Source organism: Prauserella shujinwangii, from assembly GCF_003001955.1.
GTDB classification, from domain to species: domain Bacteria; phylum Actinomycetota; class Actinomycetes; order Mycobacteriales; family Pseudonocardiaceae; genus Qaidamihabitans; species Qaidamihabitans shujinwangii.
On the sequence record NZ_PVNH01000011.1, the window covers coordinates 111359 to 224242 of the forward strand.

Genomic DNA, 112884 nt, shown 5'->3' on the forward strand with positions numbered 1-112884 from the left:
GGTGGAGGCCAGCGCGCTCGGCAACGTGTACGTGCAGGCGAGGGCGGCCGGGGTGCTCGCGGCGGAGCGGCCGGTGAGCGAGCCGTTCGCCCGCTACGCACCGCGCGGCGACCGCGCGGCCTGGCGCGCCGCGGCCGAGCGGGTGGGCCTGGCATGACCGGGCCCCGCGTGGCCCTGTTCGCCACCTGCATCACCGACACCGTGTATCCGGAGACGGCGAAGGCCGTGCTGCGCCTGCTGGAGCGGCTGGGCTGCGAGGTCGACTTCCCGCTCGCCCAGACCTGCTGCGGGCAGATGCACTTCAACACCGGCTACCACGACCACGCGCGGCCGCTCGCCCAGGCCTACGCCGAGGTGTTCGCGGGCTACGACTACGTGGTGGCTCCTTCGGGCTCCTGCGCGGGCATGGTGCGGGAGATCCACCCCGGGCTGGCCGGAACCGGCCCGGCCGTCGAGCGGACGTACGAGCTCAGCGAGTTCCTGGTCGACGTGCTCGGCGTGACCGACGTCGGGGCGTACTTCCCGCACCGGGTCACCTACCACCCGACGTGCCACTCGCTGCGCATGCTCGGCGTCGGCGACCGCCCGCTGGCGCTGCTGCGGGCCGTCCGCGGGCTGGAGCTGGTCGAGCTGCCGCAGGCCGAGCAGTGCTGCGGGTTCGGCGGCACGTTCGCGCTGAAGAACGCCGAGACGTCCACCGCCATGCTCGCGGACAAGATGCGCTGCGTGCAGGACACCGGCGCGCAGGTCCTCACCGCGGGGGACAACTCGTGCCTCATGCACATCGGCGGCGGGCTGTCCCGGCTGCGCACCGGTGTGCGGACGGTGCACCTGGCGGAAGTGCTCGCGAGTACGGAGGAGGAGCCGTGGGCGGCCGCAACCCGGTGACCTGGCTGGGCACCCCGTCGTTCCCGAAGGCGGCGCACGACGCGCTCGGGGACACGCAGCTGCGCCGCAACCTGCGCAAGGCCACCACGACGATCCGGGGCAAGCGCGCGAGCGCGGTCGCCGAGCTCGCCGACTGGGAACGGCTGCGGGCCGCGGGTGCGGCCATCAAGGACGACGTGCTCGCCAACCTCGACACCTACCTGGTGCGGCTGGAGGAGGCGGTGACGGCGCGCGGCGGCGTGGTGCACTGGGCCCGCGACGCCGAGGAGGCCAACCGGATCGTGCTCGACCTCGTGCGGGCCGAGGGCGCCGACGAGGTCGTGAAGGTCAAGTCGATGGCCACCGCCGAGATCGGCCTCAACGAGGCGCTGGAGGCCGGTGGCGTGCGCGCCGTCGAGACCGACCTCGCCGAGCTCATCGTGCAGCTCGGCGACGACCGGCCCTCGCACATCCTCGTGCCCGCCATCCACCGCAACCGTGCGGAGATCAGGGACGTCTTCCGGCGGCGGATGGCCGAACCGCCCGCCTCCGACGAGCCGGGGGACCTCGCCGAGGCGGCCCGGCGTCACCTGCGACGGAAGTTCCTCGCCACCAAGGTCGCCATCTCCGGGGCGAACTTCGCGGTGGCCGACACCGGCTCGGTCGTCGTCGTGGAGTCCGAGGGCAACGGCCGGATGTGCCTCACCCTGCCGGAGACCCTGATCACCGTGATGGGCCTGGAGAAGATCGTGCCCAGCTGGCCGGACCTGGAGGTGTTCCTCCAGCTGCTGCCCCGGTCGTCCACGGCGGAGCGGATGAACCCGTACACGTCGGTGTGGTCCGGCGTCACCCCCGGCGACGGGCCGCGGCGGTTCCACCTGGTGCTGCTGGACAACGGGCGCACCGCGACGCTGGCCGACCGGGTGGGCAGGCAGGCGCTGCGCTGCATCCGGTGCTCGGCGTGCCTCAACGTGTGCCCGGTGTACGAGCGGACGGGCGGGCAGGCCTACGGCTCGGTGTACCCGGGCCCGATCGGCGCGATCCTGGCACCGCAGCTCGTGGACGACCCGCACGATGAGCAGGCGGCGTCGCTGCCGTACGCCTCCTCGCTGTGCGGTGCGTGTTACGAGGTGTGCCCGGTGCGGATCAACATTCCCGAGGTGCTCACGCATCTGCGCGGCAAGGTCGTCGAGGCGAAGGGGAAGCGGACGCCGGAGGCGGTGGCGATGGCCGCCGCGGCGTGGATGTTCGCCGACGCCCGGCGGTACGAGGTGGCGCAGAAGGCGGGATCGCTGAGCCGGTTCCTCGCGCGGGACGGGCGGATCTCGCACCTGCCGTGGCCGGGTTCGAAGTGGACGTCGTCCCGGGACGTCCCCGCGGTGCCGAAGGAGTCTTTCCGGGCCTGGTGGAGGCGCAACCGTGGATGACGCGCGCGGCGAGATCCTGGCCCGGGTGCGGGCCGCGCTGGCGGACCGGCCGGCACCGGCCGCGGTGGTCCGCGACTACGAGCGGTCCCGTTCGGTTCCCGACCCGGTCGGCCTGCTGGTGGAGCGGGTGGCCGACTACAAGGCGATCGTGCACCGCGTGGCGGAGGCCGAGGTGCCGGAGCGGATCGCGGAGCGGCTGGCCGCACGCGGAGTCACGACGATGGCCGTCCCCGCCGACGTGCCCGGGCCGTGGCGCGCGCCCGGGGTGACGTGGCTGCCCGACGAGCCACCGCTCGCGCTGGCCGAACTGGACGGGGTCGGCGGCGTGCTCACCGGATGCGCCGCCGCGATCGCCGAGACCGGCACGATCGTGCTCGACGCGGGCGCCGCGCAGGGCCGCCGGATGCTGAGCCTCGTGCCGGACTACCACCTGTGCGTGGTGCGGGCGGACCAGGTGGCGGTCAGCGTGCCCGAGGCGCTGGCCCGGCTGGAACCGGTGCGTCCGCTGACGTTCATCAGCGGGCCCTCGGCCACCAGCGACATCGAGCTGGACCGTGTCGAGGGTGTGCACGGCCCGCGCACCCTCGAAGTCCTCGTGAGCGAATAGGCGCGGGTCTCGGCCAGGGAGGGTGTCGGTCACGACCTCCGCTCGACTGGCTCCCGGACGTGACCGGTTCCACACTGGGCTGGTGGGTCAGCGTGTGCGGAGGGAGGCGCGGGTCGAGGGCGTCGTGCAGGGGGTCGGCTTCCGGCCGTTCGTGCACACCCTCGCGCGCAGGCTGGGCCTGGCCGGGCACGTCGGCAACGACGCGGACGGGGTGTTCCTCGCCGTCGAGGGCTCGTCCGAGGGCGTGGCACGGTTCCTCGACGCCCTGAAGGCCGAGGCGCCGCCGCTCGCGGTGATCGACCGGATCGAGGTCACCGAGGTGCCGCCGCTCGGCGCGGCCCGGTTCGACATCCTGCCCAGCCCGCCGGGCGGCGTCGCGAACACACTCGTCTCCGCCGACAGCGCCACATGCGCCGACTGCCTGCGCGAGCTGGCCGACCCCGGCGACCGGCGCTACCGCTACCCGTTCGTCAACTGCACCAACTGCGGTCCCCGGTTCACGATCGTCCGGGGCGTGCCCTACGACCGGCCGCGCACCACGATGGCGGGCTTCGCCCTGTGCCGCGACTGCGCCCGCGAGTACGCCGACCCCGCCGACCGCCGGTTCCACGCGCAGCCGGTGTGCTGCCCCGCGTGCGGGCCCCGGCTGCGGCTCGGCACCGCGGAGGGCGACGACGCGCTGCGTGTTGCGGTGCGGCTGCTCGGGGAGGGCAGGGTGCTCGCGGTCAAGGGGCTCGGCGGCTACCACCTCGCCGTGGCCGCGGCGAGCGAGCCCGCGGCGGCGGCACTGCGCTCGCGCAAGCACCGCGAGGACAAGCCGTTCGCGATCATGGTGCCCGATCTCGCGGTGGCCGGGGACCTGTGCGAGGTGGATCCGGTGGCGGAGCGGTTGCTGACCGGGCGCAGGCGGCCCATCGTGTTGCTGCCGCGCAGGCGGGCCGCTCCGGTCGCGCCGTCCGTGGCACCCGGCAACCGCATGCTCGGCGTGTTGCTGCCCTACACGCCGCTGCACCATCTGCTGCTCACCGATTTCGCCGCACCGATCGTGCTGACCAGCGCCAACGTCTCCGACGAGCCGATCGTCTTCCGCGACGACGAGGCCCGCGACCGGCTGTCCGGGATCGCCGACGCGTTCCTCACCCACGACCGCCCCATCCACGTCCGCACCGACGACTCCGTCGCCCGCACGTTCCGCGGCCGGGCGCAGCTGCAGCGCCGTTCCCGGGGATACGCGCCCGAGCCCGTCGTGGTCGGCCAGGACTTCCGCCGGCACGTGCTGGCGTGTGGGGCCGAGCTGAAGAACACCTTCTGCCTCGCCAAGGGGCGGCACGCGTTCCTCTCGCACCACATCGGCGACCTGGAGAACTACGAGACGCTGCGCTCGTTCACCGAGGGCATCGAGCACTTCGGCAGGCTCTTCGACATCGCGCCGGAGATCGTGGCGCACGACCTGCATCCCGAGTACCTGTCCACGAAGTACGCGCTCGACCTCGCGGAGTCCGGCACCGTCGAGCCGGTGGGCGTGCAACACCACCACGCGCACATCGCCGCGTGCCTCGCGGACAACGCCGAGAGCGGGCCGGTGCTCGGGGTCGCCTTCGACGGCACCGGCTACGGCACCGACCACACCATCTGGGGCGGCGAGTTCCTGCTCGCCGACCTCGCCGGGTTCCGCAGGGTCGGCCATCTCGAACCGGTCCGCATGCCGGGCGGCACCGCCGCCGTCCGGCAGCCGTGGCGCATGGCGGCCGCCTACCTCGGCGCCACGGACGACACCGGCGACCTCGACGTCGTGCGGCGGCACGCCCGGGAGTGGCCCGCCGTGGTGTCGATGGCCGCCTCCGGGGTCAACGCCCCGCTCACCTCCAGCGCGGGCAGGCTGTTCGACGCCGTCGCCGCACTGCTCGGCGTGCGCGACACGACCAACTACGAGGGGCAGGCCGCGATCGAGCTGGAGCAGCTGGCCGATCCGGCCGTGCGGGGTGGCTACCCGGCCGGGATCTCGGCCGCCGACCCGGTCACCGTGTCCGGGGCCGACCTCGTCAAGTCCGTTGTGGACGACCTGCGCGCGGGCCGGGCCGTCGACGTCGTCGCGGCCCGGTTCCACAATGGCGTGGCGGAGGCGATCCGCGGCGTGTGCGCGCGGCTGCGGGAGGCGACCGGCGTCGGCACGGTCGCGCTGTCCGGTGGCGTGTTCCAGAACGTGCTGCTGCTGGACCGGACCGTCGACCTCCTCGAGGGTCGCGGGTTCCGGGTGCTCACGCACTCGCGCGTGCCGACCAACGACGGCGGCGTCAGCCTCGGTCAGGCCGTCGTCGCGGCGAACACCACCGGCCCCGTCCGGCAGTGAAGGTGGCCTTCACTGCCCGTCGCGGAACAGGTTCGCCGCCGGAACCGGCTTGCCGAAGTGATAGCCCTGCGCCTGGTCGCACTCGAGCTTGCGCAGGATGCGCGCGTGCCGTTCGTTCTCCGCGCCCTCCGCGATCACGGTGAGGCCGACCGCGTGCGCCATCGCGACGATGCTGGCGATGATCGCCTCGGCGTCCTTCGCCCGCTCCTCCGGCTCGCCGAGGCCGAACACGAACGAGCGGTCCACCTTGAGCGTGTCGAGCGGCAGCCGCCGCAGCTGCGCGAGCGACGAGTAGCCGGTGCCGAAGTCGTCGATGGCCAGCCGCACACCGAGGCCCCGCAGCGCCGACAGTACCTCGGCCGCCGTCTGCGGCTCCCGCATCAGCGCGCTCTCGGTGATCTCCAGGCACAGCGCGTCCGGGGGCAGTCCGGCGGCGCGCAGCGCGTCGTGCACGGCGGGCACCAGCGCCGCGTCGTCGAGCTGCCGGGCCGAGAGGTTGACGGCGAGCCGGAGGTCCGTGCCGTGCCGGGCCCGCAGCTCGGCGACCTCCTGGGTCGCCGTCCGCAGCATGTGGTCGCCGATGATGTTGATGAGGTCGCTCTCCTCCGCGAGCGGGATGAACTCGGCGGGCGGGACGACGCCGTGCACGGGGTGGGTCCAGCGCAGCAGCGCCTCCACCGAGACCGGCCGGTCGGTGCCGACGTCGACGATCGGCTGGTAGGCCAGCCACAGCTGGCCGTCCGGCACCGCGGCCCGCAGGTCCTGCTCCAGCCGGAGCTGCCGCTGCACCCGTTCCCGCAGCTCGACGTCGAAGAACTCGTAGCGGCCCCGGCCCCGGGTCTTCGCCTGGTACATGGCCACGTCGGCGTCCCGGATCAGGTCCTCGGCGCTGCGCCGGTCCCCGGGCCGCGCGGTGACCACGCCGATGCTCGCGTCGATGCGCAGGTGCCTGCCGTCGACGGAGATCGGCTCGGTCAGCGCCTCCCGCAGGTGGTGGATCAGCGCGTGGATCTCGGCGGGCTCACCCGCGCCCAGGGTGATGACGGCGAACTCGTCCCCACCCAGCCTGCCGACCACCTCGGTGCTGCGCACGGAGTGGCGCAGGCGGCGGGCGGCGATGCGGAGCACCTTGTCCCCGACACTGTGCCCGAGCGAGTCGTTGATGACCTTGAACTTGTCGAGGTCGATGAACAGCACGCAGGCGGTGTCCACCCGGCCCGGGGTCCGCAGGGCGGCGGTGAGCCGTTCGAGCACCAGCGTGCGGTTGGCGAGCCCGGTCAGCGGGTCGTGGGTGGCGTCGTGGGCCAGCTGCTCGCCGATGGCCCTGCGCTCGGTGATGTCGGTGAACGACGTGACGACCGCGGACGGCTCGCGTGCCTCGGGGTCGAGCGGCCGGCAGCTCATCGACAGCCAGACACTCCGCCCGTCCGGCCGCTCCGCGCGCAGCACCCGGCCGTTGTTCGGCTGCCCGGTGCGGAGAGTCCGCGCCGAGGGGTAGTCCTCCTTGGGCACCCGGGCGCCTGACTCGTCGTAGAGCGGGAACCGGGTCGGTGAGCGGCCGACCATCTGCTCGGCCGGCAGGCCGAGGATGCGGGTCGCGGCGGGGTTCGCGGACTCGACCCTGCCGTCCCTGCCGACCACCACGACGCCTTCGTCGAGTGCGGTGACCACGGTGCTGAACCGCTGCTCGGCCTCCCTGCGCGCGGTCTCGTCGGCGCACACCAGCACGTAGCCCGCGTTCATCTCCGCCGCCGAGACGCGGATCGCCAGTGGCGTCCCGTCCGCCCTCCGGTGGGTGGCCTGGACCACTCCGCCCGCATCGACGATGCCGCCCGGGTCGAGAGGCGCGCCGACGAGCCCGGCGACGTCCCGGCCGAGCGCGTCCGCCGCCGCGTGGCCGTACACGGATTCCGCGGCCGGGTTCCAGCTCGTGACCACCCCGTCGGCCGTGGTGGCGATGATGGCGTCGCTGACGTGCGAGACCAGCGCGGCCTGGTAGTGCAGGGCGGCCTCGGCCGCCTTCTGTGCCGTGACGTCGCGCATGATGACCTGGAAGGCGGGGCGGCCCTCCCAGGTCGTGCGGACCGAGACCGACTCGACCACCATCGTGTCGCCGTCCGCGCGTTTCAGCAGCACCTCGGTGGGTTCCGAGGTGGACCCCGGCCCGGTCAGTGACTCGATGCGGCGCAGCATGTCCGGCACGGAGTAGGGGTCGACGAAGTCGGTGATCGGCCTGCCGAGCATGGCCTCGGCGGTTCCGGAGGCGGAGAACCGCACGGCGGCCGGGTTCGCGTAGACGATCCTGCCGGCCTCGTGGACACAGATGGCGTCCGGGCTGAGCTCGACGAGCAGCCGGTACCGGTCGGCCAGATCGGCGAGCGCCTGCCGGTCGGCGTGCCGCTCACTCACGTCCGCGGCGATCCCCAGCAGACCACCGGCGCCGGACGCGCCGGTGACGCCGAAACTCCGGGCGCGGAACCGAATCCATCGCGTATCGCCTTCGGGTGTCTCGTGCCGCTGTTCGAGATCGAAATCCTCCCACACCGGTGCGGATCTCGCTGCCAGCGCCATGGGTTCGATCAAGTCCAGCAGAACTTCGGTGATGCTCCGTTCAGCGTAATCGGATAGTCCGAAAATGTCCGCCAGTCCCGGCGTCCAGGTAACGGAGCCGTCGGTGAAATCGACAGACCACAGGACGGCCGAGTCCACCGACAGGGCCAGGTCCACCGCGAGCCCCTGGCGCAGGTCGCGGCCGAGCAGCAGCCCGCTGTAGTCGTGCGCCTCCATGCTCCGTCCATTCGCGTGGTCGCCGGCGTGGATTTCGATTACAGCATGAGTTCGCCGTGAGGCGAACCGGCGAAAGTGCTCGCGTGCCGGCCCCCTGGGCATCCCGAGGAAGTCGATTAATCGTCACCACAGTAGGCGGTTGTTTCCTGGGCAGTGTCGCCCTGCCGCCTTGTCTCTCGAATCTGGCTGAAAGTGAGGACCAACACATGCGGGCGCAGGGAATCGGAATATGCGGAATCGGAGCGGTCACCGGCTACGGCTGGGGCCGCGAACTACTGTGGGACGGCCTCGCCGCCGCGAAGCCCGCCGCCTCGCTCACCGGTGGCTACGGTCCGGACGGCAACGACACGGCCTGGGTGGCCGTCGTGCCGGACGATGGTGAGCCGGGCGACGGCCGGGGCCGGTTCGCGCGGGCGATGAGAGCCGCCGCGCGCGAGGCGATCGACGACGCGCGGTCCCGCGGCTGGGTCGCGGGTGAGCGCGTGGGTCTGCTGCACGCGGTCGTGCTCGGCGAGGTGGACCTGTGGCGGCAGTTCTACCTCGCCGACGGCGGCGATCTCCCGGTGCGGGATTACCTGGCGCTGATGCCGTCCACGCCGATGTCGCTGTTCATGAAGGAGAACGGGTTCCACGGGCCGGCGATGAACGTGTCGGCGATGTGCGCGTCGGGCAACGCGGGCGTGCTCACCGCCAAGGCGTGGCTCGACGCGGGCATCGTGGACGACGTGGTGCTCGTCGCCACCGACCTCTCGCTCACGCGGGAGAACGTCGAGCACTTCGTCCGGCTCGGGGTCTCGGTGGTGGACACCGAGCCGCTGGAGGCATGCCGCCCGTTCCAGCAGGGCAGCCGCGGGTTCATCATGGGCGAGGCTTCCATCGGCATGGTGCTCTCCCGCCGGTCGCCGCGGCCCTACGCCGTGGCACTCGGTGGCGCGATGTCCCACGACGCCCACCACCCGACGTCGATCGATCCGTCGCTGCGGCAGGTCCGCCGGTGCTTCGGTGAGGCGCTCGCCAATGCGGGCGTGCGGGCCGAGGAGGTGTCGTACGTCAACGCGCACGGCCCCGGCACGCGGCAGTGCGACACGGCCGAGGCCACCGTGCTGGAGGAGATGTTCCCGGCGCGGACCGGAATCTACTCGGTCAAGCCGCTCACCGCGCACTGCCAGGCCGCCGCGGCCGCGGTGGAGATGGCGGTGGCCGCGATGGGCTACGACCGGGGCGTCGTCCACGCGCCGCCCGCCGTGGCGGAGGCGCACCCGCAACTGCTGCACGGGGAGTTCCCCCTGGACGGCGGGCTCACCGTGAAGTCGTCGCTGGGCATGGGCGGCCACAACTCCGTCGTCGTGCTCGGCCCGGCCTGAACCGCGCACCCCCGGTCATGAGTGGCTCGTTACTGGCGAATTCCGTCCGTAACGAGCCACTCATGGCACTCTCCGGTCAGTGCAGCCCGACGAAGGCCATCAGCTCCTCGACCGAATGCGTGAAGAACGCGTCGGCCGGTTCGAACACGCCCACGAAATGGCCGGTCAGCTCCAGGCCGATCATGCCGGTGAGCTGGGTCCACGCGACGACCCCGCGCAGCAGGATGGGCAGCGGCAGGTCGGGTGCGAACGAGCGGCCCAGCGTCTCGGCCTGCGTGCGCAGCGCGGCGGGGACGGGCACCTGTGGCGTGGCGGGCTCGATGCCGCCCGTGCCCCACGCCGTGCGGAGCGTCTCGATGAGCACCCGGGGCGCGCGCTCCGCCGGTGCGATCGTCCGCTCGGGTGCCACGTAACCGGGCACCGGCGAGCCGTAGATCAGCGAGTACTCGTGCGGGTGCGCCCTCGCCCAGTCCCGCATGGCCCGGCAGGCGGCGCGCCACTGCTCGCACGCCACGGACTCGCGCGCCACCGCGACCTCGCCCGCCTCGCCGAGTGCGTCGTACGCGTCGACGATCAGCGCGGTGAGCAGCTCGTCGCGGCTGGGGAAGTAGCGGTACAGGGCCGAGGACACCATCCCGAGCTCCCGCGCGACGGCACGCAGCGAGAGGCCGTGCGCGCCGACCTCGGCGAGCTGTCTGCGGGCCTCCTCCTTGATCGCGGCCGTGAGCTCGGCCCTGGCGCGCTCGCGGGCGGTCCGGGGCGCGCGCCGCTGCCGGGAGGTCGGCGAGGTTTCGGTCATACGAGCCAGGGTGACACAGCCGAGAGCAGTGCACAAATTCGAGAGCAGTGCTCTTGACAGTGAGCACCCTTCCGTGTTCACTGATCTTAAACGAGAGCACTGCTCTCCCTAGAGATCAGGAGCCGACATGGCAGCCGAACAGCACCGCTACCTCCAGGCAGGCAAGGCCGCCAGCGGGTTCAACGCGATCGTGCGGGGACTCACGAAGCTGGGCGTGAGCGTCATGGGCACCCGGGTGCTCTACGTCCGGGGCCGCAAGACCGGCGAGTGGCGGGAGACGCCGGTGAACCTGCTGCCGTTCGAGGGCGAGCAGTACCTCGTCGCCCCGCGCGGGCACACGCAGTGGGTGCGCAACCTCCGGGTCGCGGGGGAGGGCAGGCTGCGCGTCGGCAGGCGGGTCCGGACGTTCACCGCGGTCGAACTGCCGGACGAGGAGAAGGCGCCGCTGCTGCGCGAGTACCTCCGGCGCTGGGCGTGGGAGGTCGGCGCGTTCTTCGAGAACCTCGACACGTCCTCCCCCGAGGAGGACCTGCGCCGCGCCGCGCCCGGGTTTCCGGTCTTCCGCATCACCTACGTCACCCAGGCGCCGAATGCCCGCTGACCCCCCGAGCACCACCGGCAGTGAATGGCACAGTGCCCGCGTTCAGCGCAGGGAATGTGCCATTCACTGTGTCGTTCACCGCCCGGCCGAGGTGGGGGCCTGGTCGCGGAGCAGGCGGGCCGCGGCGAGCGCCTTCGGGTCGAGCGCCGTGGACTCGGCGTCCATCCGCCGCAGCAGCTCGGCCTTCATCCGCGGATCCCAGAACTGGCGGATGTGCTTCGCGATCGCCTCGGCCGCCTCCTCGGGCGGCAGGTGCGGGAACTGCACCGCGATCTCGTTGGCGAGCCGGATCTGGGGTGAGATCGCCGTCGTGTGCTCACCGGTGTCCGACCTGGTCATGCGGTCTCTCCTCGTCCTCGTTCGCGAGTCCCCCGCCGGGGACCGCGAGTGCTGCGTCCAGGGCCGCGAGTTCCGCACCCGGGCCCACGAGTGGCCCGTTCCGGCCCGGTCCCGAACGCGGCACTCGCGGTTCCGAGTGCGGCACTCGCGGGGTGGGGCTCAGTCCACCAGCGCGGGTTCCTCCTCGGACTCCTGTTCCGCCGCGCTGCCGGAGTGCCGCAGGCCCACCTGCACCGCCGTCACCTTGTACTCCGGGCAGTTGGTCGCCCAGTCGGAGTTCTCGGTGGTCACCACGTTGGCACCGGTCACCGGGTGGTGGAACGTCGTGTAGACGACGCCGACCGGCATCCGGTCGGACAGCACGGCGCGCAGCGACGTCGTACCGACCCGGCTGGCGAGGGTGACCTCGTCGCCGTCGCCGATGCCGCGCACCTCGGCGTCGTGCGGGTGGATCTCCAGCACGTCCTCCTTGTGCCAGGCCACGTTCGCGGTGCGCCGGGTCTGCGCGCCCACGTTGTACTGGCTGAGGATCCGGCCGGTCGTGAGGATCAGCGGGTACTTCCGCGTGCTCCGTTCCCGCGTCGGCACGAACGGCGTCTGCACGAACCTGCCCTTGCCCCGCACGAACGCGTCCACGTGCATGGTCGGCGTGCCCTCGGGCGCGGAGTCGTTGCACGGCCACTGCACGCTGCCCAGCTTGTCGAGCTTGTCGAACGACACCCCGGCGAACGTCGGCGTGGTCGCCGCGATCTCCGCCATGATCTCGCGCGGGTGCGGGTAGCTCATCGGGTAACCCATGGCGCGTGCGATCTCACACACGATCTGCCACTCGTGCATGCCCGTCTTCGGGGCCATCACCGGCCGCACCCGGTTGATCCGCCGCTCGGCGTTGGTGAACGTGCCGTCCTTCTCCAGGAAGGACGTGCCCGGCAGGAACACGTGGGCGAACTTCGCCGTCTCGTTCAGGAACAGGTCCTGCACCACGACGAGCTCCATCGCCTCCAGCGCGGCGGTGACGTGCTGCGTGTTCGGGTCGGACTGCGCGATGTCCTCGCCCTGGACGAACAGGCCCCGGAACGAGCCGTCGACGGCGGCGTCGAACATGTTCGGGATCCGCAGACCCGGCTCGGGGACGATCGGCCGCTCCCACAGCGTCTCGAAGACCTCGCGCACCGCGTCGTCGGAGACGTGCCGGTAGCCCGGCAGCTCGTGCGGGAACGAGCCCATGTCGCACGAGCCCTGCACGTTGTTCTGGCCGCGCAACGGGTTCACCCCGACGCCCTCGCGGCCGATGTTGCCGGTGGCCATCGCGAGGTTGGCCATGCCCATCACCATCGTGGAGCCCTGGCTGTGCTCGGTGACGCCCAGCCCGTAGTAGATGGCGGCGTTGCCGCCGGTGGCGTACAGCCTGGCGGCCGCCCGCAGGTCGGCGGCGGGCACGCCGGTGATCTCCGCAACGGCCTCGGGGCTGTTCTCCGGCCGCGCGATGAACTCCGCCCACGCGTCGAAGTCCTCGCACCTGCTGTCTACAAAGGACATGTCCACCAGGCCCTCGGTCACCACGACGTGCGCCATCGCGTTCACCACGGCGACGTTGGTTCCCGGGGCCAGCTGCAGATGGTGGTCTGCCTTGATGTGCGGTGAACGCACCAGGTCGATCCGGCGCGGGTCGACCACGATCAGCCTGGCGCCCTCCCGCAGCCTGCGCTTCATCCGGGAGGCGAACACGGGGTGCCCGTCGGTCGGGTTCGCGCCGATCACCATGATCACGTCCGACTGGGCCACCGACTTGAAGTCCTGCGTGCCCGCGGACGTGCCGAAGGTCTGCTTGAGCCCGTACCCGGTCGGGGAGTGACACACCCGCGCGCACGTGTCGACGTTGTTGTTGCCGAAAGCCGCGCGCACCATCTTCTGCACCACGTACACCTCCTCGTTGGTGCACCGCGAGGAGGTGATGCCGCCGATGGCGCCGACGCCGTGCCGCGCCTGGATGTCCTTCATGCGCTCGGCGACGTGGTTGATCGCCGTCTCCCAGTCGACCTCCCGCCAGGGGTCGGTGATCCTCTCCCGAACCATCGGCTTGAGCTGCCGGTCCGGGTGCGTGGCATAGCCGAACGCGAAACGGCCCTTGACGCAGGAGTGGCCCTCGTTGGCGCCGCCGTCCTTGTAGGGCACCATGCGCACGAGCTCGTCGCCGCGCAACTCAGCCTTGAACGAGCAGCCGACGCCACAGTACGCGCACGTGGTGAGCACCGTGCGGTTCGGCATGCCGAGGTCCACAACGGACTTCTCCTGCAGCGTCGCGGTCGGGCAAGCCTGCACGCACGCGCCGCACGACACGCACTCGGAGTCCATGAACAGATCGTTCGCGCTCGGCGAGACCTTGGACTCGAAGCCACGGCCGGAGATCGTCAGCGCGAACGTGCCCTGCACCTCGCCGCACGCCCGTACACAGCGGGAGCACACGATGCACTTCGACGGGTCGAAGTCGAAGTACGGGTTCGAGGTGTCCTTCTCCAGGTCGAGGTGGTTGTCGCCCTCGTAGCCGTAGCGCACCTGGCGCAGCCCGACCACGCCGGACATGTCCTGCAGCTCGCAGTCGCCGTTGGCCGAACACGTGAGGCAGTCGAGCGGGTGGTCGGAGATGTAGAGCTCCATCACGCCCTGCCGCAGCTTCTCCAGCCGCGGTGTCTGCGTGCGGACCTTCATCCCCTCGGCGACCGGGGTGGTGCACGACGCGGGCGTGCCCTTGCGGCCGTCGATCTCGACCAGGCACAGCCGGCACGAGCCGAACGCGTCCAGACTGTCCGTGGCGCACAGCTTGGGTATCTCGGTCCCGCTCAACGCGGCCGCGCGCATGATCGAGGTGCCCTCGGGCACCTGTACCGGCATGCCGTCGACCTCGACCGTGACGGTCGCCAGGCCCGGTTTGGCCGGCGTACCGAGGTCGGGTTCCTTCAACAGGCCCATCGTTCTACCTCGCCTCCCTGCGGTTGGCGGTGAAGTCGTCCGGGAAGTGGGCGAGCGCGCTGCGCACGGGGTTGGGCGTGAGCCCGCCCATCGCGCACAGCGAGCCGTCGGTCATCAGTTCACAAAGGTCGTTCAGCAGCGCGAGGTTTCCCTCCGTGTCCTGGCCCCCGGTGATCTTGTCGATCACCTCGACCCCGCGAACGGCGCCCACCCGGCAGGGGGTGCACTTGCCGCAGGACTCCTCGGCGCAGAACTCCATCGCGAAGCGGGCCATCGCGGCCATGTCCACGGTGTCGTCGAACACGACGATGCCGCCGTGGCCGAGCATCGCCTCGGCCGCGGCGAAGGCCTCGTAGTCGGTGGGCAGGTCGAGCTGTTCGGCCGGCACGTACGCGCCGAGCGGCCCGCCGACCTGGACGGCGCGTACCGGCCTGCCGGAGCGGGTTCCGCCGCCGTAGTCGTTGACCAGCGTGCCGAGCGGGATACCGAACGCGGTCTCGAACACGCCGCCGCGCGCGATGTTGCCCGCGAGCTGGAACACCTGGGTGCCCCGGGACCGGTCGACGCCCAGTTCCGCGTACGCCGAGCCACCGTCGGACAGGATCGCCGGGACGCTGGCCAGCGTCAGCACGTTGTTGACGACGGTCGGCTTGCCGAACAGGCCGGTGATGGCGGGGATCGGCGGCTTCGAGCGCACCATGCCGCGCTTGCCCTCCAGGCTCTCCAGCATGGAGGTCTCCTCGCCGCAGATGTAGGCGCCCGCGCCGACCCGGACGTGCAGGTCGAAACGCAGGTCCGAGCCGAGGATGCGGTCGCCGAGCCAGCCGCGTTCGTACGCCAGCTCGATGGCGCGGCGCATCGTCGCCACCGCGTCCGGGTACTCCGAGCGGAGGTAGATGTAGCCCTCGGTCGCGCCCACGGCGTGCGCGGCGATGGTCATGCCCTCGATGAGGCAGAACGGGTCGCCCTCCATGAGCATCCGGTCGGCGAACGTGCCCGAGTCGCCCTCGTCGGCGTTGCAGCAGACGAACTTCAGCTCGCCCTCGGTCTCGGCCACGGTCTTCCACTTGATGCCTGCCGGGAACCCGGCGCCACCACGGCCCCGCAGGCCGGACTCCGTCACCTCGGCCACCACGTCGGCCGGGTCGAGTCCCACGGCCCGGCGCAGGCCGCGGAGCCCGCCGTTCGCCTCATAGTCCTCAGTGGACAGCGGGTCGGTCACCCCGACCCTGGCGAAGCAGAGGCGCTGCTGGTCGCGCATCCATTGCAGGTCGTCGACCGGTCCCTGGCACAGGGCATGGTCGGCGCCGTCGAACAGCCCGGCAGCGACGAGGTCGGCCACGGCGTCCGGGGACACCGGGCCGTAACCGATCCGTCCCCGGTCGGTGGCCACTTCCACCAGCGGCTCCAGCCACAGCATGCCGCGCGAGCCGTTGCGGACCAGGCGGATCTCCGTGCCGGTCAGCGCGGCCTCGCGGGCGATGGCCACCGCGACCTCGTCCGCGCCCACCGAGCGGGCCGCCGAGTCGCGGGGCACGTAGACGGTGATCATGGGGCTCCCCCCGTCTCGCGGGACGCCAGGATCTCGATCAACCTGCTCCGGTCCACGCGCCCGAAGGGACGCCCGTTGATCTCGGCCGCCGGTCCGAGAGCGCAGTTGCCCAGGCAGAACACCTGCTGCAGGGTCACCGAACGGTCCGGTGTGGTCTGGCCGAGCTTGACGCCGAAGACCTGCTCGGCATCGGCGACCAGCCGCTCCGCGCCGACCGACTGGCAGGCTTCGGCCCGGCACAGCCGGACCGTGGCCGCGCCCGCGGGTTCGGAGCGGAAGTCGGAGTAGAACGTGATGACTCCGTGCACGTCCGCGCGGGACATGTTGAGCTCCTCGGCCAGCACGGGCACCACCGCCTGGTCGATGTAGCCGAACTCGGCCTGGATGTCATGCAGGATGGGCAGTAGCGCCCCTCGGTCGTCCCGGTGCGCGGCGACCACCGCACGCACCCGGTCCGCGACCGAAGCGCCTGCGCTGTCGATCGTCATGCCGCCTCCTGTATACCGTATACACCGACCATGGTACTCGTGACGTGGCGCGCACAACAAGGGTAGGTTCCGCACACCGCGCCGCCCAGGATCCGGCGGCACGGGGCGAGTACGTCGAATGTCGCTTCCGCGGTGGTCAGCGCGGTGCGGGCGCGCCGAGCTGCTTGCTGATCTCCCTGGCGGCCTCCACCACGACGGGCAGCGTCTCGCCGTGGATCTCCGCCAGCGACAGCGTGCCCGCGGGCACCGACATGCTCAGGGTCGCGATGACCCGGTCGCCGGAGTCGCGCACGGGCGCGGAGAACGAGCGCACCCCCTCCTCGAACTCCTGGTCGACCAGCGCCCAGCCCTGGCGCCGCACCTCGTGCAGGATCTCGCGCAGCCGGGCGGGATCGGTCACCGTGCGTGCGGTGATCCGGGGGAACTGCCCGTGCCGCAGGAACTCCTCGATCTCGTGGTCGGGCAGCCCGGCCAGGAGCATCCGCCCCATCGACGTGGCGTAGGCGGGCAGCCGGGTGCCGGTGGTGAGGGTGTGCCGCATGACCCGGCGCGACGGGATGCGCGCGAGGAACACGGCGTCCTCCCCGTCCAGCGCGGCGAGCGAGCACGGGTGGCCGGTGACCTTGGTGACGTCCTCCATGTACGGCTGCGCCACCTCGGTGAGGTTCAGCGACGACAGGTAGGCGTTGCCGAGCGCGAGTACGTGCGGGGTGAGCGCGAAGTACCGGCCCTCCGCCCGCACGTAGCCCAGTTTCTCCAGGGTGAGCACGATCCGCCGCACGGTCGGCCGGGACAGCCCGGTCAGCTCGGCGAGCTCGCCGAGGGTGAGCCGGGGGTGGTGGTCGGAGAAGGCGAGGATGACCGAGAGCCCGCGTTCGAGTGACTGGACGTAGTCCTTCTCCTCGGCCGCCTTGACCATCGCTCACCTCCTCCGGCCCCACCTTAGTCCCGGCGGAACCGGTTCAGCTTGCCCTCGTCCAGCTCGACGCCGAGGCCGGGACCGCTCGGCACCAGCAGCGCGCCGTCGGTGTACCGGACCGGCTCGCGGACGAGGTCCTCGGCCAGCAGGAGCGGCCCGAACAGCTCGCAGCCGAAGGTGACCGCACCGATGGCCGCGTAGGCATGCGCGGCCGCGGCGGTGCCGATCGAGCTCTCGATGCTCGACCCGCCGTGGCAGGCGAGTCCCGCGGCCTCGGCCACCGCGGCGACCCGCCGCGTCGCCGACAACCCGCCGTGCTTGTGCACCTTGAGCGAGAAGATGTCGGCCGCCGCGGCCTGGCACAGCCGGAGCGCGTCGTTGGCCGTCAGCAGGCTCTCGTCGGCCATGACCGGGATGGTCAGCCGCTCCGCCAGCCTGCTCAGCGCGGGCACGTTCCACCCGGGCACGGGCTGCTCGACCAGGTCGACACCGGCGTCCTCCAGTACCGGCAGCCAGCGTGCCGACGTGGCCTCGTCCCACGCCGCGTTGAGGTCCACGCGCACGCTGGCCTTGTCACCCAGCGCCTTCGCGATCGACGCGATCCGGGCCGTGTCGCTGCCCGGCTCGGTGGCGCCCATCTTGAGCTTGAAGCTCGTGTGCAGGCCGGCGGCGAGCTTCTCCTCCGCCTCGGCGAGCACGGTGTCGGCGTCCTCGGCGCCGAGCGCCCAGGTGACCGGGATCGACTCCCGGTACAGCCCGCCGAGCAGCTGGTGCACCGGGACGCCGAGGGTCCTGCCCCACGCGTCGAACAGGGCCATCTCGACGGCCGCCTTGGCGAAGGAGTTGCGGGCGGCCACGCGGTCCATCCGGTGCGCGAGGTAGTCGACCCGGGAGGCGTCCTCGCCGAGGAGCCCGGGGGTGAGGTAGGTGTCGATGACGACCTTCATCGTCTCGACGCTCTCTCCGCCCCACCACGGCCCGCCGGGTACCACCGCCTCGCCGACCCCCACCGCGCCGCCTGCCGTGCGCACCCGCGTCACCAGGTAGCTCTGGTGCGTGGCGCTCATCGACTTGAACTTGTGCGGCCTGCGCAGCGGGAGGTCGACCAGGACGGTGTCGACGGCTTCGATCGTCAGCTCACCCATCACGCGGGATCCAGCCGGAAGTCGTACTCGGCGGTGTAGTGGCCGTCGTCGTGCCGGACCAGCTCGAGCGTCAGCTCCGGCTTGACGGCGCCGGCCACGTCGTCGTCCACGTACTCGTGCCCGGCGAAGAACAGCTGGCTCGTCAGGGTCTGCTTCCCGGGTGCCCGCACCATCATGTGCAGGTGCGCGGGACGCCAGTGGTGCCAGCCCGCCGAGGTGATCATCCTTCCGGTCGGCCCCTCCTTCGGGATCTCGTACGGCGCGGGCAGCACCGTGTGGATCTCGAACCGGCCCTCGGCGTCGGCGCGCACGGTGCCCCGCAGGTTCCACTTCGGAGGGTCGGGATGGAACTGGGAGTAGAACCCGTTGGCGTCGGCGTGCCAGATGTCCACGACCGCGCCGGGGATGGGGATGCCGTCGAGGTCCCGCACGGTCCCGGAGAACACGAGCCCGTCCCCCGGCTCGTCTGGCCGCCGCGGCAGAGTGGCGGGCGAGTCGAGCTCGGGCGAGCCGGGCACGTAGTACGGACCCTCGATGCAGCCGGTGCTGCCGCGGCGCCGCTCCGAGGCCATGCGCTCGACCGTGTGCTCGAAGAAGACGTCGAGGAACAGCGGCCACTCGCCCGCCTCGCCGAGCTCGATCAGCCACTGCTTGGCCGCCTGGTACTCGCCGTAGGTCACCTCGTGCTTGACCAGGCGCTCGTTGACGGTGTTGATGAGGTCGCCCACGACCTCCGCGGTGCGCTGCTGTGCTGTGGTCATCGTCGGCTCCTGTGGTTCACTTGCCGGGGTTGATGAGGTCGGGGACGGTCCAGCCGTCCAGGTCGTACTCGGCCATGCACTGCTCGGCGAAGCCCTGCATCGCCTCGGCCGCTCCGGACTGCTGCGCGGCGAACAGAAGTTCGGCCCGCACGCCTTCGTGGTTGCCGGAGTAGTTGCGCTCGTAGAGCTCGTGCCTGCCGCCGAACTCGCTGCCGATCGAGTCCCAGATGAGCTTCATGAGCTTGACGCGCTCGACGGCGCCGATGCCGTTGGAGCCGCGGACGTACTGGTCGAGGTACGGCCGGATCTCCGGGGACTTGAAGTCGTCCGCGTGCGAAGGCAGGTAGATCAGGCCGCTGCCGAGATCCTGCATGATGATCTCGCGCACCCTGGGGTAGCCGACCGTCATGAACCAGCGGTACGCCAGGCCGTAGTCCAGGTGCGGCAGCACGGCGCCGTCGATCCACTCGTCGGGATTGGCGGCCATCGCGTCGGACAGCGCCCAGAACAGGTTGCGCCAGCCGATAACCTCGCCGACGCGGGTCTGGATGCCGCGGAAGTCCTTGGTCCCGGTCACCTCGACACCCTTCATCAGCAGACCCGCGATGAAGTCGAGCTTCACCGCCAGCCGGGTGACGCCGTGGAACGTGAAGCGATGCAGGAAGCCGGAACCGGGGAAGAAGGTGCTGGCCTTCTCCGCGTCGCCGTAGATGAAGACGTTCTCCCACGGGATCTTGACCCGGTCGAGGACGAAGATCGTGTCGTTCTCGTCGAAGCGGGACGACAGCGGGTAGTCGAACGGGCTCGCCGTGCTGTCGGCCGCCTGCGCGTAGGAGTGCCTGCAGATGAGCTTCATGCCGGGGGCGCCCATCGGCACCGTGCAGACGAGCGCGAACTCGCGCTTCTTGATCGGCAGCCCGTAGTGGGCGATGAAGTTGTAGTGCGTGATGGCCGATCCCGTGGCGACCACCTTCGCGCCCGAGACGATCAGCCCGTCGTCGCGCTCCTCCTCGACGTGGATGAAGATGTCCCGCACCTCGTCCGGCGCCTTGTCCCGGTCCACCGGCGGGTTGATGATCGCGTGGTTCCAGTAGAGCACCTTCTCCTGCGACTCGGTGTACCAGCGCCGCGCGTTCTCCGCGTACGGCTCGTAGAAGTCGGAGTTGGCCCCGAGGGTGCCGAGGAAGGCGGCCTTGTAGTCGGGGCTGCGGCCCATCCACCCGTACGTCATCCTCGCCCACCCGGCGATGGCGTCGCGGTCGGCGAGCAGGTCCTCGCGGCTGCGGGGCGTGCGGAAGAACGGGTGCGTGAAGCCGCTGCTGCCGGTGTCGGTCGGCGCGGTCAGCTTCGCCTGCTTGCCGGGGTCGTGCAGCGAGTCGTAGAGCCGTGCCGTCATGCGGACCGAGTTGCGGAACGCGGGGTGCGTGGTGACGTCGGCGACCTTGTCGCCGTAGATGAACACCTCGCGGCCGTCGCGAAGGCTCTCGATGTACTCCTCGCCCGTGAGCGGGCGCGTGCTGCGCCGCGCCGACTCGGTGGCGGGCGATTCCTGCTGTGCCGTCACTTGCTGCTCCTTTGCATCGGTTTCCGGCAGGGGAGGTCTCAGCTGGGGCGGAACCAGGAGAGGCCGGGACAGTCGGCGGACTCCAGCCACGGCACCGTCTCGAAGACGTCGCCGAGGTGCCGGAACCCGCCGAGGTAGAAGACGAGCGGGTCGCCGCCGTGGAACTCGAACTCCCTGACCTCGCCCAGGTAGAGCACGTGGTCGCCGCCGTCGTAGCTGCGCCACGGCGCGCAGGCGATGGTGGCGAGCGATCCGGCGAGCCGGGGCGCCAGCGTGTCGTCGGAGGGACGCTCCCACGCGGGTGCCTCGGTCATCGGCCTGCCCGCGAAGTGCAGGGCCACGTCGTCCTGCTTCTCGCGGAGCACGTTGACGGTGAACGGCCGGTCGTCGAGGTACTTGCACGCCTTGGTGTCGCGGTCGAGCGAGACGAGCACCAGCGGCGGATCGAGGGAGACGGCGGTGAACGCGTTCACCGTGGCGCCGTGCGGCGCCCCGTCCGCCTCGCACGTGACGACCGTGACGCCGGTGGCGAAGTGGCCGAGGCAGTTCCGCAGCGCTCGGGGGTCGACTCGCACGGTGCCTCCTCGTGAGTATGTACGCATTGCGTACAATTTGGCCGCTATCCGGTCTTGTTGGTACTGTGTGCTGGCCCACAGGGGAATGTCAAGCGGTGATAGCGCCGCACCGATTCAGGCGAGGAGAAACGGCATGCTCTTCCACGTGCGCATGCGGGTGCGCCTTCCGCACGACCTGGACCCCGGGGTCGTCGAGCGGCTCAAGCGGGAGGAGAAGGAACGCGCTCAGCAGCTGCAGCGGGCGGGCACGTGGCGGCACCTGTGGCGGGTGGTCGGGCAGTACGCCAACGTCAGCGTGTTCGACGTGGACTCGGCCGACGAGCTGCACGAGATCCTGTCGACGCTGCCGCTGTTCCCGTACCTGGACATCGAGGTCACCCCGCTGACCCGGCACCCCTCGGCCCTCGACCCCACCTGACCCGGAGGCAGTGAATGGCTCATTGCCTGCGCTGAACGCAGACAATGAGCCATTCACTGCTCGCTCAGCGGGCGAACGGCCACCAGCGGCGGCGGGCGGGGGCCGCCGTCCGGAGCAGGTCCGGTGCCTGCGCGCGCACGGCGTCCTCGACCTCGCGCATGGAGGGGTTGACCAGCGCACGCTCGCCAACGAAGACGGTCGGCACGGTCTCGTTGCCGTCCGCGACCGCGCGCACCCGCGCCGCGGCCTCGGGATCGGACCAGATGTTCACCTCGCGCACCGGCAGGCCGCTGCGGCGCAGCCCCCGGCGCAGCATCGCGCAGAACGGGCAGCCGGGCCGCCAGTAGAACTCGACCTGCGTCGTACCCACGCTGATCAGCCTACTTGTGTTTCGCTGGCGGCATGGAGTTCGACGCGGTCGCCGACGAGCTGTACGGCGCGGACCGGGACGAGTTCACCGCCCTGCGGGACGAGCGCGCCAAGGCCGCGCGTGCCGAAGGCGACCGCGAGCTGGCCAAGCGGATCAAGGAGCTGCGCAAGCCGACCACGGCGGCGTGGCTGGTCAACCGGCTCGCCCGCCGGCGGCCCGGCGAGGTCGGCAGGCTGGGCGAGCTCGGTGACGCCCTGCGCCGGGCGCACTCCGAACTGGCGGGCGAGGACCTGCGGGCCCTCTCCCGGCAACGGCACGAGCTGGTCCAGGCGCTGACCGGGCAGGCGAGCGAGCTCGCGGACGGCGCCGTCAGCGAGTCCGTCACCAGGGAGGTCGAACGGACGCTCGAGGCCGCGCTCACCGATCCGGAGGCGGGAAAGGCGGTCGCCGAGGGCAGGCTCTCGTCGGCGCTGGAGCCCGCGGCCGGTTTCTCCGGGGACTGGCTGGCGATCGGTCCCGCGCCGGAACGCCGGGAACGGCAGTCGCGGGAACAGCCGAAGCGGCAGGCGCAGCGGGAGGAGCGCGAGCAGCGGGAGGACCGGCAGGCCGCCGAGCGTGACCGCAAGGTCCGCGACCTCGCCGAGGCCCGGCGCAGGCGCGAGGAGCGGAAGCGGGTCAGAGCCGAGCTCACCGAGGCGCGGTCCGCGCGGAACACCGCCGAGACCGAACTGCGGGCAGCCGAACGGGAGGAGGCCAAGGCCCGTGAGCGCACGGAGGCGGCGCGCCGGACGCTCGAAGCCGCCGAGCGGGACGTCCAGCACGCCGAACAGCGTCTCGCCAACCTGGAACAGGCTCGTGAGTGAGAAACGACGCAGCGGCGCGGAGCGCCTCCGCCAGGGGCGGTGGTCGGGCGACGGGCGGGCGTTCTAACCACGTTCCTCACTCACGAGCCGGCGCTCCTGGCTACTACTTCGCGATCGGGGGCAGCGGGCCCTCGTAGAGCACGGCACCTCCGTCGTCGCGGACGGTGGCCGTGACGGACCCCTCGCCGATGCCGGTCCCGCCCTCCTCGACACCGGGTACGTAGGCGGTGAACGTCCGGGCGCTCACCCGGGCGGCGACCTTCTCGCCGCCCGCCTCCAGTTCGATGCTCGACACGTCCGGCCCGGTCACCCCGGCGACGGTGAGGCCGGGCCGGTGGTTCTCCCCGGCGAGCAGCGCGATCGGCTGCCGGGCCGAGGTCAGCGTGTCCGGGGCGGGATGGATGCGGAAGTCCCAGCGCGGTTCGGTGGTGCAGACCGCGCTCGCCCGCTCGTTGGTGGCCACGACGAAGGCCGTGCGGTAGGGCTTGGTCTCCTTCTTCTCCACCTCGCGGGACGGGAAGTCCTGCCGGAGCATCGCGCCGGGCCGCCACGTGGCCGCGTCGACGACCGCGCCGCCCCAGGTGTCCGGTCCGGCCAGGCACTCGGTCAGCATCCGGCCCGCCTCCGACGAGCGGTCACCCGGTTCGGCGGGCCGGTCCACCCGCAGCACGGCGGGTTCCGGCAGCGACAGCGGCGCCGACTCGCCCTCCTCGTTCTCCCGGTAGAGGACCGCTTCCACCGGGAAGCCGGTCAGGTCGTGCAGCGCCCAGCTGCCCACGAACACCCCGTCGCGCACGGCGAAATCCGCCGAGCCCAGCCACGCCGGCCTGTCCGTGAGCCCGGTTGTCACCTGGTCCTTGGTCATCACCGTCACGGAGTCGAACCCGGAAGCGGCAAGGCCGATGACCGTCCCGTTCGGACTGAGCATGACGCCGTGCACCAGCTCGTCGTCCGGTGGCGCCGTGGCGGTCAGCGGGGCCGACACCGCGACGGACGTGAGCGTGGTCTCGCAGAACAACGTCGTGTCCCCGGCGCGCACGCCGGTCACGGTCGACGCGGGCAGCGAGGTGCTCGACACCTGGCGCCAGTCCTGCCTCGCCGGGAAGTCCGCGGCCTTGCCGCTGTCCTCGATGGCGGCCCAGCACCGGTCGAGCGTCGCGGTGTTGCCCGCGGCGGAGGGCACCCGGCCGGGTTCGTCCCGGTCGAGCACGCCGCCCGCGACGGCGGCCGTGCCCGCGAGGACGGCCACCGCCGCGGCGATGCCGAGCGGGGTGCGCAGCGAGCGGCGTGGTCGTTCGGCCATGCCCTCGCGCACCGACGCGTACATCCGGTCCCGCACGCCGGGCGGAAGCTCGCGGTGCGGGGGCAGTCCGAGGTCGTTCATGATTCCTCCAGCATGGTGCGGAGCCTGCTGCGGGCTCGGGAGATCTGGGAGCGGACGCTCGACTCGGCGAGGTCGAGCACGGCGGCGGCCTCGGCGGCCGTGAGCTCGCCGAGCAGGCACAGCTCGGCCGCCCGCCGCTCGGCGTTCGGCAACCGGCGGACCGCGGCGAGCACCTGGCGGACCCGGTCCTCGCCGGTCAGCCGGTCGGTGACGTCGTCGGCGTGGTCGCCCTGCACGTCGGCGCGGGGTACCCGGTGCAGCAGCCGCAGCCTGCGCCGTTCGCCGCGGGCATGGGTGCGGGCCAGGTTGCCCGCCACCGCGTACAGCCACGGGCGGGCGCTGTCGTGCACGAGCCGCAGCTCCCCGCACTTGCGCCAGGCGGTGAGGAAGGCCGACGAGGTCAGGTCCTCGGCGGCGGCCCAGGAGCCGGTCAGGCGGTAGGCGTGGTTCCACACCGCCTCGGCGTGCCGCTGGAACAACTCGGCGAAGGAGGACTCGTCGCCTTCGGCGGCGCGGTTCCACAGTTCGGTGTCGGTCGCGGGGGTGCCGCCGGGAGGTGGGTCGTCCATCGCGCGGCGGAGGCCGTCCAGGGCCCGCACCCCTCTCGTTCGTTCGGAAGTGGTGGTCACATCATGAGGTGGCCGGTTCCGCCGCGCTGTTGCATCCGGACCGGCCCGCACTCCCGAACGGGTGAATCAGGGGGCTCAGCAGGGGGTCAGGAGGAGCCGACGGCGAGCGCCAGGTACTTCGTGTCGAGGTACTCCTCGATACCCTCGGCTCCGCCTTCCCGGCCGAACCCGGATGCCTTCACCCCGCCGAACGGGGCGGCCGGGTTGGACACGAGGCCGGTGTTGACGCCGACCATGCCGGTCCGCAGCCGCTCACCCACCCGGACGGCGCGGTCGAGGTCCCGGGTGAACAGATAGCCGACCAGGCCGTACTGGGTGTCGTTGGCCCGCGCGACGGCCTCGTCCTCCTCCGCGAACGTGGTGACGGGCGCGACCGGCCCGAACACCTCCTCGTGCAGGATGCGGGCGCGCGGGGGGACGTCGGTGAGCACGGTCGGGCGGTAGAAGAAGCCGGAGCCGTCCAGCGACTCGCCGCCGGTGGTGACCCGGGCGCCGTGGTCCCTGGCGTCGTCGACCAGCTCCGCCACCTGCCGCCGCTGCCCCTCGTTCACGAGCGGGCCGACGGACACTCCCGCCTCGGTGCCGTGCCCGATCTTCAGCGCCGCCATCTCGTCGGTGAGCCGCCGCGCGAACTCCTCCGCGACGGATTCCGCGACGAGGAAGCGGTTGGCGGCGACACACGACTCGCCGTTGTTGCGCATCTTCGCCGTCACCGCGCCCTTGACCGCGACGTCCAGGTCGGCGTCGGCGAACACGAGGAACGGTGCGTTGCCGCCCAGCTCCATCGACATGCGCTGCAGGTTGGGTGCGGACTGCTCCACCAGGGTGCGGCCGACCTCGGTGGAACCGGTGAAGGACACCTTGCGCACCCGCGCGTCCGCCAGCACGGGGCCGACCACCCTCGTCGCGGAGCTGCTCGGCACGACGTTGAGCACGCCGGGCGGGAGGCCCGCCTCGGTGAGCAGGCCGGCCAGGTTCAGCATCGAGAGGGGCGTGAGCTGGGGCGGCTTCACGATCATCGTGCACCCGGCGGCCACGGCGGGCCCGATCTTGCGCGTGCCCATCGCCAGCGGGAAGTTCCACGGCGTGATGAGCAGCGAGGGGCCGACGGGCTCCTTCGTCACCAGCGTCCGCCCGCCGCCAGCGGGGTTGCGGGAGTAGCGGCCGTCGATGCGCACGGCCTCCTCCGAGAACCAGCGGAAGAACTCGGCCGCGTACTTCACCTCGGCGAGCGACTCGGTGAGGCTCTTGCCCATCTCGTACGTCATCAGCCGGGCGAGCTCGTCGGCGCGCCCGGTGATGAGTTCCCAGGCGCGGCGCAGGATCTCCCCGCGCTCGCGGGGCGGCGTCGCGGCCCAGCTCTCCTGCGTGGAGACCGCCGCCTCCACGGCGGCCTCGGCGTCGGCGCGCTGCGCGTCGGCCACCTCGCACAGCCGCTGCTCGGTGCCGGGATCGTCGACGCCGAACGTGCTGCCGTCGGCGGACTCGCGCCATTCGCCGTCGACGAGGATCCGCTTTGGAATGCTGGCGATGACGTCGTTCATGCCGCCGGGCTACCCGCGCCGGAGACGCCCGACACGTCGCGACCTGGCCGAGGACCACGCGGCCGATCGGGTTATGCTGAGCCCGGAAACATCCGGCTCACCGGTCGCGCACCGTCACAGCGCCTCCCATGACCCAGGGTGGAACGGGGGAACCCGATGCGGTCCCCTTGCACGAGACCAGGTCCTTTCTCGCGGAAGCTCTCGGGACCGAGTACGTCTGGTACCCGACGTTGGCCGAGGCGGCCCGGGATCCGAATGCCGCCGTCGTCCTGTCCGGTGACTACGGCGGCACCATCTTCCTGACTGCGCCCGTGCGGCTCGTCGGCTGCGATCTCGGCGCGCTGCGCACGCTCGTCTCAGATCTGGACGCGGTGTCGTGGATGAGTGGGGATCCCACGATCGCCACGGTCGCCATCGAAAGGCATCCGGGGGGAACCGGCGTCCTGGGTGGCGACGGCGGAGGCCTCGTGACCGACGGCGTGTGGGTCCACCCGCGCCGGGTTCCGGAGGAGATCCACGATCAGGCACGTGATGTCGTGCTGGGCCGGCGGGCGCGGATCGACGTCGACGTCCTGCGGCTCCTGCGCGAACGGGAGCTCGCTCGCCGGAAGGAACGGCGCGCAGCCCATGCCTCGCGACTCGGACTCGCCTGGGACTTCGACATCTCGCCGCCCGCGGTTCCATTCGAAGGCTGAGCGCGTGCGTGGTGCCCGGGCGCAGTCCCGCGGCAGGCGGTTCGTCCCCCGATGCAACCCCGCCCGGGTCCCGTTTCGTCTTCTGGTCATGCGTGCCCTTCCCGCTCTCGCCCTCGTCCTCGTCGCGGTGACCGCGTGTGGCTCGTCCGCCGGTTCCGGCGAGCGGGCGTGTACCGCGATCGCCGCCCGCGCCGGCATCGGGGTGGACCTCGCACCGCCGCCGGAGGGCACGGAGCCCCGGGAGGCCACCGTCGAGGCGTGCTGGGGCGGTTCGTGCCGGACCGTCAGCGTGGAGCTGGTCCCCGAGACGGCGGCCACGGAGACCACCTGCGAGGGCGACGAGCCGGACTCGGTGTGCTCGGCGCGGATGCGGGAGACCGGGGGGCTGACCGGGTTCGCCGACCTGCCCGAGCTGCCCGCCGAGCCGGTGGAGGTGACGCTCACGGTGGTCACCGCCGACGGCGGCGAGTACGCCCACCGGACCCTGCGCGTCACCCCCGAGCTGGTCTACCCGAACGGACCCGGCTGCGGCGGTGAGGCGGCCCAGGCACACCTCACCGTCGACTCCCAGGGCCGCGTCCACGCGCGGTGAAGGCCACCATCACTGCACTCAACGCAGTGATGGTGGCCTTCACTGCCCCCACCCCCGGGGCTCGGGTTCAGCCGATGTCCCTGCGCCGGAAGGCGGCCAGCCCGGCGCCGGTGAACGCGACGGCGAGCACGGTCAGCCACACCAGCGGCGTGGCGGTGAACTCGGCGGCGGGCAGGTTCGGCACGTGCTGGAACGGCGACACGTTCAGCACGGCCTGGTTCAGCTGCAGGATCGGGCCGAACATGCTGAGGAGCACGAACGCCGCCGCCACCGCCCACGCGGCCGTCGCCGCCTTCGGCAGGAATCCGAAGAGCGCCACCGCCAGTCCGGCCACCACCCACACCGCGGGCAGCTGGGCCATGGTCGCGCCGAGCACCGAGGGCAGCTGCCCGCCGACGTCCCCGACCCGCAGCCCGTGCAGCAGCCCGGTGCAGAACCCGGCCACCGCCAGCAGCAGGGCCGTGCCGAGCAGCGGGAACACCAGGTGGCTCGCCGCCCAGCCGAGCCTGCTGACCCGCGTGGCCAGCAGCGGCTCGACCCGCACCGCGCTCTCCTCGGCGCGCATCCGCAACGTCGACTGCACCGCGTACAGCGACGCGATCATGGCGACCATCAGCGCGGTCATGCCGATGAACGCGTCCACGAGCGCGTCGGCGCCACCCAGCCGCTCGAACATCTGCCGCGACTGCTCGCTGTCGCCGATGATGTCGCCGATACCGGCGGCGAGGGAGCCGTACATCGCTCCCATCAGCGCGAAACCGACGGTCCAGCCGATCAGCGCACCCCGGTGCAGCCGCCACGCGAGGGCGAACGGGCTGCGCAGCCCGGGCGCGGCCGCGGCGGGGCCGGGCCGGGCCGGGATCAGGCTCATCCCGACGTCCCGTTTCGGCAGCAGGAAGTAACCGGCGCCGGTCAGCACGACCGCGGCCGCGACCAGCAGTGCGAGCACCCACCACCGCTCGTCCGCGAACGCCCGTACCCGGGTGGCCCAGCCGATCGGCGAGAGCCACGACAGCCAGCTCCCGTCGGCCGACGCGTCGCCGACGGCGCGGACGATGAACGCCGCCCCCAGCACGGCGCTGGCGATACCGTTCGCGGTCCGCGAATACTCGGCGAGCTGGACCGCGATCGCCGCGATCCCGATGAAGACGAACCCGACGAGCGCGGTGCTCGCGCCGAATGCGACCGAGCCCGCCGCGGGCAGACCGGCCCCCATGAGGCTGACCGTGATGAGCAGTCCCGTGGCGAGGCTGCCGAGCCCGGCCACGATGACCGAGGCGGTGAGCGCCGCGTACCGGCCCACCACGGCCGAAGCCAGCAGTTCGTGCCTGCCCGTGTCCTCCTCCTGCCGGGTGTGCCTGGTCATCGTGAAGATGCAGGCGAGCGCGAGGAACGTGGCCACCAGCGTGCCGTACCGCCACGCGGTGAACCCGCCCGCGGTGCTCAGGTCGTACGCCGGGCCGTAGATCAGGCTCACCGACGGGTTGTTCGCCATCACGGCGGTGAGCGACTCGCGTTCGGCCTGCGTGGGGTAGAGCGTCTCGTAGGCGCCGGCCCCCGCCGACGCCATCAGGCCGAGCACCAGCACCCAGATCGGCAGCACGATGCGGTCGCGGCGCAGCGCGAGGCGGACGAGCTGCCAGGTCCCGGCGAGGTGGTGCCGCCGCTCCACGCGGACCGGCCGGTCGCGGGTCGTCGTGGTCGTCATGGTTCCCGTCGTCATTTCCGGGCCACCGCCCTGTCGTCGGTGTAGTGCCGCAGGAACAGCTCCTCCAGCGTCGGCGGCTGGCTGGTGAGGCTGCGCACGCCGACCTCGGTGAGCTGCTTCAGCACGCGGTCGAGGGCAGCGGTCTCCACGTCGAACCGGACGTGGTTGCCCTCGACCTTCAGGTCGTGGACGTTCTCGAGCGTGGAAAGGCCGTTGGGCGGGCCGGCCAGCTCGGCCGAGATCGAGGTGCGGGTGAGGTGCCGCAGCTGCGCGAGCGTCCCGGTCTCGACGGTGCGCCCGTTGCGGATGATGCTCACCCGGTCGCACAGGGCCTCGACCTCGGCGAGGATGTGGCTGGACAGCAGCACGGTGCGGCCCTGCTCGCGTTCCTCCTGGATCGTCTCCTGGAACGTCGCCTCCATCAGCGGGTCGAGGCCCGCGGTCGGCTCGTCCATGATCAGGAGCTCGACGCGGGAGGCCAGGGCGGCCACGATGGCCACCTTCTGCCGGTTGCCCTTCGAGTAGGTGCGGCCCTTCTTCCTGGGGTCGAGTTCGAACCGCTCGACGAGCTCCGCGCGCCGCTTCTGGTCGAGGCCGCCCCGCAGCCTGCCGAGCAGGTCGATGACCTCGCCGCCGGAGAGGTTGGGCCACAGGTTCACGTCCCCGGGCACGTAGGCCAGCCTGCGGTGCAGGTTGGCGGCGTCCCGCCACGGATCACCGCCGAGCAGGCGCACCGTCCCCCGGTCGGCGTGCAGCAGTCCGAGCAGCACGCGCACGGTGGTCGACTTGCCGCTGCCGTTCGGGCCGAGGAAGCCGTGCACTTCACCCGTGGCGACGGAGAGGTCGAGGCCGTCGAGGGCCTTGGTTCGGCCGAACGACTTGTGGAGGCCGGTGACGGAGATGGCGTTATCCATGGCCACGAAGGTAATGTTATTTCAGAAACTTGTGAAGTTAAGAAAACGTATGGATACGGTGATCGTCACCGGCCGCCCCGGGAGAGGATGGTGAGCATGTCCGCCCGACCCGAGTCCCAGCGCGATCCGAGCTCCGGCCGAGACGAGGCGGCGGTCCGCAGGTACGTCGAGGACCTGGCGCTGACCCTGACACAGCTCGGGCTGCAACGCATGGCCGCGCGTGTCTTCGCCGCGTTGACCGTCATCGACTCGGGCCGCATGACCGCCGCCGAGCTGGCCGAGACGCTGTCGGTGAGCCCGGCCGCCATCTCCGGCGCGGTGCGCTACCTCGAGCAGGTGGGCCTGGTCGCCAAGGAGCGGGAGCCGGGCGAGCGCCGGGACCACTTCCGGATCTACGACGACTTCTGGTTCGCCTCGTACCTCAAGCGCGATCGCATGATCCGGATGTGGCGCGACGCCACCTTCCAGGGCGTCGCCGCTGTCGGGGCCGACACCCCCGCGGGCAGGCGGCTGGCCGACATGGCCGATTTCCTCGACTTCATGGTCAAGGAGCTGCCCGGACTCTTCGACCGGTGGCAGCGCGAACGGGATGAGCACAGCCGCGGCGCGGAGAACGGCTGAAGTTTTTTCCTCCCGGATGTATCTGACGGGCACTCCGCCGCGTCCTATGGGGCAGTGACGAGTTCGACCGGCACGGGAGGAACGCATGAGCGCCGACAGTGGCGAGCATGACTGCGCGGCGGAGCTCGCGGGGATCCGCGACGCACTCGCCGGGCTCGGCCACCCGTGGCAGTGCGGTGAGACCAGGCTGAGCAGGCTCTCCGCCGACTCCCGCAGGGCCAGGCTCGGTGTCCCGGCCCCGTCCGCGGACGAGATCGCGGCGCGGGCCGAGCTGCCCGCCCTGATGGCCGACTCCGCGCTGCGGGCGGCAGGCGAGCCGGTGGCGGCCGTCCACGCGCCCACCCCGCACCTGCCCGCGGCGTTCGACCTGCGGGACGTCGGTGGCCGCAGCTACGTCACCCCGGTCAAGGACCAGGGCGAGTGCGGTTCCTGCAGTGCCTTCGGTGCGATCGCGACACTCGAGAGCACCGCCGCGTACACGCGGAGGGCGCCGGGGCTGCGGCTGGACCTGTCGGAGGCGCACGCCTTCTTCGGGCACGCGGCGGCGCGGAACGCGATCTTGCCCGACGGCACGTGGCCGGACGAGCTGCTGGAGGACTTCGTCACGCTGGGCGTGGCGTTCGAGGACTGCTACCCCTACTCCGACGACGGCTCCGGCTCGCTGCACCCGCGCTGGCGCGACCGCTCGGCCAGCGCGGAGAAGGTGGTGGACCTCAGCCGCAACCCCGCGGCGATCAAGCAGCACCTCTACGCCTACGGGCCGGTCACCGCCTGCCTGGTGGTCTACGACGATCTCTTCCATTACACGGGCGGCGTGTACCGGCACACCGTCGAGCAGACCAGCGGCGGGCACTGTGTCGCGCTCATCGGCTGGGACGACACGGCAGGCTGCTGGATCGCCAAGAACTCGTGGGGCCCGGACTGGGGCGAGGACGGCTTCTTCCGCATCGCCTACGGCGAGGCCTACATCGAGGACTATCCGGACCCGCGGCCGACGACGCTCGGCTGCACGGGGGTGAACCTGCGAGCGTGGCTGCCCCCGCAGCGCGCGCTCGGCCTGTTCGCCACCGCCCACGACGCGAACGGCTGGGTCTACCTGGAGAACCTGGGGTGGATCCGGCTTTCCGGTGGCGCGCACAGCACCACCAACAAGCTCGCGATGCTGACCGCCGCCAGGGCGAGCGGGAGCCCCGTCTCCCCGTTCGTCGAGGGTGCCGAGCTCAGCATGATCCAGCTCGCCCACTGACCCCGACGGAGGTGAGGCCGCGATGTCCGAGGACACCGTGACCGAGAAGGAAACCGAACAGCCCGAACAGCTCGACACCGGCGACCCGGACGCGCCACCGCCCGCGCCGCCGACCGGCTGGGATCCGTATGCCCCGCCGCCCGGAGGTCCCGCTCCGGCCGGGTGGGACCCGTACGCGCCGCCGCCCGGAGGGCCTGCCCCGACCGGGTGGGACCCGTACGCGCCGCCGCCCGGAGGGCCTGCCCCGACCGGGTGGGACCCGTACGCGCCGCCGCCCGGAGGTCCCGCTCCGGCCGGCTGGGACCCCTACACCCCACCGCCGAACGGTGACCCGCGACCGCAACCGGTCCAGCCGCAGCCCGCGCCGGTGCGCGACGGGGCTGGCCGGGGCGGCGCGGCCGGTGCGGGCAGTGCAGGCGGCGGCTGGGTGCACCGGCGACTGATCACGCACCTGTGGTCGTACAACGCGGCACCGGGTGTCTGGGTCGGTGTGCAGGGCGTCGGCTGGAAGCGGCTGTCGCCGGCGTCGGAGACCGGGCACAGCCACCTGACGATGCTCGCGCTGCTCGCCAGGAACAACCGGCTCCCGGTCACCTACCACGAGGACGCGCACGGCCAGATCGATCAGCTGATCGTCTGAGTCCGTGCTCGCGACGGTGGCGGCCGGCAGTCGAGGGGGCCGCCGGCCGCCACCACCCCCGGTGCGTTCGCCCGGGGCAGGAAAGAGAGGACGGGAGGGGCAGTGGCACTGGTCCGGCTCGCGCAGTCCGATGCGGGGCGAACAGCGGAACTGCGTGTCGGGGACACCGTGGAGCTCCGGCTCCCCGAGGTCCGCACGTCGGGTTACCAGTGGTCACTGCGCCTTCCGGAGGGGATCCGGCTGGTCGTCGACGAGTACGTCAGTGGGGGTGACGACCATCCGGAATCGGGGTCCCGAGGGGGTGGGACTCCAGGGGGAGGTGGGGTTCGCCGGCTGGCGCTCGACGTGACGGGCGCCGGTCGGCACCTCATCGAGGCCGAGCTGGCGCGTCCTTGGGAGACGAGGCCGCGCCGCTCGGTCACTTTCGTCATATCCGCGGTGTCCGCTACTCCAAACGAGTGAGCTATGTATCCCAGTTCCGTGACCGCCCTCCTTTGTCCCGACAAGCCCGAGATACTGCCTGCGCCGACTTGAACAGCGCGAAACAGGAGGGCTGATGCGGTGACCGACGCCCGAACCGCCGAGGCGGATCCTCCGTGGGAAGGTCTGCGGGGGCATGACCTGTACGCGGCCTGCATGCATGCGGCGCGAATGGGTAACCGTGCCGCCATGGACCGCCTCGTCGCCGAGCTGACCCCGCTCGTCTGGCAGGTGGCCCGGGGCAATGGCCTCGACCGGCACACGGCCGAGGACGTGGTGCAGACGGTCTGGCTGGCGCTCTTCCGGCATCTCGACCGGCTCGCCGACCCGAGGGCGCTCGCGGCGTGGCTGATCACCACCACCAGGAGGGAAGCGCAGCGCGTCGGGGCCAGGCCGAGCCCGGTGCCGCTGACCGACGAGCTCGCGGAGTCGGTTCCCAGCACGCAGCCCGCCCCCGAGGCCGAGGCCGTACGCGGCGACCGGGACCGCAGGCTGTGGCAGGCCTTCGCCCGGTTGCCGCAGCGCTGCCAGGAGCTCCTGCGGCTCACGGTTCTCGCCGGGCGTGCCGAGTACCGGCTCGTCGCGGACGCACTCCGCATGCCACACGGCAGCATCGGGCCGACCCGTGGCCGGTGCCTGAAGACGATGCGGGACCTGCTGGAAGCTCAAGGGGGCAGCGCATGAACGAGGGCCTTTACCCTGACGACGACACGCTGCTCGCGGAACTGAGCCGTGTCGTCGACGAGATCGACCGGCCGCCCGCGGGCCTGGTGGAGCGCGTGCAGTTCGCGCTCGCGCTGGAGGATCTCGACGTCGAGGTCGCCCGGTGGGAGCGCGCCGATGCGCTGGCCGGGGTGCGCAGTACGGGCCAGGGCACCATCACGTTCACGGTCAGCGACCTCACCGTGATGATCAACCTCACCAAGGTCGGCCTCGGCCACCGCATCGACGGCTGGCTCGTGCCCGAGGGCGAGTACGGCGTCGAGGTCCGCGTGGCAGGTCATGAGTCCGCCACGACCACCGCCGACGACGGCGGCCGTTTCGTACTCGACCAGGTACCCCGGGGAACCACCCAGATAGTGGTGTACATCGACGGCGATTCGTGCCGCCGCACCGTGGTGACCCCGGCGGTCGTGCTGTAGCTCGGACGGGCGAAGACCCACGTTGACGCGTGTGCTCCTATAGACCGCGTGCGTGGCCGTCCCCAACCGAATCAAGTGCTGGCCGCCGTCGCCGATCTGCAGCGCCGGGCCAACGACGCGGCAGGTGGCGCACACAACCTCGAGGCGATCCGGTTGCTGCGCCGGGCCCTGCGCCGGCTCGGCTCGGCGGGCGACGCCGGGCCCGAGTGGGTCGCCGCCCGCATCCGGGTGCTGATCAGCCTCGCCCTCGCGACGGCGGAGGTGGGCTCCACCGCGGAGGGCTTCGCGGGCCTGCATGAGGCCGAGTCGCAGCTGGCCGCGCTGCCCGCAGGCGCCGAGCGGCGCACCCTCTCCGCCGTGATCTCCGGGCAGCGGGCGTTGCTGCTGTTCCGTGTCGGCCGCCCCGGAGAGTCGCTCGCCCTGTTCGACGCGATGATCCCGATGCTGGAGCGGGACGTTGACGACGGCGGGCTGCTGCTGACCCGCACCGTCACCAACCGGGCGCAGATCCACGCCGAGATGGGCAACCTCGAAGCCGCGTCGCAGGACTTCGAACGGGCTCTCAAGCTCGCCGTCGAGCACGGGCATCCCCGGCTGGAGGGCAAGGCCCGGCACGGGCTCGGCGACCTCGCCCAGCTCGCCGGGGACGTGCCCGGGGCGCTGCGCCACTACGACGAGGCCGCGCGCATCCTCGAGTCGGAGGCTCCTGGCTGGGTCGCCAGGGTCCGCCTCGACCAGGCGAGGGCGCTGCTGGTCGCGGGCCTGGCCGAACACGCCGCCCGCCATCTCGACGAGGCCCTGCCCGACCTGCGCCGCAACCGGGTCATCCAGGACGTGGCCGAGGCCGAGGTCGCCAGGGCCGCCGCCGCGTTGCTCGAAGGCGACTACGCGCTGGCCCGGCGGCTGGCGGTCGCCGCCAGACGCCGCTTCCTGCGCAGGCAGAACCTGCCGTGGGCCGAGGTCGCCGCGCTGGCCAGGCTGCGCGCCGACGCCATGGAGGCGCTCGGCCGGGACGCCCGGCCACCGGCCTCGCTGCCCGAGCGGCTCGTCGAGCTGGCCGACCGGCTCGCCGGGCTCGGGCTGCGGGACGAGACGGCGGCGGCGCGGCTGCTGGCCGTGCGGTTGCTGCTGCGCAGGAACGCCGCCGACCGGGCCGCCGAGCAGCTGGCCAAGGTGCCGAAGCCGCAGCGAACCAGCCCGGTCGACCACCGGATGCTGCTGCGGCTGTGCCGCGCCGAGCTGGCGGTGGCCACCGGACGGACGCGGTCGGCGCTCGCGCAGGCCCGCGCCGGGCTCACCGAGCTCGGCTGGGCCAGGGACCGCATGGGCGGCCTCGACCTGCTGTGCGGTACCGCCGTGCACGGACAGGAGCTGGGCGGGCTCGCCGTCGGCCTCGTGCTTTCCCGCGCCAGGGGCCAGTCCGACGCCCGGCGGTTGTTCGCGTGGCAGGAACGCACGCGGGCGCAGGTGTACCGCTACGAGCCGCTGCCCGCGATCGACGACCCGGAGCTCGCCCGGCTCCTCACCGAGATGCGCCAGGTGCAGCGCACGGTGCAGCAGAACCGGCTCGCGGGCAAGCCCGTCCAGGCGCTCGAGAACCGGTACGCCCGGCTGCAGCGCGAGGCGAGCAGGCTCGGCTGGTACACGAGCCAGTGGGGCAAGCCGCGTCCCGTCGCCTCCCCGGAGGAGGTCGCCGAGCAGCTCGGCGACCGGGCGCTGGTGAGCCTCGTCGGGCACGGCGACGAGCTGGCGGCCGTGGTGCTGCGGGACGGCCGGTTCCGGCTGGTGCGGCTCGGCTCGCTCGCGGAGGCCGTGGAGATCACCAAGCAGCTGCACGCCGACCTGGACGCACTGGCGCCCGACCAGCTGCCGCGGCCCCTGGTCAACGCCGTCAGCGCGTCGGCGCACCGGCGGGCGGACCGGCTCGACGAGCTGCTGGTCCGGCCGCTGGCGGACGTGCTCGGCGATCGGGAGCTGGTGATCGTCCCGCTCGGTTCGCTGTACGCGCTGCCCTGGGCGGCGCTGCCTTCGCTGCGTGGCAGGCCGATCGCGGTGGCCCCCTCGGCGACCGCGTGGTTCGCCGCGGCCAGCGGGCCACGCCCGGAACCCGTGCTGCTCGTCGGGGGTCCCGGCGTGCCCGGCGCGGTCGGCGAGGTACGCCAGCTGCGGTCGGTGTACCCGGGCGCGCGGCTGGTCGAGGGCGAGCACGCGACCAGTGAGGCGGTGCTGTCGGCCCTGGAGGGTTCCGGGGTGGCCCACCTCGTCGCGCACGGTGCGCACGAGCCGGCCAACGCGCTGTTCTCCCGGCTGGAGCTGGTCGACGGCCCGCTGTTCGCGCACGAGACCGCACGCCTCGGCCGTCCGCCGGAGCGGGTCGTGCTCGCCGCGTGCGAGCTGGCGCTCAGCCACATCCGGCCCGGCGAGGAGGCGCTCGGCTTCGCCGGTGCCCTGCTCGCGGGAGGTTCGCGCACCGTGGTGGGCGCGGTCGCCAGGGTCGGCGACCGCGCGGCGGCCGACACCATGACCGACCTGCACCGCAGGCTCGCCGCCGGGACGTCCCCCGCCACCGCGCTCGCCGAGGCGGTCGCGGTGGATCCGCTGCGCCGCCCGTTCCTCTGCCTCGGCTCCGGCTGAGCCACTGCTGCCGGGTCAGGTGCGTTCGGCGGCGCGGACCAGGCGGGCCGAGAGGTAGCGGATCGCGCCCTCCAGGAGCACCCGCGCCAGCGGGCCGGAGCCGGGGATCTTCGCGGTGAACGAGCCACGCCAGCACAGTTCCGTGCCACCCGAGTCGGTGGGGGTGAACAGCACCTCGGCGCGGTAGTCGCCGACGGGTTCGGGGGCGCCGGCGAACGTGTAGACGTGCCTGCGGCCGGGTTCGTACTCGACGGTCTCCTCCCGCATCAGCAATGGCCACGCGCCGACCTTGCGGATCGCGCCGACGCCACCGGGCTCCGGCGTGCCCAGGCGTTCCCAGCCGGACACCACGATGACCGGCTTCGCCCAGTCGGACCATCCCGCGCCGTCGGTCTCCAGCCGGAACAGCCGCTCCGGTGGCGCCGTGCTCGTGCGCCGGACCTCGAACGAGTAACGCTTGCCCGCCACGGGCCCACCTCCTTTGTTGGCAGGACGATAACAGCGATGCGTCAAGATGGCGGCGTGCGTCCGACCCGTGCCGATCTCGCCCCGCCCCGCTGGCTGGTGCACCTGCTGCGCAGCGAGCCCACCGCGCCGCCCTGGTCGAGAGCGGTGCGTGCGGCCGTCGCGCTGGCCGCGCCGCTCGCCGTGGCGTTCGCCGCGGGGGACCTCAGGCTCGGCGCGCTCGTGTCCACCGGCGCGCTGCCGACGCTGCTCGCCGACGCCGCGGGCCCGTACCGGTACCGGGCGCAGCGGCTGGGCGGGGCGGTCGGCGCCGCCGTCGCCGGTTTCGCGATCGGCCTGCTCACCGGCGGCGACCTCGGGCTGTCGATCCCGGCCGTGGTGCTGGTCGCCGCCGTCTCGGCGCTGATCAGCGCGGCGGGGAGCAACGCCTCGGTCGCCGCGCTGCAACTGTTCGTGTTCACCGTGCTCGGCACGGGGCAGCATGCGCTGGGTGTCGAGTTCGGACCGGGGCTGGCCGCGTTCACCGCGGGCGGCGCGTGGGGCCTGCTCGTCTCGCTCGTGGGCTGGACCGTGCACGCCACCTCGCCGGAGCGGCGTGCGGTCGCACAGGTCTACATCGAGCTCGCCGCCATGCTCTCGGCCAGGAACACCGCCACCTCCTTCGCCGCGCGCCAGCAGCTGACCACCGCGCTCAACACCGCCTACGACCGGCTGCTCACCGCGCGGTCGTGGCTGTCCGGGCGGGACGCCACCTACCGGGGGTTGCTCAGCCTGCTCTCGGAGAGCACTCCGGCCGTCGAGGCCTCGGTGGCGATGGTCAACGCGGGCAGGCGCGCGCCCCGCGAGGTGGTCGACCACTTCACCGCACTGGCGACCGCGGTCCTCGCCCGCACGCCGCTGCCGGAACCCCCTGCCACCAACTCGCCGGATCCCGCGGTCGCGGCGCTGTACACCGCGCTGACGAGGATCGGCCGGGGCACCGAGCGGGCGCGCCGGGCGCGGGAACCCGTCACCGTCCGGCTGCGCGAGTGGGCGCACACGCTGGCGTCCGGCCCGCTCACCTGGCTCGCCGCGCTGCGGCTCACCCTGTGCGTGGCGATCGCCGAGCTCGTCGGTGTGCTGGTGCCCAGCGAGCGTTCGTACTGGATCACGCTCACGGTCGGCATCGTCCTCAAACCCGACTTCGGCTCGGTGTTCGGCAGGGCGGTGCTGCGCGGGCTGGGCACGGTCGCCGGGGTCGGCATCGGCGCGCTCGTGCTCGGGCTCGGGGTACGGGGCGCCGCGCTGGTGGCGCTGGTGGCGTTGTTCGCCGCGGGCGCGGCGGTCGGCAAGGTGCGCAACTACGGCATCCTCAGCGCGTTCATCACGCCGCTGATCATCGTGCAGATGGACCTGACCGTGGGCGGGGACTGGTCGCTCGTCGTCGCCCGGCTGCTCGACACGGTCGCGGGCTGCCTCATCGTGCTGGTCTTCGGCTACCTGCTGTGGCCGGGCAGCCGGGAACCGAGGGTCGGCAGCAGGCTCGCGGAGGCCACCGAGGCGGTGTCCCGCTACGTCGACCACGGGCTGCGGCCCGCGACGGAACCCGCGCAGCGGGCGGAACGGTCCCGCCGCAGGCGCCGCGCCTACCGGGCGCTCGCCGACGTGCGCACCGCGTTCCAGCAGGTGGTGGTCGAACCGTCGGCCGCGGGCAGGCAGGCCGCCGCGTGGTGGCCGGTCATCGTGGCGCTGGAACGGGTGGCCGACGCCGTCACCGAGGTCGTCGTCACCGTGGAGCAGGGCACCGAACCGCCCGCCGCGGACGACGTGGCTTCGCTCACCGCCGCGCTCGCCGAGCTCGGGTCGGCGGTGCGGGAGCAGCGCGACCCCGCGGAGCCCGAGCTGCCCGGCGGTGACCAGCTGTCCGGTGTCGTCGACCAGCTCCGGACCGCGTTCGACGCCGTGCGCGGGCCCGACCTGGCGCGGGGCTGACCCCGGAAGGGTGCCCCGTGTTGCGGGCCATCCCGAATGCTGGTGCATTGGAGGTATGGCTATGGACTTCAACCAGCTGAAGAAGAAGGCGCAGGACGCGCTGGGCAAGAACAGTCACAAGGTCGAGCAGGGCATCGACAAGGCGAGCGGCTTCGCCAAGTCCCGGTTCGGCAAGCAGGCCGGCAAGATCGACAACGCCACCCGCAAGGCCAAGGACTTCCTGCACAAGCAGGAGCGCGGCGGCGGGGGGACCCCGGGGAACGAACAGCAGCGGTAACCGACCACGTGGTGTCGTGAGTGCGGAACGTGGTGAGAGCAACGTTTTTCGCTCACGACAACCATGCGGGCGGTCAGGCCACCTCGCCGATCGCGACCCCACCCTCCAGCGCGGTGATCCGGCCGCCGCGTTCCCCGAGCGCGAGCAGACCGTCGCGGGCCTCCGGCGCGGTCAGGTCCACCCGGACCCCGGCGCGCGCCGCCGAGCGATGCCGGTCGACGGCGTGGCTCCCGTCGTATCCCGCCTGGATGGTGGCGGCGAGCCCGCCGGTCGACGCCAGCGAGCCGCGCGCGGCGCCGAGCTTGCCCAGCGCCTCGTCGAGCACCGGGAGCAGCGCCTCCCGGTTGCCCTCCGTCATCGCCCGGACCAGGTCCGGCCGCGTGCCCGCGACCCGCGTCCCGTCCCGGAACGACCCGGCCGCCAGCGCCGCCGCCAGCGGCCCGCCGTAGGCACCCACCGCCGCCAGCACGGCCGCGAGCAGGTGCGGCAGATGCGACACCCGCGCCACCGTCTCGTCGTGCGCCGCGGCGCCCAGCGGGATCACGTGGGCGCCCACGTCCAGCGCGAGCGCGGCCACCTCCCGCCACACCGCGAGGTCGGTGTCCCGCTCGACGCCCACCACCCAGGCGGCGCCCGCGAACAGGGTCGGCGACCCGGCCGTCCAGCCGGACTTCGCCGTGCCGGCCATCGGATGCCCGCCCACGTACCGGGCGGCGGGCGCGATCCGGCGCACCGCGTCGAGCACCGGTCCCTTCACGCCGGTGACGTCGGTCAGCAGTACCTCGGGGGCGTGCCGCGCGACGGCGCCGAGCACGCCGTCCACCGCGGTCAGCGGCACCGCGAGCACCACAAGCGCGTCCCGCTCCGCCGCGCGGCGGAGCGCGGCCGCCACGTCGGTGCCCGCGTCGCAGCCGTCCGCGCGGGCCGCCTCGGCGTCCTCGGCCGAGTCGGTCGCGCCCCACACCCTGCGGCCCGCCGTGGCGGCCGCGCGCAGCACGGAACCGCCGATCAACCCGAGCCCGATCACACACACGTCTCGCACGCTGGTCATCCTCCCGCACCAGGGGATCAGCCGCGGAGCGCGTCCAGCGCGTAGGCGGCGTAGAGGGCGACACCGGAGGCCAACGCCGCCTCGTCGTAGCGGACCCGGTTGGAGTGGTTCGGCGCCACCTGGTCCGGGTCGGTGTCCGGAGGGCAGGCGCCGAGGAACGCGAACGCGCCGGGCACCCGCTGCAGCACGTACGAGAAGTCCTCGGCGCCCATGACCGGGTCCGGCATCTCGTGTGCGTGCCGCTCGCCGAGGACCTCACCGGTGAGGGCGAGCACCCGGCGCGCCTCGGCGGCCTCGTTGACCGTCGGCGGGTATCCGGGCTCGATGTCCACCACGACCCGGCAGCCGTGGGCGGCTCCGACCCCCTCGCACACCTGAGCCAGCTCCGAGCGCACCAGCGCCCTCGTGCGCTCGGACAGCGTGCGGATGGTGCCCTCCAGCTCGGCCGTCTCCGGGATCACGTTGGACGTCGTGCCCGCCGTGATCCGGGTGACGGACAGGACCGCGGGGGTGAACACGCTGACCCTGCGGGTGAGCATCGCCTGCAGTGCGCCGACCATCTCCGCGGCCGCCGGCACGGGGTCGAGCGCGTGGTGCGGCGCGGAGCCGTGCCCGCCCCTGCCGGTGACGCGGACGACGAACGAGTCGGCGGAGGCCAGGATCGGCCCCGGCCGGGTGCCGATCTGGCCGCTCGGCGCGTTGGCGTACGTGTGCAGGGCGAACGCCCGCTCGACGCGTTCGCCCGCGGCGTCGAGCACACCCTCGTGGATCATGTGCCGCGCGCCGTGGAAACCTTCCTCGCCGGGCTGGAACATGAACACGACCGAGCCGGCGAGCTCGTCCCTGCGGGCGGCGAGCAGCCGGGCCGCCGAGGCCAGCATCGCGACGTGGGTGTCGTGGCCGCACGCGTGCATGGCGCCCGGCACCGTCGAGGCGAACTCGCTGCCGGTGTCGTCGGTCATCGGCAGCGCGTCCATGTCTCCCCGTAGCAGCACGGCCGGACCCGGTTTGGCCCCGCGCAGCACCGCGGTCACCGAGGTGGTCGCCGTGCCCGTGCTGACCTCCAGCGGCAGGTCGTCGAGCGCGCGCAGGATCGCGGCCTGCGTCTCCGGCAGCCGGAGCCCGAGCTCGGGGCGGCGGTGGATCTCGCGGCGCAGGGCGATCGTCCTGGGCTGGAGTGCCTCCGCCTCGGCGAACAGGCCGGCGAAGCGGGCGTCGGGGAGGGAGGGCAGTTCGGTGGGTCCGGTCATGATCCCGATAGTGGCACGCCCGGAGTGCGGTTTCGGCGATCGGGAACGTGGCGACGGGTATACGGTGGGGCGCATGGCGGTGAAGGAGCCGATCACGGGGTTCGCGGTGGCCGTCGTTCGCGAGGACGGCCGATGGCGATGCAGCCCGCTCGACACGGCTGCGCTCGCCGAGCTGGACGCCGCGATCACGGAGCTGCGCAAGATGCGGTCCACCGGCGCGGTCTTCGGTCTGCTCGCCGTTGACGACGAGTTCTTCGTGATCGTCAGACCCAGCCCGACCGGGGTGTCGCTGCTGCTGTCCGACGCCGCCGCCGCGCTCGACTACGACATCGCCGCGGACGTGCTCGACCTGTTGCGGGTCGAACCGCCGGACGAGGACGACGAGACCGTGTGGCCGGAGGGTGACCTGGAGATCCTCGCCGACCTCGGCATGCCGGGCGTCGAGCTGGAGGTGATCGTCAACGAGGTCGACCTCTACCCCGACGAGCAGCTGCAGATGATCGCGCAGCGCTGCGGGTTCGGCGACCACTTCGGCAAGCTGCTCGACGAGCTGTGAGCCGGGGCCCGGTCGACGTCACCGAGGCCGTCCGGGCCGCGCTCGCGGCCGCCCGCAGGGCGCGGGGCACCGCCGACGTGCCCATCGGCGCGGTCGTGTTCGGTCCCGACGGTGCCGAGCTCGCCTCCGCCCGCAACGCGAGGGAGCAGCTGGGGGACCCGACCGCGCACGCCGAGATCCTCGCGCTCCGCGCGGCGGCGCGTGTGCACGGCGACGGCTGGCGGCTCGAGGGCTGCACGCTCGCGGTGACCGTCGAGCCGTGCACGATGTGCGCGGGCGCGCTGGTGCTGGCCCGCGTGGCGCGGGTGGTGTTCGGTGCGTGGGAGCCGAGGACGGGGGCGGTCGGCTCGCTGTGGGACGTGGTCCGCGACCGCAGGCTCAACCACCGACCCGAGGTGATCGGCGGGGTCCTCGAACGGGACTGCTCGGCGTTGCTGGCCGAGTTCTTCGCCCGGCAGCGCGGGGACGGCGCCCCGGACCCCTTCGAAGCTCGCTGAGGCCGTGCAGTACGCTTGTCGGCGGTAGCGTGTCCGAGCGGCCGAAGGAGCGCGACTCGAAATCGCGTGACGGGTAACCCCCGTCCGTGGGTTCAAATCCCACCGCTACCGCATCCGCCCGGGGCGGGTGCCCTGCCCGTTCGGGTGGCGGCACCCGCCCCGGCGCCGTTCCGGCTGCTACGCGGCGCGGTCACGGTCCCATCACGTCACCCGTAAGCGTGAAACCGTCGCCGTCTCCTCCGCGATGCGGTGGGTATGGCTCTCGTCCCACGTCGCCCCGCCGTCACCGTGCTGCTCGCCGCCCTGCTCGTGCTCGCCGGGCTGCTCACGGCGCCGGTGGCGTCGCTGAGCCCGAACGCCGACGCCGCGCCGGCGTTGCCGCCCGGTTTCGTCCTCCGCGACGAGCCGAGCGGCCAGCAGCCGTGGGACCTCACCGACTTCGCCTATCTGCCCGACGGCGGAGGCCTGCTGAGCCTCGGCAAGGAAGGCACGGTCGCCTGGGTGGCGCCGGGCGGCTCCGCCCGCACGATCGCCAGGCTGCCCGTCGTCACCACCGCCGATCTCGGCCTGGTCGGCCTCGCGGTCGCGCCGGACTTCAGCACGACGAGGCGTGTCTACCTGGCCAGGTCGGCGCCGACGAGCGCGGGCCGCTCGTACCGGCTGGAGCGGTACGCCGTCACCGGATCGCCCGAGCCCACCGGGCTCAGGCTCGAGAAGGTGCTGCTCGACGAGCCGGGCGTGGCGACCGTGCACGGGCTCACCGGCATCGTGGCCGCACCCGACGGGACGGTGTGGGTGTCCTTCGGCGACGACGCGAGCTACACCAGGGTCGATCCGCGCGCACTCATCGCGCTCGACCCCGACCGGCCGCAGGGCAAGATCCTGCACCTGACCCCCGACGGCCTCGGGGTGCCCGGCAACCCGTACTACGACCCCGCCCAGCCCGGAGCGGTCCGCAGCAAGGTGTTCGCCAGCGGGTTCCGCAGCCCGTTCCGGTTGTCCCTCGACCCCCGCACCGGGCTGCCGGTGGTCGGCGACGTGGGCTGGAACACCTGGGAGGAGATCGACCTCGTGCGGCCGGGGCGGTCGTACGGGTGGCCGTGCTGGGAGGGCACCGCGCCCACGCCCGGCTACGCCGACCTCGCGGGCTGCGCCGGGGCGACCAACACACCGCCGCTGGTCACCCTGCGCCACGGCACCGGCGTCGACAACGCGAACAGCGTCACCGGCGGCATCGTCTACTCCGGCACCAGCTACCCGGAGCAGTACCGGGGCGCGTACTTCTTCGGCGACTACGCCAGGCACAAGCTGTGGTCCCTGCGCTACGACGTCGCGGGCGACCTGACCCAGCCGCCGCAGAGCCCGCCGTTCGGCGTGGACATCGGCAGGCCGGTGAGGTTCGCCGCCGCCGCCAACGGCGACATCGTGTACGCCGACATCGGCACGGGCAGGCTGACCAGGCTCAGCTACGTCGAGGGCAACACCCCGCCGGTGGCGAACGTGGAGACGTCGACGGACCCGGCCACCCGCACGGTGACGTTCGACGCCTCGTCCTCCTACGACTTCGACGGCGAGCCGCTGCGGTACGAGTGGGACTTCGGCGACGGCACCGGCGGCACCGGCTCACCCGTGACGCACACCTACGCGGCGGGCGTCGAGCGCGCGACCGCGCGGCTCACCGTGACCGACCCGCTGGGGGCGACCGGCACGACCACGGTCACGGTGGTGCCCGGCAACCACTCACCGGTGCTCGACCTGACCACACCCGGCGACGTCGAGTTCGCCGTCGGGGAGACCGTGTCGCTCGGCGCGACCGCGACCGACGCCGAGGACGGCGCGTTGCCGGTGCGCTGGACCAGCAGCGTGCAGCACTGCCCCGACCAGACGGCCTGCCACGCCCACCCCGGCGTGAGCGGCGACGGCCCCGCGTTCGCGCTGCCGTTCACCGACCATCCCGACTCGCGGATGACCGTCACCGCGACGGTGACCGACAGCGACGGCGTCTCGGTCGGCCGCACCTACACGGCCTGGCCGAGGGAACACCTGCTGACCCTGGACAGCAACGCGCCCGCCGTGCTGCGGATCCCGGTCGAGGGTGGCGTCAGCGCCGCCCTCGTCACGGAGGGCGCGACCGTCGACGTGCTCGCCGCGGAGCACGCGGGCGACGGGGTGTCCCCGTTTGCCGGGTGGGCCGACGGGGAACCGGCCCGTTCGCGCACGATCACGATGGGCGCCGGGGACCGGACGCTCACCGCGCGCTACGACACGCCGATCGAGCAGCGCTACGCCGCCGAGCCCGGGCTGCGGTCCCTGCTCGGCGAGCCGACCGGGCCGGAGGTCGTGGACGACACCTCCGGGGTGCACTACCGGCTGTACGAGGGCGGCAGGCTGTACTGGTCGGCGGCCACCGGCGTGCACGCGATGAAGGGCGCGATCCTGCGGAAGTACCTCGACCTCGGCGGCCACGGCCGGTTCGGTGCCCCGGCGACGGACGAGCGGGCCACCCCGGACGGCGTCGGCCGGTACAACCACTTCGCCGGTACCCCGGCCACCGGGCAGGCCTCGGTCTACTGGACGCCGCGGACGGGCGCGCACGCGGTGTGGGGCGCCATCCGGCGCGAGTGGGCCGCGCTGCGCTGGGAACACGGCCCCATGGGCTACCCGACGACCGACGAGCGGCCCACCCCGGACGGCGTGGGCCGGTACAACCACTTCTCGAAGGGCGCGTCGGTCTACTGGACGTCGCGGACGGGCGCGCACGGCGTGTGGGGCGCGATCCGCGGCCGGTGGGCGGCGCTCGGCTGGGAACACGGCCGGCTCGGATACCCCACCACCAGGGAGCGGGGGACGCCCGACGGCGTGGGCCGGTACAACCACTTCTCGAAGGGCGCTTCGGTCTACTGGACGCCGCGCACGGGCGCGCGCGAGGTCTACGGCGCCATCCGGAACCGGTGGCGGGCGCTGGGTTGGGAGCGTTCGTACCTCGGCTACCCGGTCACCGGTGAGTACGGCTCCCCCGGCGGCAGGCGCAGCGACTTCCAGCGCGGGTACATCCGGTGGTACCGCAGCACGGGCACGGTGATCGACCGGCGTTACTGAGCCGGCACCGCTCGCGCGCGGACCACGTGCCCGGCCCGGACCTCGACGTCGAACTCGCCGCCGGCGAGCGGGCAGCGCGCGGAGACCGCCCGGCCGGCGAACGCGCCTGCCTGCCGGGCCCACTCCAGCCACACCACGACGTCGAGCGCCGGTCCGGTGACGCGCTCCGCCGGGCCGCCCCAGGCCGCGGCCACGCCGGTGACGTCCAGCAGGAAGCACCGCAGCGACCACGGCACGGTGGCCAGCCGGGCGAGCACGTCCCCGGTCGAGCGTTCGTCGGGGACCGTGACCTCCGTTCCGGTGCCGAGCGCCCGGGGTGGCGCGGCAGGGTCCACCCGCAGCCGGATGCCGGTCCGGCCGTCCGGCGGCGGCGACGCGGGTACGTGGCCGCCGCCAGGCGGGGCGAGTTCGGGCACCTCCGGTCCCCACGGGCGGACGGTGGCGACCAGCTCGGTCAGTCCGGCGCAGACGACCGCGCCGCCGGTCGGCATGCGGACCAGCCAGCCGCCGCTGCGTGCGCTCACCCTCGGCCCCCGCCGCGGGAGCAGCCGGGCGACGATCTCGCCTGCCGCCGCCCGTGCGGCCGGGCCGCCGAACAGCGGCCGCGCCCAGTCGGCCGCCGCCCGGTCCCCGCAGGCTCCGCACATCTACGGCATCACGTCCCCGGCGTTCGGGCCGAGCGTCTGCCCGACGTAGAGGTTGCCGCCCGGCTCACCGGCGAGCAGCACGGCGGTGGGCGCGACCTCCTCGGGCGTGCCGAACCGGCCCAGCGGCAGCTCCGCACGCTTGGCCGCCTTCCAGTCCGCCGTGATCCCCGCGACCATCGGGGTCTCGATCGGTCCCGGCGCGATGGCGTTCACCAGCACGCCGTGCCCGGCGACCTCCAGCGCGAGCGACTTGGTGAACCCGATGACCCCGGCCTTCGCCGCCGCGTAGTGCGAGAGCGCCGGGCCGCCCTTGATCCCGAGCTGGGAGGCGATGTTGATCACCCGGCCGAACCCGCGCTCGACCATGCCGGGAACCACCCGCCTGCAGCACAGGAAGACTCCCGTGAGGTCGACCGCGATCGTCTCCGCCCACGTCGCCGGATCCATCTCCAGCAGCGGCGCCTCGGTGAGGATCCCCGCCGAGTTGACGAGGACGTCGATCCGGCCGAGCGCGCGCTCGGCGCCGGCCACCGCGGTGCGGACGGACGCGTCGTCGGTGACGTCGATGCGGACGTCCGCACCCGCGCGGTCGGCGACCACCACCTCGGCGCCCTCCCGCAGGTAGGCCTCCGCGATGGCCCTGCCGATGCCGCCCGCACCACCGACCACGAGCGCGGTGCGATCCCGTAGAAGTGCCACGTCGTTCCTCCTCACGCCGGCATGCGCACGGTCAGCCCGCCGTCGACGACCACCGCCTGCCCCGTCACGTACGACGCCTCGGGCGAGGTCAGGAACCGGATCACCGAGGCCACCTCGGCCGGGTCCCCCGCGCGGCCGAGCGGGATGTCGCCACCCGCCCTGGCCAGGCCGTCCGGGCCGAGCGAGTTGACCGGGTCCAGTGACTGCGGCGTCACGACGTAACCCGGGATCACCGTGTTGACGCGGATCCCGCGGGGAGCCAGCTCCACGGCGAGGCTGCGGCACAGTCCGAGCACCCCGGACTTCGCCGCACCGTAGTGCGCGTGCTCGCCCCAGCCGTACACCCCGCCCGCGATCGAGGAGACCGCCACCATCGCCCCGCCGGTCATGTGGGCGGCGGCGGACCGGAAGGTGCGCAGCACCCCGGTGAGGTCCACCGAGAGCATGTCGTCCCACGCGGCGTCGGTCAGCTCGGCCAGCGCGGCCCTGCGCAGCACACCCGCGTTGGCGACGGCGATGTCCAGCCTGCCCCACTCGTCGACGGCCCGGCGAGCGAACCCGTCGACCCCGGCCGGGTCCCGCACGTCCACCTCGTGCACGACGCACTCGCCGCCCGCCGCCTCGACGGCCTTGACCGTCTCCTGTGGATCGTGTGGGTCGCCCGGGAAGGTGCCGACGACGGTGCGGACGCCGCGTTCGGCGTAGGCGACGGCCAGCGCGCGGCCGATGCCGCTCGCGGCTCCCGTGACGACCGCGACGGCGCTCATCCCTCGAGCACCTTCGCCTTGCGGGCACCGAACATCACGAACCCGGAGAGGAACGTGCCGACCGCGCCGACCAGCAGCGCCGCCTCGCCCCAGTCGGAGCCCGCCGCGAGCAGTGCGGTGACCACCGCGCCGGCGAGGATCGCGCCGGGCTGGGAGAGCGCGTTGAGGAACGCGGTCCCGGTGGCCCGGCAGCGGGTGTCGTAGCACTCGCCCATGTAGAACAGCAGCGCGGCGTACGGGCCGACCAGGAAGAACATGCCAAGCGAGTAGAGCGTCACCACGGCGATCGTTCCACTCGCGACAGTCAGCATCAGCGCGAACATCAGGCCCGAGATGATCCAGCCGTAGGCGATGACGTTGCGGCGGCCCAGCTTGTCCCCGATCCACCCGTGCGTCACGTAACCGAGGTAGCCGACCGCGTTGATGACGATCAGCATCAGCAGGGAGTTGGAGAAGCTGACCTGCTTGCCCTCGGTGAGCACCGTGGTGCCGAGCACGCTGAACACTTGGATGCCGAACCAGTTGGTGAACCACGCGAAGCCGAGCACCAGCGTGTTCCGCAGCGCCGGGCCACGGAAGATGGCCACGAGCGGGGCCGATGGCTGGTCCTCGACGCCGTAGGCCCGAGCCAGCTCGGCGGCCTCGGCCGCCTTGCCCGCCTTGCGCAGCCGCCGCAGCCGCTGTTCGAGCTCGAACTGCGGGCTCTCTCGCAGGCCGCGCCGCATGATGGCGATGAGCAACGCGGGGAAGACCGCCAGCAGGAAGCAGCCACGCCAGCCGACGAGCGGAAGGAAGATCGCGACGAACGCCGCGGCGAGCAGCACGCCGAGCGGCCAACCGCCCTGCACGAGGCTGTAGACGAGCCCGCGCCGCTTCTTGATCTTCTCGTCCTCGGTGACGGCGTAGATCTCGTTGAGGTAGGTGGCGTTGACGGCCTGTTCGGACAGGCCGAGGCCGCCGAGCGCGCGGACCCCGACCAGGTAGGCCGCGTTCGGGGTGACCGCGGTGGCCGCGGAGGCGAGCGCGGTGCCGGAGACCGTGAGGATCATGCCCTTCCGGCGGCCGATCCGGTCGACGACGGGCCCGACTCCGAGCGCGAAAACGGCGGTCCCCACCGAGACCAGTGTGGACACCAGCGCCGCGGTCGCGGCGGTCCAGCCGAAGGCTCCGGAGATCTCCGGCAGCAGGGTGCCGAACATGATGTAGTCGAACACCGCGAACAGCCACGCGAAGAACGCGATGATGGTGGCCTTGCGGGTGGCGCGGACACCGATACGGGGCAACGACCTCGCCGTGACGGCGGTGCCGACGGTGGGGGTTTCGGACATGGGAGTGCCCTTCTCGAAAAGGGTCGTACTCGGCAGCGGGCGGGTCAGGAGCGCGGGAACCGCGCCAGGAAGTCGTCGGCGATCTCGTCGAAGGTCGCCCAGCGCACACCCTCGTGCCCGTTGATGTGCTCGATGAGCCGCTCCAGCATCAGCAGGGTCTGTGGCCTGCCGGAGACGTCGGGATGGATCGTCATGGTGAAGGCGGCGTAGTCCAGCTCCCGGTGGACCCAGTCGAACTGGTCCCGCCACAGCTGTTCCAGATGCCTCGGATTGACGAAGCCGTGGCTGTTCGCGCTCGCCTTCACGAACATCATCGGAGGCAGGTCGTCGAGGTACCAGTTGGCCGGGATCTCCACCAGGCCGGTCTCCTCGCCCCGGACGAGCGGCTTCATCCAGTCCTCGGCCGCCCTGGAGTAGTCGATCTTCGTCCAGCTGTCGCCGACCCGCACGTAGTACGGCGTGAAGTCGTTGTGCATCAACGAGTGGTCGTACTTGATCCCGCGTTCGAGCAGCAGCTCGTTGGTGACCGGGGAGAACTCCCACCACGGCGCGACGTAGCCGGTCGGCGCGCGGCCGGTCAGCTTCTCGATGAGCTCGATGCTGCGGTCGAGGACCGCGCTCTCCTGGTCGCGGGTCATCGCGATCGGGTTCTCGTGTGAGTAGCCGTGCGCGCCGATCTCGTGTCCCGCGTCCACCACCATGCGGGTCTGGTCGGGGAAGGTCTCCATCGAGTGCCCCGGGATGAACCACGTCGTGCGCAGGTCGTTCCGCTCGAACAGGCGGAGCAGCCGGGGCACGCCGACCTCCCCGGCGAACAGTCCCCGTGAGATGTCGCAGGGCGAGTCCTCCCCGCCGTACGAGCCGAGCCAGCCCGCGACGGCGTCCACGTCGACGCCGAACGCGACAAAGATCTCCTTGGGCATGGGTCAGGTCCTTTCCGTGGAAGTCGAGCGCCCGCGCAGCTCGCGGGCGACCCTGGCGGGATCGCGGAAGCAGCCGAGCAGGGCTGTCAGGAGCACGCGGGCCTGCGACGGGCGCAGGTCGCCGACGGGGACGGCCCCCGCCTCGACCAGGTCGATGCCGCCGCCGTTGCGGTAGAGCTCGGCGATCGGCCCCGCGTGCACCCGGGTGGACAGTGCGACCACCACGCCGTCGGCGGTCAGGCGCGCGACGGCGTCGCGGACGGCCGGGTTGGCGTTTCCCGCGCCGGTGGCCTCGAGCACCACCCCGGTGCTGCCCGCCGCGGTCACCGCGTCGAGGGCCACCGTGTCCGTGCCGGGGTAGCACGGGACCACGTCGACCCGGACGCCGTCGAGCGCGAAGTCGGCGAGCACGAGCGGGGTGGAACGCGCGGGCGTGGCGGTGAGTTCGACGAGTCCTTGCCGCGTGTGGCCGATCGGGCCGCGGTCGGGTGCGGAGAACGCGGCCGGTGCCACGGTGTGCGCCTTCCGCGTGCCGCGGGCCGGGAAGATCCGGCCGTCGAACGTGATCAGCACTCCGTGGTCGCGCGCCGGGGTGGAGGCGGCGACCGCGATGGCGTCCGCGAGGTTGCGCGGGCCGTCGCTGTCCGGGTTGTCGGCGGGTCGTTGGGCCCCGGTGAACACGACGGGCCTGGGGTCGTCGTGGAACAGCTCGGCGAGGAACGCGGTCTCCTCCATGCTGTCGGTGCCGTGGGTGACGACGACGCCGAGCACGTCCGGGTCGGTCAGGGCGGCGTGCACCTCGTGGACGACCCGCCGCATGTCGTGCGGGGTCAGCAGGTAGCTGCCGAGGCAGAACACGTCCTTGCCGTCCAGCGCGACGCCGGGGTCGGCAGGCAGGCGCTCCAGCAGCGCGCTGGCGTCGTCGTGGGCGAGACCGCCGCGGGTCGCGATGGTTCCGCCGGTGGACAGGACGACGACCTTGCGCACGCGACAACCTCCTCGGAGCAACAACCCAAACGTTTGGGACAAACGTTTGGGTATCATGCACTCGGAGGCGGCGGGAGTCAACGGCCCGCTGTTACGATCGTGCGAAATCGTTTGGTGAGAGGCGAAGCGGACTGGTGGGCGCTGACAGAACGGCACCCGTGACGTTGCGGATGCTCGCCGAGGAGCTGGGCCTCCACGTCTCCACGGTGTCCCGGGTGCTGCACGCCAAGCCCGACGAGAGCCATCGGGCGGCCTCCAAGGCGACCGTCGAACGCGTGCGCAGGCTCGCCGACGAACTCGGCTACCGGCCGAACCCGCACGCGACGAGCCTGCGGACCCAGCGCAGCAACCTGGTGGGCGTGCTCGTGCCCCGGCTGTCGGACATCGTGCTCGCGACGATCTACGAGGGCATCGAGGAGTCCGCGGGCGAGCACGGCCTCTCCACGTTCGTCACCAACACCAGGGACGTTCCCGAGGTGCAGCGGGCGCGCACGGACATGGTGCTCGCGCGGCGGGTCGACGGGATCATCTTCGGCGACGCCTACGCCGACGCCGAGTTCCTCCGGGAGGTCGCCGCCCGCGGCGTCCCGTTCGTGCTCGTCAGCAGGCACGCCGGCGACTACCCGTCGGTGACCTGCGACGACTACCTTGGCGGGCGCATGGTCGGCGAGCACCTGCTCGGGCTCGGGCATCGCGACGTCGCCGTGGTGGCCGGCGAGCCCTACGCCAGCACGGGGATCGACCGGACGGCCGGGTTCGCCGACGCCTACGCCGAGGCGGGGATCGAGATCCCGGGGCACCGGATCCTGCACTCCCGGTTCGACGCCCGCGGTGGGCACGAGACCACCGCCCGGATCCTCGCCGACGGCGAGCCACCGTCGGCGATCTTCGCGGTGAACGACTTCGCGGCCATCGGTGCCTTCGGCGCCGTGCGCGACTACGGCCTGCGCGTCGGCGCCGACATCGCCGTCGCGGGCTTCAACGACACCCCGCTCGCGGCGGAGCTGCCGGTGCCGCTGACCACCGTGCGCTCGCCGATGCACGAGATGGGCAGGCGCGGGATCGACCTGCTGGCCAGGCTGCTGCAGGGGGAGCAGGTGCGGTCCGAGCGCCTGCGCCCGGAGCTGGTCGTCCGGGCCTCCACCGACCCTCGAGCGTGAAACCGTGGTTCGGCCGAGTGGTCCGACTGGACCTGCCCGGCACCCGGAGGCCGAAGACGGCCCCAGCATCGGAACCCTTCCGGCCGGCGAGACAGTAAGTGTGGACTATGAGATCCGCATCGGGAAGGGCGTGACGGTGGGCTCAACCATGACCGTCATCGGCGTCATGCGTCCGCTCGGCATGAACGAGTTCTACAACACCGTGAAGATTGCCGTGCAGCGGTAGGTTCGGGCTACCGATCAGGAGTTGCGCACGAAGTGTTCAAAGTTATCGGCATGCAGTGCGGACAGCTGGCCACTACAGCGGCAGAGACCACGATCGATCCGCGCCCGGAAGGTCCACGATCTGGTCGCCATCCTGCGCGATCGTGATCGTGAACTCGTCGGGGCGCGGCTGTCCGAGGCGCTTCCACAGGTCGTGCGCGGCCTCCAACTCATCCCACAAGCGCCGGTTGCCTCCTTGGATGACCTGGCGGTCGGTGGTCGTGTCGGTCGTCACGCGCGCCCATGCCTGGCTGCGGGGATCGGTGAGGCAGAAGTACATCGGGCCGCGCTTCTCACCGTTCTTGATGGTGACGTGCCCTGCCACCGTTCCCGGCAGAGCCAACTGTGCGAGGAACGCGAACGAGCGCGTGCGGAGCGCGGCGGGGTCGAGACTGGTCGTCCGCTGTTCGCCGGGCTCGCGGACCGCCCGTGACGACAGTTCGGGCAACTGCTGGAACGGTTGCTCGGTACTGCGCAACGGCATGAAGTTCGCTGTCTCGGGGAGGAATTGGCCATGAACGGACCTGTCATCGCCGATGGTGAAGAGTGCGAGACTGCCTGCGAAGTCGCCGCGCAGGTCGATGAGGATGGTGCCGCCGGGCCGTGTTTGGTCGAGCCACGCGGGCGGCAGCTTCCGGATGGAGGCGGTGGCGATGATCCGGTCGTAGGGGGCGCGGGCCGGGTGGCCGAGGTAGCCGTCTGTGACGACGAGGGTCGGGGCCAGGCCGAGGCGCTCCAGGCGGTCCCGAGCGTCGGTGACGCACTGGGCGCTGATGTCCACGGAGATGATCGAGTCCGAGCCGAGCCGATGAGCGAGTAGGCCGGCTGTCCATCCGGTGCCGGTGCCGATCTCCAGCACAGTGTCCCCCTCAGACGCCTGACTGGATTCCAGCATGGTTGCCACCACAGACGGTGCGGAGCATGACGTGGTGGGGATGTCGCGGTCGTCGATGTCGGTCAGCAGCGCCTCGTTCTGGTACACGGCGCGAAGCCAGTGCTCCCGCTGGGCGACATCGGTGCCGTCGAGGGTCTGGCCGCCGAGGTTCTGCGGCAGCGTGAACCGCGGCGCGAACAGGTGCCGGGGCACGGCCTCGAAGGCTGCGCGCCATGCAGGCATTGTCAGCTTCCTAACGGCCGCCACCTGCTCGATCAGGGCATGGTTCAGCTCGTCGGCCAGTCGCCGCAGCCGGTCGTCAAGCTCGATCACGTCAGTCACAGTTCTCCTCCGGCCAGCTCGGCAGCGAGGGCGGCGCCGATGGGAAGCCTGGTCGCTTCCTGTATCCATCCCCATTGCCCGCTGGGGTTCAGGTCAACGAAATAGTGCTGGTCATCTTCGGTCACGACGAAATCGGCGGCAGCGAACGACAGCCCGAGACGCTCGGTCATCCGCAGCAACGCCTTCTCGATGTCATCCGGCAGCTTCGTGGGCTCGTAGAGCAACGCGTCGTAGTCCGCACGCCAGTCAAGCAACTCTTCGGTGGTTTCGTCGTCGACCAGGATGTTCGCCGCGAACACGCGCTTGCCCACCACGGTCGCTCGCACGTCCCGCACCTTCGCCACGCGCTGCTGGAACTGGTGCGCTGTAAGTGCGACCCGGCCATCCGCCATGCCCGAGCCGGTGACCGGAGTGGTGTATACGAGCGCCACCCGATCCCCGTCTGTCACCGTGGCGGAAGTGAGGGTCTTGTAGACGACCGAGGAACCCAGGTGGGCGCTGTGCTTGTCAGCATCGCCGGGCGCGTTGGTGATCACGGTTCGGGGCACCTCCAGCCCGCACGCCGCCGCAGTCGCGTACTGGACTGGCTTGTACTCGGCGTCCGCTGCACGCGACGGGTGGTTCACCCACGCGCACGGCAGACTCCCGAGAAGCCCGACGATGCCCCGCCGAGCTTCTCGGGCGGCGAACCGTTGTTCGGCGTCGGTCATCGAGGATGGAAACGTGAACGCGGTCGGCCTTCGGACATAGACACTGCGGATGTCGCGCAGGCCGACCGACCCATCCGGGCCGCGGATCTCGCCGCTCCATGAGCCGTCGAACCACGCGCTCACCTCCACCGCGAGTGGAAAGTCGCCAGGGTCCATCCGGAAGACCTGTACGCCTCGGCGATCCAGCTCCATGACGACGAGATCAGCTGTCGTGTCGCCCGGCTCGGTCAACACCAGCACAGTGTTCGCGGCGGCGGGGTGTGGTCCGGGATTCATGGCGTCAACCAGTCGCTCTCCCACGCTCTAGCTGTCGTTCTCGGCGTCGTATCGGGTGTCCCCTTCGTCGCTGCCGTCGGTCGACATCGAGGTGAGCTTTTCGGTGGCCATGTTGATCAGGCCGTCTACGGAGCGCACGCGGACCACACTGCGCGGAGTGGGGATGGCCCGCAAGGTGAGGCCAAACGGTGTCGTAGCGGAGTCCGAGATGGACTCTGCGGTTGGGGTGATGATTCCATTGCGAGCCCCGAGCGGGAAACGCTCGGCCGTGTCGGTGAGAAGTCCAGTAGTCATGCGTGATTCTCCTCTGCGTTCTTGAAGACCGTTATTATTTTCTGAGGCGGTGATCTTGTCGCCCCGCTCTGCCGTGCCACGCCTTCAGTATTCGATCCGCTTATGCGTCAGTCACCACTCTTCGGTAGTAGGCGCGGCAGTTCTTGGGTGTCCCTCTCCTCTGGTTGTATTCGTTCGTTCGGTAATTCGACCCATACATGCGGTAGACCGCGTTCATCCGCAAAGCCTCTCGCGTGCTTGGCAGGTGCGGTGGGCGCGTGCTCGCCGTGCGTGGCATCAAGCCACGCTCGTACGTCCCTCAGTCGTATTTCGTCGCCGCGCAACGACAGTGCTTGCCACCACACTTTCTCCACGCCTGAGTGGGTAAATGCATTTGCCCTTGCCACGACGTGACACGGCACCCGGCGGCGGGGCAACCAGGCCCGCCAACCGCGGCGTGGGTCGCGGCATTGCTCGCAGTGTCCGTCGGCGTCCGTCTCGTGTCGCGTCAGCAACGCCATGGCGAAGCCGGTCAGTCGGAGGAGCCATTCGTATTCGTCGCGCGTACCGAATAACTCCGGCCGCTCGCCATCGCCACATTCCAGCCAGGTGACGAGGAGATCGAGCTGTCCGACGAGCGCGTCCCGGTCGGTGGACATGGTTACGTGCCGGTGGTCGAGCGGTCAGCTCGGTGTGCATTGTCAAGGCCGCCTTGAATCAGGGGACGGCTGTCGCCGGAAATTCCAATCGGTGCTTCGTTTGCCTTCTGTTCAGTGACGTGCGTGATGCCGCGCAGTGCTCGGGCAATCCGATAGTGGTCATCCGCAGTCAGCGTCATCTCCTCTTGCAGGGCGACGACGTACAGCGGCAGCAGTTTGTCGACCTTGCGGAACTGCTCGATCAGTTCGCCGCTGTCAGTGGCCCTCGGCGCCGTCATCACTGGCACCACTCCGGCAGCCGTGCGCACTGCGGACTCGGTGCATCGGCAGTGCGACGGCCCAACAGCAGCCGTGCGCCCGTGTCGCGGAATCTGGCGGATGAGCTGCTCGGCTACCCGACCATCGGGCGGCAGGTGGCCTATGCCGACCATGACGACGGCGAACGAATCCGGCAGGCGGAGTACGTCACAGAGGCCGGCGAGACACGGCCGAGACTTTGCCTTACCAGTGCCCGTGTCGGTGAAGACGGTGCAGAGCTGCAAGCGTTCCCGCTGGCAGTAGCGCTCAAGGCTGCGACGGCAGGCCGCCAGGTGCCGGGACTGCCTGGACGCCGAGCGCACGTAGCCGTACACCAGCGGCTGGCCGCCCGACTCTTCCCGGAACCCAGCCGAGCGGAACACGGCCGTCTCTAGCGCCTGTACTGAGTCGTGCCACTGACCAGCGTTTACGTTGTTCATGTCTGCCATCCGTTGTTGCCGGGCTCCCTGCTGGACGACACCCAGCGCCGGGAGATGCATCGGCTGGCCGAGCAGCAGGGGAACGCCCACGTGGGGACGAACCTGCTCGGAGGAGCCGACGGAGATGTGTCATCCCGACGCCGGGTGCCTGGTAAAGAGCCTGGTTAACCGGGGTTCTCCTGGGAATGGCCTGGTGTGGCACTTCCGTGGCACTTCCGATATCCCGAACCGTGATCGTGTGGTTGCATAGCGATCAGGAAGGAGGCGGCATGGCGTCGGTGGCCCGCTGGTCTGGCCGGGAAGCGAAGGCGTTGCGCCGTGCCCTCCGACTGAGCATCCGCGACTTCGCGGCGAGCCTCGGCATCGGGGTCCGTACCGTAACGAAGTGGGAAGCCCTCGGCCCTGACACCACGCCCCGCCCGCACATGCAGGCCGTGTTGGACACCACCCTGTCGAAGGCCGACGCGGACGCCAAGCTGCGCTTCGAGTTGCTGCTCATGGACGACGGCAACGCCCCGCTCGCGCAGCACTACCGCAGTGGTCCACGGGAGTGGGACTACGAGACCTGGACCGATGACCTTGGCCGGGCAGCTGCCTGTCTGGCGCGGCAGGACTTCAAGTTCGCCGCCAGCCTCGTCGACCGCTGGCTGCGCCGATTCGCCCCGCACAGCCTGGACTCCCATGGGCTGTACCTGCACGCCCGCTCCCTGGTGCTGCTCGGCGACATGCAGCGCGACCAAGGAGCGATCCAGGGGCCGATGTCGGCTCGTCAGACCTACCGCAAGGCGCGGCAATTGTTCCAGAGCCTGGAGGTACCGCGGCGGGCGGCACAGGTGGAGTTGTGGCTGGCTGTTATCGACGAAATGGCTGGTCACTTGGAGCAGGCGGCCAAGCGGTACGAGGCCCTGGCTGGCGATGAACGGCTCAGCATGCGTGACCGTGCCCGCGCCCGGCTGTGGATCGGCACAGCGCTCAGCAAGGAAGGCAAGAACGACCACGCGGTGCGAGTGATGGCCACCGCCACCCAGGAGTTTGAGGACCTCGAGGAACCTGAGGATTGGTCGGTCGCCCACCAGAAGCTCGCCTTGGCGTACCGCGGCTCGGGCGACCTCAACAGCGCGCTGCGCTACATCGACGTGGCCTTGTCCAACCGTTCGTCAGACTCCCCGATGCAGCGCGTCCGTCTGAATACGGCCCACGCGCACATCCTGCTGTCCGATCCCATGACGACGAACAACGGCCTGTCGATCCTCGGGCAGGCGGCAACCATGTCACGCGAATTCGGACTGTCGCATCAGCTGCGGAGTATCGACAATATCCGCTCTGATTTTGAGCGCTCGGCGCGCTAACACAGTTAAAGGAGCGATTCGATAGTGAGCAATTCGCGCGACGATGTCACCGAGCAGAACCGGCGGGATGCCCGAACCATCTGGGACTATCACCAGATCGGGCATGACGTGTCACCGTGCGACGTGGCGATCGGGCTCGGCAGCCATGACCTCGGTGTTGCCGCGTATGCCGCCGAGCTGTACCACGCTGGCCTCTTTCCGCTGCTGGTGTTCAGCGGTGCCACCAGCCCGACCACGGCCAAGCGTTTCCCGCGCGGCGAGGCTGTGCATTACCGCGAGCACGCCATCGAACTCGGTGTGCCAGACAGCGCCATCCTGGTTGAACCGCAGGCCAGCAACACCGGCCAGAACATCGCGTTGTCGCGGGCGTTGCTGGCCGAACACGGTCATGCGCCGCGTTCCGTGCTGCTGATCTCCAAGCCGTACATGCAGCGGCGAGCCTTTGCCACGTGCCGCAAGGTGTGGCCTGAGATCGAGGTCGTCTGCGCCTCGGAACCACTCAAGCTCGACGATTACGTGCAGTCCATCGGGGACGAGAAACTCGTCATTGACATGCTCGTCGGCGACCTACAGCGCGTGATCGAGTATCCGAAGCAGGGCTTTGCCATCGAACAAGATGTGCCCGCGGAAGTGCGCGCCGCCTATGACCGGCTGCTGGCCGCTGGTTTCGACAGCCGCATTTTGAGGCAGTGAAGGGTGGCGATTACGGCAGCCGCGCCTTGTGATGTTGATGCGTTGTCGCTGGTAGTGGCTGTGGTGGGCGTGGGTTTGGTGCAGGCGTCGCCAGTCTGGCCAGAAGCTTCAGGTGCTCTCGGTTGGTGAGCAGGGCGCTTGTGGCGTTGGCGTATGTGAACAAGGGCGAGAGACCTACGCTGCCCTGGTCGGTGGGTTCGGAGTAGGGACGACCACGGTGTTCCGCTATGTCCGCGAAGGCGTCGACGGCACCCTGATCTCGATTGACCGGGTCGGCATGGCGTCGGGCTATGACCGCGCGTTCTTCTCAGGTAAGCACAAACGGCATGGCGTGAACGTGCCGGTCATCGCGATCCGGCCGGTCGGCTGGTGTGGGCCTCGCTCGCGCTTCTCGGCGCTCGCCACGAAAACGGATCGCTCACTCTCGGGCGGCGAGCAGGGCCCTGAGCTGGGCGAGCAGGTCGCTCCTGCTGGTGGCGCCGAGCCGCTGCCGCATCCGGGCCATGTGGTGCTCCACGGTCTTCGCCGAGATGTACAGCTGATCGCCGACCTGCTTGTAGGTCCGCCCGGCGACCACGAGTTCGGCCACCTGCAGTTCCCGCTCGCTGAGCTTGGCGCTGCCCGTGGTGGCGGCGACGGCGTCGCCCGGCGCGGCCGGGCCTGGCCTGCCCTGCAGCATCCGCGCGCTGTCGAGCAGCGCGACCATCGCCTTGCGGTCGGTGGTCCGGATCGCGGCCTGACCCGCGAGCCGCGCGGCGTCCCACCACAGACCCGCGTCGTGCAGGCCACGGGCGGCCGTCTCGACGCGCTCGGCGTCGACATCGCCCGCGATCACGCGCAGCCAGCACTCCGCGGCCGAGGCGACGGCGGCGAAGTACGGTCCCCGGTCCGCTCCGGCGGCCAGCGCGGCGACGTGGTCGCGTGCCTCGTCCTGGCGCTCCGCGATGATCGCCGCGTGCAGCCCGCTCCAGTGCAGCGGTACCGTCCACAGTGGCGGGTCGCCGAGGGCGTGCAGCAGGTCCCACACCTGCCGAAGGCGGTGTCCCAGCCGGTCGCGGTCACCCAGCCGGGCGGCCGCCACCGAGAACTCGCCGAACGGCAGGATCGTGAACAGGTCGGCGGGATGCCGGATCACCGCCTCGCAGGCCTCCCGCCAGATGAGCCGCAGCGCCGCCAGGTCGCTCGCCCGCCGGGCGAGGCCGACCCGCAGCCCCACGGCGAACAGCCAGTCCCGGGGCGCCAGCTCCTCCCCCGCGGCCCGCAGCCGCTCGCCCGCGAGCTCGGCGTCGCCGCGCACCATGGCGATCCACGCCAGCAGCAGCCGGTGCCGCGCGGCGAGCGTGCCGCCGCCGCACTCCGCCGCGATCGCCCGTTCCAGCAGCGACTCGGCGATCCCCAGCTCGCCGCAGTGCAGGCCGACCACGGCGCCGAGCGCGGCCGGACTGTCCGGCAGCAGTGCCGAGCGAGCGACCGGTTCCAGCGTCTCCGCCGCGCTGACCAGCGCGGAGAGCGCGGCTGTCGGGGTGGCCGACACCGAGTCGAGCAGGGCGCGGGCGGTCGCCGACATCGCCCCCGACAGCAGCGTCGGCGGCTCGCCGGAGGCCGGCCGTTCCAGCAGCTGCCGCGCCTCGGCGAGGCGGCCGGTGCCCAGCGACCCGATGGCGGCATACACAGTGGACAGTGTGGTGCCGGACCAGCGGAACAGCTCGGCGCTGCGGGCCAGCTGCCCGCGCAACGCCAGCGCCGTGCCGGCGACCCTGGCTCCACCGGCGCGATCCGGTGCGTCCCCCGCGGCCACCACCTCGTCGGCCAGCCGCAGCGCCGTGTCGAGGTCACCGGCCCTGGCCGCCAGCTCCGCCCATCGCGCGCCGACCGCGCCCGGCGGGCTGCCCGCGTCGACGGCCGCTTCGTACAACCGCGCCGCCAGCGCCGGTTCGGTCGTGGCGACCTCCTCCGCGGCGGCCTCGAACCCCTTCGCGAGCTCCGGCCCGGTGAGTCCGGCGCCCAGCAGCGAGCGGACGACCGGCAGCACGGGACCACTCCGCTCCAGCTGGAGCCGGACCAGCCGGCGAGCCACGCCCTGCCGCCGGTCCGAGGGCACCGCCGCGCGCAGCGCCTTCGCGGCCACGGGCAGCAGCGTGCCGTCGTGCGAGAGCAGGCCCGTCGCGCGTGCCGCGTCCACCAGCTCGGCGACGTCGTCGTGCTCCCGGCCCAGCAGCGCCCCGAGGAGATCCGCGTCGAGTCCGGCCCCCGCGTCCACCGCCAGCAGCACGCGGAGCACGTCGGGTGGCATGCGGTCCAGCTCGGCGCGGAACCCGGTGAGCGCGGCGGCGGGCACCTCGCGGCGCGGTCGCGCGGCGAGCGCGTGCCCCAGCCGGGTCACGAAACCGGGCACCCCGCCGGTCTCGGCGTGCACGAAGTCGGTCAGCCATTCCCGCTCCCGGCCGAGCGCCGACCGGGTCTGTGCCCGGTCGAAGGGGCGGAGGACCACCTGTGCCCGCAGCCTGCCGAGTACGCGGTTGAGCTCCGCGGGCCGGGGCCACGGCCGGGCCGCGATCACCAGACCGGCCCGATCGTCCCCGGCCAGCCGCCGCAGCTCCGCGAGCTGGGCGTCCCCGAGCTCGTGCGCCGCGTCGACCAGCACCAGGTCGGCGGTTCCGGTGCCGTCGGTGCCCTCGCCGAACCAGGCGACCGACCCGCCCGCACGCGTGCGGCTCGCGGCCAGGTGATCGAGCAGCGCGGTCTTGCCGTACCCGCCGGGTGCCACCACGGCGAGGCGAGCGGGCGCGAGCCTGCCCGCCGCCACCGCGGCACACAGTTCGCGGGTCGGCTCGTCCAGCACGAGCTCGGTCTGAGTGGCGATCACGGTGGCTAGCGGTCCTCGTCTCGTTCGTCGTTCGAAGCGGCCCTGCGGGACAGCGAGAACCGCCGCCGCGGCGGCTCCAGCGGCGTGATCTCCACCGGCGGCCGTTCCGGCGGCGGCCCGAGGTCGTCCAGGTCCGCGTCGCCGAACAGGGCGGGCAGCTCGGGCCCCACGGTGACGAGCGAACCCGAGGTCGCCTCCACCGGGGGTGGTGGAGCGGGCTCGGTCCGCGGCCGGGCCGCCCGCGCGGCTCCCCGGCACAGGGCAGTGCCGGGGTCGTCGTCGACCACGACGGGGCACGGCAGGGCCGAGAGCATAGCCCGCGCCAGTTCACCGGCCAGCGGGATGCGGGCGGAGCCGCCGACGAGGACCGCCGCGGCGAGCTGGTCGGCGGGCACTCCCGCCGCGATGCGTTCGAGCCGGCTCACCGCCGCGGTCAGCACGGGCCTCGCCAGGGCCTCGAACTCGGCCCGCGTCACCTGCACGCCCTCGGCCACGACCACCTCGGGCACCAGCGACAGTCGTTCCTTCGCGGCGGCGCACGCGGCCCTGAGCCGGGCCATCGCCGCCGGGTCGGCGGAGTCGGTGCCCGCGCGGTCCAGCACATGCCGCACCAGCAGGTCGTCCAGGTGGGCTCCGGCCTCGTGCTCGGGCGGCTCGTCGTGAGCGAGCAGCTCGAACGCGTACGGGCCACGCCGCAGCACCGCCGTCTCCAGGTGCTCGCCACCGATCCGGCACACCGCGACGACGGACCCGACCGCCATGTCGTGGGTGGCGAGGTGGCTCTCGGCCGCCGGGATGGGGCTCGGCAGCGCGAGGACGCCGGGCAACCCGGCCTCGTCCAGCGCCTGGTGCAGGAGCCCGCGCCGGTACGCGGACCACCCCGGCGGGTGGGTGACGACGATCCGCTCCGCCGCGATGCCCTCCGCCTCGGCGACCCCGTCGGCCACCCAGCCGATCAGTCCCGCGGCCAGCGCCTCGGCGGGATAGGACGTGTCCCCGAGCACGAACGGGACGGGGTCGCCGACCCGGTGCAGGAAGCCGCGGGCGATGCGCTCCGGTTCGGTGGTGGTGTGCCGCAGCGCGGCCTGCCCGGCGAGCAACCCGCCTTCCGGGGAGACGTGCAGGACGGAGTCGACCCACGGCGCACCCGCCTGCAGGGGGACCACCTCGGGATCCGACCACGTCCCGCCCCGCCACCGGCACACCGCGGCCGTCGTGCGCGTGGCGCCGAGATCGATCCCCAGGACGTGGCGCATGCTCGGCGGTTCCTCACGGTCTCTCGGCAACCCGGAAAGGTGACTCCTTTCGTACCAAAGAGGTACACCCGAATGACAGCCCCGAGCCGCGCGCGGCGCCGATCCCCTAATCCCCTAACGCGGCCGGTGCGCCGCGCCGACCCGGGTTGGGGGACGGTCCCGGCGCGATCCCCGATGCCCCGGCCCGCCGCCGCGCCTACCGTTCCTTGCCGGGCGCAGCGCGCCCCGGGGGAAGACTTCATCCACATGAGGAGAATTCGTTGACAATGTCGGAACAGACCCTGCACGACTTCGTGCTCAACCTGCTGAACGACGCGACCGCCCGGTCCGCGTTCGCCGAGGACCCCGCGCAGGCCCTGGCCGGCGCCGGCCTCAGCGACATCACCGCGCAGGATGTGCAGGAGGTGGTTCCGCTGGTCATGGAGTACGCCGACGGCTCGCAGCTGCCGGACGCCGGGTCGCTCGAGTCCGCGCTGGGTGAGCTGCCCGCGGGCGCCGAGGGCCTCGAGGGCGCCATCCAGCAGCTGCAGAGTGTCGCCGGTGCGGCCGGGGAGGGCCGCTCCGACGCCGACACCGGCTCCTTCGGCTTCGCGTCGCACGGCAGCGCCGACGGCTTCGGCGGCACCGGCTCGTACACCAGTGACCTGTTCAGCGCCGCCGGCTCCCTCTCGGGCACCACCGAGAGCGTCTCCGGTGCGGCCACCGCCACCTCGGACGCGGGCGAGTTCTCCGCCGCGGGCACCGGCGGTGCCGACGGCGTGAACGTCGCCAACCACTCCGAGTCGGAGCTCACCGGCGTGTTCTCCAGCGAGGGCGGCGCGAGCCTCGAGAGCACCGGCGGTGCCGCGGGCTGGGACAACGCGCTGTCCAACGGCTCCGGCTCGCTCGACGTGAGCCCGGAGGGCGGTGTCGGCCGCCTCGGCTTCGCCTCCGACCACGGTGAGGGCACCGCGTTCGGTGCCGCGAGCACCGAGGGTGTCGCCGGTGGCGCCGCCGCGGGCGCCGAGGGCCTCGCCTTCGAGGGCAGCGCGGCCGGCTCCGCCGAGACGTTCGCCGCGGGTGGCTCCACCGAGACCCCGTTCGGCACCTACGGCGTCGAGATGAGCGGCGACCCGACCACGCCGTCGATGCCCGAGTTCGACACCACGGGCGACCTCGCGGAGGCCCTCGACTCCGACGCCCTGAACCGGGGCAGCGAGTCGGCGGCGGGCACCATCGCCAGCTTCGTGTCCGACAGCGCGCCGCTCGGCGTTCCGGCCATGCCGTCGCTGCCGACCCCGGACGCCGGCTCGCTGCCGGTCGACGTGCCCGCCGACGTCCCGGCGGACCTCCCGGCCGACGTTCCCGCCGGGTTGCCGAACGTCGGCGACGTGGCGGACGCCCGGTCGCTGCCCACGGAGGCGCCCGCGGACCTGCCCGCGAACGTCCCCGCGGACCTGCCCGCCGACGTGCCCGGTGACCTGCCGGTGGACCTGCCCACGGAGCTGCCGACCGACATCCCGGGCGGCCTGTCGGACCTGCCGGTGGCCAACCCGCTGCCCGCGCCGCAGGACCTGCCGGGCGCGGAGCAGGTCACCGAGGGCCTGCAGAGCAACCCGGTCACCGATGCCGTCGGCTCCAGCCCGCTCGGTGGTCTGAGCGCCCAGGGCCTCGGCCAGCCGAGTGCGGAGGGTGAGGCCTCGCAGGAGTCGTCCGGTTCGTTCGACCTCGGTATGTGATCTCGCTGCGGTAACAGGCCGGGCTCGTGTGAATCACGGGCCCGGCCTTCACTGCGCAGAGTGAACAGGGCACACTGTCGCTCCGATGATGGCTTCGCCCTGGCTCGACGTGCTGGATGACACCATCCGGGCGTGCGCTGCGCACGAGCGCCAGGACCTGGTCGACCGCCTCCGGGTCCGCCGCGCCCAGCTGGTGGAACCGAGGGTGCGCGTGCTCGTCTTCGGCGAGCCGAGCCAGGGCAAGAGCCAGCTCGTCAACGGGTTGCTGAACGCCCCGGTGTGCGCGGTGGGTGACGACCTCACCACCACGGCGCCCGTCGTGATCCGGCACGCGTCCGAACCGGTCGCCACCCTGGTTACGGGTGGTGACGACGAGGCTCGGGCCATCGAGGGGCCCGGCCACCGGCCCGTGCCCATCGAGTCGGCGGCCGCCAGGGCCAACGCCGACGAGACGGTGGTCAGGGCGGAGGTGGGGCTCCCCCGCGAGCTGCTGGCGAAGGGTCTCACGCTGATCGACACACCGCCGGTCGGCGCGCCGACCGCGCGGCACACCCGCAACGCGCTCGCGGCACTCCAGCAGGCGGACGCCGCGCTGCTCGTCAGCGACGCGACGAAGGAACTGTCCAGCTCCGAGCTCGACCTGCTTACGCGGGTCTGCGCGCTCTGCCCGACCGTGGTCGTGGTGCTGACCAAGATCGACATGGTGCCGGGCTGGCGCCGGGTCGCGGAGCGCAACCAGGCCCATCTCGCGCGGGGCGGGCTGCCCGTCACCGTGCTCCCGGTCTCGGCGTCCCTGCGGCTCGCCGCCGCGCGCGCGGGCGACACCGCGTTGAACGAGGAGTCCGGGTTCGGCGCGCTCGTGCAGTACCTGCACCGGGACCTGATCGGGCACGCCGACCTGCTGCGCCGCCGCTCGGTGGCGGCGCTGACGCGGCTGACCGCCGACCAGCTGACGGCACCGCTGCGGGAGCGGCTGGCCGCCGCCAAGGAGACCGACACCGACGAGCTGACCGCACGCTGGCGGGCCGCGGGCCGCAAGCTGGAGGAACTGCAACGGGAGTCCCAGCGCTGGCAGACGCTGCTCTCCGACGAGGTGGCGGACCTGGTGGCCGACCTCGACTTCGACCTGCGCGACCGCACCCGCCGGATCCTGCGCGAGGTGGACGAGTACTTCGAGGTCGCGGACCCGGCGAAGGACTGGGACGAGTTCGCCGAGTGGATGTACGAGAACCTCCGCGCGGTCGCCGAGACGAACTCGAACTGGCTGCTCGACCGCTTCGAATGGATCGCGCGCAAGATCGCCAGGCAGGTCGCGCCGCGGGGGAGCGGATCGCTGCGCGAACGCTGGCTGGAGAGCACGCAGCTGGACGACCACGTCGGGGAGCTGCGCAGGCCGGCCATCGAGCGGTTCGGCGTCGGGCAGAAGCTGTTCGTCGGGATGCGTGGCTCCTACAGCGGCCTGCTGATGTTCGGCCTGGCCACCACGCTGGCCGGGATGTCGCTGATCAACCCGATCTCGATCGGCGCCGGTGCGGCGTTCGGTGCCAAGAGCGTGTTCGAGGAGCGCGGCAACCGGCTCAAGCGCCGCCAGTCCGCCGCGCGCACCGCGGCGCACCGCTACGTCGACGACTTCTTCCTCATCTATGGCAAGGAGAGCAAGGACACCGTGCGGATGATCCACCGTGACCTGCGCGACCGGTGCACGGCGGTGGCGCAGGAGCTGCGGGTGGAGATCACCGAGTCGGCGAAGCGGATCAAGGAGGTCATCGACACCGAGACCGCGCAGCGCACCGCCCGCGTGCGGGAGCTGAGCAAGAGCATCGACGAGCTGACGTCGCTGCGCAGGAGGGCGCAGTCGCTCACCGCGGCAGGCACCGTCCGTGGGCTGACGGCGTGAGCCTGGCAGAGGTCACCTGGTCGTTGCTGAACCGCGCCCTCGAGGCGTACGGGGACAGTCCGCAGGCGACGGCCTGGCTGCGCAGGCACCTCGCCCGCTTCCACGACCCGGTGCGGCTCGCGGTCGTCGGCCCGGCGCGGGCGGGCAAGTCCACGGTGGTGAACGCGCTCGCCGGTGAGCTGGTTGCCGAGCCCGGCGTTCCGGACACCGAACTGTCCTGGTACCAGGTGCGGCAGAGCCGGTCGCGGCAGGAGCTGCTGCTGCTCGACACCCCGCCGGTGGACCGGGACACCGAGTCGCGGGTGGTCGAGGGCATCTGCATGGAGGCCGACGCGGTGCTCTACCTGATGCGGCACCCGCAGGACGCGGACCTGGCGTTCCTGCGCGCCGTGCAGGACCATCCGGTCGCCCGCGCGGCGCCGGTGACCGCGCTGGGTGTGCTGTCCAGGGCCGACGAGCTCGGCGGCGGCCGGGTGGACGCGATCGTCTCCGCGCGGCAGATCGCCCGCAGGCACCGGCGTGAACCCGGGCTTTCCGGGCTGTGCCAGGACGTGCTGCCGGTCGCGGGACTCGCCGCGTGCGCGGGGCGGACCCTGCGGGAGGACGAGTTCGAACTGCTGGCCGCACTGGCCGCGCTGCCGAAGCAGGAGCTCGACCCGCTGCTGCTTTCGGCCGACCGGTTCGCCGCCGACGAGGCACGCGCGGCGCTGCTGGAGCGCTTCGGGCTGTTCGGGGTGCGGCTGGCGACGACGTTGGTCCGCCGCGGTGCGCGGGGGCAGGCCGCGTTGTCGGCGCAGCTGCTGCAGCGGAGCGGACTCGGCGAACTGCGGGACGCGGTCGAGCTGTACTTCACCGACCGCGCGGACGTGCTCAAGGCGCGGTCGGCGCTGATCGGGCTGGAGGTCGTGCTGCGGATGGAACCGCGCCCGGCGGCGGGCCCGCTGCTGGCCGAGCTGGAGCGCACGGTGGCCGGGGCGCACGAGTTCCGCGAGCTGCGGCTGATCGCGGCGCTGCGGACCGGCCGGGTGCGCCTCCCCGAGGAGCTGTCCGAGGAGGCGTTCCGGCTGGTCGGCGGCTACGGCGGGGAGGCGTCGGCCCGGCTCGGCTTCGAGGCCGCCGAGGCCGCGGGGCCCGCGCTGCGGCACGAGGCCGTGGGCGCGCTGCGGCGCTGGCAGGAGTACGCCGGGAACCCGCTGCTGGGTGCGGCGGAGCGCCGCGCGGCCGCGGTGGTCATCCGCAGCTGCGAGGCGCTCGCCACCTCGTGACGGTGCCGGGTCCGGGAGGTCGGGCTCCGGATGCCGGTGCGGGATGGGCTGATCTCGGTGTTCCTGGCCGTGCACGCGGCGAGTAGCGTCGGGAACACGGCACACCTGGAGCGAGGGAGGCGGCATGTCCGAGCCCGCGAGCCCGACCGAGACCGTACGGGCGTTCCTGTCCGCCCTGGAACGACTCGACGTCGACGCGGCCCTGACCTACGCGGCACCCGACATCGTGTACCAGAACGTCCCGCTGCCGCCCGCGCGCGGCATCCGCGCGTTCGAGAAGCAGCTGCGCGCGATGGCGAAGTACGGCTCCGGGTTCGAGGCGAAGCTGCACCACATCGCCGCCGACGGTCAGGTCGTGCTGACCGAGCGCACCGACGTGCTGGCCGCCGGGCGGTGGAACGCCCGGTTCTGGGTCTGCGGCACGTTCGAGGTGCGCGACGGGCGGATCGTGCTGTGGCGGGACTACTTCGACTGGGCCACCGTGCTCGCGTCGAGCGCCAGGGGCGGTGTGCGGGCGCTCGCGGAGACCGTCTCCGGACGACTGCGACGGCGACCCGCGGAAAACCGTTAGTTCGGAGCCTTCCGGCGTTCACTCGTCTGGGTAATGATCTGCGGATCATCCCACGACGAGAGGACAGCGAGTGACCTCGTCACTACGTCGAGCGACCATTGCTGGGGGGACCGCGCTCGCGGCGACCCTCGCGCTGGTGACCGCGCCGGGTGCCGGCGCCGCACCGAGCACCGCGGCCGTCGTCGCCGAGGTCTACGGCGGTGGAGGCAATGCGGGCGCGACCCTGACCAACGACTTCGTGGAGCTCGCCAACGCGGGCGCCACCACGGTGAACCTCGCCGGGCTCAGTGTCCAGTACCTGCCGGGGTCGCCGAGCGCGAGCAGCCGGTGGCAGTCGACGCCGCTCACCGGCGGCGTCGAGCCGGGCGGCCGCTACCTCGTCGCCGAGGGCAGGGGCGCGGCCGGGACGGTGGAGCTGCCCACGCCGGACGCCACGGGCGGCATCGCGATGAGCGCCTCCTCGGGCACCGTCGCACTCGTCACCGGAACCGAGCCGCTCACCTGCCGCACCGTGGCCGGCTGCGCGGCCGAGCCGAGGATCGTGGACCTCGTCGGCTACGGCGGCGCGACGGTCCGGGAAGGCGCACCCGTGCCCGGCGCGAGCAACACCGCGTCGGTGGCCCGCGACGCGCTCACCGACACCGACGACAACGCCGCCGACTTCGCGGCGGGCGAGCCGACGCCGACCAACGCCGCGGGCGACACCACCGGCGGCCCGGAGCCCGAGCCGGTGGCCACGCGCATTTACGAAGTACAGGGCACGACCCGGCTCTCCCCGCTCGACGGCGAGCTGGTGTCCGTGCCCGGCGTCGTGACGGCCCTGCGGACGTTCGGCTCCAGCCGCGGGTTCTGGCTGCAGGACCCCGACCCGGACACCGACCCCCGCACCAGCGAGGCGCTGTTCGTCTACACCGGCTCCACCACCCCGGCCGTGGCGCCCGGCGACACCCTGACGGTGACCGGCACCGTCCAGGAGTACTACCCGGACAACCCCGCGACCTCGGACTTCCAGTCGCTCACCGAGCTGACCGGCGCGCGCTGGACCGTCGAGTCGCGCGGCGGTGCCGTGCCCGAGCCGCTTGCCGTCGGGCCGGACACCGTGCCGGGCACGCTGGCGCCGCAGCCGGGCGGCAACATCGAGGAGCTGCCGCTGCGGCCGGGCACCTACGCGCTCGACTTCTGGGAGTCGCACGAGAGCGAGCTGGTGCAGGTCAGCGACGTCCGGCTGGTCAGCCGCAGCACCGACTACAACGAGCTGTACGTCACGACGAAGCCGGACGAGCACCCCAGCGCCCGTGGCGGCACGCTGTACCTCGGCTACGACCGGCCGAACACCGGCATCCTCAAGATCGAGTCGCTGATCCCGTTCTCCCAGCGTCCGTTCCCGACGGCGAACACCGGCGACGTGCTCACCGGCGTGACGTCCGGTCCGGTGGAGTACGACCGGTTCGGCGGGCACACCCTGCTCGCGAGCGTGCTCGGCGAGGTCAAGGACAACGGCCTCGAGCGGGAGACCACCCGCAAGCAGCGCCGGGGTGAGCTGGCGGTCGCGACCTACAACGTGGAGAACCTCTTCGCCGCCGACGCCCAGGCGAAGTTCGACGCGCTGGCCGAGGGCGTCGTCGAGCACCTCGCCACACCGGACATCGTGACGCTGGAGGAGGTCCAGGACAACAACGGGCCGTCCGGGAACGGCGACGGCGTGGTGGCGGCCGACGAGACCCTGCGCCGGTTCACCGACGCGATCGTCGCCGCGGGCGGTCCGCGGTACGAGTGGCGCCAGATCGACCCTCGGGACCGCACCGACGGCGGCCAGCCGGGCGGCAACATCCGGGTCGGGTTCCTGTTCAACCCGCACCGAGTGTCGTTCGTGGACCGCCCCGGCGGGGACGCGACCACGGCGGTCGAGGTGGAGCGGACGCGGCGCGGTGCGCGGCTGTCGATCTCGCCGGGCCGGGTCGACCCGCTCGACCCGGCGTGGGAGGACAGCCGCAAGCCACTGGCCGGTGAGTTCGTCTTCCGCGGGCGGACGGTGTTCGTGGTGGCCAACCACTTCGCCTCGAAGGGCGGCGACCAGCCGCTGCACGGCCGTTTCCAGCCGCCCACGCGGCATTCCGAGGAGCAGCGGCTGCGGCAGGCACGCGTGCTGCGCGGGTTCGTCGACGAGCTGCTGGCGGCCGACCCCCGCGCGAACGTGGTCGTGGCGGGCGACCTGAACGACTTCCCGTTCTCGCCGACCCTGCGGACGCTGACCGAGGGCGGCGCGCTGGAGGCGCTGATCGACACGCTGCCCGAGAACGAGCGGTACAGCTACGTCTACGAGGGCAACTCGCAGGTGCTGGACCACATCCTGGTGTCGCGGGCGCCGCGGCGGGTCGACTACGACGTGGTGCACATCAACGCCGAGTTCGCCGAGCAGGCCAGCGACCACGACCCCCAAATCGTCCGCTTCATCCCGCGCGGCTGACCCACCGTCCCCCTCGGCGGCGCGGCCAGGGCTGTCGCGCAGTGAAGGCCACCATGATTGCGTTCAACGCACTCAAGGTGGCCTTCACTGCGTCCGCGCTGTCGCGGGGAGGTCAGCGGGCGCGCCAGCCCAGGTTCAGGATCGCCTGCGTCAGCTCGTGGTAGGCCGGGCGCACGTCCTCGGCGTAGCGGTCCAGCAGCTCACCGCGCGCGGACGGCACCGGCTCCGGCGGCTCACCGGCGTCCAGCCAGGACAGCCGCGACACGTTGTCACACGCCATCCGCCACCAGCGGTCCACCCGCTCGGTGACGCGCTGCTCCCGCTCGGCGGCGGCGCTGACCTCGGTGGCGGCCGCCCCGATCGCCACGTCGAGCTCCTCGGCCCGGTGGCGTTCCCAGGCGCGCAGGTCCTCGGCCGCCTTCCGCGCCAGCCCGATGATCTCCTTGTACCGCATCGCGGCGGTCGCGTCGTCAGTCATCGTCGGCCTCCGGCAGGTGGAACGGGATCACGACCTCCGGTGACGAGTGCGTCGTCCGGTCGAAGAACAGGGCCCGGCCCGGTCTCGGCGCCCAGTGCACGACCTGCCCCGCGCACAGCGGGCTCAGCTCGTTGCCCTGGACGTCGAGCGCCGCCCACGCGCCGATGTCGTCGGTGCCGCCGAAGCCGAGCGTGTCCTTCAGCCGGGCGATGCCCCGCCACCAGCCGAGCACGTGCAGGCCCTTCGCGGGACCCTGCTTGAGCAACACCCGCAGGTGGTCGAGCCCGCTCTGCTGGCCGGGCGCCTTCTGCTCCAGCGCGGGCAGCGCGGCGTCGACCCCATAGCACACCAGCATCCGGTGGGTCCGCACATCGGACAGCTCGGCCGCCAGCGTGGCGCACCGGTCGGCGAGGTCACCCGCGTCCAGCAGCTCCGCCTTGTGCCCTGCACCAGCGAGCCGGTCGGTCAGCTCGCGTGCCCTCGGTAGGATCGTCTCGACCGGGCAGCACACGATGAACTCGACGTCCCCCTGCTGGTACTGCCGTGCCAGCGAGCGGGCAGCCGAGTCGAGTATGGACACCGCTTCCCTGGCGCTGGTCCCGAGCACCGCGAGGTTCCGGCCGGGCGCGCCGGACAGCTCGACCCCGCGTGCCGTGTCCGACACGTCGATCGACTGGCCGACGAGCGCGAGTGGCCGTTCCGCCTGGCCCAGCCCGGTGAACGCGGGCGAGGAGTCCAGCTGTGGCGCGTGCGCCCCGTCGAACAGCCGCGGTTCCGACTGTCCCGCGAAGCGCTCCCACAGCTCCCGCTGCAGCGAGGGGAACACCCCCTTCGCACTGGCGTCGGGAATGTGCGCGAGCCGGTTGCCGTGCGCGACCCCGGAGTCGTGGTTGATCACCGCGTGCCAGCGCGGTGCGGCGACGGCGGCCTGGTTGGCCTCGGCCAGCACGCGGCGCGCCTTCGGCATCGCGATGCGCAGCGTGCACTGCTCGAACACGGCAGGCTTGCCCCAGAACGCCTCGATCCCGGCGATGTCCTGGCTCGCGAGGATCAGGTGGATGCCCTGTGAGCGCCCCCGCCGCGCGATGTCCTCCAGCAACGACGTGGCGAGCGCGGTCACGCTGTCCCGGCCCGCGAACAGGTACTGGAACTCGTCGATCACGGCCACGATCCGCGGCCAGTGCCCGGTGGGGTCCTGCTCGCGCAGCTCGGCGAGGTTGGTCACCTCGTGGTCCTTCGCCGCCGCCGAGCGCCTGCGCATCTCGTCGGCGAGGAAGCGCAGCAGCGCCAGCCCGAACTCCCGGTCGGTGTTGACGTTCACCCCGACGAGCCGGGCATGCGGCAGCCAGCTGGCGTCCCTGCGGCCGGGGGCGAGCCCGGCGAACGACACGCCCTCCTTGAAGTCCAGCAGGTACAGCGCCAGCTCGTCCGGTGAGTACCGCGCGCAGAGGCTGCCCAGCAGGGCGTAGAGGAAGTTCGTCTTGCCCGACCCGCTCGGCCCGCCGATCAGCGCGTGCGGCGTGGCGTCGCCGATCACCACCTCCACCGGTTCGCCCTCGTAGAAGCCCACCGGCGCGCGCAGCTCGCGGGCGGACCGTTCCCGGCCGTACTCGGTGGGCAGCAGGTCGGCGAACGACCGGGGACCGCCCTGCTTGGCGACGAGTGCCTCGGCGATCCGCTTGGCCGCGGTGGCGACCTGCCCCGACGGCAGCGGCGGGTCGAGGTCGACGACCAGGTCCGTGCCGGTCATGCTGCTGATGGCGCGCCGCTCGTCGAACAGGCTGATCGTCTCCACGGCGCCGCCGAGCACGGTGGGCACGTCGACCAGGATGAGCGAGATGCCGGCGTCGAGGGCGCTCGCGGCGACGCGTTTGAGATCGCGCAGCTGCTCGGGTGGCAGGTTCTCGCCGTTTCCGTAGAGGACGCCGATGCGCCACGGCTCGGTGCGCCTGCCCGTCGCCAGCCGCATCGCCCGCAGCGAGCTGTACCCGGCCTGCATGGTCTCGGCGTGGATGCGGCGGATGTGCCCGGCGAACTCGTCGAGCAGGTCCACCAGCCGGGTCGGGTCGTGCACGGTGAGCGCGCTCGTGCGGCTCAGCGCGTAGAAGTTCGGCAGCACCGCGGTGAGCTGCCCGACGTCCCACAGGTGGATCTTCACCGCGCCGGGCTCGAACGTGCTGAGCACGCGCATCAGGAGGTTCTCGACGAGCGCGTCGACGGTGTCCCTGGTCTTCGGCGCCGACGTGATCGACAGGTGCGACTCGTCGAGCAGCGGCACGGCGACGTCGAAGGTCAGCTCCGTGCCCGGTGTCCGGCCGGCCGCCGAGCCGTCCACTGTGGAGGATCCGATCCGCCACAGCTCGGGCGGGCGGAGGCCCTCGTGGGTGCCGACCCGCCCGAGCCAGTCGCCGGGTGGGCGCCCTGCCGGGCCGGGCGCGCTCGCGGCGACGAGCTCCCGCAGCCTGCTCGGTCCGTCGGCCCACTCGCCGTAGAACTGGTCGCGGACCCTGCCGAGCCAGGTCGGCACCTCGGCCATGGCCGGGTCCCGCAGCCGCTCGGCGACCTGCGGGTCCTGGCCTGCCCGTTCGATCCCGGCCCGCACCATCAGCTGTTCGAGTTCCAGCTTGGCGAGGTTGGTCTCGGCGGCGGCGCGGGCGTTGCGCGCCGCGCCGAGGGCCAGCCCCAGCCGGTACCGCAGCTGGTCGAGCGCGGACACCACGCGCCCGCGCCGTTCGGCGGCCTTGCGTCGCATGGTCGCTACAGCCTCGACTGGTAGCGCTCGAGCAGGTCCCCGATGCCGGTGAGCCGCCCGTGGTGGCCGTCGATCTGGTCGAGAGCCTGCGCGAGCTGCGGCGGCAACCACGGCTGGGCCTGTGCCTGCGAATCGACGAGCGCGCGCCGGGACTCCTCGAGCAGTGACTTCGCCCGGTCGGTGTGGGCACGCGCGTCGGCGACCCCGGAGTGCACCGCGGTCAGGAGCTGGCGCAGCGCGTCGAGTGACATGGCTTCCCTACAGCCGTGCCGAGTAGGCGTCGGCGGACGAGATACAGGCCTGGATGGTGCTCTGCGTTCCGTTGATGCCCTGCAGCGCTTCGGCGAGGAGGCCGTGCGCCTGGTTGACCTCCTCCTGGGTGCTGCCCGAGGTCGCCTGGGCCAGTGTCTGCTGGGCCTCCTCGAGCGACTGGGCGGCTTGCTGGAGAGCGGCGATACTGGCGGACGCCTTCTCGTTCGCGAGGGCGATTCCCGCGCGGATCTCTTCCACTCCGGGCATGGGGCGGACTCCTTGATGAGGCCGGGACGTCTCGGTGACACTCTACGTGATCGAGCGACTCCGGACAGCTTCCAGGTGGGCGAACATGCGGTTACTTCCCGCACCCGCTACGACAGAACGCCGGACCTGGGGTGGTCCGGCGTTCAGCCGTTCGAAGTGCGTGGTCCGCGGATCCGTGCTCCGGGAAGCCCGTTCCACGTGACGGCTGGAAACCCTAGCGGAAGGCTCCCGCCGCGCCGTCCGGAGCCCCGGAACCGTTGGAGCGCCGGGAAACTCCCTGGTCGAGGAAGGACCGGAGATGGGGCGTGAGCACGTCCCAGGCGACGTCGTGGCGTTGCCCGTCGAGCACGGTGTGCCGGGCCGACGGCAGCAGGTCCAGCAGCGCCGCGGCGGCGGCCGGTGCCCACGCGCCGGTCTCGGAGCCGGTGAGGACCAGCGTGGGCACCTCGACCCCGGCCAGCTCCGCCGGTGGCCTGCCGTCGGCCAGTACCGCGGCGTCGTAGGCGAGCGTGGGGGCGACCGCCTCCAGCGCGGTCCAGCCCGGTGACCGGCGCAGCTGTGCCAGCATCTCCCCGGGCATCCCGACCGAGCGCAGGAACAGGGCCACCGCGTCGCCTCGCCTGCCCTCGGCCAGGCAGGCGGCCAGGTCGGCGCGATACGCGCGAGCCCGCTCGGGCGCCTCCGCGTCGAGCTGGAACGGCGGTTCCCAGAGCACCAGCCGGGTGATGGGCAGTCCGGCGGCGGCCGCGCGCAACGCGAGCACGGCGCCGGACGAGTTGCCGAACACGGCCGCGGAGCCGCCCGCCTCGCCGAGGACGGCCGCGAGGTCCTCGATCTCCCGGTCCACGGAGTAGGGCGAGGTGTCCCCGCTGTCGCCGCGGCCGCGCCGGTCGTAGTTGAGCACCGTGTGGCCGTCCGCGAGCAGCCCGGCCAGCGCGTCGTGTACGCCCCTGGTGCAGGACGCGCCGCTCACCAGGACGATCGGGGTGCCCGATCCCAGCAGGTCGAACGCGATGGTGGTGCCGTCGGCCGATCGTGTCGTGTGCATGAGGTCGCCTTTCTGTGCTGAGCTTCGCCCTCCCTACGAACGGGGACCCGTCCACCGGACAGCGCCTCACGGGGAGATCTCGGCGAGGCGGCGGCGCAGGTAGCGGCGTTCCGGCCCGGTCGGGGCGAGCGCCAGGGCAGCCCGGTAGGCCTCCGCCGCCTCGGGCAGCCGCCCCAGGCGGCGCAGCAGGTCGGCGCGCGCGGCGGGCAGCAGGTGGTACTCGCGCAGGGCGGCGGAGAGGTCGTCCATGAGGGCGAGGCCCCGGTCCGGATCGGACATCCCGACGGCGACGGCGCGGTTCAGCCGCACCACCGCGGACGGCGCCATCGCTTCCAGGCGGCCGTAGAGGGCCGCGATCTCGGGCCACGGTGTCGCCGCGAAGGAGGGTGCGGTGGCGTGGCAGGCGGCGATCGCGGCCTGCAGCTGGTAGGGCCCTGCCCGGCCGCGGCGGAGCGCGTCCTCGAGCACGGTGACGGCGGCACGGATCCGCTCGTGGTCCCACCGGCAGCGGTCCTGCTCCTCGAGCGGGACGAGTTCGCCCGCGGCCAGCCGGGCCGGGCGCCGGGCGTCGTGCAACTCCATCAGGGCGAGCAGCCCCGCGGCTTCCGGTTCTCGGGGCAGGAGGCGGACCAGCAGCCCGCCCAGCCAGAGTGCCTCGTCCGAGAGCCGTTCCCGGACGAGGTCGTCGCCGCCGCTGGCCGAGTACCCCTCGTTGAACAGCAGGTACACCACGCCCAGCACCGCGGTGAGCCGGCCGGGCAACTCCTCCGAGCCCGGGACGCGGAACGGAAGGTCCTCGGCGCGGATCCTGGCCTTGGCCCGGGTGAGCCGCCTCGTCATCGCGCCCTCGGACACGAGAAAGGCGCGGGCGATCTCGGCGGTGCTCAGCCCGGCCACCGCCCGCAGGGTGAGCGCGACCCTGGCTTCGAACGGCAGAACCGGGTGACAACACGTGAACACCAGCCGCAGCAGGTCGTCACCGATCCCGTCCGGCTCCGGCGGATCGGCCGGCCCGGCGGCCGCGATCTCGGCCAGCTTGGCGGTGCCGATGCCGTCGCGCCGCAGGCGGTCGATCGCCCTGTTCCGCGCGGTGGTGGTCAGCCACGCGGCAGGCTTCGGTGGTGTGCCTTCGGTCGGCCAGCGCCGGAGCGCCTGCGTGAAGGCGTCCTGTGCGCACTCCTCGGCCAGGTCCCAGTCGCCGGCCAGCCGGACGAGTGTGGCGACGATCCGGCCCCATTCCTGCCGGAACAGCGCGGTGACCGTCGCGTCGACGCTCAAGGTCGCAGTGCCCGCACTTCGATGGTCCCGTAGCGGGCGACCGGATGGGTCTGGGCGGCTTCGACCGCCTCGTCGCGTGAGGCGCACTCGATGAGGCTGAACCCGGCCACGACCTCCTTGGTCTCGGCGAACGGACCGTCGCCGAGCAGCACCTCGCCGTCGCGCACGCGGACGGTGGTGGCGTCGGCCGGTGCCTCGAGGCCGCCGGTCAGCAGCACCGCGTCACCGCGCGCCGCCGCCCACGCCTTGCAGTCGGGCAGGAAGTCGGGGTCGGCCAGCATCGCCTCGTAGGCCTGGGTGTCCCCGCAGATGAGCAGAAGGAACTTCACCCCACGAAGCCTAGGCCGCCGGGCGTGGTCCGGAGACGGTCCGGGCAGACCGGGACCACCCCCGGCTGCCCGGCATGCCCGCGGACGGCGGTGTGCTGCCGTGGTCCGGGTCGGCGCCGGTCAGTCCTCCTGACCGACCAGGTCGGCGTAGCGCCGCAGGTACAGCGGCCAGCCGCCCTCGCCGCCGACGCCGTCGCCGACGCTCTGCCAGCCCGTGCCGTGCCGGTCGAGGTTGCGGTGTTCCAGTTCCACGCGGGTGCGCCCGCCGGTCTCGGCGACGAAACGCACCTCGACCTCACTCGTCTTGTCCGGGTCGGACTCGATCTGCCAGCGAGGGTTGATGTCCCAGCTGAACACGACCCGGGTCGGCGGTTCGTAGGCGAGGATGCGCGCCCAGCGGCACACACTGCCGTCGACGGCGCGGTCGTAGATGTGGCCACCGACTCTGGGTTCGAGGACCGTCTCGGCCAGCTCGGCGCCGAGCAGGTTGTGCTCCCGCGGCTTGAAGTCCCCGAACCGCTCGGTGAACAGCGCGAACGCGCGCTCGATGGTCGTCTCCACGACGACCTGTGTCCGCACCGTCGTGTTCTGGGCCTGGGTCGTCATCGTCTCTCCTTTTCGGATCTGCTCGACGGCCCGCTGACCGGGGCTCCGCGGCGAGTGCGTGCACCGGAGACCACCGACCCGCGATTCCGTAAGTCTAAACTAACCGTAAGTCTGCACTTACCGATTTGCCGCTGTCAAGCGCGGTCTCCCGCGCTGGTCCCTTCCCCTGCCGCCGCCGGCGAGCGCCCAGGTGGCGAGTGCGCACAGCGCGAGTGCCGCGCCGAGGACGGTGGGGCCAGTCCAGCCGGTGGCGTCGAACAGCGCGGTGGTGGCGGTGGCTCCGAGCGCGGAGCCGAGGGAGTAGAAGACCATGTATCCGCCGATCGCGCTGCTGGTGCGGTCGGCGTACGCGGTGGTGAGGACGTGCTGGTTGCTGACGTGCACGACCTGCACGGCGAAGTCGAGCGCGAGCACGCCCACGATCAGCAGGAGCAGCGACCAGCCGAGCTGTCCGATCGCGAGCCAGGAGACGAGCAGGACGGCGAGCGCGATGCCGGTGACCCGGGCGGCGTGTCCGGCGTCGCCCCAGCGGCCGGATCGGGCGGCGCCCAGTGCGCCGGCGAGACCGGCGATGCCGAACAACCCGATCTGCGCTTCGCTCAGCTGCCAGGGCTCGTCGGCAAGGGGAAGCGCCATACCGCTCCAGAGGGTGCCGAAGGAGGCGAAGAGGAAGAAGGCGATCAGTCCGCGGCCGAGGAACGTCGGCTGGGCGAACAGTCCGCCCAGGGACCGGATGACCTGCCCGTACCGTCCGGTACCGGTGCGGACGTCCACGGGCAGCGCGGCGAGGGTGAGCACGCAGAGGGCGGCGGCGAGGACCGCCAGCGCGAGATAGCTGCCGCGCCAGCCCCACAGGTCGGCCAGGCTCCCGGTGACGATCCGGGCGCCGAGGATGCCGGCCACCACCCCGGAGGTGACGACGCCGAGGTTGCGTCCGCGCTCGCCGGGCGGGGAGATCGAGGCCGCGTAGGCGACCGTGGTCTGCACCACCACCGCGAACACGCCCGCGACGGCGAGGCCGCTGAACGCCACCCAGGCGACCGGCGCGGCCGCGGTGACCGCCAGGCCGGCCGCCACCAGCCCCAGGTGCGCGGCGATCAGGTTCTTGCGGTTGAGCATGTCGCCCAGTGGCACCAGCAGCACCAGCCCGGCGAGGTAGCCGAGCTGCCCGGCGGCCACAAACCAGCCGACCGCGTCGCGGGAAACGCCGAGATCGTGGCCCAGCGGTCCCAGCACCGGCTGTCCGGCGTAGACACCGGCGACCGCCACCCCGCACACCGACGCCAGCAGCAGTCTCGTCCCTCGCCCCACCGCCGCCTCCCAATCAGTTTCAGATTGCAACTCTTTGTAGGCTAGGGCAGAATGGTTTCATTGCGCAACTCATTGGAGGGTGATGGCACGCGACGACGGGGCGGGGCGCAGCCTCGCGTGGACGGACCCGAACTGCCCGGTCGCGCGGGCGGCGGACGTGATCGGGGACCGGTGGAGCCTGCTGATCGTCCGGGACGCGATGGACGGAGCCCGCACGTTCACCGACTTCCAGCGGCGCACGGGCATCGCCCGCAACATCCTCACCGACCGGCTTCGCAAACTCGCCGCGCACGGCTTGATCACCCAGGTCGAGGCCCCCTCGGGCAAACGCCGGAGGTATGCGCTCACCGCGGCGGGCGAGGACCTGTTTCCCGTGATCGTCACGCTCCGTCAGTGGGGTGAACGCCACGCCTTCGAACCGGGTGAGCCGCATTCGGTCCTGGTCGACGAGCACGGCGCCGTCGTTCCGCGGGTCGTCCCCGCGGCCGCGGACGGGCGGCCCCTGACGAGTGAGACGACCTCGGTGCGAGGGCGCGAGTGAACCGGCGCCGACGCGCTGCCGGGTCGCCAAGGGTGTGTACTCATCGAAGCCGTGGCCGACCGAGTGCCAGCGGGCCGTAGCCGGTCAGGCGGGATCCCGCTGCGGCCCGGCACACCGGAACGCCGGGCGGCCGACTCTTCGGCTGCCCGGCGTTCCGGTTGCTTGGCTGGCGGAGGATACGGGATTCGAACCCGTGAGGGCTGTTAACCCAACACGATTTCCAATCGTGCGCCTTAGGCCGCTCGGCCAATCCTCCGCCGGAAAGGGTATCAGGGCAGGTCTCGCCCGATCGGGGAGGGGGCGAGCGGGCCCGACCTGCGGGAGCGGTCCCGGCCGGGTGATGTTCCGGGCGTTCCGGGCGGGCCGCCCCTAGGCTGCGGGCGACCTGGTCCGGCCGGGGCTGCTCCGGTCGGAGGGGACTGCGGAGGGGGCTCCATGAGCGGTTCGGTCACGGTGCTGGAGGTCGCGGGCGCTGCCGGGCTCACGGTCTACGCCGTCGCGATGTGGGTCGCCGTCGGTGTGCTGGCGTACGCGCTCCGCGGGCCGCTCCCGCCATGGCTGCCGCGCGTCGCGGCGGGGGTGATCACCGCCGGGGTCGTGGGCCAGCTCGGTCACGTACAGGAACACGTCGCTCAGGCGGCTTACTGGGTGCTTCATCCGGAAGAACCTGCGTGGATGACTCCGTGGGGCGACGGTCTGGCCCGTGGCTTCCACGCGCTCGCCGGTGGGCAGCATGCGCTGGGGATGGAGCTGCTGCACCTGACGGGCAACGTCGTTTTCCTCGCCGGTCTCGTCGGGGTCGCGCTCGTGGCCCGGCATGCGGCCGCCTTCCGCGCGCGGCGATGGGCCCGTATGGGCGTGTGGATGCAGGGGCTGCACGGCCTGGAGCACCTGGTGCTCACGGTGTCGGTCGCGCTCGGCGGGCCTGCCGTCGGACTGTCCACATGGTTCGGCACGATCGAACCGGGCCCGGCGCTCTGGACGTATCGCATCTGGTGGCACTTCCTGGCCAATGTGGCCGGTTCGATCGTGCTCACCGTGGCGCTCTGCCTGTTGTGGGCCGAACGGGACCGGGTCGCGGGATCGTGGTCCGGCGCGCGGCGGGTGACTCCGCAGCGTGCACCCGTTCACTCGAACGCGGGGGAAAGCCAGTGATCACACGATCGTGTCCTGTCCATTGTGGTCAAGTTTCGTAAAGTGTGCATCCGTCCAATATTCACCAATTTCGACAGCGCCACGGAGGTAGCTTGTCGTGCTCCCCACGGAACCTATTGGCAGCATTCCCCGGCCCGAGCCGTTGGTGCGTGCCCACCGTGAGTTCGCCGAAGGCAGGTTGTCCACGGAGGAATTCGAGCGAATCGCCGAGGAGGCTCTCGACGACACGCTCCGGCGGTTCGCCGAGACCGGGTCGCCGGTCGTCACCGACGGCGAGCAGGCCAAGTCGAGCTTCCTGACCTACCCGCTGGAGGGTGCGGACAACCTCGCCGAGGGCGGTCCGGTGATCCCGTTCGAGGACGGGCACACTCGCGTGCTGCCCGTGCTCGCCCGCGGCCCGTTCCGCTACCGCAAGTACGCCGACGGCTACCTTCGCAAGGCGCTGGCCAGGTCGGATGCCGCGGTGAAGCAGGCGGTGATCTCGCCCTCCGCGCTCAGCCTGCTGTACCCGGGCGACGGCATCGACGGTTACGGCCGCGACGAGTTCCTCACTGACCTCATCGGGGAGAGCCTGCGCGACGTGCGCCAGTGCCTCGACGCCGGTGCCGACTCGGTGCAGATCGACTTCACGGAGGCGCGGCTCGCGCTCAAGCTCGACCCCTCGCGGGAACTGCTGCGCGACTTCATCCGGCTGAACAACTGTGTCATCGAGCAGTTCGCTCCCGAGGACCGGCGCCGGATCGGCGTCCACGTCTGCCCTGGCGGCGACCAGGACTCCACCCACAGCCTCGATGTCGACTACCTCGACCTGCTGCCCGAGCTGTTCGCGCTGCGTGCGGGCCGTTTCTACATCCAGCTCGCCAGTGAGCCAGACCGGCGCCGGGTGCTGGACATCATCCGGCGCGTGTCGTACGAGAACCAGCTGATCTTCATCGGTGTCACCGATCCGATCTCCCCGCGGGTGGAGACCCCGGAGGAGGTGTGCGAGCGGGTGCTGGAGGCGGCCGAGTACCTACCCCCACACCGGCTCGGAACCTGTGACGACTGTGGTTTCTCCCCGTTCTCCGACGACCTTTCCACGTCGCGGGACACGGCGTTCGAGAAGATCCGCGCCCGGGTCGAGGGCACCCGCATGGCGGCCGAGAAACTCGGCTTCTGAAGGCAAACGCTGTTTCGCGTGTTCGCTCTGCGTTCTCTCGCAAGGGCGAAGCGCGAAGCGTGGTACGGAATCGGGGTCCGGAATTGTCGATCGGTAGGGACGCCACTGGCGGTGGCGCTCGGTACACGGCGGGGTTACTGCGTCAGGACCTGGCACTGGCCGACTTCGGGGCCCGCCGGTTCCGGCTCCGGCCTGGACCCGCACGCGGCATGCTCGAAGCCGCCGCACGGTCCTTTCTGGAGGGATTCAACGCGGCGGCGACCTGGCGCACGCTGGACCGCGCCGTGGACGCCATCGAGCGCGTCGACAAGCCGTTGCGCGGCTTCGCTTTCGAGGGTGCCGGCATGGCGTACACGCTGCTGGACATGGGCACCCTGGCCCGTGGCAGGCGGGTCCGGGACCTGCTCGAAGGAGCCGGAGCCGATTACCGGCACCTCGTCCACGTCGGCACCGGCTGGGGCTACGCCAAGCTCGGTCTGCGGCCGGGCTCGCGGGCTCCGAAAGGGACCGACCCGCTGCTGCACTGGCTCGCCTGGGACGGCTACGGGTTCCACCAGGGTTTCTTCCATTCCGACCGCGTTGTCGGGGGCAGGCGGCTGGAACGCGGGCTGACCGGCGACCGCCGCGCGATCCGCGACCAGGGCCTCGGCCGCGCGCTGTGGTTCCACGAATGCGCCGATCCCGAGGGGGTGTCCTTGCGGATCGCCGAGTTTCCCGCCTTCCGGCGGGCTGACCTGTGGAGCGGGATCGGCCTCGCGGCGACCTACGCGGGCGGTGCCGACCGGGACGAGCTCGCCCGGTTGCGCGACCACGCCGGGGAGTACCGGGCGGATCTGGCGCAGGGGTGCGCGTTCGCGAGCGCGGCGCGGCTGCTGTCCGGCGTGGTGCCCGAACACACCGAGGCCGCCGCGGCCGTGCTGGCCGGGGCGCCGGTCCCGGTCGCGGCGGGCTGGACGGACGAGGCGAAGGCCGCGCTCGGTGCCGGCGCCGGGGGCTCCGCCGACTACCAGCGCTGGCGGTCGGGAATTCGAGAACGATGGGCGCACCGCGCCCAGAGGGGTGGGAACTGATGCGATCGTCGTTGTCCTGGCTGCGCAGGCGAGCGGCCGCACTGGTGGCGATCCTGTGCTGCGTGCTGACGTGGCAGCTCGCGCAGCTGCCCGCCACGTCGGCCGAGGAACGGCAGGCGCTGGCGGAGCGGTACGCGTTCGCGACACATCCGGTGAGCCCGCCGGACCGGCCCGGTGACCGGCAGGTTCGGCCGGTGGCCCCGGTCTACGAGCACATCGAGGGCTGGGTGTCGTCCGTCGGGGCCAGCACGGCACTGCTCGCCACCGACGGTGGCACGGTCTCCAGGGACATCTGCCTCGTCGATCCGCGAACCGACACCGTGACGATCCGGCCCGCGCCCACGACCGGACAGCGGTTCCCCGCGTTCGAGTTGCACCCGGAAGGGCTGCCGTACGAGTCGTACGTGGCGCCCATGGGCTGCCTGCCCGCCGACTACAACGAGGACGGCTGGCAGGACGTCGTCGTCTACTACTGGGGCCGCTCCCCGGTCGTGTTCCTGCGGGAGCCGGACACGCCGCAGGCAGCGGACGGCTTCACCGCGCGCGAGCTGGTCTCGCCCCCGCAGATCTGGAACACCAACGCCGCATCGATCGCCGACTTCGACGGCGACGGCCACGTGGACCTGTTCTTCGGCAACTACTTCCCCGACGGTGCCCGCGTGCTCGACCCGACGGCCGACCAGGCGAGCCTCGTGATGACGGACTCGCTGTCCAATGCCTACAACGCGGGTACGCACCGGATCTTCCGGTTCGCCGATGCCACGGCGAGCGGCCCGCCGGACATCCGCTTCGTGGAGGACCACGACGCGTTCGACGGAACCGAGGAGACCGGCTGGACGCTGGCGGCCGGGACGCAGGACATCTCCGGGGACGGCCTCGCCGACCTCTACATCGGCAACGATTTCGCCCCTGATCAGCTGCTCGTCAACGAGTCCGTGCCGGGTGACATCCGGTTCCGCGAGGTGCACGGTGAGCGGCACGCGCTGACGCCGAAGTCCAAAGTGGTGGGGCAGGACTCGTTCAAGGGCATGGGCGTGGCGTTCGGCGATGTGAACGCCGACGGTGCGACGGACCTGGTGGTCAGCAACATCACCGACGACTACGCGCTGCACGAGAGCAACTTCGCCTTCGTCCGTACCGGCGGTGACGAGGAGCTGGAACGCGGCATCGCTCCGTTCGACGACCACGCCGAGGACCTCGGCCTGTCCCGCACGGGCTGGACGTGGGACGTGAAGATCGCCGACTTCGCCAACTCCGGCAGCCCCGACGTGCTGTTCGCGACCGGCTTCCTGCGCGGCGACACCAACCGGTGGGCGCAGATGCAGGAGGCCGCGATGTCGAACGACCTGATCATGGCGCATCCCGGGCTGTGGCCCCGGTTCGCCGACGGTGCCGACCTGTCCGGCCACGACCCGAACAAGTTCTTCACCCGCGGCCCGGACGGCCGCTACGTCGAGATCGGCGACCTCGCCGGGGTCGGCACCGACGCGGTGAGCCGGGCGTTCGCGGTCGGCGACGTCGACACCGACGGGCGACTGGACTTCGTGGCCGCCAACCAGTGGACACAGTCGACGTTCTACCGCAACGAGTCCGCCGCGGGCGACTTCCTCGGCCTGCGGCTGCGCCAGCCCGCCCGGGGCGGCGACTGCGAGGGCACGGAAAGCGGCCGCACGCGGCCCGCGATCGGCGCCCGGGCCACCGTGTCGCCCGAGGGCCGGACCGCGCTGACGCAACAGGTCTACCCGGCCAACGGACACAACGGCGTGAACGCGCCCGATCTGCACTTTGGACTCGGCGAGGCGGCAGGTCCGCTGCCGGTCACGGTCACCTGGCGGACGGCGTGCGGCCAGACCCGCTCGGACACGCTCGAGCTCACTCCCGGCTGGCACGAGCTGCTGCTCAACGCCGACGGCAAGGTACAGGAGGTCCGGTGATGACGGCGACAACGGAGACCGCGAAGTCGGCGGAGAAGGCGGAGAACGCGGGAACCGCGCGGAAGGCGAGAACGGCGAAGCCCAAGGATCCCCGGAGCACCGCGCTGCGCCGCTTCGGGATCTCCATCACCGTGCTGACCGTGCTCGGGCACACCGTGCTCGGGTTCGAGCAGGCGTACCTGACCCCCGTGGTCGCGGTGGCCACCACGCTCGCCGTCGAGCTGTTGCTGGAGACGATCGAGGCGCTGTCCCACGGGCGGGCGCCCCGGTACCGCGCCCCGGTGGGCAAGGTGGTCGACTTCCTGCTGCCCGCCTACATCGGCGGTCTCGCGTGCGCCATGCTGCTCTACGCCAACGACCGGCTGCTGCCGGTGGTGCTGGCCGCCGTCATCGCGGTGGCCAGCAAGTACGTGATCCGGGTCCGCGTGGACGGCAGGCTCCGGCACGTGCTCAACCCGAGCAACTTCGGGATCGTCGTGGTGCTCCTGCTGTTCCCCTGGGTGGGGATCGCGCCGCCGTACCAGTTCACCGAGTGGACGGACGGCTTCCTGGACGGTGCGATCGCGATCGCGCTGCTCGCCGCGGGCACCATGCTGAACGCGAAGCTGACCAAGCGGATGCCGCTGATCCTGGCCTGGGTCGGCGGGTTCGCGCTGCAGGCCGTCGTCCGCGCCGCGTTCACCGACATCTCGCTGATCAGCGCACTGCTCCCGCTGACCGGCGTGGCGTTCATCCTCTTCACCAACTACATGATCACCGACCCGTCGACGTCGCCGACCACACCGCGCAACCAGATGGCGTTCGGGTTCGCCACCGCCGCGGCCTACGGGATCCTGGTGCAGTTCCACGTCGTCTTCGGGCTCTTCTTCGCACTGGTGGCGGTGTGCGTGTTGCGGGGTATCGGACTGGCGTTCCTCGCGATGCGCAAGCCGGCCGGGGAGCCCGTGCCCGCGCCCACGGCGCCGCAGCCCGCCGTGGTGACGGTGCCCGCCGCGGCCGCCACGCCGAGGGAGCGTGAGGTGGTGTGACCGGCGGCGAACCCGTCGCGATCGTCGGAATGGCCTGCCGCTATCCGGACGCCGACGATCCCGCTCAGCTGTGGGCTTCCGTGCTGGAGCAGCGGCAGTCGTTCCGGCGGTTGCCCGGCGAGCGGCTGAACCTCGGCGACTACCTCGATCCCGATCCCGCCGCCCCGGACAAGACGTACGGTTCGCTGGCCGCCGTACTGGAGGGCTGGGAGTTCGACCGGGCCGCGTTCCGCATCCCCGGCTCCGCGTACCGCGCGGCCGATCCGGCGCACTGGCTCGCCCTGGAGACCGCGAGCCGGGCGCTCACCGACGCGGGTTACCCGGAAGGGGAAGGGCTGGCCAGGGACCGCGTGGCCGTGGTCGTCGGCAACAGCCTCACCGGTGAGGTGACGCGGGCCAGCACGCTGCGGCTGCGCTGGCCCTTCGTGCGGGAGACGGTGGCGGCCGCCGCCGAAGCCGCCGGGCTGGCCGAGCCGGACGTCCGGCGGCTGCTCGCGGAGGCGGAGTCGCGCTACCTCTCCGCGTTCGAGCCCGTCGGGGACGAGACGCTCGCGGGCGGGCTCGCCAACACCATCGCGGGCCGGATCTGCAACCACTTCGATTTCCACGGCGGCGGCTACACAGTGGACGGTGCCTGCTCGTCGTCGCTGCTCGCCGTGATCACGGCGTGCCGCAGCCTGCACGACGGAAGCGCCGACGTCGCGCTGGCCGGGGGTGTCGACATCAGCCTCGACCCGTTCGAGCTTGTGGGGTTCGCCAAGGCCGGTGCGCTCGCGAAGGGGCCGATGCGGGTCTACGACGAGCGCTCGGCCGGGTTCGTCCCCGGTGAGGGTTGCGGCATGGTGGTGCTCATGCGCGCGGCCGACGCGCACGCACGGGACCTCCCCGTCTACGCGGAGCTGCGCGGATGGGGTCTCTCCTCGGACGGCAGGGGCGGGCTGACCCGGCCGGAGCGGGCCGGTCAGCTGCTCGCCCTGCGGCGGGCGTACGAGCTGGCCGGCGTCGACCCGGGTGACGTCCGGCTGATCGAGGGGCACGGCACGGGCACCGTGGTCGGAGACGAGGTGGAGCTGTCGGCTCTGCTCGAGCTGCGGCGCGGAGCGCAGGCGGCGGCCGCGCTCGGCTCGGTCAAGGCCAACATCGGGCACACGAAGGCCGCGTCCGGCATCGCCGGGCTGATCAAGGCGGGTATGAGCCTCGCGACCGGGGTGCTGCCGCCGATCACCGGTTGCGGCACTCCGCACCGGTTGCTGCGAGAGGCGGGCAGCACGTTACGGGTGGCGAGGGAGGCCGAACCGTGGCCCGGCGGGCCGCGGCTCGCGGGCGTGAGCTCGATGGGATTCGGCGGGATCAACGCGCACGTCGTGCTCGGCGCTCCGGAACCGGCCAGGGTGCGCGCCGTCGACCCGGCCTTGCCACCGGCCGATCCCGGGGCGCCGAGGGACTGCGCACCGATCGTCCTCTCCGGCCCCGACCGGGCGTCCGTGCGGGCGGTGCTCGACCGGCTGGCGAGCACCGCCCACCGGTTCTCGGTCGCCGAGCTGCACGACCTCTCGTGCCAGCTCGGCCGCGAACGCGCCGCGGGGAGTGTGCGGGTCGCACTGGTCGCGGACACCCCTGCCCAGCTCGCCGAGCGTGCCGCGCTCGCGGCGGACCGCCTCGACCGGCTCCGGCCGGGCGCGCTGGACACGGCGGCGGGGATGTTCCTCGGCGACACGGTCGCGGGCCGGGTGACGGTGCTCTTCCCGGGACAGGGCGCGCCGGTTCCGGTGCGGCTCGGCTCGCTGGAGCGGTTCCTCGGCGGAGCGCAGCTGCCGCTGGCCGCCAGCGACGGTGTGGCCGACACCGCGATCGCCCAGCCCGCCATCCACCGCGCGAGCATGGCGGCGGCGCGCTGGCTGGAACACCTCGGGGTGGCACCGGCCGCGCTGGTCGGGCACAGCCTCGGCGAGATCGCGGCGCTCGCCCGCGCCGGCTGCCTCCCCGCGGACAGCGCCGACCGGCTCGTGGTGGCACGTGGCTGGGTGATGAGCCGGTTCGGGCAGCGCGGCACGGGGATGGCGAGCATCGGTGCGGACGCGGAGACCGTGGAGCGGTTGTGCGCGGCCACCGGACTCGCGGTCGCCGCGTACAACGGCCCCGAGTCCCACGTGGTCGCGGGCAGGCTGGAGGACCTGCGCGGGCTCGTCGAGGAGGCGCGCCGCCGGGGCCTTTCGGCCGTGGTGCTGTCCGTCTCGCACGCGTTCCACTCACCCGCGATGGGCCGGTGCGTCACCGAGTTGAAGCCGTCCCTGCAGGATGTCGAGTTCGCGCCGCCTGCCGCGCACGTCGTGTCGACCGTGCTCGGCAGGCCGGTCACCGCCGACGACGACCTCACCACCGTGCTGAGTGACCAGCTCACCGCTCCGGTGCGGTTCGCCGACGCGGTGTGGCACGCGGTGCCCGGCACCGACCTGTTCTGCGAGGCCGGACCCGGCACCTCGCTCGCGCCGCTGGTCGCGTCCTGTTGCGACACACCGGTGGTGTCGATCGACGCGGGGGCCCCGGGCGAACGCGGCCAGGCGGCGACCGCCGCCGCCCTGTTCGCCGCCGGAGCGCTCGACACGCTCAGGCCCGCGTTCGAGGGAAGGCGCGGCCGCCCCGTCGACATCTGGCGTGAGCGGGTGTTCCTCGCCAACCCGTGCGCGGGCACCGGTGCCGTCAGCGGCACCGAGCCGGACACGGTGCCGGAACGGGAGCAGCGCGCCGAGGAGGAACGCGACGTCGGGGCGTGCGTCCTGCGGCTGCTCGCCGACCAGACCGAGCTGGAGCCACGGCTGATCGACCCGGATGCGCGGTTGCTCGGCGACCTGCACCTGTCGTCGCTGGGCATCACCCAGCTGCTGGTGGCCGCCGCGGACGCGGCGGGCCGGGCGCGGCCGAACGCGCCGCTGGCCGCCGGTGACCTGTCGGTCGCCGAACTGGTGGCGGCGGTCGAGGGGCTGCCTGCCGCCGACGACGCGCCGGTCGCGGCCACGGTGGACGGGGTCGCGCCGTGGGTGCGCACCCTCGTGGACGACCGGCGGCGGATCATCGACCCGTTGCCCGAGGCCGGGGGCGGCTGGACCGAAGTCTTCGTCGCCGGTGACATCACCGAGGGGGGCGTCTTCACCGAGGACGCGACCGCCGACTCCGGTGTGCTGGTGTACGTGCCCGACCCCGCCGATCCGGCGGCGGCGCGCACGCTGCTCGCGGCGGCGCGGGCCGCGGTCACGCGCGGGCGTCTCGTCGCCGTCACGCACGGCGCGGGCCTCAGCGGCTTCCTCAGGTCGCTCCGGCAGGAGCACTCGGACGTCGGCGTGACGCTGCTGCGCGTTCCCGCGACCGCGGCGGGGCTGCGGGACGCGGCACGGCACGCCGTGGCCGAACCAGGGCAGTGGCGGGAGTACCTGCTCGACGACGGGCTGGTCGAGGTGCCGGTCACGCGGCCGCGACCGGCCGCGCGGGGCGAATGCCGCCTCGGTGCCACCGATGTGCTCCTCGTGAGCGGAGGCGGGAAGGGGATCGGCTACGCGTGCGCGGCGGCGCTGGCGGCCGAGCACGGCGTGGCGCTCGCCCTCCTCGGCCGGGCGCTGCCGGAACGGGACGACGCGCTGCGGCGCAACCTGGACGCGCTGCGCGAGGCCGGGGTGCGCTTCGCCTACGAGGCGGCCGACGTGACCGACCCCGCCGCGACGGCCGCGGCCGTCGCGCGGCTCTCCGGGCAGCTCGGAACCGTCACGGCGGTACTGCACGCGGCCGGGGTCAACCGGCCGGTGCGTTTCGCCGATCTCGACGAGGACACCATGCTCGCGCACCGCGCGCCGAAGGTCGACGGGCTGCGGAACCTGGTCGCGGCGCTTGACACCGAGCGGTTGCGCACGCTCGTCGCGTTCGGCTCGGTGATCGGACGGTACGGCCTCGCCGGTGAGTGCCACTACGCGCTGGCGAACGGCGCGCTGCGGGCGGAGGTCGAACGTCTCGCCGGGGAACTGCCACACTGCGCTACGACCACTGTGGACTGGTCGGTGTGGTCGGGCACGGGGATGGGTGACGATCTCGGCGTGCTGGAGACCCTGCGGATGCTCGACGTCCACCCGATCCCGGTGGAGGAGGGGGTGCGCGCGTTCCTCGACCTGCTCTCGGCACCGGAACCGCCACCCGCCGTCACGGTGCGCGGGAGACTGGGCGCACTGGAGGGCGCTCCCGACCGGCTCCCCGCGGGCCGGTCGCTGGACCGGGTGCTCGTGCACAGCCCGGGCATCGAGCTCGTCGCGGAGGCCGGGCTGGACCTGGCCGAACACCCCTACCTGCGCGACCACGCCGTGGACGGGGTGGTTCTGGTGCCCGCGGTGCTGGGCATGGAGCTGATGGCGGAGGCGGCGACCGCGGTCGCGGGCCGCGCGCTCCGGCACCTCGCCGATCTCGCCCTCGACCGGCCGATCGTGGTGCCGGATCCGGGCTCCCGCACCCTGCGGGTGTGCGCGCTGCTCCGGGACGACGCCATCGACGTGGTACTCCGCAGCGACGAGACGAACTTCGCCGCCGACCACTTCCGAGCACGCTTCCCGCTCGCGCTGCCCGCCGAACCGGGCGGGCTCCCGGACATCCCGGAATCCACTGTGGATCTGGATCCCGGTGAGCTGTACCGGCAGGTGTGCTTCCACGGCCCCGAGTTCCGCCTGGTGCGGGAATTCACCGCGCTCACCGCGCGGCACGCCAGAGTCTCGCTGCGGGAGCGGGACAGCGACGGTGACTACCCGGTCATCGGCGCGGCCCTGCTGCTCGGGGACGTCACGGCCAACGACGCGACCGTGCACGCGCTGCAGGCCTGTGTCCCGCACCGGCGGCTGCTGCCGGTCGGCTGCGAGCGGTTCACCCGCGTTCCCGGCACGCACAACGCGCGCGAGATCTACGCGACCGAGCGTTCGTCCGGCGGTGGTGAGTACGTGTGGGACGTGGTCGTGCGGGACCAGTACGGCAAGCGGGCCCTCAACTGGACGGGGCTGCGGCTGCGGGACGTCGGGCCGATCGCGCGCACCGAGCCGTGGCCGGAGGCGCTGCTGCGGGTCTACATCGAACGGATCGCGTCGGCGCTGCGGGCGCCAGGGACCGAAACGAGGGGCGAGCCGCGGTGGTGCCGCGTGCCCGTTGCCGGGCAGAGCGAAGCGGTCGCCGGGCACGACGGGCTGCTGCGGGACCTGCGGGCGCGGCTCGGGGAGCCGGAGGAGTCCGTCGCCGCCCGCGTCGCGGCGGTGCTGGCGACGGCGGGTGACCAGGCGGAAGGGGAGCTGGTGCTGGAGGGTGTCTACGACGAGGGATGGGCGGTGTTCGCGTGCGGGCCGCTCCGGGTGGCGAGCACCGTGGTCGCCGTCGCCGGGGACGATTCCGAGTCCGCCGTCGCCGTCGTGCTCGACGGGGAGCGCTGAGCGGGACGATGGGCAGGACGTTCGAGTACCGGCACATCGTGCCGCTGGAGGAGACCAACCTCGTCGGCAACGTGTACTTCACCAACTACCTGCGCTGGCAGGGGCACACCCGGGAGCGGTTCCTGATGGACCGCGCCCCGGGTGTGCTCCGCGCCCTGCGGGAGGACCTGGCGCTCGTGACCGTGTCGTGCCACTGCGACTACTTCCACGAGCTGTACGCGTCCGACACCGTCGAGGTGCGGATGTCGCTCGGCGGCATCGACGGTGGCCGGGTCACGATGCTGTTCGACTACTTCCGTGTCGGTGACCCCCTGCCGCAGCTGGTCGCCAAGGGCAGCCAGACGATCGCCTGCATGCGGCGGGACGGCACCGGGATGCGGCCGGTCGACGTTCCGGCGGAGCTGGCCGACGCGTTGCGCCCGTACTCCTAGCCGTGGTCACCTCTCGTGAGTGGGAAACGTTGTTCTAACAACGTTCCGCACTCGCGACCGCTGGGCGGCGAGACGGTGGCCTAGAAGGCGAAGACGTCCTCGGTCTCCGCGGCGGCGAGGCAGCGGTTGCCGAAGACCTCGCTGTACCGGACGGGGCTTCGCCGCCAGGTTCCGTGTGCCTCGGCGCGCACGGGTTGGTAGATGGCCAGGCACGTCTTGGCGAGCAGCGTGCGCAGCCGCGCGGGATCGCCGCCGGCGATGCGCAGGGCGTTGCAGGCGTGGGCCGGGTGCGGGTGCGTGCCACCGTCGGGCGCGCACGTCAGTACGGTGACCGCCAGCGGCCGCAGGGTCGTGGCATCGCGGACCGTCAGCAGGAGCCTGCCGTCCGGGCGCGCGGCCGCGGCGGGCGAGGCCATCGCCGTCGTACCGACGATCAGCGCCGAGACGAGCACCAGTATTCTTCGTCGTGTTCCGTGGAACATGCGGTTCCCTTCGCCGGTTCGGATCCGCTCCAGCTTCCCGGCTTTTTCGTGTCCGGCGTGCGGATTCCACCTGATCGAGGGAACGACTGCGCCGGCCGCGCGCATTCCCTTTCGGACTGAAGTGCGGAGACGTGCACGCTCGGTCACCGCAGACCTGATCGTGCGCTGGTCCGAACTCGACCGTGTGGACACTCGCACTTCGTTGGCCACGAACGAACTCACACCGCGAACGACGAGCACGGGCAGGTACCGGCCGGGCGATAACGATTACCTGTTCGGGTCCGTGACCGCGCCTTTCCTGGCTGACGGTCAGAAAAGTGGCGAAAGTCGAATCGGTCTTCAACCGCGTCGCTGGCGCCGCCGGGAACGGGGACGTCACGACCTAGAAAGACGGGGAGTACGTTTGGTGTCCAGAACGATCCGAGCCTTCGGTGCCGGACTGCTTGGGCTTGGGCTGGCGTTGTTGCCGGCCGCGCTCCCGGCTTCCGCCGCCGAGTACGGCTCCGGCGGCGTCTACCGCGCCGCGGGGGAACCGGCGAGCAGCCGGTCCCATGAGACGACGGGCTGTGATTCGAAAGCACGGGACTGTGGCGCACCCGCGCCCACTCCGCTGCCGACCGGGAGCATCGTGTACGTCACGGGGCCCGACGGTCACGTCCAGGTGTTCCCGGCTGTCGACAGCGGAAACACGATCGTCGTCAGCTACCCGTCCGGAACGGGAACGGTGAGCGACGGTCCGCTGCCTCCGGGCACGCGGGTGACCTACATCTGTGGTAACGACGTCCAGACCATCGTGGTCGAGCACGAAGGCTCGTACTTCATCTCGACCGATGGCTCGATGCCGGAGCCCGCACCCGCACCCGCACCGGAGCCTGCGCCCGAACCGGCACCGGAGCCTGCTCCGGAACCGGAGCCCGCGCCTGAGCCGGAGCCCGCTCCGGAGCCTGCGCCCGAGCCCGCTCCGGAGCCTGCGCCCGAGCCCGCTCCGGAACCGGCGCCCGAGCCGGAACCGGCCCCGGAGCCTGCGCCCGAGCCCGCACCGGAGCCCGCGCCCGAGCCCGCTCCGGAACCGGCACCGGAACCGGCGCCCGAGCCGGAACCGGCCCCGGAGCCTGCGCCCGAGCCCGCACCGGAGCCCGCACCGGAGCCGGCGCCCGAGCCCGCACCGGAGCCCGCACCGGAGCCCGCACCGGAGCCTGCGCCCGAGCCCGCACCGGAGCCCGCTCCGGAACCGGCACCGGAACCGGCGCCCGAGCCGGAACCGGCCCCGGAACCTGCGCCCGAGCCCGCACCGGAGCCCGCACCGGAACCGGCGCCCGAGCCCGCACCGGAGCCCGCTCCCGAACCGGCCCCGGAACCGGCACCCGAGCCCGCACCGGAACCGGCGCCCGAACCGGAACCTGAACCGGAACCGGCTCCGAGCCCGGCGCCGTGCCAGGAATGCGCCTTCAGTCAGCCGCTGGAGGACCAGGACGGCGCAGGCCCGTCGACCACCGAGCCGCCGGATTCCGGTACCGGGTCGCTCAGCCCGCTGACCGGTGGGCTGCTCGGCGGGGACATGGGCCTGACGCCGAACATCACGAGCGTCACGGACGCGGTGACCACTCCGCAGCACATGTTCAACGAAATCCTGCCGAACGGGATCCTGGGCGGCTGACCGGGTCGGCAATGACGGAATCCGGTGGGGCGCCGGTTCGCCCGGCGCCCCACCCACCGACATCCTCGCCCGCCGGTGAGGCGGCAGCACGAACGGTGTCACGACCCATCGCTGGTCGCCATCAACCTCGAAAAGGAATCAACCATGGCGGATTTGTACGACAACTTTCTGCCCCCACTGGAGTCCGAACCGGACCCGGTGAACAGTCGGCGTGACTTCTTCCGCAGGGCCGGGATGACCGGCGCGGCGGCAGCGGTCGCGGCCGCGGGAGTCCCGCTGCTCGACGTGCGGAACGCCGCGGCGTCCACGCTCAGCCCCTCGCAGCTCCCGCTGCCGGGTGGCGACGGCGCCGGGCTGCTGCCGGAGCTCGGGCAGACGATCAACTGCAGCTGCAACGCGTTCGGCGCGACACTGATCGTGAACCTGCCGCCGCCGGCGCCGCGCATCAACTTCATCGGCAGCATCGTCGTGAAGGTGACGGTCGGCGGAGCCAACTTCGTGCGCCTGCAGGTGCTCAACCACACCGTCGAGGGTTTCCACGACCTGTTCGGCAAGGTCACGATCCGCCTGCCGGACGTCGACGTTTCGCCGGAAAGCCTGCTCTCGGTGACCGGCCCGAGCAGCCTGCTCGCGAAGATGTTCCTCAACTTCGACATCACCTTCGAACGGTGCGGCAACTGTGAGGGTCCGTTCACCTTCCGCACGCTGGAGCCCGCGCAGCTGGTCGGCAACGTCACGACCTTCCCGCCGCCGCCCCAGGGCACCAACCCGGACGGCAGCCCGACCGGTGGCCAGCTCTACCGGATGGCCGCCCCGATCAAGATCGGCATGCCCGGGGACGACCGGACCTACATGCGGCTCGACGGTATGAACATCAATGTCGGTGAGCTGATCAAGGGCTGATCTGAACGACAATCCGAATCCGGATCCGGCGGCGCCGGTCTCGTCTCGTCCAGCACGGCGAGCGAGGCCGGCGCCGCTTTCCGTGTGCCAGGCGGCGGGGCGGGGCGGCTCAGCCGAGCCGGTCCGCCTCGGACAGGCTGGCCTGCCAGGCGCGCACGGCGCGTTCCATGGTGCCGTGCACCAGGAACGGCATCGCCTCGTGCTGGAAGTCGACGTCCGGGGCGAAGTCCCGGATCGTCCCCTCCAGCACCAGCAGCGACAGGATCGGGAACACGAACTGCGGGTCGGCGTAGAGGCCGAAGCGCCGCTGGATGTCGAACAGCCGCGTGGCGAAACCGACGAGGTCGAACTCGGCCGCACTGACCCCGGAGTGCGCCTCGACGAGCGCGCTCAGCGCACGCCGGAAACCCTCGACGTCGGTTTCCGGGCCCGGCGTCGCGGTGGAGAGCACGATGTCCGCGCAGCGCGCTCCGTTCCCCTTCGCCATGTGCAGGAAGAACCCGGCGAACTTGTCCTGGGCCTGCGGGGTCAACCGGACGGTGAACCCCGCGTCCACGATCGCCACCGAGCCGTCGCGGCGCAGGTACAGGTTGCCTGGATGGAGATCGCAGTGGACCAGCCCGTCCTGGAACAGCATCTGGTAGACGCCGCGCAGCGCCTCGACGACGGCCTGCTCCCCGGCCTCGCGGTCGATGTCCGAGGGTCGCAACCGACGCAGATCCTCCACGAACTCCATGACGACGACGTCCGAACCGGACAGTTCGCGGTACGGCCGGGGAACGCGCACCCGGGGGAACCGGGCCATGTTGCGGTACAGCTCGTCCAGGTGCTCGCACTCGGCGGCCAGGTCCAGCTGGCGGAAGACCGACTCGGTGAGCTGGTCGACGATCTCGGTGACCGGCACCGCGCGCAGCCAGGGCAGCCTGCCGAGCGCCCTGGCCCCGCGCCGGAGGATCGTGAGGTCGGTCGCCAGCACCTGTTCGATACCCGGCCTGCGCACCTTGATCGCCACCCGGGAGCCGTCCGGCAGCTGTGCCGTGTAGACGCACGCGATGCTGCCCGAGGCGGCGGCCGCGCCACCGTCCCGCGCGACGATGCCCGCGAGGGCTGAGCCGAGCAGCGGCTCCAGCAGCGGTACGAGCTGGTCCGGCGGAATGGGCCGGACATCGTCGTACAGCTCGCCGAGTGAGGCACAGATCCGCGGCGGCACCAGGTCGGGGCGAGTGCTGAGCAACTGGGCCACCTTGACGAACGCGGGACCGAGTTCCGTGATCGTCTCGGTGAGCCACCGTTGCCTCGCCCCCGTGCCGGTACGTTTCCGCACCGCACCCCCGAGGAAGTACCACGGCAGCACCGCGCCGCGCACCGCGAGCGTGCCGAGGATCGCCGCCAGCCTGCGGGCCACGGTGACCGGACGGACCGGGGGAATGCGCATCCCGCCCTCCGGATCCGTGACCGGTACCCCGCGCTGGCCGTGTGCGAGACCGGATCGGGACATCGACTGGTTCCTTTCGCCGGCGTACGACGTGAACACTAATGAGCGAACCGCCGCGGTCCCGCACGCACACCCGTTCCTTCAACCGATCGATGGACAATCGTGGGACGTTGTTGCCGATGTGTCGGGCCGGTCTTACGGTCGCCTCCATGGGAATGAGCGGATTCGCTCCCTCGCACCTGCTGATCCTGCTGCTGGTGGTGATCGTCCTGTTCGGAGCCAGGCGATTGCCGGACGCCGCGCGGGGGATCGGCCGCTCGTTGAAGGTGTTCAAGGCGGAACTGGCCGACCGAGGCAGTGCTCCCGCGCCGCCGGAACGGCTCGCCGCCGAGCCGGTGGCCGATGCGGACACGCTGGCGGCGCAATGGCGGCGGGACGGCACGCCGGAGAAGGCACCCGAGTCGCCCGGAGCCTCGTCAGCCCGCGGCGAGTAACGTGCCGAGCACGGCCTCGGCGATGGCCCTGGCCCGGTACAAGGTCGTGGAGTACGTGTCGACCACCCGGGTCCCGCCGTGTTCGTGCAGGTACCAACCGGGAAGGCCGCCGACGAAGCCGTGCGGTTCCCGGTGCAGCGCCCACCAGCAGCGGCCTGGTTCGTTGCGCAGCGGCGGAGGGAGATACCACCACACCTCCTGCCCCGGGTGCCTGATCCACCGGTGCTGACGGTCGTGTGCCGGACAGAAGGCGAGCCGACGCCGGTCTCCGGTGCTGGTCATCGTCGTTGCCTGCTCCAGGCAGTACGAGCAGCGGCCGGCACGCCCGTTGGACCCCTCCGCGAAGCGGGTTTGGTCCAGCGGATCCGGCGGCGTGAACTGAAGCACCGCCTCGGGGGGTGAGAACGGGAGCGCACCGCCGGTTTCCCAGAGCACTCTGACCAATCCGGACCACTCCTCCTGCCGCGTGCCACATCGGTTTCCCGGCAGGAACCTATCCGCGGGTCTCCGCCGGGCGCGGCAGGTGACACACGAGGCGGTGACAATTCCGGAAACCGCGGCACGAATTGTCGCGCACGGTGACATCTCCGATGTACCGTGACCGCCGGAAGAATCACCGATGTGACGGCGGAACGGCAGTCGCCGAATCGAAGGGGTTTGCCATTCAACGGATTCCGGGCGCGACGCAGAGCGTGCACCTCCCGTCCGCCAGCGCGGCCGCGGACGTCGTCGAAGGACTGGTCGAGAGTTCGCAGCACAGTCCATTCGGGATGGTGTACTTTCCCGAGCTGTCGCGGTCGCTCAGGCTGATCGACCTGGAGGACGCGTCCGCGCGCCGTGCCTCGTTCCTCCGGGCGCAGGACCTGCCGCCCGGAGAGGTCGTCGGCGTGCTGGCCTCACACCGGCCGGAGTTCCTCGTCGACCTCTTCGGTGTGCTGCGGGCAGGCTGTGCCGCGCTGATCCTGCCGTTCACGCCAGGCGCCCAGCACTACCAGGCGGGGCTGCGGGCGATCGTGGACGCGCTCGACACCGCCGGGGCCAAGACGGTCGTGACGGACAAGGGACTCGCCGGTGTCGGCGAGCGGCTGGCCGAGCTGTGTCCCACCATCCGGTTGGTCGGGCCGGGCCGCACCGCCGAGCGGGAGCCGCTGCCCCAGGTCTTCCACACGCAACCGGCGCTCGTGTACTTCCCTCCCGGCGCGGTCGAGGGACGCGCCGGGATCGCGCTGACTCACGGCCAGGTCGTCGCGGGTATCCGCGCTGTGCGGTGGTCGGCCGGGATCGGCCTGGAGGACGTGCTCGTGCAGTGGTTGCCGTTGCACGACCCGCTCGGCCTGTTCGGGTTGCTGAGCCAGGTCTTCGTCGGCGGACGCGTGCACGTGTTCCCGCCGCGCGCATGCGGCGCGGCGGCGGAGGGCGTGCTGCGGTACGTCGGCGAGTCACGCGCGACGGTGACGCTGGGCAGAGCCGCCGGGTACGCCCGGCTCCGGGAGGCGGCCGAGGCCGGCGCCACCGGCAGGCTGGATCTCGCGCGCTGGCGCGTCGCGCTCGTGGGTGGCGGGCTGACACCGCCGGAACTGACGCGGTTCTGTGCCGCGTTCGCCTCCTACGGTGTCCGTGCGGCCACGGCGACGCCGCTGTACCACGTCGCCGAGGCCGCCTTCGCGGTCACGTGCAAGCAGCCGGACACCGACCCGACCGTGGCCGCCGTCGACGAGACGGCACTGCGCGAGCGCGGGAAGGTCCGCCACGTCCACGAGGAGAAGGGTGAGGGCACGGCGCGGATCCTCTCCTCCGGCCATCCGGTGGTGGGCATGCGGGTCCGGACGGTGGGGCCGGACGGTGCGCCCGCGCCAGCCCACGTCGTTGGCGACATCGAGATCAGCGGGGGCGCCGTGATGTCCGGATACCACCGCGACCTGCGCAGCACGCTGAGGTCGGTGCGCAACGGGTGGTTCCGCACCGGCGACCGCGGCTTCCTGTGGAACGGCGAACTGTTCGTGACCGAGCCCGCCGAGCGGGTCGTGGGCGAGCAACGCGGTTAGCGCCGCCCTGCCACCCCTGGTGTTCCGGGCCGGGTGCCTTCAGCGCCGAGCCGGGGCCGTCACCGGGTGGCGGCCGGGTCCGTGGCCTCCTGGGTGACGATGTCGTCGGCGAGCGGGGCGATCGTCGCGATGATCGTGTCCGTGGTCGGCCCCGGCACGCCCGCGGCGAGCAGCGACTCGGTCAGATGCCCCGCCACCAGGTCGAAGTGCTCCCGCTGGATGCCGCGGCCGCGGTGCACCTCCCGCATCGGCCTGCCGCCGTAGTGGTCGGGCCCGCCGAGCGCGGCGGCGAAGAACTCCACCTGCCTGCCCTTGAGCTGGGACATGTTCGTACCGGCGAAGAACGACGCCAGCGCCGGGTCGGCGAGCACCCGCCGGTAGAAGTCGTCGACGACCGCGACGAGCGCATCCTGGCCACCGATCTCCTCGTACACCGTGGTCATGATTCCTCCACATCCGTGCCGGACTTCCTGAGCTTCTCGGGTAGCCGCGCGAGCTTGTCGATCTCCTGCGCGAACGCCGACGACGTGGCCTGGAGCTGGACCTGCACGGCGTGGCTGAACGCCCGCAGCCACGCCAGCCTGCGTTCCATCTCCTCCAGTTCGGCGGCGTAGCCGTCGCCCGCACGGGCGCGGTAGGCGTGCGCGGCCTCCTGGGCGGCGTCCTCCGCCCGCTGTTGCGCGTCGTGGAGGATCGCGTCGGCCTGCCTGCGTGCGTCCACCGTGACGCGGCGGCAGTGCGCCTCCGCCTGCGCGATGTAGGCCTCGGCCTGCAACTGGGCCTCGGAGAGCAGGTTCACCGCCTGCACGTCGAGCTGCTGGGCGGGGACCGCGTCCACGTTCTCGCCGTGGTCGCGATACCAGTTGCGCAACCGGTCGATCTCGGCGCGCAGGCGGGCGTTCTCCGCCTCGCCGGCGGCGATCTCCTCCGCGAGCCTGCGCTGGAACAGCTCGACCTCGTCGGGATCGACCCCACGGCGGCCCAGTGGCGACTTCTTGAAGGTGATGTTGCGGATCCGGTCGGGCGTGAGGACGCGCCGGAATCCGGGCTGGCGATGGTCATTGGCCTGCAAAGTCATCCTCGATGGTCCTCGTCCGCTGTGCCTGAGCCGGTGAGTTCCGGTGCCGTGCCCGCGTAGCTGGTGAACTCCTCGCGATGGACGCGCTCCGGGCCGATGCCCGTGGCGCGCAGCGCGTCGCACGTGCCGGAGACCATCTCCGGCGAGCCGCACACGTAGACCTCCTCCTCCGGCCACGGCCCGTACCGCAGTGCCACGTCGACGAGCCTGCCCCGCTCGCCGCGGAACCCGGGGTCGTCGGAGGCCACCGGCACCACCCGCAACCCGGGCAACGTGCGCTCGAAGCCGCGGATGGCCTCGGCGTCGTAGAACTCGCGAGCCGTGCGGGCCCCGACGAAAAGCTGGACCCTGCGCTGGAGCCCTTCCTCGGCGATCTGCTCCAGCAGTGCCTTGAACGGCGCGAACCCGGTGCCGCCCGCGAGGAACACCACGTCCTGTTTGTGGTCGAGGGTCAGGCTGTGCCCGACCGGAGCGCCGAGCCGCAGCACCTCGCCGACCTGCACGGCCTGCACGAGCGCCGAGCTGACCGGCCCGCCGTCGACGAGCCGCACGTGCAACTCGATCCGGCCGTCCGGGCGCGGTGCGTTGGCCGGCGAGTAGTACCGCCAGAGCCGGGGCCGCAGCTGGGTCTCCACCGCGATGCTCTGCCCAGGCACGTACGGCATCGGCGTCGCGGTGCGCACCGTCAGCACGGCGACGTCGAGGCTGCGCCGTTCGTGCGCGACCACCTCGGCGTCCCACCACGGCGGTGAGGAGGTGGCCGCGCTCTCGGCCGCCTCGTTCATCACCTGTGACACCAGGCCGTAGGCCTCGGTCCAGTCCGCCGCCAGTTCCCGCGTCCACCCGTCACCGAGGAAGTGCTGCAACGTGGCGAGCAGCGCCTGCCCGACGGCGGGGTAGTGCTCCGGCGCGACGGAGAACTTCCGGTGGTCCCTGCCCAGTTGCTGCAGGAACGGCACCGCGTTCTCCAGGTCGTCGACGTGGGCCACGATGTGCCCCAGCGCCGTGAAGAGTTTGTCCCGCTGCCCCGCCATGGCCGCGGGGAACATCTCCCGGGTACGGGGATGGAGCAGGAACAGCGTGGAGTAGAAGAACAGCGGTACCTGGCCGCCGTAGGAGGCGACCGCGTTCCAGCTGGCGCGAAGTCTCGGGATGTCCACGGTCAGCGCGGGATCCGGCCGGACCGCGACCGGCGCGCTGTGTCGTGGGTGGCGGGGGACCTCCGGCTACCGCTCGAGCTCATCGACTTCCTTCCCTGACAGCACGCGATCACACGCACGCCCTTCGTGACGGTCCCCGAGCAAGCGGGAGCATATTGCTCCTGCATCTTGCAATCAAGGCCTTGCGATCGTCGATTGGACGTGCTGTGCGAACTCGTCGGGGCGCTCCAGGGTCAGGGTGAGCCCGGGGTGCCGCAGCAACCCGAGTGGCTCGCTGCCGCGCACGGGTTCCCGGAAGCGGACGCACACGCCGCGCGCGGTGCTCGTGCCGAACGTGAGCCCGCGATCGCGCAGCGACAGCCGCACGCCGATGGCCTTGATCGCCGAGTACGGGCCCGTCACCTCGGCGCCGGCGAGGTTGCGGGCCGGGGTGGAGATCGCCCACGGACCGAATCGCACGCGCAGTCCGGCCTCGCCGATCTCGGCGAACGCGGTGTCCTCGCGAACCCCGAGCAGGGCGAGCGGCAACTGGAAACGGCTCTGGAAAGCGAAGTTCTGGCGGACGTTCATGGTGCTGGACCGGCCTCTCGCGTTTGAAGGAGGCCCCCGTGGGGCAATCAGCCGCGGCCACTCGGGAGAGGGAACGAACTGTGTACAGCGATGAGATGACCGCGACCGCGCGGGGACTGAGACGGTATGTGGAGCTGGTCGCGGAGGAGCTGCGGATGCCACCCGCCTTCTGCGTCGACGTGGACGACCGGGCGACCGTGTACTTCGCATTGGAACAGCGGGTGCCGCGTTATCCGGACCGCGACCTCGCCCTGCTGTGGGACGAGGAGAACGGGTGGGCGATCGGCGTGGAGTCCGGCTGCGGGGAGGACATCATCGTGCTCACCTACCTCGGCGAGGACCTCCTGCCTTCGCCGGGGCTCGTGGCCCGGTTCGTGGACGACTTCATGGCCGACCGCTACCCCGGGAGGCCGGACCCGCCCGGCCTGCGCTGCGCCGGCACACTCGACGAGCTGGGCGAGCGGCTGACCCGGTTCGGCAGCGCGGGGTAGGGCGGCGCTCAGCGCCGGATGCGGAGCCGGAAGTCCCGGCGGGGCCGTTCCGTCGCCGCGAAGGTGGCCGCCGTGACGGCGCCGTAGGCGAGGTGCGGGATCGCGTCGCTCAACCACGCCTCGGCGCCCCACTTCCGCGGGTCCGTGATGCCGAGCGCGGTCATCGGGGCCGCGGTGCCCACCATCGCGGCGAGGCCGGTCACCGTCCCGCCGGTGAGCGTCGAGGGCCGCCAGCCGAGTCCGCGTGCCGCACCGTAGGCGGCCCCGATCGCGGTGCCGGTCAGGATTCCCATGAGCGCGCCCAGGCCGGAGACCCGGTTGCCCCGGCTGTTCTCGTCGCCGGGCACCGAGACACCGGTGCGTTTGGTGAACTCCTCCACCGTCTGCTCCGGGGTGCTGCTGGAGGGACGCGCCCGCAGAGCCATGTCCAGGTACGTGGTCGTGTTGAGCGCGGTGGTGCCCGCGGCACCCGCCGCGGCGCCGCGCAGAATCGATGTCAGCATGACCGGGGGATACCCGGTGGACGTCCGGCAAACGTGCGAACTCACGCGGGTTCGGTGACGCCCGGCTCGGTCGCGGTCAGCCGTCGTCGCGGTGGTCGCGGAGTGCCGCGAACCTCTGCTCCGCGCGCGGCACCAGCACGATCACCATGCCCGACAGCGTCATCCGCAACGGCAGCCAGCCGCCGACGTCCCCGGTCCGGCCCAGCTGCCACGCGAACAGGCCGCCGAAGCCGAACAGCAGGATCATGCCGTACAGGCGTGCCGTGTGGTGCCTGCGCGCGAGCATGATCCCGAACATCCCGACGACTGCCTGCACGCAGTGCTGGGCGGCGGTCACGGGCAGCACCTGCATGACTCCCAGCGCGAGATTCGCCGCGCCCACCACCAGAGTGAGTGCCTGGGTCCGGCTGAACACGTACTCCGGATAGCCGCGCGGCGCGCGGGCTACACCCCGGTGCGGCGCAGGATCCGTGCGGTGAGCGTCGTGAGCCGTCGGGCGGCGCCGGTCCACGACTCGGTTTCCGGGTTCGCGGTGAGCACCACGACGACGAACCGGGCGTCCGCACCGAGCAAACCGGTCGTGTGCAGGACCCGCCCGAAGCGGCAGCACGACCAGCCCTGCTTGACCGCGCGGGGGATCCCGGCCGCCGCGGCGGCGTCCGGGATGCCGAAGGACTGGTCGAAGCCGTCCGCGCCGTACGTCGTCGCCGACCGCAGCCCGGCGAGGATCACCTCGCGGGTCCGGTCCGGCGCCTCCTCCAGCACGTACTCGTAGACGCGCACCACGTCGTCCGGGGTGACGACGGTGTCGCCCCACCGCCCGGGGTCCTCCGCGGGCCGGGTCGCCGTGAGCGCGAGCCGTTGCGCCCACCGGGTCACGATCCCGGTACCGCCGTACTCGGTCCACAGCGCGCTGGCGATCGGGTCGTCGCTGCGCGCCAGCATCGTCACCACCCGTCGCCCGGGCTCGCCCCGTTCGAGCGCCTCCAGCGCGATGAGCAGCTTCACCAGCGACGCGGAGGTGAACTCGGCGTCCGGGCGGTGGGCGAGGACGAGGCGGCCCTCGCTGCGGTCGAGGACGGCCACACCCAACCGGCCGGACAGGGCGGGCGGCGGGTCGAACCGGCCCGGCAGGGGTTCCGGCGCGAGTGGCCGGTCGCGCGGGGTGGTCGCCGGAGCAGGGGTGGTCCGCGCGTCGGCCGGAGCCGGCGGGGGCGCGGTGACCAGCCCGGCGAGGCCGATGGCCAGCGCGACGGCGGCGACCACCGCGAGCGCCGTCAACAGGGGGATGCTCGGGTTGCGCATACCGGCCGTTGGCCCCTCGGCCGCCGTGCGCTGCAGAATGACCCGCGGGGTGTGGAATGGATCTCGCCACGGCACCGATCCCGGGACGCGCGCGCCGCGAGCGGACAACAGGCGGGTGTGAGTGGAATAGCCGGGTTCCGGACGGGCGTGGAGGAAGGACGTGGGGAGGTGGCCGACGGGGATCGGCCCGACCTCGCGTCCGGTGACCCGCAGGTCGAGTTCGCCAGGCTGTTCGACGCGCACGCGCGACCGCTGCGGGCGTACCTGGCCGGGCGCGTCGGTGCCGACGTGGCGGACGACCTGGTCGCCGAGACCTTCCTGCTCGCCCTGCGCAAGCGGGCGTCGTACGACCCGGAGCGCGCACCGGTGCGCGGATGGCTGTACGGGATCGCGACCAACCTGCTGCGCAACCACGTCCGGCACGAGGTGCGGGGTTTCCGGGCGACCGCCCGCGCGCACGGGGGCAGCACGGCTGAGCACGTCGAGGACCACGAGACCCGGATCGCCGAGCGCATGGACGCCCACCGGCACGTCCGGGACCTCGCCGCCGCGCTGGCCCGGCTGAACAAGATCGATCGGGACGTCCTGCTGCTCACGTCGTGGGCGGAACTGGAGCCCTCGGAGGTGGCCGAGGCGCTCGGGGTGCCGCCGAGCACGGTGCGCTCCCGGCTGCACCGGGTGCGCCGCAGGCTGCGGAACACGGTGCTGGAGCGGCACGGGGAGGATGGCGATGCGTGAGGAGCCCGGCAGCCGGCACGACGACCGGCTCGACGAGGCACTGGAGCTGCTGCACCGGGACCGGCGGAGCGAGCACGCCGAGCTGGCGGACGTGCGCGAGCGGGTGCTGGCCGCCGCCAGAGCGGAGGCCGACGGTGAGGTCGTCCGGTTGCCGCGTCGCGTGCCCGCGTCCCGGCGCTGGCTGCCCGCCGTCGCGGCGGCGGCCGCGGTGCTGGTGCTCGCGGTCCTCGTCCCCGGTGCGGGATCGTGGTGGTCGCCGCCGGATTCCGCACCGGAGCAGGCCGCGGTGCAGCCCGCACCGTCTGCGCGGGACGTGCTCGAGCGGGCCGCGGGCGCGGCGCTGCACAGCGGTGACCCGGTCGTGCCCGAGGGCGCGTACCGGAGAGTGACCGAGCACGCGGCGGCCGCCGTGCACATCCGTTTCGAGGACGGCGGCGGGTACTCCTACCTGCGGGAGAGCAGGCAGGAGACGCGGGTGCCGGCGAACACGGGGGACGTGTGGCGGGTGCGCACCGTACCGCTGGGCACCCCGCGGTGGCTGGGCGGCACGGTGCCCGAGTTCCCCCTCGCCGAGCAGGAGAAGGCCCGCTCCCGCGACGAGCGGTGGCACCTGTGTGACCGCGGCCTCCTCGCGGTGTCGTGTGACGGCGTCAAGGGCGCGGGCGAGCCGGTGCGGGACCCCGGCCCGCTCTACGACGCCGTTCCGCGCGAACCGGGCGAGCTGCGCACGTACCTGGCGGAAGCCGCCGCCCGGGAGTTGTTCGTGCCGTCGCCGGAGCGGGTCGAGCCCGCCGGGGACGTGTGGGACGCCGCGGTGTTGCTGCTCGCCGACGGCCTGGTGCCCGCCGACCTGCGGGCGGCGCTGTTCCGGGTGCTCGCCGAGCTGCCCGGGGTGCACGTGACCGAGCGGGCGGCGCACGCGGGCGAGCGGACCGGTGTCGCGGTCGGCACCGAGGGCGACCGGCGGGTGCGGGAGGTGATCGTCGACCCGGGCACGGGTGAGTTCCTCGCCTCCCGCGTGACGGCCGGGCCCCGGCCCGAGCAGCCCTGGCTCAGCCCGGGCACCCTGCTGGAGCTGCGGGTGGTCAGCACGACCGTCGTCACGGGCGCCGGTGAGGTGACCGGCACCGCGTCGGCACCACCCCGGTCCGTCACGGAGACCACGCGATCGGGGCCGACCGAGGCGGCGCCGTCGGTCACGGTCTCCGTGGAGCGGCCATCCGGGTAGGCCTCCTCGCCGGAGGCCGGTCCGCCGCCGCAGAATGACCGCTCAGGCCGTCGGCGCGGAGGTCGCGGATGCGGGTCGTCACCAGGGAGCAGGTGGTGCGGGGCGGGTGCCGGTACTTCGTGCGCCGCGGCACGATCGACATGGACGCGCTCGCGGCGAGCCTCGCCATCAGCCGGGCGACGCTGTACCGGGTGGTGCGCGCCAGGGACGCCGTGCTCGGTGACGTGCTGTGGCTGCTCGGCGACGACCTGCTCGCGCGGGCCCGGCGCGAGCGGCGGCGCACCGGTGTGGACGGCGTGCTCGAGGTCACCCGCCGTTTCGCGGTGCTGCTGCGGGACGCCGAACCGTTCCGCGCGTTCCTGCGGGCGGAGCCGGGGACCGCCGCCCGCGTGTTGTTCCACCCTTCCGGCGGCGTGCACCGGCGTGCCGTGCTGGCGCAGCGCGACATCCTGCTGGAGAACCGGACGGAGTCGTGGGCGCCCTCGGACCCGGAGCAGCTGGCCTACCTCTACGTTCGCATCGTCGAGTCGTTCCTGTACGCCGACCTGCTGGGTGGGACCGAAGTGGCGTTCACGCACGCCGAGCGTGCCGCGCGAGCGCTGCTGACCGGGCGGAGCTGACGCCTGCGACAGCCGTCTCAGGTTTCCCGCGCACGGTGGTTCGCCGGGTGAGCATCCGCTTAGTGTGGCTCTCCCAGCGATCCCACCGAGGAGCACGACGATGCGCAGACGATGGCGCCGGCTCGCGACGGCGGTCCTCGCCGCGGGCCTTGTCTCCGCCGTTCCGCCACCCGCCGTCGCGGGCGGTTCCCTACCCGAGGTCGTGGGGCCGATTCCGGGCAGCGTTCCCGGCGACCCGCGCGCGCCCGGCCTCGCCGACACCTACCCGTTCTTCTCGACCCCGGACGACCTCGCCGCGCGGGGCTACGTCGAGGAGGAGTTCTACCTCTCCGGGGCCGCCGACGGGTGGAGCCTCGACGGCAGCAGGGTCGCCGCCGACGTGCCGTACACGACGCGGCTCGTCGTGCGCCGCCCGGAGAGCCCGCGGCGGTTCACCGGAACGGTTCTCGTCGAATGGCAGAACGTGACCGCGGGCTACGACCTCGACGCGCTGTGGGAGGCCGACGCGATCACCAGGGCGGGCCACGCGTGGATCGGCGTCTCCGCGCAGCGGGTCGGCGTCGACCACCTCCGCGGCTGGAGCCCTGCCCGCTACGGTCGGCTCGACGTGACCGGCGGCGGGGCCTTCACCGCCGACGAGCTGTCGTACGACATCTTCGCGCAGGCGGCCGAGGCCGTGCGGAAGCCGGGACGGCACTCGCCGCTCGGCGGTCTGCGCGCGCGGACCGTCCTCGCCATCGGCGCATCGCAGTCGGCCGCCAGGATGACGGTCTACTACGACCGCGTCCTGCCCCAGGTGCGGCCGGTCTTCGACGGCTACGCCTTCGTCGTGGGCAGTGCCCCGAGCAGGCGGGGCCCCGAACCGGTGTTCCAGGTGCTGTCCGAAACCGACGTGCGGTCGGCGCGGCGGCCGCCCGACACCGACCGGTTCCGCCGCTGGGAGGTCGCGGGAACCGCGCACTCCGGCCACCGCGGCCAGGTCTACCGTGCGCCGATCGCGGAGCGGGACCTTGGGGGCGCACCGAGCTACGAGTGCGACCGGCCGCCGTTCAGCCGGGTCCCGATGCACCACGTCACCGCGGCCGCCTACCACCATCTCGTCCGCTGGGTGGAGCACGGGACGCCGCCGCCGGTCGCGGAACCGCTGGAGTTCGAGGCCGACGGCGTGACGAAGCGCAGGGACTCCCTCGGCCTCGCGCGCGGCGGCATCCGGCTCTCCCAGGTCGCCGTCCCGACGGCGCTCAACACCGGGGACAACGGCGGGGAGTCGTTCTGCTTCCTGTTCGGCTCCCACGAACCCTTCGACGAGGAGACGCTGGACCGGTTGTACCCGGCGCGCGGGCGCTACCTCGGTTCCGTGCGGGCCGCCGACCACGGCAACGTGCGGAGCGGTTTCCTGCTGCCCGCGGACGCGCGCGGCAACTGGCGGGAGGCCCTGGCGAGCGACGTCGGCCGGTGACGCCGGTGGCGGCGGCTGCCGCGCCCGCAGTCGCCGCCACCGGTGGTCACGGAGCGCCGACCTCGGTGCCGGGGTCGCCGTCCACGGCGGCGGCCAGTTGCGGCACCAGCCGGTCCAGTACGTAGGGCAGGCTCAGCACCGACACGAATGAGACGGCCTTGCCGTAGTCGGAGCCGTCGTCGATGAAGACCTGCCTGCCCTCCTCGACCACGCGGAGGTTCTGGTAGGCGGCGTCTTCGCGGAGCTTGGCGTCGCCGTCAGCGAGCAGCCACACGATCGCGTCGGTGTCCAGCAGGTCGACGCGTTCCCGGCTGATGTTGGCGCCGAACTGGTCGCCGATCGCCTTGTCGACCTCCTCCGGCAGGCGGAAGCCCAGCGCGGTCAGGGTTCGCGTGCGCGGGTCGTCGCTGCCGTACACCCAGTAGCCGTCGAACACCGTGGCCACGAGCGCCGTCGCACCCGCGAACTCCGGGTGCGCGCGGCGCGCCTCGGCGAGCCGCCGCTCGACGTCGCCGACCAGCCGGTCCGCCTCGCCGGCCCTGCCGACGGCCTTGCCGACCGTCTTCGTCACCTCCTGCCAGGGGACGCCGAAGTCGGGGTACCCCTCCGGTGGCGCGATCGTCGGCGCGATCTGGGACAGCTTCTCGTAGTCCTCCTTGGTGAGGGAGGAGTAGATCCCGACGATGAGGTCGGGCCGCTGGGCGGCCACCTTCTCGAACTGCACCCCGCCGGTGTCGTCCAGCACCTCGGGCGGCTGGGCCTCGCCCAGTTCGTCCCGCGCCCACGCGCCGACGGCACCGGGGTCGTCACCGAGCCAGCGGGTGGTGGCGACCGGGACGATGCCGAGGGCGAGCAGTGCGTCCTGCTCGGTGAGGCCGACCGTGACGACTCGCTTCGGCTCGCTCTCGATCGTCGTGGCACCGTAGCGGTGCTGGATCGTCACGGGGAAGGCGCCGCTCGCGTCGCCCGCTCCCGGCGAGTCCTCCGGTGCGGACCCGTCTCCGGCGCAGGCCGACACGAGCAGGGCGACGGAGACGGCGCCGGCCGCGAGCGCGCGGCGGCGCGACATGGTCGTATGCATGAGGCTAGGCTTACCTAACCGCAGGGCCGGGTCAAGCCGGGGGGCCTGTGAGTTCCGGAATACGGTCGCCGTAGCGCGCCATGAGCTCGGCGTTGTGCTCGTCGCCACCCGGCACGTTCGAGCTGGTCCACAACGGCAGCTTGGTGCCGCGCGCGGTGGCGAGGTCGGTCAGTTCCGCGAGCAGCAGCGACCACAGGTACGAACACAGGATGGTGGAGACCGCCGACGTGCGCGGCTCGTCGGCGGGATGTGCCACGTCGCCGGGCGGCACGCCGGTGTCGAGCACGACGGTGGCGTGGTCGGCGAGGCGGGTGCCGGTGCGGTCGCTCGCCGCCGCCGAGGCGGGCAGTGAGGTCACGGCGATCACCGGGACCTTCCGCGCCAGCGCCTCCTGTGCCACCTCGACCGGGTACGGGTTGCGCCCGCTGGTCGAGAAGACGACCACCACGTCGGATGGGGTGGGGGCGGCCGCGGCGACGACGGCACGACCACGGCCGGGCTCCCGCTCGGCGACGGAGCTGCGCCGCGCACCGGCCAGCGGCAGGATCTCCGGATCCCACAGCGGCCGGACCGCCGCCAGCCCGCCCGCGCGGTAGAAGGTCTCGCACACCATCGCGAGCGAGTGCCCCGCTCCCGCCGCGTGGACCAGGCCGCCGCCGTCGACGGCGGTCAGCATCAGGTCCGCCGCCTCGGTGATCGTGTCGCGCCTGTTGTCGATGTCGTCGAGCAACGCCCGGACGGCGTCCCGCATCCCCGCACTCCTCCCGTTCGGCACCGACACGCTAGAGCGGCAGGCCAAATTTGTCCAGACCAATCCGCCGGTTGGCGTCGCTGCTGAGGCGTCGGGGCTACCCCGACCTCTTCCCGGATCCCGCCGTGACCGTCACCCGACGCCGAGGGCTCCACCGTCGCGCTGGGGCGAGATCGCCCGCGGCGAAGCCCTCACCGGAATCGGTCCCTCCGGGCGCGTGCTCCAGTGGTACGTCCAGGGCTGTGCCCGCCGGAGCCGGGCCCTACGCGGGTGTCGGTCGGGATGCGCGAGCCCGTGCGGGTCACCGAAGGCCAGCTCCGCGCAGGCGAGGTCGAGCTGCTGGCCGTTGGGTCGCCTGCTCACCCAGCAGCGGCTCGCCGGCGGCACGCGGCCGAGCACGGCGTCGGCTGCACCGAACCGGATCTCGACGGCGCACGGCGGCTCATCGCCTATCGGGTCGAGTGATCGGCAGCGTCGGCCACCTGCCGAGCTGCACGAGTCAGGATGGCGCGGGCGTCGTCGCCCTCGGCGGCGACCGACCAGAGCCGGTCGAGGTATCGCTCGAACAGCTGGACATCTTCGGGGGCGCGGGTGGCCAGTTCGGTGGTGATCAGCTCGATGGTGACCACGTCGTCTTTCATGACGAAGTTGTGCGTGATCCCCGCTGGGAGCTGTGCGCCGAGCGGGATGATGCCGAGGCGCAGGGCAGGGAGTCCCTGCAGGGTGATCAGGCGATCGATCTGCGCGAGCATCACCGACGACGGCGCAGCCGGAAACCACAGTGCGGCTTCGGTCATCAGCAGTTCGATCGTCTTGGTCTCGTCGTAGAGCACCTGCTGGCGCTCCATCCGGGCCCGCACGGCGTCTTCGGTGTCGCGGGGTGACTCGTGCATCTCGGCGAGCGAGGTGAACACGTGGCGTGCGTACTCGGCCGTTTGCAGGAGGCCGGGTACCAGCGTGATCGAGAATCCGCGGATGCGGCGCGCGTCCCGTTCGGCCACCGCGACCACGTCCTGCACGGGCCGATGCCCGGCACGGAGTTGGCGGCTCCAGCGTGCCTCTTCCAACCGGATCGCACGGAGTTCGTCGCGCAGCTGGGCGAGCTGCACGCTGTCGAGGGTGAGCGCGGCGGCGACCGCGACGAGGTCGGAGTCGGTGACGGCCTGGCGGGCGCGCTCGATTCGGCTGACCTTCGAGGCCGGCCAACCGAGCTGCTCCGCGAGCCGTTTGCCGGACAGGCCAGCGGACTCGCGAAGCAGTCGGAGTTCGTCGCCGAGCGCGAGGCGACGGGGATTCACTTCGTTCAAGGGCTACTCGGGGCGTGGTAGTCGGTGTGCCGGATCGCGTGCGGCCAGACCGTATCGCGGTAGGCCCGGTGCGTCGCGACGACCTGCGGGTCACCGCTCACTTCGAGTTCGCGCAGCAGCCGATCCTCGCCGAAGCGCATGATCGCGACGAGCTCGTCGTCGAACAGGTAGAAGTCGTAGCCGGGCATACCCAGCTCGACGGCCTGGCGCTGCGGGATCCACCGGATGTCCTCGCCCGCGTCGATGTTGACCTGGGTCTGCTCGATCAGCCACCGGAGGTATTCGGTGAGCGGCTCGGTGAGCATGCGCACCCGCTGCCACGACTTCCCGGTCGCGGTGAGGTCGCGAATGAAGTCGAGCCACGGCCGCTTGGCTTCGAGATCCGGCGGTAGCCCGTCGCGCCACCGCTGCAGCTTGGCCTCGTCAACCGCGTAGTCGCCCTGGCACTCCCACCGCCAGGCGCTGCGCCGGAAGCGGCGGAACAGCTCATTCAGCTCGTCGCTCGGGCTCATTCGTCCTCCCGCGGCAGGAACCGGGCCAGCGCCTTCGGAATCTCGACGACGGTCTCGTGTTCGGGGACGCCGTTGCCGCGCTTCCGCAGCACGGCGAGCGCCTCCGGGTCGGTAACGATGTCGCCTTGCACCAGGAAGGTGTCGCGGTCGGTCTCGTAGACGGTCGGGCAGTTGCCCTCATCGGACGTGGTGCCCAGGAACGTCACTCGCATTGGGTCCTCCTCGGATGAGCGGTACGCCCCACATCGTCGGCGCAATCCGAGCACAACGGCAACGTACAGCCGTGTGACAAGCCCGCTGAAGGCAGGCACGCAGCGGCAACAGCGCTACTCCGTCCGTGTATCACTGTGCTGATATTGCTGTGATTGCTTGAATTGCTGTTCCGTCAGGCGGATGATGACCGCGTGGGCACGCGGAAGGCTCCCGAGTGGTTGACCGCCGGGCAGCAGCAGCACCTCATCGTCGAGGTGCGCATCGACGATGCGGGAGCGACGTTCTTCCGGACGCGCTGCGGCTGGCTGGTCTGGCCGTGCCGGATCGATTCCCACCTGGTCGGGCCCATCCGGTGCCAGACCTGCGCGTGGCTCGCCGGCGGCACGCCAGCGAAAGCGGGAGCGCGCTGATGACAAACCGCGTACTCCTGGTGCTCGTCCTCGCGACCCTGGCCCTCGTCGGCCGCCTCGGTGTCAGCCTGTTCGCAGGGTGGTTCTGCCCATGAGCTGGCTACGCGACAGCCGGGGCCGGGTCTATGACCTGGACGGCGACGGGCCCCTCGACGACGAGGACGAGGTCGAGGAGGTGGCTGATGATCGCCCGCGACCGTGACCTCCTCGCCCGGCTGATGACCGTGAACACACAGCTCGGTCGGCTGACCGTGACGCTGCTCGACGGACAGGACGGCGGCGAGCTTCCCGCCGGCGGCTGCCACGCACTGGGGGAGGCGCTCTTGGCGCTCGGGCAGGAGATGCAGGCCCGCGCCGACGAGCTCGAGGGACGCGTCATCGAGGGCGCGCGATCGAGCCGTGACGGGGCCGGAGTGGTTCTGGGTCGCTGGGCGTCATCGGGCTGCTGGTCATCGCGTGGCTGTTCC

The 112884-nt window shown here is 72.2% G+C and carries 108 protein-coding genes, 2 tRNA genes and 1 pseudogene (2 of these 111 only partly in view); 54 read left to right on the plus strand and 57 right to left on the minus strand.

All coding sequences use genetic code 11. The features are described 5' to 3' along the window. From B0I33_RS24695 to hypF, 5 genes are all read left to right on the plus strand, one after another. Nucleotides 1-157 carry the final stretch of a rhamnulokinase gene (locus B0I33_RS24695; RefSeq protein WP_106181269.1) on the plus strand. It extends 1256 nt beyond the left edge of the window, so only the last 157 of its 1413 coding nucleotides appear in the window; its start codon lies off the left edge, out of view; it ends in the stop codon at nucleotides 155-157. Further along, on the plus strand, nucleotides 154-888 hold the full coding sequence (locus B0I33_RS24700) for a (Fe-S)-binding protein (RefSeq protein WP_106181270.1): 735 nt from the start codon (nucleotides 154-156) through the stop codon (nucleotides 886-888). The genes B0I33_RS24695 and B0I33_RS24700 overlap by 4 nt, the downstream gene beginning before the upstream one ends. Further along, nucleotides 867-2294, plus strand: coding sequence for a LutB/LldF family L-lactate oxidation iron-sulfur protein (locus B0I33_RS24705; RefSeq protein ID WP_106181271.1), 1428 nt, complete (start codon nucleotides 867-869; stop codon nucleotides 2292-2294). The genes B0I33_RS24700 and B0I33_RS24705 overlap by 22 nt, the downstream gene beginning before the upstream one ends. After that, nucleotides 2287-2901 carry a LutC/YkgG family protein gene (locus B0I33_RS24710; RefSeq protein WP_106181272.1) on the plus strand — a complete coding sequence of 205 codons (615 nt, stop codon included), beginning with the start codon at nucleotides 2287-2289 and terminating at the stop codon, nucleotides 2899-2901. Before B0I33_RS24705 ends, B0I33_RS24710 begins: the two co-directional genes overlap by 8 nt. Before the next feature lie 82 nt (nucleotides 2902-2983). After that, nucleotides 2984-5251 carry a carbamoyltransferase HypF gene (gene hypF / locus B0I33_RS24715; RefSeq protein WP_245901032.1) on the plus strand — a complete coding sequence of 756 codons (2268 nt, stop codon included), beginning with the start codon at nucleotides 2984-2986 and terminating at the stop codon, nucleotides 5249-5251. 9 nt (nucleotides 5252-5260) lie between these two features. Here hypF and B0I33_RS24720 read toward each other — a convergent pair whose 3' ends face one another. After that, nucleotides 5261-8038, minus strand: a complete 2778-nt coding sequence (locus tag B0I33_RS24720) for a sensor domain-containing protein (RefSeq protein WP_106181274.1) — start codon at nucleotides 8036-8038, stop codon at nucleotides 5261-5263. Nucleotides 8039-8244: 206 nt separating this feature from the next. Here B0I33_RS24720 and B0I33_RS24725 point away from each other — a divergent pair, with 206 nt between their 5' ends. Continuing rightward, nucleotides 8245-9402, plus strand: a complete 1158-nt coding sequence (locus B0I33_RS24725; RefSeq protein WP_106181275.1) for a beta-ketoacyl synthase N-terminal-like domain-containing protein — start codon at nucleotides 8245-8247, stop codon at nucleotides 9400-9402. Between the two features lie 76 nt (nucleotides 9403-9478). On the opposite strand, the gene B0I33_RS24730 is transcribed toward B0I33_RS24725, so the two are convergent. Further along, nucleotides 9479-10201, minus strand: coding sequence for a TetR/AcrR family transcriptional regulator (locus B0I33_RS24730; protein WP_106181276.1), 723 nt, complete (start codon nucleotides 10199-10201; stop codon nucleotides 9479-9481). Between the two features lie 127 nt (nucleotides 10202-10328). On the opposite strand from B0I33_RS24730, the gene B0I33_RS24735 reads away from it, so the two are divergent. Continuing rightward, nucleotides 10329-10802: a nitroreductase family deazaflavin-dependent oxidoreductase gene (locus tag B0I33_RS24735; protein WP_106181277.1), complete on the plus strand. Its 474-nt coding sequence runs from the start codon at nucleotides 10329-10331 to the stop codon at nucleotides 10800-10802. A 75-nt stretch (nucleotides 10803-10877) separates the two neighbouring features. On the opposite strand, the gene B0I33_RS24740 is transcribed toward B0I33_RS24735, so the two are convergent. The 9 genes from B0I33_RS24740 to B0I33_RS24780 all read right to left on the minus strand — a co-directional run bounded on the left by B0I33_RS24740 (nucleotide 10878) and on the right by B0I33_RS24780 (nucleotide 21115). After that, the gene (locus B0I33_RS24740) at nucleotides 10878-11141 is read right to left on the minus strand and encodes a formate dehydrogenase subunit delta (RefSeq protein WP_106181278.1); all 264 of its coding nucleotides are present in this window, start codon (nucleotides 11139-11141) and stop codon (nucleotides 10878-10880) included. A gap of 159 nt (nucleotides 11142-11300) precedes the next feature. Further along, nucleotides 11301-14111, minus strand: a complete 2811-nt coding sequence (gene fdhF / locus B0I33_RS24745; RefSeq protein WP_106181279.1) for a formate dehydrogenase subunit alpha — start codon at nucleotides 14109-14111, stop codon at nucleotides 11301-11303. Between the two features lie 4 nt (nucleotides 14112-14115). Next, the gene (locus B0I33_RS24750; protein ID WP_106181280.1) at nucleotides 14116-15663 is read right to left on the minus strand and encodes a formate dehydrogenase beta subunit; all 1548 of its coding nucleotides are present in this window, start codon (nucleotides 15661-15663) and stop codon (nucleotides 14116-14118) included. Further along, the gene (locus B0I33_RS24755) at nucleotides 15660-16151 is read right to left on the minus strand and encodes an NADH-quinone oxidoreductase subunit NuoE family protein (protein ID WP_106181281.1); all 492 of its coding nucleotides are present in this window, start codon (nucleotides 16149-16151) and stop codon (nucleotides 15660-15662) included. The genes B0I33_RS24750 and B0I33_RS24755 overlap by 4 nt, the downstream gene beginning before the upstream one ends. A 136-nt stretch (nucleotides 16152-16287) precedes the next feature. Continuing rightward, a complete protein-coding gene (locus B0I33_RS24760; protein WP_106181282.1) occupies nucleotides 16288-17070 on the minus strand; it encodes an IclR family transcriptional regulator domain-containing protein in 783 nt (260 codons plus the stop codon). A gap of 23 nt (nucleotides 17071-17093) precedes the next feature. Beyond that, nucleotides 17094-18215, minus strand: coding sequence for a muconate cycloisomerase family protein (locus B0I33_RS24765; protein WP_106181283.1), 1122 nt, complete (start codon nucleotides 18213-18215; stop codon nucleotides 17094-17096). Next, nucleotides 18215-18976 carry a dioxygenase family protein gene (locus B0I33_RS24770; protein ID WP_106181284.1) on the minus strand — a complete coding sequence of 254 codons (762 nt, stop codon included), beginning with the start codon at nucleotides 18974-18976 and terminating at the stop codon, nucleotides 18215-18217. The genes B0I33_RS24765 and B0I33_RS24770 overlap by 1 nt, the downstream gene beginning before the upstream one ends. Nucleotides 18977-18992: 16 nt before the next feature. Then, a complete protein-coding gene (locus tag B0I33_RS24775; protein ID WP_106181285.1) occupies nucleotides 18993-20540 on the minus strand; it encodes a 4-hydroxyphenylacetate 3-hydroxylase family protein in 1548 nt (515 codons plus the stop codon). Between the two features lie 38 nt (nucleotides 20541-20578). Beyond that, the gene (locus B0I33_RS24780) at nucleotides 20579-21115 is read right to left on the minus strand and encodes a flavin reductase family protein (protein ID WP_219927259.1); all 537 of its coding nucleotides are present in this window, start codon (nucleotides 21113-21115) and stop codon (nucleotides 20579-20581) included. A 133-nt stretch (nucleotides 21116-21248) separates the two neighbouring features. Here B0I33_RS24780 and catC point away from each other — a divergent pair, with 133 nt between their 5' ends. Further along, nucleotides 21249-21533, plus strand: a complete 285-nt coding sequence (catC, locus tag B0I33_RS24785; protein ID WP_106181287.1) for a muconolactone Delta-isomerase — start codon at nucleotides 21249-21251, stop codon at nucleotides 21531-21533. A gap of 64 nt (nucleotides 21534-21597) precedes the next feature. Here catC and B0I33_RS24790 read toward each other — a convergent pair whose 3' ends face one another. Next, nucleotides 21598-21903 carry a glutaredoxin domain-containing protein gene (locus B0I33_RS24790; protein ID WP_106181288.1) on the minus strand — a complete coding sequence of 102 codons (306 nt, stop codon included), beginning with the start codon at nucleotides 21901-21903 and terminating at the stop codon, nucleotides 21598-21600. A 32-nt stretch (nucleotides 21904-21935) separates the two neighbouring features. Here B0I33_RS24790 and B0I33_RS24795 point away from each other — a divergent pair, with 32 nt between their 5' ends. Then, complete coding sequence (locus B0I33_RS24795) at nucleotides 21936-22766, plus strand: coiled-coil domain-containing protein (protein WP_106181289.1); 831 nt, start codon at nucleotides 21936-21938, stop codon at nucleotides 22764-22766. A 103-nt stretch (nucleotides 22767-22869) separates the two neighbouring features. Here the strand turns inward: B0I33_RS24795 and B0I33_RS24800 are convergent, their stop codons facing one another. From B0I33_RS24800 to B0I33_RS24810, 3 genes are all read right to left on the minus strand, one after another. Then, nucleotides 22870-24150, minus strand: coding sequence for a hypothetical protein (locus tag B0I33_RS24800; RefSeq protein ID WP_106181290.1), 1281 nt, complete (start codon nucleotides 24148-24150; stop codon nucleotides 22870-22872). Then, nucleotides 24147-24719 (minus strand): RNA polymerase sigma factor, encoded by a 573-nt coding sequence (locus B0I33_RS24805; RefSeq protein WP_106181439.1) that lies wholly within the window; start codon nucleotides 24717-24719, stop codon nucleotides 24147-24149. The genes B0I33_RS24800 and B0I33_RS24805 overlap by 4 nt, the downstream gene beginning before the upstream one ends. A 146-nt stretch (nucleotides 24720-24865) precedes the next feature. Then, entirely contained in the window at nucleotides 24866-26323 is a 1458-nt protein-coding gene (locus B0I33_RS24810; RefSeq protein WP_106181291.1) for an NAD-dependent succinate-semialdehyde dehydrogenase, read from the minus strand. A 167-nt stretch (nucleotides 26324-26490) separates the two neighbouring features. On the opposite strand from B0I33_RS24810, the gene B0I33_RS24815 reads away from it, so the two are divergent. Both B0I33_RS24815 and B0I33_RS24820 read left to right on the plus strand, forming a co-directional pair. Beyond that, on the plus strand, nucleotides 26491-27018 hold the full coding sequence (locus tag B0I33_RS24815) for a hypothetical protein (RefSeq protein WP_106181292.1): 528 nt from the start codon (nucleotides 26491-26493) through the stop codon (nucleotides 27016-27018). 88 nt (nucleotides 27019-27106) lie between these two features. After that, nucleotides 27107-27610: a hypothetical protein gene (locus B0I33_RS24820; protein WP_106181293.1), complete on the plus strand. Its 504-nt coding sequence runs from the start codon at nucleotides 27107-27109 to the stop codon at nucleotides 27608-27610. Nucleotides 27611-27677: 67 nt separating this feature from the next. On the opposite strand, the gene B0I33_RS24825 is transcribed toward B0I33_RS24820, so the two are convergent. Then, nucleotides 27678-29318 carry an ABC transporter permease gene (locus B0I33_RS24825; protein WP_106181440.1) on the minus strand — a complete coding sequence of 547 codons (1641 nt, stop codon included), beginning with the start codon at nucleotides 29316-29318 and terminating at the stop codon, nucleotides 27678-27680. Nucleotides 29319-29329: 11 nt separating this feature from the next. Beyond that, nucleotides 29330-30232: an ABC transporter ATP-binding protein gene (locus B0I33_RS24830; protein WP_106181294.1), complete on the minus strand. Its 903-nt coding sequence runs from the start codon at nucleotides 30230-30232 to the stop codon at nucleotides 29330-29332. A 96-nt stretch (nucleotides 30233-30328) separates the two neighbouring features. Here B0I33_RS24830 and B0I33_RS24835 point away from each other — a divergent pair, with 96 nt between their 5' ends. From B0I33_RS24835 to B0I33_RS24865, 7 genes are all read left to right on the plus strand, one after another. Then, nucleotides 30329-30853, plus strand: a complete 525-nt coding sequence (locus B0I33_RS24835; protein WP_106181441.1) for a GbsR/MarR family transcriptional regulator — start codon at nucleotides 30329-30331, stop codon at nucleotides 30851-30853. Between the two features lie 85 nt (nucleotides 30854-30938). Then, nucleotides 30939-32099 carry a C1 family peptidase gene (locus B0I33_RS24840; RefSeq protein WP_106181295.1) on the plus strand — a complete coding sequence of 387 codons (1161 nt, stop codon included), beginning with the start codon at nucleotides 30939-30941 and terminating at the stop codon, nucleotides 32097-32099. A 22-nt stretch (nucleotides 32100-32121) separates the two neighbouring features. Further along, on the plus strand, nucleotides 32122-32739 hold the full coding sequence (locus tag B0I33_RS24845) for a hypothetical protein (RefSeq protein WP_106181296.1): 618 nt from the start codon (nucleotides 32122-32124) through the stop codon (nucleotides 32737-32739). 102 nt (nucleotides 32740-32841) lie between these two features. Then, nucleotides 32842-33201 carry a protease inhibitor I42 family protein gene (locus B0I33_RS24850; RefSeq protein WP_106181297.1) on the plus strand — a complete coding sequence of 120 codons (360 nt, stop codon included), beginning with the start codon at nucleotides 32842-32844 and terminating at the stop codon, nucleotides 33199-33201. 99 nt (nucleotides 33202-33300) lie between these two features. After that, nucleotides 33301-33903: an RNA polymerase sigma factor gene (locus B0I33_RS24855; RefSeq protein WP_106181298.1), complete on the plus strand. Its 603-nt coding sequence runs from the start codon at nucleotides 33301-33303 to the stop codon at nucleotides 33901-33903. After that, nucleotides 33900-34361: a hypothetical protein gene (locus tag B0I33_RS24860; RefSeq protein ID WP_106181299.1), complete on the plus strand. Its 462-nt coding sequence runs from the start codon at nucleotides 33900-33902 to the stop codon at nucleotides 34359-34361. Before B0I33_RS24855 ends, B0I33_RS24860 begins: the two co-directional genes overlap by 4 nt. Nucleotides 34362-34439: 78 nt before the next feature. Next, nucleotides 34440-36995, plus strand: coding sequence for a CHAT domain-containing protein (locus B0I33_RS24865; RefSeq protein ID WP_106181442.1), 2556 nt, complete (start codon nucleotides 34440-34442; stop codon nucleotides 36993-36995). A gap of 15 nt (nucleotides 36996-37010) precedes the next feature. Here the strand turns inward: B0I33_RS24865 and B0I33_RS24870 are convergent, their stop codons facing one another. Continuing rightward, nucleotides 37011-37463 (minus strand): SRPBCC family protein, encoded by a 453-nt coding sequence (locus B0I33_RS24870; protein WP_106181300.1) that lies wholly within the window; start codon nucleotides 37461-37463, stop codon nucleotides 37011-37013. A gap of 54 nt (nucleotides 37464-37517) precedes the next feature. Here B0I33_RS24870 and B0I33_RS24875 point away from each other — a divergent pair, with 54 nt between their 5' ends. Then, on the plus strand, nucleotides 37518-39431 hold the full coding sequence (locus B0I33_RS24875; RefSeq protein WP_106181301.1) for an FUSC family protein: 1914 nt from the start codon (nucleotides 37518-37520) through the stop codon (nucleotides 39429-39431). A gap of 55 nt (nucleotides 39432-39486) precedes the next feature. Next, nucleotides 39487-39708: an antitoxin gene (locus tag B0I33_RS24880; RefSeq protein WP_106181302.1), complete on the plus strand. Its 222-nt coding sequence runs from the start codon at nucleotides 39487-39489 to the stop codon at nucleotides 39706-39708. 73 nt (nucleotides 39709-39781) lie between these two features. Here the strand turns inward: B0I33_RS24880 and B0I33_RS24885 are convergent, their stop codons facing one another. Together B0I33_RS24885 and B0I33_RS24890 are read right to left on the minus strand one after the other, a co-directional pair. Beyond that, nucleotides 39782-40759 (minus strand): prephenate dehydrogenase, encoded by a 978-nt coding sequence (locus B0I33_RS24885; protein ID WP_106181303.1) that lies wholly within the window; start codon nucleotides 40757-40759, stop codon nucleotides 39782-39784. A 17-nt stretch (nucleotides 40760-40776) separates the two neighbouring features. Next, complete coding sequence (locus B0I33_RS24890; protein WP_106181304.1) at nucleotides 40777-42009, minus strand: M20 metallopeptidase family protein; 1233 nt, start codon at nucleotides 42007-42009, stop codon at nucleotides 40777-40779. A gap of 73 nt (nucleotides 42010-42082) precedes the next feature. Here B0I33_RS24890 and B0I33_RS24895 point away from each other — a divergent pair, with 73 nt between their 5' ends. The 4 genes from B0I33_RS24895 to B0I33_RS24910 all read left to right on the plus strand — a co-directional run bounded on the left by B0I33_RS24895 (nucleotide 42083) and on the right by B0I33_RS24910 (nucleotide 46161). Then, on the plus strand, nucleotides 42083-42565 hold the full coding sequence (locus tag B0I33_RS24895) for a tRNA adenosine deaminase-associated protein (RefSeq protein WP_106181305.1): 483 nt from the start codon (nucleotides 42083-42085) through the stop codon (nucleotides 42563-42565). Continuing rightward, nucleotides 42562-43062, plus strand: a complete 501-nt coding sequence (locus B0I33_RS24900) for a nucleoside deaminase (RefSeq protein ID WP_106181306.1) — start codon at nucleotides 42562-42564, stop codon at nucleotides 43060-43062. Before B0I33_RS24895 ends, B0I33_RS24900 begins: the two co-directional genes overlap by 4 nt. Nucleotides 43063-43085: 23 nt before the next feature. Next, nucleotides 43086-43173 (plus strand) — tRNA-Ser (locus tag B0I33_RS24905). 144 nt (nucleotides 43174-43317) lie between these two features. Next, nucleotides 43318-46161 carry a PQQ-dependent sugar dehydrogenase gene (locus B0I33_RS24910; protein WP_106181307.1) on the plus strand — a complete coding sequence of 948 codons (2844 nt, stop codon included), beginning with the start codon at nucleotides 43318-43320 and terminating at the stop codon, nucleotides 46159-46161. Here B0I33_RS24910 and B0I33_RS24915 read toward each other — a convergent pair. The 6 genes from B0I33_RS24915 to B0I33_RS24940 are packed head-to-tail and all read right to left on the minus strand — an operon-like array spanning nucleotide 46155 to nucleotide 51512. Next, nucleotides 46155-46808: a hypothetical protein gene (locus B0I33_RS24915; protein WP_106181308.1), complete on the minus strand. Its 654-nt coding sequence runs from the start codon at nucleotides 46806-46808 to the stop codon at nucleotides 46155-46157. The genes B0I33_RS24910 and B0I33_RS24915 overlap by 7 nt on opposite strands. Next, nucleotides 46809-47507, minus strand: coding sequence for an SDR family NAD(P)-dependent oxidoreductase (locus B0I33_RS24920; protein WP_106181309.1), 699 nt, complete (start codon nucleotides 47505-47507; stop codon nucleotides 46809-46811). An 11-nt stretch (nucleotides 47508-47518) separates the two neighbouring features. Next, complete coding sequence (locus B0I33_RS24925) at nucleotides 47519-48274, minus strand: SDR family NAD(P)-dependent oxidoreductase (protein WP_106181310.1); 756 nt, start codon at nucleotides 48272-48274, stop codon at nucleotides 47519-47521. Next, nucleotides 48271-49602 carry an MFS transporter gene (locus tag B0I33_RS24930; protein ID WP_106181311.1) on the minus strand — a complete coding sequence of 444 codons (1332 nt, stop codon included), beginning with the start codon at nucleotides 49600-49602 and terminating at the stop codon, nucleotides 48271-48273. The genes B0I33_RS24925 and B0I33_RS24930 overlap by 4 nt, the downstream gene beginning before the upstream one ends. A gap of 44 nt (nucleotides 49603-49646) precedes the next feature. Then, nucleotides 49647-50525 (minus strand): polysaccharide deacetylase family protein, encoded by an 879-nt coding sequence (locus B0I33_RS24935; RefSeq protein WP_106181312.1) that lies wholly within the window; start codon nucleotides 50523-50525, stop codon nucleotides 49647-49649. 3 nt (nucleotides 50526-50528) lie between these two features. Beyond that, the gene (locus tag B0I33_RS24940; RefSeq protein ID WP_181193441.1) at nucleotides 50529-51512 is read right to left on the minus strand and encodes an asparaginase; all 984 of its coding nucleotides are present in this window, start codon (nucleotides 51510-51512) and stop codon (nucleotides 50529-50531) included. Nucleotides 51513-51646: 134 nt separating this feature from the next. On the opposite strand from B0I33_RS24940, the gene B0I33_RS24945 reads away from it, so the two are divergent. Further along, entirely contained in the window at nucleotides 51647-52672 is a 1026-nt protein-coding gene (locus B0I33_RS24945; RefSeq protein ID WP_245901034.1) for a LacI family DNA-binding transcriptional regulator, read from the plus strand. A gap of 100 nt (nucleotides 52673-52772) precedes the next feature. Beyond that, nucleotides 52773-52898, plus strand: coding sequence for a hypothetical protein (locus B0I33_RS30750; RefSeq protein ID WP_281259455.1), 126 nt, complete (start codon nucleotides 52773-52775; stop codon nucleotides 52896-52898). Nucleotides 52899-52970: 72 nt separating this feature from the next. Here B0I33_RS30750 and B0I33_RS24950 read toward each other — a convergent pair whose 3' ends face one another. The 4 genes from B0I33_RS24950 to B0I33_RS24965 all read right to left on the minus strand — a co-directional run bounded on the left by B0I33_RS24950 (nucleotide 52971) and on the right by B0I33_RS24965 (nucleotide 56897). Further along, nucleotides 52971-54152 (minus strand): methyltransferase domain-containing protein, encoded by a 1182-nt coding sequence (locus B0I33_RS24950; protein ID WP_245901036.1) that lies wholly within the window; start codon nucleotides 54150-54152, stop codon nucleotides 52971-52973. Next, a complete protein-coding gene (gene tgmB / locus B0I33_RS24955) occupies nucleotides 54149-55096 on the minus strand; it encodes an ATP-grasp ribosomal peptide maturase (RefSeq protein WP_245901038.1) in 948 nt (315 codons plus the stop codon). Before tgmB ends, B0I33_RS24950 begins: the two co-directional genes overlap by 4 nt. A gap of 69 nt (nucleotides 55097-55165) precedes the next feature. Beyond that, a complete protein-coding gene (locus tag B0I33_RS24960; RefSeq protein ID WP_106181315.1) occupies nucleotides 55166-55432 on the minus strand; it encodes a hypothetical protein in 267 nt (88 codons plus the stop codon). A gap of 640 nt (nucleotides 55433-56072) precedes the next feature. Beyond that, complete coding sequence (locus tag B0I33_RS24965) at nucleotides 56073-56897, minus strand: recombinase family protein (RefSeq protein WP_106181316.1); 825 nt, start codon at nucleotides 56895-56897, stop codon at nucleotides 56073-56075. Nucleotides 56898-57076: 179 nt separating this feature from the next. On the opposite strand from B0I33_RS24965, the gene B0I33_RS24970 reads away from it, so the two are divergent. The 3 genes and pseudogenes from B0I33_RS24970 to B0I33_RS30570 all read left to right on the plus strand — a co-directional run. Beyond that, nucleotides 57077-58156: a hypothetical protein gene (locus B0I33_RS24970; RefSeq protein WP_106181317.1), complete on the plus strand. Its 1080-nt coding sequence runs from the start codon at nucleotides 57077-57079 to the stop codon at nucleotides 58154-58156. Nucleotides 58157-58180: 24 nt separating this feature from the next. Beyond that, the gene (locus B0I33_RS24975) at nucleotides 58181-58849 is read left to right on the plus strand and encodes a YdcF family protein (RefSeq protein ID WP_106181318.1); all 669 of its coding nucleotides are present in this window, start codon (nucleotides 58181-58183) and stop codon (nucleotides 58847-58849) included. A gap of 241 nt (nucleotides 58850-59090) precedes the next feature. Further along, nucleotides 59091-59257 (plus strand): annotated as a pseudogene (locus B0I33_RS30570) (transposase family protein); the annotation flags it as partial. Nucleotides 59258-59267: 10 nt separating this feature from the next. Here the strand turns inward: B0I33_RS30570 and B0I33_RS24980 are convergent. Together B0I33_RS24980 and B0I33_RS24985 are read right to left on the minus strand one after the other, a co-directional pair. Then, nucleotides 59268-61715, minus strand: a complete 2448-nt coding sequence (locus B0I33_RS24980) for a LuxR C-terminal-related transcriptional regulator (protein ID WP_106181319.1) — start codon at nucleotides 61713-61715, stop codon at nucleotides 59268-59270. 5 nt (nucleotides 61716-61720) lie between these two features. Beyond that, on the minus strand, nucleotides 61721-62971 hold the full coding sequence (locus B0I33_RS24985) for an Hsp70 family protein (protein WP_106181320.1): 1251 nt from the start codon (nucleotides 62969-62971) through the stop codon (nucleotides 61721-61723). Between the two features lie 266 nt (nucleotides 62972-63237). Between B0I33_RS24985 and B0I33_RS30755 the strand changes: the two genes are divergently transcribed. From B0I33_RS30755 to B0I33_RS25010, 5 genes are all read left to right on the plus strand, one after another. Next, a complete protein-coding gene (locus tag B0I33_RS30755) occupies nucleotides 63238-64689 on the plus strand; it encodes an IniB N-terminal domain-containing protein (RefSeq protein WP_106181321.1) in 1452 nt (483 codons plus the stop codon). 85 nt (nucleotides 64690-64774) lie between these two features. After that, on the plus strand, nucleotides 64775-66586 hold the full coding sequence (locus B0I33_RS24995) for a dynamin family protein (protein WP_106181322.1): 1812 nt from the start codon (nucleotides 64775-64777) through the stop codon (nucleotides 66584-66586). Further along, nucleotides 66583-67851, plus strand: a complete 1269-nt coding sequence (locus tag B0I33_RS25000; RefSeq protein ID WP_106181323.1) for a GTPase — start codon at nucleotides 66583-66585, stop codon at nucleotides 67849-67851. Before B0I33_RS24995 ends, B0I33_RS25000 begins: the two co-directional genes overlap by 4 nt. A gap of 124 nt (nucleotides 67852-67975) precedes the next feature. Then, entirely contained in the window at nucleotides 67976-68422 is a 447-nt protein-coding gene (locus B0I33_RS25005) for a limonene-1,2-epoxide hydrolase family protein (protein WP_106181324.1), read from the plus strand. A gap of 136 nt (nucleotides 68423-68558) precedes the next feature. Then, nucleotides 68559-70889: an endonuclease/exonuclease/phosphatase family protein gene (locus tag B0I33_RS25010; protein ID WP_342750087.1), complete on the plus strand. Its 2331-nt coding sequence runs from the start codon at nucleotides 68559-68561 to the stop codon at nucleotides 70887-70889. Nucleotides 70890-71001: 112 nt separating this feature from the next. Here B0I33_RS25010 and B0I33_RS25015 read toward each other — a convergent pair whose 3' ends face one another. The 9 genes from B0I33_RS25015 to B0I33_RS25055 form a co-directional block, all read right to left on the minus strand. Continuing rightward, nucleotides 71002-71367, minus strand: coding sequence for a hypothetical protein (locus tag B0I33_RS25015; protein WP_106181325.1), 366 nt, complete (start codon nucleotides 71365-71367; stop codon nucleotides 71002-71004). After that, nucleotides 71360-74119, minus strand: coding sequence for an FtsK/SpoIIIE domain-containing protein (locus tag B0I33_RS25020; RefSeq protein WP_106181326.1), 2760 nt, complete (start codon nucleotides 74117-74119; stop codon nucleotides 71360-71362). Before B0I33_RS25020 ends, B0I33_RS25015 begins: the two co-directional genes overlap by 8 nt. Nucleotides 74120-74124: 5 nt before the next feature. After that, complete coding sequence (locus B0I33_RS25025) at nucleotides 74125-74370, minus strand: hypothetical protein (protein WP_106181327.1); 246 nt, start codon at nucleotides 74368-74370, stop codon at nucleotides 74125-74127. Between the two features lie 7 nt (nucleotides 74371-74377). Further along, nucleotides 74378-74638: a hypothetical protein gene (locus tag B0I33_RS25030; protein ID WP_106181328.1), complete on the minus strand. Its 261-nt coding sequence runs from the start codon at nucleotides 74636-74638 to the stop codon at nucleotides 74378-74380. Nucleotides 74639-74852: 214 nt separating this feature from the next. Then, nucleotides 74853-75686, minus strand: coding sequence for an alpha/beta fold hydrolase (locus B0I33_RS25035; protein WP_106181329.1), 834 nt, complete (start codon nucleotides 75684-75686; stop codon nucleotides 74853-74855). A 66-nt stretch (nucleotides 75687-75752) separates the two neighbouring features. Continuing rightward, nucleotides 75753-76964 (minus strand): RNA polymerase sigma factor, encoded by a 1212-nt coding sequence (locus tag B0I33_RS25040; RefSeq protein WP_106181330.1) that lies wholly within the window; start codon nucleotides 76962-76964, stop codon nucleotides 75753-75755. Continuing rightward, complete coding sequence (locus tag B0I33_RS25045; protein WP_245901041.1) at nucleotides 76961-77293, minus strand: YciI family protein; 333 nt, start codon at nucleotides 77291-77293, stop codon at nucleotides 76961-76963. The genes B0I33_RS25040 and B0I33_RS25045 overlap by 4 nt, the downstream gene beginning before the upstream one ends. Nucleotides 77294-77413: 120 nt before the next feature. Further along, nucleotides 77414-77899, minus strand: a complete 486-nt coding sequence (locus B0I33_RS25050; RefSeq protein WP_106181331.1) for an SRPBCC family protein — start codon at nucleotides 77897-77899, stop codon at nucleotides 77414-77416. A gap of 117 nt (nucleotides 77900-78016) precedes the next feature. Continuing rightward, entirely contained in the window at nucleotides 78017-79210 is a 1194-nt protein-coding gene (locus B0I33_RS25055; protein WP_106181332.1) for an MFS transporter, read from the minus strand. Between the two features lie 82 nt (nucleotides 79211-79292). On the opposite strand from B0I33_RS25055, the gene B0I33_RS25060 reads away from it, so the two are divergent. After that, nucleotides 79293-79751, plus strand: coding sequence for a winged helix-turn-helix transcriptional regulator (locus B0I33_RS25060; protein ID WP_106181333.1), 459 nt, complete (start codon nucleotides 79293-79295; stop codon nucleotides 79749-79751). A 167-nt stretch (nucleotides 79752-79918) separates the two neighbouring features. Here the strand turns inward: B0I33_RS25060 and B0I33_RS25065 are convergent. Further along, nucleotides 79919-80007, minus strand: a tRNA-Ser gene (locus tag B0I33_RS25065). 179 nt (nucleotides 80008-80186) lie between these two features. Here B0I33_RS25065 and B0I33_RS25070 point away from each other — a divergent pair. From B0I33_RS25070 to B0I33_RS25100, 7 genes are all read left to right on the plus strand, one after another. After that, nucleotides 80187-80906, plus strand: coding sequence for a DUF6008 family protein (locus tag B0I33_RS25070; protein WP_219927260.1), 720 nt, complete (start codon nucleotides 80187-80189; stop codon nucleotides 80904-80906). 97 nt (nucleotides 80907-81003) lie between these two features. Then, entirely contained in the window at nucleotides 81004-82065 is a 1062-nt protein-coding gene (locus tag B0I33_RS25075; protein ID WP_106181334.1) for a cobalamin-independent methionine synthase II family protein, read from the plus strand. Nucleotides 82066-82124: 59 nt separating this feature from the next. Further along, on the plus strand, nucleotides 82125-83135 hold the full coding sequence (locus B0I33_RS25080) for a DUF1702 family protein (protein ID WP_245901043.1): 1011 nt from the start codon (nucleotides 82125-82127) through the stop codon (nucleotides 83133-83135). Further along, entirely contained in the window at nucleotides 83135-85069 is a 1935-nt protein-coding gene (locus B0I33_RS25085; protein ID WP_181193443.1) for a CRTAC1 family protein, read from the plus strand. The genes B0I33_RS25080 and B0I33_RS25085 overlap by 1 nt, the downstream gene beginning before the upstream one ends. Continuing rightward, on the plus strand, nucleotides 85069-86097 hold the full coding sequence (locus tag B0I33_RS25090; RefSeq protein ID WP_181193444.1) for an RnfABCDGE type electron transport complex subunit D: 1029 nt from the start codon (nucleotides 85069-85071) through the stop codon (nucleotides 86095-86097). Before B0I33_RS25085 ends, B0I33_RS25090 begins: the two co-directional genes overlap by 1 nt. Beyond that, a complete protein-coding gene (locus B0I33_RS25095) occupies nucleotides 86094-91544 on the plus strand; it encodes a type I polyketide synthase (RefSeq protein WP_106181337.1) in 5451 nt (1816 codons plus the stop codon). The genes B0I33_RS25090 and B0I33_RS25095 overlap by 4 nt, the downstream gene beginning before the upstream one ends. 8 nt (nucleotides 91545-91552) lie before the next feature. Beyond that, complete coding sequence (locus B0I33_RS25100; protein WP_106181338.1) at nucleotides 91553-91975, plus strand: acyl-CoA thioesterase; 423 nt, start codon at nucleotides 91553-91555, stop codon at nucleotides 91973-91975. Nucleotides 91976-92055: 80 nt separating this feature from the next. On the opposite strand, the gene B0I33_RS25105 is transcribed toward B0I33_RS25100, so the two are convergent. Continuing rightward, a complete protein-coding gene (locus tag B0I33_RS25105) occupies nucleotides 92056-92457 on the minus strand; it encodes an SSI family serine proteinase inhibitor (RefSeq protein ID WP_106181339.1) in 402 nt (133 codons plus the stop codon). Between the two features lie 628 nt (nucleotides 92458-93085). Between B0I33_RS25105 and B0I33_RS30075 the strand changes: the two genes are divergently transcribed. After that, complete coding sequence (locus B0I33_RS30075; RefSeq protein ID WP_181193445.1) at nucleotides 93086-94114, plus strand: hypothetical protein; 1029 nt, start codon at nucleotides 93086-93088, stop codon at nucleotides 94112-94114. A 144-nt stretch (nucleotides 94115-94258) separates the two neighbouring features. Next, nucleotides 94259-95017: a twin-arginine translocation signal domain-containing protein gene (locus tag B0I33_RS25115; RefSeq protein ID WP_106181340.1), complete on the plus strand. Its 759-nt coding sequence runs from the start codon at nucleotides 94259-94261 to the stop codon at nucleotides 95015-95017. Nucleotides 95018-95126: 109 nt separating this feature from the next. On the opposite strand, the gene B0I33_RS25120 is transcribed toward B0I33_RS25115, so the two are convergent. Continuing rightward, on the minus strand, nucleotides 95127-96515 hold the full coding sequence (locus tag B0I33_RS25120; RefSeq protein WP_219927261.1) for an ABC1 kinase family protein: 1389 nt from the start codon (nucleotides 96513-96515) through the stop codon (nucleotides 95127-95129). A 146-nt stretch (nucleotides 96516-96661) separates the two neighbouring features. On the opposite strand from B0I33_RS25120, the gene B0I33_RS25125 reads away from it, so the two are divergent. Then, on the plus strand, nucleotides 96662-96946 hold the full coding sequence (locus B0I33_RS25125) for a twin-arginine translocase TatA/TatE family subunit (RefSeq protein WP_425440519.1): 285 nt from the start codon (nucleotides 96662-96664) through the stop codon (nucleotides 96944-96946). Here B0I33_RS25125 and B0I33_RS25130 read toward each other — a convergent pair. Further along, nucleotides 96929-97228, minus strand: coding sequence for a hypothetical protein (locus tag B0I33_RS25130; RefSeq protein WP_146147557.1), 300 nt, complete (start codon nucleotides 97226-97228; stop codon nucleotides 96929-96931). The genes B0I33_RS25125 and B0I33_RS25130 overlap by 18 nt on opposite strands. Nucleotides 97229-97716: 488 nt before the next feature. Between B0I33_RS25130 and B0I33_RS25135 the strand changes: the two genes are divergently transcribed. Continuing rightward, complete coding sequence (locus B0I33_RS25135) at nucleotides 97717-98991, plus strand: AMP-binding protein (RefSeq protein WP_181193446.1); 1275 nt, start codon at nucleotides 97717-97719, stop codon at nucleotides 98989-98991. A 59-nt stretch (nucleotides 98992-99050) separates the two neighbouring features. On the opposite strand, the gene B0I33_RS25140 is transcribed toward B0I33_RS25135, so the two are convergent. The 4 genes from B0I33_RS25140 to B0I33_RS25155 form a co-directional block, all read right to left on the minus strand. Beyond that, on the minus strand, nucleotides 99051-99434 hold the full coding sequence (locus B0I33_RS25140; RefSeq protein WP_106181344.1) for a group I truncated hemoglobin: 384 nt from the start codon (nucleotides 99432-99434) through the stop codon (nucleotides 99051-99053). Further along, nucleotides 99431-100069 carry a DivIVA domain-containing protein gene (locus B0I33_RS25145; RefSeq protein ID WP_106181345.1) on the minus strand — a complete coding sequence of 213 codons (639 nt, stop codon included), beginning with the start codon at nucleotides 100067-100069 and terminating at the stop codon, nucleotides 99431-99433. Before B0I33_RS25145 ends, B0I33_RS25140 begins: the two co-directional genes overlap by 4 nt. Further along, the gene (locus B0I33_RS25150; RefSeq protein ID WP_106181346.1) at nucleotides 100066-101229 is read right to left on the minus strand and encodes a globin domain-containing protein; all 1164 of its coding nucleotides are present in this window, start codon (nucleotides 101227-101229) and stop codon (nucleotides 100066-100068) included. Before B0I33_RS25150 ends, B0I33_RS25145 begins: the two co-directional genes overlap by 4 nt. A 174-nt stretch (nucleotides 101230-101403) precedes the next feature. Then, entirely contained in the window at nucleotides 101404-101799 is a 396-nt protein-coding gene (locus B0I33_RS25155) for a hypothetical protein (protein ID WP_106181347.1), read from the minus strand. A 95-nt stretch (nucleotides 101800-101894) separates the two neighbouring features. Between B0I33_RS25155 and B0I33_RS25160 the strand changes: the two genes are divergently transcribed. Beyond that, nucleotides 101895-102290, plus strand: a complete 396-nt coding sequence (locus B0I33_RS25160) for a DUF6292 family protein (RefSeq protein WP_106181348.1) — start codon at nucleotides 101895-101897, stop codon at nucleotides 102288-102290. Nucleotides 102291-102298: 8 nt separating this feature from the next. Here B0I33_RS25160 and B0I33_RS25165 read toward each other — a convergent pair whose 3' ends face one another. The 3 genes from B0I33_RS25165 to B0I33_RS25175 all read right to left on the minus strand — a co-directional run bounded on the left by B0I33_RS25165 (nucleotide 102299) and on the right by B0I33_RS25175 (nucleotide 104074). Beyond that, complete coding sequence (locus B0I33_RS25165) at nucleotides 102299-102793, minus strand: hypothetical protein (protein WP_106181349.1); 495 nt, start codon at nucleotides 102791-102793, stop codon at nucleotides 102299-102301. A 76-nt stretch (nucleotides 102794-102869) separates the two neighbouring features. Then, on the minus strand, nucleotides 102870-103208 hold the full coding sequence (locus tag B0I33_RS25170; RefSeq protein WP_106181350.1) for a DUF4383 domain-containing protein: 339 nt from the start codon (nucleotides 103206-103208) through the stop codon (nucleotides 102870-102872). Between the two features lie 29 nt (nucleotides 103209-103237). Then, on the minus strand, nucleotides 103238-104074 hold the full coding sequence (locus B0I33_RS25175; protein WP_146147558.1) for a serine hydrolase: 837 nt from the start codon (nucleotides 104072-104074) through the stop codon (nucleotides 103238-103240). Between the two features lie 192 nt (nucleotides 104075-104266). Here B0I33_RS25175 and B0I33_RS25180 point away from each other — a divergent pair, with 192 nt between their 5' ends. The 4 genes from B0I33_RS25180 (at nucleotide 104267) to B0I33_RS25195 (ending at nucleotide 108143) form a co-directional block, all read left to right on the plus strand. Continuing rightward, nucleotides 104267-104836, plus strand: coding sequence for an RNA polymerase sigma factor (locus tag B0I33_RS25180; protein WP_245901044.1), 570 nt, complete (start codon nucleotides 104267-104269; stop codon nucleotides 104834-104836). Then, nucleotides 104829-106064 (plus strand): CU044_5270 family protein, encoded by a 1236-nt coding sequence (locus B0I33_RS25185; RefSeq protein ID WP_146147559.1) that lies wholly within the window; start codon nucleotides 104829-104831, stop codon nucleotides 106062-106064. Before B0I33_RS25180 ends, B0I33_RS25185 begins: the two co-directional genes overlap by 8 nt. Nucleotides 106065-106132: 68 nt before the next feature. Next, nucleotides 106133-106684 (plus strand): QsdR family transcriptional regulator, encoded by a 552-nt coding sequence (locus tag B0I33_RS25190; protein ID WP_106181353.1) that lies wholly within the window; start codon nucleotides 106133-106135, stop codon nucleotides 106682-106684. A gap of 100 nt (nucleotides 106685-106784) precedes the next feature. Next, nucleotides 106785-108143, plus strand: coding sequence for an alpha/beta hydrolase domain-containing protein (locus tag B0I33_RS25195; protein WP_219927262.1), 1359 nt, complete (start codon nucleotides 106785-106787; stop codon nucleotides 108141-108143). 46 nt (nucleotides 108144-108189) lie between these two features. On the opposite strand, the gene B0I33_RS25200 is transcribed toward B0I33_RS25195, so the two are convergent. Both B0I33_RS25200 and B0I33_RS25205 read right to left on the minus strand, forming a co-directional pair. Next, the gene (locus B0I33_RS25200) at nucleotides 108190-109224 is read right to left on the minus strand and encodes an iron-siderophore ABC transporter substrate-binding protein (protein ID WP_106181354.1); all 1035 of its coding nucleotides are present in this window, start codon (nucleotides 109222-109224) and stop codon (nucleotides 108190-108192) included. Nucleotides 109225-109255: 31 nt separating this feature from the next. Continuing rightward, nucleotides 109256-109975, minus strand: coding sequence for an SIS domain-containing protein (locus tag B0I33_RS25205; protein ID WP_106181355.1), 720 nt, complete (start codon nucleotides 109973-109975; stop codon nucleotides 109256-109258). 282 nt (nucleotides 109976-110257) lie between these two features. On the opposite strand from B0I33_RS25205, the gene B0I33_RS25210 reads away from it, so the two are divergent. Next, nucleotides 110258-110440 (plus strand): hypothetical protein, encoded by a 183-nt coding sequence (locus tag B0I33_RS25210; RefSeq protein ID WP_146147560.1) that lies wholly within the window; start codon nucleotides 110258-110260, stop codon nucleotides 110438-110440. On the opposite strand, the gene B0I33_RS25215 is transcribed toward B0I33_RS25210, so the two are convergent. From B0I33_RS25215 to B0I33_RS25225, 3 genes are read right to left on the minus strand one after another with little or no spacing between them, the layout of a single operon-like run. Continuing rightward, entirely contained in the window at nucleotides 110425-111273 is an 849-nt protein-coding gene (locus B0I33_RS25215) for a helix-turn-helix domain-containing protein (protein ID WP_245901061.1), read from the minus strand. The two genes, B0I33_RS25210 and B0I33_RS25215, sit on opposite strands and share 16 nt — an antisense overlap. 5 nt (nucleotides 111274-111278) lie before the next feature. Continuing rightward, the gene (locus B0I33_RS25220) at nucleotides 111279-111794 is read right to left on the minus strand and encodes a DUF6879 family protein (protein ID WP_106181358.1); all 516 of its coding nucleotides are present in this window, start codon (nucleotides 111792-111794) and stop codon (nucleotides 111279-111281) included. Next, nucleotides 111791-112006 (minus strand): hypothetical protein, encoded by a 216-nt coding sequence (locus B0I33_RS25225; protein WP_106181359.1) that lies wholly within the window; start codon nucleotides 112004-112006, stop codon nucleotides 111791-111793. The genes B0I33_RS25220 and B0I33_RS25225 overlap by 4 nt, the downstream gene beginning before the upstream one ends. A gap of 153 nt (nucleotides 112007-112159) precedes the next feature. Here B0I33_RS25225 and B0I33_RS25230 point away from each other — a divergent pair, with 153 nt between their 5' ends. Next, nucleotides 112160-112417 carry a hypothetical protein gene (locus tag B0I33_RS25230; RefSeq protein ID WP_146147561.1) on the plus strand — a complete coding sequence of 86 codons (258 nt, stop codon included), beginning with the start codon at nucleotides 112160-112162 and terminating at the stop codon, nucleotides 112415-112417. Between the two features lie 182 nt (nucleotides 112418-112599). Then, nucleotides 112600-112884: the 5' portion of a hypothetical protein gene (locus B0I33_RS30580; protein ID WP_245901046.1), read on the plus strand. It continues 192 nt past the right edge of the window; only the first 285 of its 477 coding nucleotides appear in the window; the start codon lies at nucleotides 112600-112602; the stop codon falls past the right edge of the window.

Bases quoted from the DNA above. Each gene is read 5' to 3' on its own strand.
- B0I33_RS25005 (WP_106181324.1), top strand. From the start codon at position 67,976: ATGTCCGAGCCCGCGAGCCCGACCGAGACCGTACGGGCGTTCCTGTCC.
- B0I33_RS24825 (WP_106181440.1), bottom strand. From the start codon at position 29,318: ATGACGACCACGACGACCCGCGACCGGCCGGTCCGCGTGGAGCGGCGG.
- B0I33_RS24725 (WP_106181275.1), top strand. From the start codon at position 8,245: ATGCGGGCGCAGGGAATCGGAATATGCGGAATCGGAGCGGTCACCGGC.
- B0I33_RS24720 (WP_106181274.1), bottom strand. From the start codon at position 8,038: ATGGAGGCGCACGACTACAGCGGGCTGCTGCTCGGCCGCGACCTGCGC.
- B0I33_RS25050 (WP_106181331.1), bottom strand. From the start codon at position 77,899: ATGACGACCCAGGCCCAGAACACGACGGTGCGGACACAGGTCGTCGTG.
- B0I33_RS24700 (WP_106181270.1), top strand. From the start codon at position 154: ATGACCGGGCCCCGCGTGGCCCTGTTCGCCACCTGCATCACCGACACC.
- B0I33_RS24795 (WP_106181289.1), top strand. From the start codon at position 21,936: ATGGAGTTCGACGCGGTCGCCGACGAGCTGTACGGCGCGGACCGGGAC.
- B0I33_RS24840 (WP_106181295.1), top strand. From the start codon at position 30,939: ATGAGCGCCGACAGTGGCGAGCATGACTGCGCGGCGGAGCTCGCGGGG.
- catC (WP_106181287.1), top strand. From the start codon at position 21,249: ATGCTCTTCCACGTGCGCATGCGGGTGCGCCTTCCGCACGACCTGGAC.
- B0I33_RS25220 (WP_106181358.1), bottom strand. From the start codon at position 111,794: ATGAGCCCGAGCGACGAGCTGAATGAGCTGTTCCGCCGCTTCCGGCGC.
- B0I33_RS25200 (WP_106181354.1), bottom strand. From the start codon at position 109,224: ATGCATACGACCATGTCGCGCCGCCGCGCGCTCGCGGCCGGCGCCGTC.
- B0I33_RS24925 (WP_106181310.1), bottom strand. From the start codon at position 48,274: ATGAGCGCCGTCGCGGTCGTCACGGGAGCCGCGAGCGGCATCGGCCGC.
- B0I33_RS25070 (WP_219927260.1), top strand. From the start codon at position 80,187: ATGAGCGGTTCGGTCACGGTGCTGGAGGTCGCGGGCGCTGCCGGGCTC.
- B0I33_RS24880 (WP_106181302.1), top strand. From the start codon at position 39,487: ATGGCTATGGACTTCAACCAGCTGAAGAAGAAGGCGCAGGACGCGCTG.
- B0I33_RS24735 (WP_106181277.1), top strand. From the start codon at position 10,329: ATGGCAGCCGAACAGCACCGCTACCTCCAGGCAGGCAAGGCCGCCAGC.
- B0I33_RS25085 (WP_181193443.1), top strand. From the start codon at position 83,135: ATGCGATCGTCGTTGTCCTGGCTGCGCAGGCGAGCGGCCGCACTGGTG.
- B0I33_RS25205 (WP_106181355.1), bottom strand. From the start codon at position 109,975: ATGCGGGACGCCGTCCGGGCGTTGCTCGACGACATCGACAACAGGCGC.
- B0I33_RS24985 (WP_106181320.1), bottom strand. From the start codon at position 62,971: ATGCGCCACGTCCTGGGGATCGATCTCGGCGCCACGCGCACGACGGCC.
- B0I33_RS24895 (WP_106181305.1), top strand. From the start codon at position 42,083: ATGGCGGTGAAGGAGCCGATCACGGGGTTCGCGGTGGCCGTCGTTCGC.
- B0I33_RS24890 (WP_106181304.1), bottom strand. From the start codon at position 42,009: ATGACCGGACCCACCGAACTGCCCTCCCTCCCCGACGCCCGCTTCGCC.
- B0I33_RS24765 (WP_106181283.1), bottom strand. From the start codon at position 18,215: ATGGGTGAGCTGACGATCGAAGCCGTCGACACCGTCCTGGTCGACCTC.
- B0I33_RS24845 (WP_106181296.1), top strand. From the start codon at position 32,122: ATGTCCGAGGACACCGTGACCGAGAAGGAAACCGAACAGCCCGAACAG.
- B0I33_RS25060 (WP_106181333.1), top strand. From the start codon at position 79,293: ATGGCACGCGACGACGGGGCGGGGCGCAGCCTCGCGTGGACGGACCCG.
- B0I33_RS25165 (WP_106181349.1), bottom strand. From the start codon at position 102,793: ATGCTGACATCGATTCTGCGCGGCGCCGCGGCGGGTGCCGCGGGCACC.
- B0I33_RS24960 (WP_106181315.1), bottom strand. From the start codon at position 55,432: ATGACTACTGGACTTCTCACCGACACGGCCGAGCGTTTCCCGCTCGGG.
- B0I33_RS25130 (WP_146147557.1), bottom strand. From the start codon at position 97,228: ATGACCAGCACCGGAGACCGGCGTCGGCTCGCCTTCTGTCCGGCACAC.
- B0I33_RS25155 (WP_106181347.1), bottom strand. From the start codon at position 101,799: ATGAACGTCCGCCAGAACTTCGCTTTCCAGAGCCGTTTCCAGTTGCCG.
- B0I33_RS25195 (WP_219927262.1), top strand. From the start codon at position 106,785: ATGCGCAGACGATGGCGCCGGCTCGCGACGGCGGTCCTCGCCGCGGGC.
- B0I33_RS24810 (WP_106181291.1), bottom strand. From the start codon at position 26,323: ATGAACGACGTCATCGCCAGCATTCCAAAGCGGATCCTCGTCGACGGC.
- B0I33_RS25225 (WP_106181359.1), bottom strand. From the start codon at position 112,006: ATGCGAGTGACGTTCCTGGGCACCACGTCCGATGAGGGCAACTGCCCG.
- B0I33_RS25100 (WP_106181338.1), top strand. From the start codon at position 91,553: ATGGGCAGGACGTTCGAGTACCGGCACATCGTGCCGCTGGAGGAGACC.
- B0I33_RS25030 (WP_106181328.1), bottom strand. From the start codon at position 74,638: ATGCCCGGAGTGGAAGAGATCCGCGCGGGAATCGCCCTCGCGAACGAG.
- B0I33_RS25025 (WP_106181327.1), bottom strand. From the start codon at position 74,370: ATGTCACTCGACGCGCTGCGCCAGCTCCTGACCGCGGTGCACTCCGGG.
- B0I33_RS24820 (WP_106181293.1), top strand. From the start codon at position 27,107: ATGCGTGCCCTTCCCGCTCTCGCCCTCGTCCTCGTCGCGGTGACCGCG.
- B0I33_RS24750 (WP_106181280.1), bottom strand. From the start codon at position 15,663: ATGATCACCGTCTACGTGCCCCGCGACTCGGCGGCCCGCTCGGTGGGC.
- B0I33_RS24910 (WP_106181307.1), top strand. From the start codon at position 43,318: ATGGCTCTCGTCCCACGTCGCCCCGCCGTCACCGTGCTGCTCGCCGCC.
- B0I33_RS25015 (WP_106181325.1), bottom strand. From the start codon at position 71,367: ATGACTGACGACGCGACCGCCGCGATGCGGTACAAGGAGATCATCGGG.
- B0I33_RS24885 (WP_106181303.1), bottom strand. From the start codon at position 40,759: ATGACCAGCGTGCGAGACGTGTGTGTGATCGGGCTCGGGTTGATCGGC.
- B0I33_RS25120 (WP_219927261.1), bottom strand. From the start codon at position 96,515: ATGTCCCGATCCGGTCTCGCACACGGCCAGCGCGGGGTACCGGTCACG.
- B0I33_RS24915 (WP_106181308.1), bottom strand. From the start codon at position 46,808: ATGTGCGGAGCCTGCGGGGACCGGGCGGCGGCCGACTGGGCGCGGCCG.
- B0I33_RS25105 (WP_106181339.1), bottom strand. From the start codon at position 92,457: ATGTTCCACGGAACACGACGAAGAATACTGGTGCTCGTCTCGGCGCTG.
- B0I33_RS24770 (WP_106181284.1), bottom strand. From the start codon at position 18,976: ATGACCACAGCACAGCAGCGCACCGCGGAGGTCGTGGGCGACCTCATC.
- B0I33_RS24805 (WP_106181439.1), bottom strand. From the start codon at position 24,719: ATGGACGACCCACCTCCCGGCGGCACCCCCGCGACCGACACCGAACTG.
- B0I33_RS25140 (WP_106181344.1), bottom strand. From the start codon at position 99,434: ATGACCACGGTGTACGAGGAGATCGGTGGCCAGGATGCGCTCGTCGCG.
- B0I33_RS25145 (WP_106181345.1), bottom strand. From the start codon at position 100,069: ATGACTTTGCAGGCCAATGACCATCGCCAGCCCGGATTCCGGCGCGTC.
- B0I33_RS25185 (WP_146147559.1), top strand. From the start codon at position 104,829: ATGCGTGAGGAGCCCGGCAGCCGGCACGACGACCGGCTCGACGAGGCA.
- B0I33_RS25160 (WP_106181348.1), top strand. From the start codon at position 101,895: ATGACCGCGACCGCGCGGGGACTGAGACGGTATGTGGAGCTGGTCGCG.
- B0I33_RS25115 (WP_106181340.1), top strand. From the start codon at position 94,259: ATGGCGGATTTGTACGACAACTTTCTGCCCCCACTGGAGTCCGAACCG.
- B0I33_RS25125 (WP_425440519.1), top strand. From the start codon at position 96,662: ATGGGAATGAGCGGATTCGCTCCCTCGCACCTGCTGATCCTGCTGCTG.
- B0I33_RS25190 (WP_106181353.1), top strand. From the start codon at position 106,133: ATGCGGGTCGTCACCAGGGAGCAGGTGGTGCGGGGCGGGTGCCGGTAC.
- B0I33_RS24835 (WP_106181441.1), top strand. From the start codon at position 30,329: ATGTCCGCCCGACCCGAGTCCCAGCGCGATCCGAGCTCCGGCCGAGAC.
- B0I33_RS24755 (WP_106181281.1), bottom strand. From the start codon at position 16,151: ATGACGATCGACAGCGCAGGCGCTTCGGTCGCGGACCGGGTGCGTGCG.
- B0I33_RS24935 (WP_106181312.1), bottom strand. From the start codon at position 50,525: ATGCCCAAGGAGATCTTTGTCGCGTTCGGCGTCGACGTGGACGCCGTC.
- B0I33_RS24740 (WP_106181278.1), bottom strand. From the start codon at position 11,141: ATGACCAGGTCGGACACCGGTGAGCACACGACGGCGATCTCACCCCAG.
- B0I33_RS25035 (WP_106181329.1), bottom strand. From the start codon at position 75,686: ATGCACACGACACGATCGGCCGACGGCACCACCATCGCGTTCGACCTG.
- B0I33_RS25135 (WP_181193446.1), top strand. From the start codon at position 97,717: ATGGTGTACTTTCCCGAGCTGTCGCGGTCGCTCAGGCTGATCGACCTG.
- B0I33_RS24760 (WP_106181282.1), bottom strand. From the start codon at position 17,070: ATGGTCAAGGCGGCCGAGGAGAAGGACTACGTCCAGTCACTCGAACGC.
- B0I33_RS25090 (WP_181193444.1), top strand. From the start codon at position 85,069: ATGACGGCGACAACGGAGACCGCGAAGTCGGCGGAGAAGGCGGAGAAC.
- B0I33_RS24970 (WP_106181317.1), top strand. From the start codon at position 57,077: ATGGCGTCGGTGGCCCGCTGGTCTGGCCGGGAAGCGAAGGCGTTGCGC.
- B0I33_RS24830 (WP_106181294.1), bottom strand. From the start codon at position 30,232: ATGGATAACGCCATCTCCGTCACCGGCCTCCACAAGTCGTTCGGCCGA.
- fdhF (WP_106181279.1), bottom strand. From the start codon at position 14,111: ATGGGCCTGTTGAAGGAACCCGACCTCGGTACGCCGGCCAAACCGGGC.
- B0I33_RS30755 (WP_106181321.1), top strand. From the start codon at position 63,238: ATGTCGGAACAGACCCTGCACGACTTCGTGCTCAACCTGCTGAACGAC.
- B0I33_RS24930 (WP_106181311.1), bottom strand. From the start codon at position 49,602: ATGTCCGAAACCCCCACCGTCGGCACCGCCGTCACGGCGAGGTCGTTG.
- B0I33_RS25210 (WP_146147560.1), top strand. From the start codon at position 110,258: ATGCGCGAGCCCGTGCGGGTCACCGAAGGCCAGCTCCGCGCAGGCGAG.
- B0I33_RS24730 (WP_106181276.1), bottom strand. From the start codon at position 10,201: ATGACCGAAACCTCGCCGACCTCCCGGCAGCGGCGCGCGCCCCGGACC.
- B0I33_RS24800 (WP_106181290.1), bottom strand. From the start codon at position 24,150: ATGAACGACCTCGGACTGCCCCCGCACCGCGAGCTTCCGCCCGGCGTG.
- B0I33_RS25020 (WP_106181326.1), bottom strand. From the start codon at position 74,119: ATGCGACGCAAGGCCGCCGAACGGCGCGGGCGCGTGGTGTCCGCGCTC.
- B0I33_RS24995 (WP_106181322.1), top strand. From the start codon at position 64,775: ATGATGGCTTCGCCCTGGCTCGACGTGCTGGATGACACCATCCGGGCG.
- B0I33_RS24860 (WP_106181299.1), top strand. From the start codon at position 33,900: ATGAACGAGGGCCTTTACCCTGACGACGACACGCTGCTCGCGGAACTG.